This window comes from Pseudenhygromyxa sp. WMMC2535, assembly GCF_011083025.2.
This window is the reverse complement of record NZ_JABJWV010000001.1, coordinates 57,672-173,014: the sequence shown is the minus strand read 5'-3', so window position 1 is coordinate 173,014 and position 115,343 is coordinate 57,672. Positions and strand designations below refer to the sequence as shown.

85 protein-coding genes (2 of these 85 cut by a window edge) are annotated in these 115,343 nt (G+C 69.6%); 41 read left to right on the top strand and 44 right to left on the bottom strand.

Translation table 11 applies throughout. From position 1 onward, the window contains the following. From G6O69_RS00635 to G6O69_RS00615, 5 genes are all read left to right on the top strand, one after another. Positions 1-311 carry the 3' portion of an AAA-like domain-containing protein gene (locus G6O69_RS00635; RefSeq protein WP_172301524.1) on the top strand. 3,391 nt of this gene lie to the left of the window's left edge, so the window shows 311 of its 3,702 coding nt (coding positions 3,392-3,702); the start codon falls outside the window, past its left edge; it ends in the stop codon at positions 309-311. Positions 312-743: 432 nt separating this feature from the next. Then, positions 744-4,355 (top strand): BadF/BadG/BcrA/BcrD ATPase family protein, encoded by a 3,612-nt coding sequence (locus tag G6O69_RS00630; RefSeq protein WP_172301522.1) that lies wholly within the window; start codon positions 744-746, stop codon positions 4,353-4,355. 90 nt (positions 4,356-4,445) lie between these two features. Then, positions 4,446-6,275, top strand: a complete 1,830-nt coding sequence (locus G6O69_RS00625) for a 2-hydroxyglutaryl-CoA dehydratase (protein WP_176396541.1) — start codon at positions 4,446-4,448, stop codon at positions 6,273-6,275. A gap of 124 nt (positions 6,276-6,399) precedes the next feature. Next, positions 6,400-8,073: an IgGFc-binding protein gene (locus tag G6O69_RS00620; protein WP_172301520.1), complete on the top strand. Its 1,674-nt coding sequence runs from the start codon at positions 6,400-6,402 to the stop codon at positions 8,071-8,073. Between the two features lie 66 nt (positions 8,074-8,139). Beyond that, on the top strand, positions 8,140-11,148 hold the full coding sequence (locus G6O69_RS00615) for a M16 family metallopeptidase (RefSeq protein ID WP_172301518.1): 3,009 nt from the start codon (positions 8,140-8,142) through the stop codon (positions 11,146-11,148). Between the two features lie 106 nt (positions 11,149-11,254). Here G6O69_RS00615 and G6O69_RS00610 read toward each other — a convergent pair whose 3' ends face one another. The 7 genes from G6O69_RS00610 to G6O69_RS00580 all read right to left on the bottom strand — a co-directional run bounded on the left by G6O69_RS00610 (position 11,255) and on the right by G6O69_RS00580 (position 20,923). After that, positions 11,255-12,688, bottom strand: a complete 1,434-nt coding sequence (locus G6O69_RS00610; RefSeq protein WP_217909735.1) for a DUF1552 domain-containing protein — start codon at positions 12,686-12,688, stop codon at positions 11,255-11,257. Continuing rightward, positions 12,688-14,427, bottom strand: coding sequence for a DUF1592 domain-containing protein (locus G6O69_RS00605; protein WP_346016985.1), 1,740 nt, complete (start codon positions 14,425-14,427; stop codon positions 12,688-12,690). Before G6O69_RS00605 ends, G6O69_RS00610 begins: the two co-directional genes overlap by 1 nt. Positions 14,428-14,722: 295 nt before the next feature. Beyond that, entirely contained in the window at positions 14,723-17,410 is a 2,688-nt protein-coding gene (gene polA / locus G6O69_RS00600) for a DNA polymerase I (RefSeq protein ID WP_172301516.1), read from the bottom strand. A 66-nt stretch (positions 17,411-17,476) separates the two neighbouring features. Further along, positions 17,477-18,124 (bottom strand): histidine phosphatase family protein, encoded by a 648-nt coding sequence (locus G6O69_RS00595; RefSeq protein WP_172301514.1) that lies wholly within the window; start codon positions 18,122-18,124, stop codon positions 17,477-17,479. A gap of 75 nt (positions 18,125-18,199) precedes the next feature. Next, positions 18,200-19,372, bottom strand: a complete 1,173-nt coding sequence (gene moeB / locus G6O69_RS00590) for a molybdopterin-synthase adenylyltransferase MoeB (protein ID WP_172301512.1) — start codon at positions 19,370-19,372, stop codon at positions 18,200-18,202. 123 nt (positions 19,373-19,495) lie between these two features. Beyond that, positions 19,496-19,924, bottom strand: a complete 429-nt coding sequence (locus tag G6O69_RS00585) for a hypothetical protein (RefSeq protein WP_172301510.1) — start codon at positions 19,922-19,924, stop codon at positions 19,496-19,498. A gap of 48 nt (positions 19,925-19,972) precedes the next feature. Further along, positions 19,973-20,923 (bottom strand): hypothetical protein, encoded by a 951-nt coding sequence (locus tag G6O69_RS00580; RefSeq protein WP_172301508.1) that lies wholly within the window; start codon positions 20,921-20,923, stop codon positions 19,973-19,975. Positions 20,924-21,128: 205 nt separating this feature from the next. On the opposite strand from G6O69_RS00580, the gene pcnB reads away from it, so the two are divergent. From pcnB to G6O69_RS00550, 6 genes are all read left to right on the top strand, one after another. Next, positions 21,129-22,586, top strand: coding sequence for a polynucleotide adenylyltransferase PcnB (gene pcnB, locus G6O69_RS00575; protein WP_172301506.1), 1,458 nt, complete (start codon positions 21,129-21,131; stop codon positions 22,584-22,586). A 95-nt stretch (positions 22,587-22,681) separates the two neighbouring features. Further along, positions 22,682-23,554, top strand: a complete 873-nt coding sequence (locus G6O69_RS00570) for a class I SAM-dependent methyltransferase (RefSeq protein ID WP_172301504.1) — start codon at positions 22,682-22,684, stop codon at positions 23,552-23,554. A gap of 133 nt (positions 23,555-23,687) precedes the next feature. Next, positions 23,688-24,443 (top strand): hypothetical protein, encoded by a 756-nt coding sequence (locus tag G6O69_RS00565; protein ID WP_172301502.1) that lies wholly within the window; start codon positions 23,688-23,690, stop codon positions 24,441-24,443. Between the two features lie 166 nt (positions 24,444-24,609). Continuing rightward, positions 24,610-26,757 carry a VWA domain-containing protein gene (locus tag G6O69_RS00560; protein ID WP_176396540.1) on the top strand — a complete coding sequence of 716 codons (2,148 nt, stop codon included), beginning with the start codon at positions 24,610-24,612 and terminating at the stop codon, positions 26,755-26,757. Positions 26,758-26,778: 21 nt separating this feature from the next. Then, positions 26,779-27,420, top strand: coding sequence for a glutathione S-transferase family protein (locus G6O69_RS00555; RefSeq protein WP_172301498.1), 642 nt, complete (start codon positions 26,779-26,781; stop codon positions 27,418-27,420). Between the two features lie 176 nt (positions 27,421-27,596). After that, positions 27,597-30,914 (top strand): hypothetical protein, encoded by a 3,318-nt coding sequence (locus G6O69_RS00550; protein ID WP_172301496.1) that lies wholly within the window; start codon positions 27,597-27,599, stop codon positions 30,912-30,914. Positions 30,915-30,986: 72 nt separating this feature from the next. Here G6O69_RS00550 and G6O69_RS00545 read toward each other — a convergent pair whose 3' ends face one another. The 3 genes from G6O69_RS00545 to G6O69_RS41410 form a co-directional block, all read right to left on the bottom strand. After that, positions 30,987-32,384: a choice-of-anchor L domain-containing protein gene (locus G6O69_RS00545; RefSeq protein WP_172301494.1), complete on the bottom strand. Its 1,398-nt coding sequence runs from the start codon at positions 32,382-32,384 to the stop codon at positions 30,987-30,989. Between the two features lie 199 nt (positions 32,385-32,583). Beyond that, the gene (locus G6O69_RS00540; protein ID WP_176396539.1) at positions 32,584-34,023 is read right to left on the bottom strand and encodes a choice-of-anchor L domain-containing protein; all 1,440 of its coding nucleotides are present in this window, start codon (positions 34,021-34,023) and stop codon (positions 32,584-32,586) included. Positions 34,024-34,240: 217 nt separating this feature from the next. Next, positions 34,241-35,701, bottom strand: coding sequence for a choice-of-anchor L domain-containing protein (locus G6O69_RS41410; RefSeq protein ID WP_275943060.1), 1,461 nt, complete (start codon positions 35,699-35,701; stop codon positions 34,241-34,243). 267 nt (positions 35,702-35,968) lie between these two features. Here G6O69_RS41410 and G6O69_RS00530 point away from each other — a divergent pair, with 267 nt between their 5' ends. The 4 genes from G6O69_RS00530 to G6O69_RS00515 all read left to right on the top strand — a co-directional run bounded on the left by G6O69_RS00530 (position 35,969) and on the right by G6O69_RS00515 (position 42,741). Further along, positions 35,969-36,874 carry a branched-chain amino acid transaminase gene (locus G6O69_RS00530; protein ID WP_172301492.1) on the top strand — a complete coding sequence of 302 codons (906 nt, stop codon included), beginning with the start codon at positions 35,969-35,971 and terminating at the stop codon, positions 36,872-36,874. A gap of 126 nt (positions 36,875-37,000) precedes the next feature. Next, complete coding sequence (locus G6O69_RS00525) at positions 37,001-39,793, top strand: MMPL family transporter (protein ID WP_172301490.1); 2,793 nt, start codon at positions 37,001-37,003, stop codon at positions 39,791-39,793. Between the two features lie 197 nt (positions 39,794-39,990). Next, positions 39,991-40,746 carry an outer membrane lipoprotein-sorting protein gene (locus G6O69_RS00520; RefSeq protein ID WP_172301488.1) on the top strand — a complete coding sequence of 252 codons (756 nt, stop codon included), beginning with the start codon at positions 39,991-39,993 and terminating at the stop codon, positions 40,744-40,746. A gap of 12 nt (positions 40,747-40,758) precedes the next feature. Next, on the top strand, positions 40,759-42,741 hold the full coding sequence (locus G6O69_RS00515; protein WP_172301486.1) for a hypothetical protein: 1,983 nt from the start codon (positions 40,759-40,761) through the stop codon (positions 42,739-42,741). Between the two features lie 96 nt (positions 42,742-42,837). Here G6O69_RS00515 and G6O69_RS00510 read toward each other — a convergent pair whose 3' ends face one another. After that, on the bottom strand, positions 42,838-44,124 hold the full coding sequence (locus G6O69_RS00510) for a hypothetical protein (protein ID WP_176396538.1): 1,287 nt from the start codon (positions 44,122-44,124) through the stop codon (positions 42,838-42,840). Between G6O69_RS00510 and G6O69_RS00505 the strand changes: the two genes are divergently transcribed. The 7 genes from G6O69_RS00505 to G6O69_RS00475 all read left to right on the top strand — a co-directional run bounded on the left by G6O69_RS00505 (position 44,054) and on the right by G6O69_RS00475 (position 49,273). Next, positions 44,054-44,608: a hypothetical protein gene (locus G6O69_RS00505; RefSeq protein WP_176396537.1), complete on the top strand. Its 555-nt coding sequence runs from the start codon at positions 44,054-44,056 to the stop codon at positions 44,606-44,608. The two genes, G6O69_RS00510 and G6O69_RS00505, sit on opposite strands and share 71 nt — an antisense overlap. A gap of 14 nt (positions 44,609-44,622) precedes the next feature. Further along, the gene (locus G6O69_RS00500) at positions 44,623-45,240 is read left to right on the top strand and encodes a gamma carbonic anhydrase family protein (protein WP_172301482.1); all 618 of its coding nucleotides are present in this window, start codon (positions 44,623-44,625) and stop codon (positions 45,238-45,240) included. A 33-nt stretch (positions 45,241-45,273) separates the two neighbouring features. Beyond that, positions 45,274-45,819 carry a hypothetical protein gene (locus G6O69_RS00495; protein WP_172301480.1) on the top strand — a complete coding sequence of 182 codons (546 nt, stop codon included), beginning with the start codon at positions 45,274-45,276 and terminating at the stop codon, positions 45,817-45,819. Next, positions 45,816-46,310 carry a hypothetical protein gene (locus G6O69_RS00490; RefSeq protein ID WP_172301478.1) on the top strand — a complete coding sequence of 165 codons (495 nt, stop codon included), beginning with the start codon at positions 45,816-45,818 and terminating at the stop codon, positions 46,308-46,310. The genes G6O69_RS00495 and G6O69_RS00490 overlap by 4 nt, the downstream gene beginning before the upstream one ends. 84 nt (positions 46,311-46,394) lie before the next feature. Then, entirely contained in the window at positions 46,395-47,852 is a 1,458-nt protein-coding gene (locus G6O69_RS00485; RefSeq protein WP_172301476.1) for a hypothetical protein, read from the top strand. A gap of 132 nt (positions 47,853-47,984) precedes the next feature. Then, positions 47,985-48,548, top strand: coding sequence for a 2Fe-2S iron-sulfur cluster binding domain-containing protein (locus G6O69_RS00480; RefSeq protein WP_217909734.1), 564 nt, complete (start codon positions 47,985-47,987; stop codon positions 48,546-48,548). Beyond that, a complete protein-coding gene (locus G6O69_RS00475) occupies positions 48,548-49,273 on the top strand; it encodes a MerR family transcriptional regulator (protein ID WP_172301474.1) in 726 nt (241 codons plus the stop codon). The genes G6O69_RS00480 and G6O69_RS00475 overlap by 1 nt, the downstream gene beginning before the upstream one ends. Positions 49,274-49,299: 26 nt before the next feature. Here G6O69_RS00475 and G6O69_RS00470 read toward each other — a convergent pair whose 3' ends face one another. Further along, on the bottom strand, positions 49,300-50,487 hold the full coding sequence (locus G6O69_RS00470) for a cytochrome P450 (RefSeq protein WP_172301472.1): 1,188 nt from the start codon (positions 50,485-50,487) through the stop codon (positions 49,300-49,302). Between the two features lie 68 nt (positions 50,488-50,555). Between G6O69_RS00470 and G6O69_RS00465 the strand changes: the two genes are divergently transcribed. Continuing rightward, positions 50,556-51,089 (top strand): TetR/AcrR family transcriptional regulator, encoded by a 534-nt coding sequence (locus G6O69_RS00465; RefSeq protein WP_172301470.1) that lies wholly within the window; start codon positions 50,556-50,558, stop codon positions 51,087-51,089. A 3-nt stretch (positions 51,090-51,092) separates the two neighbouring features. On the opposite strand, the gene G6O69_RS00460 is transcribed toward G6O69_RS00465, so the two are convergent. Beyond that, complete coding sequence (locus G6O69_RS00460) at positions 51,093-52,766, bottom strand: tryptophan 7-halogenase (RefSeq protein ID WP_172301468.1); 1,674 nt, start codon at positions 52,764-52,766, stop codon at positions 51,093-51,095. Positions 52,767-52,868: 102 nt separating this feature from the next. Between G6O69_RS00460 and G6O69_RS00455 the strand changes: the two genes are divergently transcribed. Continuing rightward, positions 52,869-54,077: a ferritin-like domain-containing protein gene (locus tag G6O69_RS00455; protein ID WP_255215659.1), complete on the top strand. Its 1,209-nt coding sequence runs from the start codon at positions 52,869-52,871 to the stop codon at positions 54,075-54,077. Positions 54,078-54,099: 22 nt separating this feature from the next. Here the strand turns inward: G6O69_RS00455 and G6O69_RS00450 are convergent, their stop codons facing one another. Together G6O69_RS00450 and G6O69_RS00445 are read right to left on the bottom strand one after the other, a co-directional pair. Beyond that, positions 54,100-54,828, bottom strand: a complete 729-nt coding sequence (locus tag G6O69_RS00450; protein WP_172301466.1) for a DUF459 domain-containing protein — start codon at positions 54,826-54,828, stop codon at positions 54,100-54,102. A gap of 74 nt (positions 54,829-54,902) precedes the next feature. Further along, positions 54,903-55,946 (bottom strand): hypothetical protein, encoded by a 1,044-nt coding sequence (locus tag G6O69_RS00445; protein WP_172301464.1) that lies wholly within the window; start codon positions 55,944-55,946, stop codon positions 54,903-54,905. 101 nt (positions 55,947-56,047) lie between these two features. Here G6O69_RS00445 and G6O69_RS00440 point away from each other — a divergent pair, with 101 nt between their 5' ends. After that, complete coding sequence (locus tag G6O69_RS00440; protein ID WP_172301462.1) at positions 56,048-57,418, top strand: cytochrome P450; 1,371 nt, start codon at positions 56,048-56,050, stop codon at positions 57,416-57,418. Positions 57,419-57,449: 31 nt separating this feature from the next. On the opposite strand, the gene G6O69_RS00435 is transcribed toward G6O69_RS00440, so the two are convergent. From G6O69_RS00435 to G6O69_RS00415, 5 genes are all read right to left on the bottom strand, one after another. Beyond that, the gene (locus tag G6O69_RS00435) at positions 57,450-57,914 is read right to left on the bottom strand and encodes a hypothetical protein (RefSeq protein ID WP_176396536.1); all 465 of its coding nucleotides are present in this window, start codon (positions 57,912-57,914) and stop codon (positions 57,450-57,452) included. 309 nt (positions 57,915-58,223) lie between these two features. Continuing rightward, positions 58,224-58,898 carry a hypothetical protein gene (locus G6O69_RS00430; RefSeq protein ID WP_217909733.1) on the bottom strand — a complete coding sequence of 225 codons (675 nt, stop codon included), beginning with the start codon at positions 58,896-58,898 and terminating at the stop codon, positions 58,224-58,226. Positions 58,899-58,972: 74 nt separating this feature from the next. Then, entirely contained in the window at positions 58,973-59,749 is a 777-nt protein-coding gene (locus G6O69_RS00425; protein WP_172301458.1) for a hypothetical protein, read from the bottom strand. A 12-nt stretch (positions 59,750-59,761) separates the two neighbouring features. Next, the gene (locus G6O69_RS00420; protein ID WP_217909732.1) at positions 59,762-62,905 is read right to left on the bottom strand and encodes a TonB-dependent receptor; all 3,144 of its coding nucleotides are present in this window, start codon (positions 62,903-62,905) and stop codon (positions 59,762-59,764) included. A gap of 160 nt (positions 62,906-63,065) precedes the next feature. Further along, positions 63,066-65,303, bottom strand: coding sequence for a neutral/alkaline non-lysosomal ceramidase N-terminal domain-containing protein (locus tag G6O69_RS00415; protein ID WP_172301454.1), 2,238 nt, complete (start codon positions 65,301-65,303; stop codon positions 63,066-63,068). A 50-nt stretch (positions 65,304-65,353) separates the two neighbouring features. On the opposite strand from G6O69_RS00415, the gene G6O69_RS00410 reads away from it, so the two are divergent. Further along, positions 65,354-66,655, top strand: a complete 1,302-nt coding sequence (locus G6O69_RS00410; protein WP_346016984.1) for an aspartate kinase — start codon at positions 65,354-65,356, stop codon at positions 66,653-66,655. Here the strand turns inward: G6O69_RS00410 and G6O69_RS00405 are convergent. Beyond that, the gene (locus G6O69_RS00405) at positions 66,642-67,328 is read right to left on the bottom strand and encodes a hypothetical protein (protein WP_172301450.1); all 687 of its coding nucleotides are present in this window, start codon (positions 67,326-67,328) and stop codon (positions 66,642-66,644) included. The two genes, G6O69_RS00410 and G6O69_RS00405, sit on opposite strands and share 14 nt — an antisense overlap. Before the next feature lie 42 nt (positions 67,329-67,370). Here G6O69_RS00405 and G6O69_RS00400 point away from each other — a divergent pair, with 42 nt between their 5' ends. Then, the gene (locus G6O69_RS00400) at positions 67,371-70,010 is read left to right on the top strand and encodes a helicase-related protein (protein WP_172301448.1); all 2,640 of its coding nucleotides are present in this window, start codon (positions 67,371-67,373) and stop codon (positions 70,008-70,010) included. A gap of 291 nt (positions 70,011-70,301) precedes the next feature. After that, positions 70,302-70,463, top strand: a complete 162-nt coding sequence (locus tag G6O69_RS00395) for a hypothetical protein (protein ID WP_172301446.1) — start codon at positions 70,302-70,304, stop codon at positions 70,461-70,463. A 34-nt stretch (positions 70,464-70,497) separates the two neighbouring features. Here G6O69_RS00395 and G6O69_RS00390 read toward each other — a convergent pair whose 3' ends face one another. Together G6O69_RS00390 and G6O69_RS00385 are read right to left on the bottom strand one after the other, a co-directional pair. Then, complete coding sequence (locus tag G6O69_RS00390) at positions 70,498-73,950, bottom strand: hypothetical protein (protein WP_172301444.1); 3,453 nt, start codon at positions 73,948-73,950, stop codon at positions 70,498-70,500. Between the two features lie 3 nt (positions 73,951-73,953). Continuing rightward, the gene (locus tag G6O69_RS00385; RefSeq protein ID WP_172301442.1) at positions 73,954-75,363 is read right to left on the bottom strand and encodes an MBOAT family protein; all 1,410 of its coding nucleotides are present in this window, start codon (positions 75,361-75,363) and stop codon (positions 73,954-73,956) included. A 354-nt stretch (positions 75,364-75,717) separates the two neighbouring features. On the opposite strand from G6O69_RS00385, the gene G6O69_RS00380 reads away from it, so the two are divergent. Then, positions 75,718-77,529, top strand: coding sequence for an acyl-CoA dehydrogenase (locus G6O69_RS00380; protein ID WP_172301440.1), 1,812 nt, complete (start codon positions 75,718-75,720; stop codon positions 77,527-77,529). A 53-nt stretch (positions 77,530-77,582) separates the two neighbouring features. Here the strand turns inward: G6O69_RS00380 and G6O69_RS00375 are convergent, their stop codons facing one another. Both G6O69_RS00375 and G6O69_RS00370 read right to left on the bottom strand, forming a co-directional pair. Then, entirely contained in the window at positions 77,583-78,554 is a 972-nt protein-coding gene (locus tag G6O69_RS00375; RefSeq protein WP_172301438.1) for a hypothetical protein, read from the bottom strand. Positions 78,555-78,725: 171 nt separating this feature from the next. Then, a complete protein-coding gene (locus tag G6O69_RS00370) occupies positions 78,726-79,160 on the bottom strand; it encodes a GFA family protein (protein WP_172301436.1) in 435 nt (144 codons plus the stop codon). 144 nt (positions 79,161-79,304) lie between these two features. Here G6O69_RS00370 and G6O69_RS00365 point away from each other — a divergent pair, with 144 nt between their 5' ends. Further along, complete coding sequence (locus G6O69_RS00365; RefSeq protein WP_172301434.1) at positions 79,305-79,778, top strand: hypothetical protein; 474 nt, start codon at positions 79,305-79,307, stop codon at positions 79,776-79,778. Positions 79,779-79,914: 136 nt separating this feature from the next. Here G6O69_RS00365 and G6O69_RS00360 read toward each other — a convergent pair whose 3' ends face one another. Further along, positions 79,915-81,087, bottom strand: a complete 1,173-nt coding sequence (locus G6O69_RS00360) for a hypothetical protein (RefSeq protein WP_172301432.1) — start codon at positions 81,085-81,087, stop codon at positions 79,915-79,917. 322 nt (positions 81,088-81,409) lie between these two features. Further along, entirely contained in the window at positions 81,410-82,204 is a 795-nt protein-coding gene (locus G6O69_RS00355; RefSeq protein ID WP_176396534.1) for a hypothetical protein, read from the bottom strand. Between the two features lie 190 nt (positions 82,205-82,394). Between G6O69_RS00355 and G6O69_RS00350 the strand changes: the two genes are divergently transcribed. Together G6O69_RS00350 and G6O69_RS00345 are read left to right on the top strand one after the other, a co-directional pair. Next, a complete protein-coding gene (locus tag G6O69_RS00350) occupies positions 82,395-82,556 on the top strand; it encodes a hypothetical protein (RefSeq protein ID WP_172301428.1) in 162 nt (53 codons plus the stop codon). Then, the gene (locus tag G6O69_RS00345) at positions 82,553-85,081 is read left to right on the top strand and encodes a hypothetical protein (RefSeq protein ID WP_172301426.1); all 2,529 of its coding nucleotides are present in this window, start codon (positions 82,553-82,555) and stop codon (positions 85,079-85,081) included. Before G6O69_RS00350 ends, G6O69_RS00345 begins: the two co-directional genes overlap by 4 nt. Positions 85,082-85,191: 110 nt before the next feature. Here the strand turns inward: G6O69_RS00345 and G6O69_RS00340 are convergent, their stop codons facing one another. Both G6O69_RS00340 and G6O69_RS00335 read right to left on the bottom strand, forming a co-directional pair. Next, on the bottom strand, positions 85,192-86,439 hold the full coding sequence (locus G6O69_RS00340) for an aminotransferase class I/II-fold pyridoxal phosphate-dependent enzyme (RefSeq protein ID WP_172301424.1): 1,248 nt from the start codon (positions 86,437-86,439) through the stop codon (positions 85,192-85,194). Between the two features lie 249 nt (positions 86,440-86,688). Continuing rightward, positions 86,689-86,850, bottom strand: coding sequence for a hypothetical protein (locus G6O69_RS00335; RefSeq protein ID WP_176396533.1), 162 nt, complete (start codon positions 86,848-86,850; stop codon positions 86,689-86,691). On the opposite strand from G6O69_RS00335, the gene G6O69_RS00330 reads away from it, so the two are divergent. Continuing rightward, positions 86,849-88,225 (top strand): tetratricopeptide repeat protein, encoded by a 1,377-nt coding sequence (locus tag G6O69_RS00330; protein ID WP_172301422.1) that lies wholly within the window; start codon positions 86,849-86,851, stop codon positions 88,223-88,225. The two genes, G6O69_RS00335 and G6O69_RS00330, sit on opposite strands and share 2 nt — an antisense overlap. 17 nt (positions 88,226-88,242) lie before the next feature. On the opposite strand, the gene G6O69_RS00325 is transcribed toward G6O69_RS00330, so the two are convergent. Together G6O69_RS00325 and G6O69_RS00320 are read right to left on the bottom strand one after the other, a co-directional pair. Then, on the bottom strand, positions 88,243-88,662 hold the full coding sequence (locus G6O69_RS00325; RefSeq protein ID WP_172301420.1) for a hypothetical protein: 420 nt from the start codon (positions 88,660-88,662) through the stop codon (positions 88,243-88,245). An 86-nt stretch (positions 88,663-88,748) separates the two neighbouring features. After that, on the bottom strand, positions 88,749-90,542 hold the full coding sequence (locus G6O69_RS00320; protein WP_172301418.1) for a hypothetical protein: 1,794 nt from the start codon (positions 90,540-90,542) through the stop codon (positions 88,749-88,751). Between the two features lie 377 nt (positions 90,543-90,919). On the opposite strand from G6O69_RS00320, the gene G6O69_RS00315 reads away from it, so the two are divergent. From G6O69_RS00315 to G6O69_RS00300, 4 genes are all read left to right on the top strand, one after another. Beyond that, positions 90,920-92,758, top strand: coding sequence for a hypothetical protein (locus G6O69_RS00315; RefSeq protein ID WP_217909731.1), 1,839 nt, complete (start codon positions 90,920-90,922; stop codon positions 92,756-92,758). Between the two features lie 89 nt (positions 92,759-92,847). Continuing rightward, on the top strand, positions 92,848-93,639 hold the full coding sequence (locus G6O69_RS00310) for an SDR family oxidoreductase (protein ID WP_172301414.1): 792 nt from the start codon (positions 92,848-92,850) through the stop codon (positions 93,637-93,639). Positions 93,640-93,672: 33 nt separating this feature from the next. Further along, on the top strand, positions 93,673-94,218 hold the full coding sequence (locus G6O69_RS00305; RefSeq protein WP_172301412.1) for a hypothetical protein: 546 nt from the start codon (positions 93,673-93,675) through the stop codon (positions 94,216-94,218). Positions 94,219-94,241: 23 nt separating this feature from the next. Next, positions 94,242-94,592 (top strand): hypothetical protein, encoded by a 351-nt coding sequence (locus G6O69_RS00300; protein WP_172301410.1) that lies wholly within the window; start codon positions 94,242-94,244, stop codon positions 94,590-94,592. Between the two features lie 85 nt (positions 94,593-94,677). On the opposite strand, the gene G6O69_RS00295 is transcribed toward G6O69_RS00300, so the two are convergent. The 4 genes from G6O69_RS00295 to G6O69_RS00280 form a co-directional block, all read right to left on the bottom strand. Further along, complete coding sequence (locus G6O69_RS00295) at positions 94,678-95,766, bottom strand: VWA domain-containing protein (protein WP_172301408.1); 1,089 nt, start codon at positions 95,764-95,766, stop codon at positions 94,678-94,680. Positions 95,767-95,850: 84 nt separating this feature from the next. Beyond that, positions 95,851-97,056 carry a GRAS family protein gene (locus tag G6O69_RS00290; protein ID WP_172301406.1) on the bottom strand — a complete coding sequence of 402 codons (1,206 nt, stop codon included), beginning with the start codon at positions 97,054-97,056 and terminating at the stop codon, positions 95,851-95,853. Between the two features lie 98 nt (positions 97,057-97,154). Next, entirely contained in the window at positions 97,155-98,540 is a 1,386-nt protein-coding gene (locus tag G6O69_RS00285; protein WP_172301404.1) for a hypothetical protein, read from the bottom strand. A gap of 25 nt (positions 98,541-98,565) precedes the next feature. Further along, positions 98,566-99,708 (bottom strand): hypothetical protein, encoded by a 1,143-nt coding sequence (locus tag G6O69_RS00280; RefSeq protein WP_172301402.1) that lies wholly within the window; start codon positions 99,706-99,708, stop codon positions 98,566-98,568. A gap of 136 nt (positions 99,709-99,844) precedes the next feature. On the opposite strand from G6O69_RS00280, the gene G6O69_RS00275 reads away from it, so the two are divergent. The 4 genes from G6O69_RS00275 to G6O69_RS00260 all read left to right on the top strand — a co-directional run bounded on the left by G6O69_RS00275 (position 99,845) and on the right by G6O69_RS00260 (position 102,688). Then, positions 99,845-100,627 carry a glycosyltransferase family A protein gene (locus tag G6O69_RS00275; RefSeq protein WP_172301400.1) on the top strand — a complete coding sequence of 261 codons (783 nt, stop codon included), beginning with the start codon at positions 99,845-99,847 and terminating at the stop codon, positions 100,625-100,627. A gap of 184 nt (positions 100,628-100,811) precedes the next feature. Next, positions 100,812-101,456, top strand: coding sequence for a sigma-70 family RNA polymerase sigma factor (locus tag G6O69_RS00270; RefSeq protein WP_172301398.1), 645 nt, complete (start codon positions 100,812-100,814; stop codon positions 101,454-101,456). 71 nt (positions 101,457-101,527) lie between these two features. Beyond that, positions 101,528-102,277 carry a crotonase/enoyl-CoA hydratase family protein gene (locus G6O69_RS00265; protein ID WP_172301396.1) on the top strand — a complete coding sequence of 250 codons (750 nt, stop codon included), beginning with the start codon at positions 101,528-101,530 and terminating at the stop codon, positions 102,275-102,277. Between the two features lie 57 nt (positions 102,278-102,334). Beyond that, entirely contained in the window at positions 102,335-102,688 is a 354-nt protein-coding gene (locus G6O69_RS00260) for a hypothetical protein (RefSeq protein ID WP_172301394.1), read from the top strand. A gap of 230 nt (positions 102,689-102,918) precedes the next feature. Here G6O69_RS00260 and raiA read toward each other — a convergent pair whose 3' ends face one another. From raiA to G6O69_RS00215, 9 genes are all read right to left on the bottom strand, one after another. Beyond that, complete coding sequence (gene raiA, locus G6O69_RS00255; protein WP_172301392.1) at positions 102,919-103,527, bottom strand: ribosome-associated translation inhibitor RaiA; 609 nt, start codon at positions 103,525-103,527, stop codon at positions 102,919-102,921. A 185-nt stretch (positions 103,528-103,712) separates the two neighbouring features. Continuing rightward, positions 103,713-105,248 (bottom strand): RNA polymerase factor sigma-54, encoded by a 1,536-nt coding sequence (gene rpoN, locus G6O69_RS00250; protein WP_172301390.1) that lies wholly within the window; start codon positions 105,246-105,248, stop codon positions 103,713-103,715. Positions 105,249-105,477: 229 nt separating this feature from the next. After that, positions 105,478-107,145, bottom strand: a complete 1,668-nt coding sequence (locus G6O69_RS00245; RefSeq protein ID WP_172301388.1) for a CTP synthase — start codon at positions 107,143-107,145, stop codon at positions 105,478-105,480. Between the two features lie 333 nt (positions 107,146-107,478). After that, positions 107,479-108,543, bottom strand: coding sequence for an SDR family NAD(P)-dependent oxidoreductase (locus G6O69_RS00240; RefSeq protein ID WP_172301386.1), 1,065 nt, complete (start codon positions 108,541-108,543; stop codon positions 107,479-107,481). 49 nt (positions 108,544-108,592) lie between these two features. After that, the gene (locus G6O69_RS00235; protein ID WP_172301384.1) at positions 108,593-110,122 is read right to left on the bottom strand and encodes an acetyl-CoA carboxylase biotin carboxylase subunit; all 1,530 of its coding nucleotides are present in this window, start codon (positions 110,120-110,122) and stop codon (positions 108,593-108,595) included. 126 nt (positions 110,123-110,248) lie between these two features. Then, positions 110,249-111,049 carry a hypothetical protein gene (locus G6O69_RS00230; protein ID WP_172301382.1) on the bottom strand — a complete coding sequence of 267 codons (801 nt, stop codon included), beginning with the start codon at positions 111,047-111,049 and terminating at the stop codon, positions 110,249-110,251. A gap of 524 nt (positions 111,050-111,573) precedes the next feature. Continuing rightward, a complete protein-coding gene (locus tag G6O69_RS00225) occupies positions 111,574-112,011 on the bottom strand; it encodes a hypothetical protein (RefSeq protein WP_172301380.1) in 438 nt (145 codons plus the stop codon). Between the two features lie 136 nt (positions 112,012-112,147). Then, the gene (locus tag G6O69_RS00220) at positions 112,148-113,095 is read right to left on the bottom strand and encodes a hypothetical protein (RefSeq protein WP_172301378.1); all 948 of its coding nucleotides are present in this window, start codon (positions 113,093-113,095) and stop codon (positions 112,148-112,150) included. Between the two features lie 91 nt (positions 113,096-113,186). Beyond that, positions 113,187-115,343, bottom strand: partial view of a protein kinase gene (locus G6O69_RS00215; protein ID WP_172301376.1) — the 3' portion only. It continues 1,332 nt past the right edge of the window; the window shows 2,157 of its 3,489 coding nt (coding positions 1,333-3,489); its start codon lies off the right edge, out of view; it ends in the stop codon at positions 113,187-113,189.

Genomic DNA, 115,343 nt, shown 5'->3' with positions numbered 1-115,343 from the left:
TCTTCGCGTTGACGGTCGTCACCACCGAGCGCGGCGAGGCCCTGCTCGCGGTGGCGCGGCCCAAGGCGGTGGAGCTGTGGCGTCTGGATCCGGAGTTTGGCGGCGAGGTGATCGGGCGCTTCCGTGTCCACGCGGCGCGGGCCGTGGTGCCGGCTGCCTCCAGCGAGGGACAAAGCGGCGAGCTCCTCGCCGTCGACGAGCTGGGAACGATCTCGCGGTGGCCGACGGAGCCGGCCCGCTGGCTCGCCATGGCTTGCGGTGCCTTGCCTTCGGGGACGCTGCTGCCAGCCGCCTGCCCCATCGACGGCTGAGGTCGAGAGACCACGAATTCGTCTCCTCGGGCTGGATCCAGGGCGGCTCTGGCCGGCGTCTGCATTTTTTTCGCGATCGATGTAGCTAGATTTGGTTCCCTTTGAGATCACCGCGTTTTTTCTCGCCGAATAATGAAGCGTCATTCGTGAATGTCTTGGTTGGGCCGCGCATCTGATGCGTGGTGGCGACACCGAACTGGCACATCGCCACACCCCTGTGGCTCCGTGAATGTGGCTCACAGCACACGTTAGTGCCCAAATTCACGATTTCCGAAAAAGATGCGCGTCGGCAAGAAATGCGTCGCGTGGAGCGGGGCCCGCCTGCTATATCCCTGTCACGAGCTTCAACGATGTCGTCACCACCCCACCCACCCTGGTGACGATGTCTCCTGACGGACGGCCCTCGCGTCCGCCATAGGTGCCATTTTTGTCATGAGCAGCCACGACTCGAACCTCGTCATCGGCATGGATATTGGCTCGACCACCGTCAAAGCGGTGGTCGTCGATCGCCATAGCCAAGAGATCCTCTGGAGCGACTACCAGCGCCACCACACCAAGCAGCCCGAGAAGGTCCTCGAGCTGCTCGAGGCGATCATCGCAGCGCACCCCGACGTGCTCGAGGGCTGCCAGATGTTCCTGACTGGTTCGGGCGCAGGGCCGATCGCCGACCCCACGGGCGGGCGCTTCGTGCAGGAGGTCAACGCCGTGACCTTGGCCGTCGAGCACCTCCACCCCGACGTGCGCGCGGTCATCGAGCTCGGCGGTCAGGACGCCAAGATCATCGTCTTCAAGGAAGACCAGGACGGCAACCTGACGGCCAACGCGTCGATGAACGACAAGTGCGCCTCGGGCACGGGCGCGACCATCGACAAGTGCATGATCAAGGTCGGCGCGGAGCCGGGCTTCGCGACCAACCTGCACTTCAGCGATCAGGCCCTGCACCACGTCGCCGCCAAGTGTGGCGTGTTCGCGGAGACCGACATCGTCAACCTGGTCAAGTCGGGCATCCCCAAGGACGAGATCCTCAACTCGCTGGCCGACGCGATCGTCCTCCAGAACCTTTCGGTGCTGACCCGCGGCAACACCCTCAAGCCGCGGGTGCTCTTGCTGGGCGGGCCCAACACCTACCTGCCCTTCCTGCAAGAGTGCTGGAAGCAGCGCATCCCCGAGACCTGGCGCGACCGCGGCTACGAGCCGCCGGCCGACATGGACCCGGACGAGATGATCTTCGTGCCCGACAACGCCGAGCTCTACGCGGCCTTCGGCGCGGCGATCTACGGCATGTCCCTGGGCATCGAGGACTGCGAGTTCCGGGGCCTCGAGGCCCTGCGCGACTTCATCCAAAACGGGCGCCGGGCCAAGCTCGGCGAGCAGGCCGGCCCGCCCCTGGCCAAGGACGAGGTCGAGGTCGACAGCTTCCGCGAGACCTACGAGGTCCCCAAGTTCGTCGCCCCCAAGCTCGAGCCCGGTGAGGTCGTGCGCGCGGTGATCGGCCTCGACGGTGGCTCGACCTCGTCGAAGGCCGTGCTCGTGCGCGAGAACGGCGAGATCGTCGCCAAGGCCTACCAGCTGTCCAAGGGCAACCCGATCGTCGACGCCAAGGAGCTGCTGCGATCGCTGCGTGACCAGGTCGAGGGCCAGGGCGCGACCATCGAGTGCCTGGGCTTCGGGGCCACGGGCTACGCCGCCGACGTGCTCGAGGAGGTCGCCCTCGCCGACGTCAACATCGTCGAGACCGTGGCCCACATGATGAGCGCGGTGCACTACTTCGGCGACGTCGACGTGATCTGCGACATCGGCGGGCAGGACATCAAGGTCCTGTTCATGCGCAACGGCGACATCCAGGGCTTCAAGCTCAGCAACTCGTGCAGCGCCGGCAACGGCATGCTGCTCCAGGCGATGGCCGACCAGTTCGACATCCCGATCACCGACTACGCCGACACCGCCTTCGAGGCCTCGCTCGCGCCCAAGTTCTCCTATGGCTGCGCGGTCTTCCTCGACACCGACCGCGTCAACTTCCAAAAAGAGGGCTTCCAAAAGCAGGAGCTGCTCGCCGGCCTGGCCCAGGTCCTGCCCAAGAACGTGTGGCAGTACGTGGTCCAGATCCCGCGCCTGTCCTCGCTCGGCCGCAAGTTCGTGCTCCAGGGGGGCACCCAGTACAACCTCGCGGCGGTCAAGGCTCAGGTCGACTACATCAAGGAGCGGGTCCCCGACGCCGAGGTCTACGTCCACCCGCACACCGGCGAGGCCGGGGCGATCGGCGCGGCCATGGAGACCCTGCGTCGCTACGAGCGCACGGGCACGAGCCGCTTCATCGGCATCGAGGCCACGCTGAACCTCGACTTCAGCACGCGCAACGACGAGAGCACCACCTGCCACTTCTGCCCCAACGAGTGCAGCCGGACCTTCATCGACACCAAGCGCCCGGACGGCAGCACCTCGCGCTACATCTCGGGCTTCAGCTGCGAGAAGGGCACCGTCGAGAGCAAGGAGGCCATGCTCGAGGTCGTGCGCGAGAAGAAGAAGATCGCGTCGCAGTACCCGAACATGCTGACCTACGAGGCCAAGAAGGCCTTCATGCACTTCTACGACACGGCGCCGCTGCCCGCCGCGGGCACGCCGATCCGTGACTACGAGGTCGACAAGGGCGTGCTCAAGATCTCGCGCCGCGAGGTCACCCGCGGCTTCGAGCGCTCCGACGCCCACGAGCGCCTCCGCCGGGTCCGCGTCGGCATGCCGCGCGTGCTCAACATCTACTCGACGGCGCCCTTCTTCCGGGCCTACTTCGAGACCCTCGGGGTGCCCAAGCAGAACATCGTGTTCAGCGACGTCACCGACGAGACGATGTGGACCGAGGGCGGGCGCTACGGCTCGGTCGACCCCTGCTTCCCGGCCAAGGTCTGCCAGGCGCACATCCACAACCTGCTCTTCCACAAGCACCAGCCCGAGAAGGGCCGGGGCCTCGACTACATCTACTTCCCGGTCAAGACCTTCATCCCCAACTTCGTGTCGGACACGCTCAACAACGGGGTCTGCCCCGTGGTCGCCGGCACCCCCAACGTCATGCGCGCGGCCTTCACCAAGGAGACCGACTTCTTCGCCACGCGGGGCATCGAGTACATCGACGACCCGCTGAACATGGACGCGCGCAACTTCCTCAAGAAGAACCTCTTCGACACCTGGGGCCCGCGCCTGGGCATCACCGAGGACGAGAGCGACTTCGCCGTCGACCAGGGCTTCATCGCCCTCGACGTGTTCCACGAGGACCTCGAGGAGAAGGGCCGGGCGATCCTCGACACCGTGGAGGCCGAGAACGACATCGCGATCTTGGTGCTCTGCCGCCCCTACCACGGCGACCCCGGCATCGGGCACAGCATCCCCGAGGAGTTCCAGGCCCTCGGCTACCCGATCCTCTCGCTGCGCTCGATCCCCAAGGACCGCGAGTACCTCGACCGCTACTACAAAAAGGAGCTCGAGGCCGGGCTGATTCAGACGCCGCTCCAGGTCAGCCAGGTCTGGCCCGAGAACTACCTGGCGAACAGCGCCCAGCGCGTGTGGGGGGCCAACTTCGCCGCCCACCACCCCAACGTCGCGGTCCTCGACCTGTCGAGCTTCAAGTGTGGCTCGGACGCGCCGACCTACGGGCTGATCGACTCGGTCATCCAGACCGCCAAGGTCCCCGCGGCCGCGCTCCACGACCTCGACGCCAACAAGCCCGGCGGCTCGATCAAGATCCGCGTCAAGACCTACACGCACTCGCTGAGCCTGCACAAGGAGCGGCTCGAGGACGCGGCCAAGCGCCGCGCCGAGCTCGAGCAGTCGATCGAGCGCAAGCGCCTCGAGCTGCTCGAGCTCAAGGCCGAGCAGCTGCGCAAGCTCCAGCGCCGGGATCCGGCCATCGAGCGCGCGCTCGAGAGCGTGCGCCAGCGCGTGCGGGACTATGTGCCGACCCCGGTCGTCGGCGCCGGCCAGGCCCTGCTCGGCCAGGCCCGCAACCTGGTCCAGATTCGTCGCAAGCCCAAGCGTGAGCAGGCGACCACCTAATTCACTTCTCGTTCGTCTCCACCCCTTCGAACACCACAATTTACTTCCCGAGCAGCCACCCAACTCGGATCATCTACACGAGGACCTTCCATGAACGACGTCATCCGGCACAAGCTCCCGATCTATGGCCAGTCCCAGGTCTCCGAAAACCTCAGCGAGATCGACGCGGAGCTCGCGGCCTTCGAAGCCGAGGAGCGCAAGCGCCTCGGCCTCGAGGACGAGGGCACCGACAAGTACTGGACCGACGAGATGGTCAACGCGGGCTTCACCAGGTCCGAGAAGGCCAAGATCACCCTGCTGATCGGCGGCCTGACCGTCGCCCAGGACTTCCTGATCGAGGCGGCCGTGCGCCGCGTGGGCTACAACATCGTCGCCCTCGATCGCCCGGACAACGAGTCTCTGCGCCTGGGCAAGGAATTTGGCAACCGCGCCCAGTGCAACCCCACCTACTACACGGTGGGCAACCTGGTGAAGTACCTGACGGCCCTGCGCGACGACAAGGGCATGTCGACCGAGGACATCATCAAGAAGTTCGTGTTCTTCACCGCCGGCTCCTGCGGCCCCTGTCGCTTCGGCATGTACGCCACGGAGTACCGCAAGGCCCTGCGTGACGCGGGCTTCGACGGCTTCCGGGTCATGCTCTTCCAGGAGAAGGGCGGCATCGACCAGGCCACCGGTGAGGAGAGCGGCCTCGACCTCAGCCCGAAGTTCTTCATCTCGATCGTCAAGGGCGTGCTGATCGGCGACATCATCAACGGCCTCGGCTACCGCATCCGCCCCTACGAGGTCGAGGAGGGCGCGACCGACAAGGCCGTCGAGGAGTGCAAGCAGATGTGCTACGAGGCCTTCGCTGGCGGCCGGCCGCTGCTGCCCGCGCTCAACCGGGTCCGCAAGCGCATGGCCCAGGTCGCCGTCGACCACACGCGGATCAAGCCCCTCGTCGGGATCACCGGCGAGTTCTGGGCGATGACCACCGAGGGCGCCGGCAACTACTTCATGCAGCGCTTCCTCGAGCAGGAGGGCGCCGAGGTCAAGATCCAGTTCGTGTCCGAGTGGCTGCTCTACAACGTGTGGGAGGAGGTCGAGGACCTCGACCAGCGCATGCTCCTGCGCCAGCACGACGAGGAGAGCGGGCTCGAGGAGAAGGGCGCCTACGGTGCCTTCAAGAAGAAGAGCCTGCTGTGGGCGGCCGAGCAGGCCGTGCGCGCGGTCTGGAACACCTACTCCACGACCATGGGCTACTACAACTACCGCCTGCACAGCGTCGCCCACGGCAAGGAGGTCGCCAAGGGCTTCTACAGCACGGAGCTGCGCGGCGGTGAGGGCCACATGGAGGTCGCCAACACGATCGAGAACTTCGTCAAGCGCAAGACGAACATGACCTTGAGCGTCAAGCCCTTCGGCTGCATGCCGAGCTCGGCGATCAGCGATGGCGTGCAGTCGGCGGTCGCCGAGCGCTACCCCGGGACGATCTTCTGTGCTGTCGAGACCAGCGGCGACGGGGCCGTGAACTTCTACTCGCGCGTGCAGATGTTCCTGTTCAAGGCGCAAAAGAACGCCGAGCGCGAGGTCGAGAGCGCCCTGGAGGAGACCGGCCTGAGCATGGACGAGGTCCGCGACTACATCGCCGCGAACCCCGACCTGGCCAGCGCGCTCTACGTGCCCACGCAGCGCCAGAAGGTCGCCTGCAAGGCCGCGCGCATGGTCCACGACGTCTACGACCACATGCAGACCACCAAGTGGGAGCGGACCCAGACCCGCGCCCGCGAGCTGGCGGGCAAGGCCAAGATGCTCGCCGGGGTGGTCGTCGAGCAGGCCCCGGAGCTCGGTCGCGGAGTGCCGGTCGTGGCCCGCGAGCTCGGTGAGTTCGCCTGGACCAAGGTCAGCGAGCGCGTGCCCTTCGCCCGCGCGCGGGCCTGAGCCGCCAGCGAGTCCACGTGGCTCTGACCAGCGCCGGTGTCGCCGAGGCGACGCCGGCGTTTTTGCGTCTGCTGGGTCCCATGTCGATTGACGCGCTCGACCCTCGCTGGGCAAGATTCATCATATGCCACGTTGCAAATTCGTAGTCTTGCTGACCTTGGGAGCGCTGCCTTCGCTGGCCGCCTGTGGCGATGACGGCGCGGACACGGGGGCGGACGAGGTCGCGCCCGGGAGCGAGAGCTCGGAGGAGGAGGCGACCAGCGCAGACGAGGTGGGGACCACGGACACGACCACGGACACGAGCTCGTCGACGACGAGTGAGGAGGAGTCGAGCGCCGGCGAGTCCAGCGAGAGCGAGGAGGAGGAAGGGGGCATCAAGTTCGACATCGCCAACGATTCGGACCTGGGCGAGAGCGGGCTGCCGCCCTCTTTCCCCGAGACCTGCGCCGAGGCCGAGGCGACCTCGACCAGCGTGGGCTGCGAGTTTTACCCCCTGGCCTTGCCCGGGACCCAGCAGACCACGGGCTTCATGGTCAGCAACGTCTCGGACAGCGTCGCCAACGTCACGCTCGCGGACAAGTCTGGCGTGCTCCAGCAGGCCGCCGTCGAGCCCGGGGCCACGCACATGTTCACGGACACGGGGCTGCACAAGATGAACAACTCGACCGAGCTGGGCGAGGACGGCTACGTGATCGAGTCCGACCAGGTCCTGCAGGTCTTTCAGTACATGCCGCCAGACGGCACGTCCACGGCCGACGCCAGCATCGTGCTGCCTGGCCCGGCCCTCGGTGAGCGCCACCGCGTCGTCACCTACAACGTCCACAACAACAACACCTGGCAGTACGCTGTGGTCGTTGCGACCGAGGACGACACCGAGGTCAGCTTCACCCTCGCGCAGCCCTTCTCCCAGACCCTCGCGGGGGGCCCCTTCGAGGCCCTCGACTACGACATGGGCATGGACACCCTCGCGGCGACCCTCGATCGCCTCGACACCATGCTGATCGTCGGTCACTGGGAGAACGGCGAAGAACTCAATGAATTCAGCGCGTCGGTGATCGAGAGCGACAAGCCGGTGGCGGTGTATAGCGGCAAGCAGCTCGCCAACATCCCCGAGGGCCAGTGCTGCGCTGATCTGATCGCAACCTCGGTGCCGCCGACGAGCATCTACGGGACCGAGTACGCCGGGGTCCGCTTCTTGCCCGTCGGCCAGCCGGGCAAGTACGACATCTGGCGAGTGATCGGAGACCAGGATGGCACGGTCATCGAGCTGACCGGCGACCACGAGGACACGCTGATGCTCGACGCGGGCGAGTTCGTCGACATCGCTACCGGCGACGTGTTTTGGGCCAAGGGCAACAAGGCCTTCGGCCTGACGCACTTCATGACCGCGGGCAGCTTACTGCCCCAGCCCTTCGTGCCCTACGACTGCGCGGATCAGCTCCAGAGCCCCGGAGACCCCGCGGTGGGCTGGGTCTACCCCGAGGGCAACTGGCTCAACCGCTACCTGTTCAGCCCGGGCACGGGCAGCCAGCAGTGGTGCCACGATCACGTGACCATCGTCGCCGCGCTCGACCAGTGGGACCTGATCACCATGGACGGTGAAGCGCTGCCCGAGCCCACGCCGATCGGCGGCGACAGCAACCACGGCTATGTCTACGTCCCGGTGCCCAACGCCTCCCACGAGATCGAGGCGCCGGCCAACGTGGGCGTCGAGGTCTTGGTCTACGGCTACGTCTCTCACGGCAGCTACTTCTATCCAGGTGGGGTGGGGCTGCAGCAGCTCAACCCACAGGGCTGAGCGGTCGCCCGGCGAGTCCGCGCGGGCCGGCGGCGTGATGGCCGTCGGCCGTGCTATCACTCGCGCATGCGTCGATCTTTCTTCGAGTCTTCGTGGGCGTTGCTGGGCCGCGTGGGCCTGCTCTCGAGTGTCGCGCTCGCGCTGGCTTGCAAGCCCGCGCCCTCGAGCACGGCGGCGCGACCCGAGGACGCCGCCGCCGCGGCCCCAGCCAAGGACCTCGCGCAGATCCTCGCCGAGTCGGCGCTTCCGGCCGTGAACGACGCGCCGCTGGCTGGCGACGACATGGCGGTGACCGTGCATCGGCTGCAAAACGGGATGACGGTCTACATCAGCAGCGATCGTCAGCAGCCGCGGATCTCGGCGTGGATCGGCGTGCGCACCGGCAGCCGCAATGATCCGCCGGCGTCCACGGGCCTGGCTCACTACCTCGAGCACATGCTCTTCAAGGGCAGCGACGAGCTCGGGACCTTGGACTATGCGGCGGAGAAGCCCCACCTCGATCGCGTGGCGGCGCTCTACGCCGAGCTGCGCGGGGCAGACGCGGCCCGGCGGGCGCAGCTCTTCGCCGAGATCGACGCGCAGACCCAGGCGGCCGCGGCCTACGCCGTGCCCAACGAGCTCGACCGCCTCTACGCGAACCTGGGCATCGAGGGGGTCAACGCGTTCACGAGCGAGGACGCGACCGCCTACATCGCCGACGTGCCCAGCAATCGCTTCACGGCCTGGGCCGAGGTCGAGGCCGAGCGCCTCTCGGACCCGGTCTTTCGCCTGTTCTATCCCGAGCTCGAGGCGGTCTACGAGGAGAAGAACCTCAGCCTCGACGACCCGGACGACCGCGTCTGGGAGGCGCTGACGCTGGCGCTCTTCCCCGAGCACCCCTACGGCACGCAGCCGACCTTGGGCCTCGGCGAGCACCTCGAGAGCCCGGCCTATGCCGACATGGTCGACTACTTCGAGGGCTGGTACGCGCCCAACAACATGGCGGTGATCCTCGCCGGAGACATCGACGCCGAGACGGCGCTGCCGGTGCTCGAGGACACCCTCGGGCAGATCCCCGCCCGCGAGATTGCGACCCCGAGCGCGGCCGCGCTGCCGCCGGTGCGCGGCCGGGTGCTGCGCGAGGTCGTCGCCGAGGGCGAGCAGGAGGTGAGCTTGGCCTGGCGGACCGTCGGGGTCGGGCACGCGGACGTGGCCGCGCTGACCATCATGGATCGGCTGATGGACAGCTCGAGCAGCGGCATGCTCGCGCTCGAGCTCGAGCTGCCGCAGAAGGTCCAGCGCGCGGGCTCGTGGCCGAGCTTCTTCAACGAGGCCGGCTTCTTCGCCGTCCACGCCAGCTTGCGCCAGGATCAGACCCACGCCGAGGTCGAGGCGCTGCTGCGGGGGGTCGTGGCCAAGCTGCGCGCCGGCGAGTTCGAGGCCGAGGCCGTCGACGCGGCCGTGCTCCACGAGGTCATGGCCGACGCGCGCGGGCTCGAGCGAAACGCGGCCAGGGCGTCGCGCATGCTCGACGCCTATATCGGCCGCCAGCCCTGGGCCGACGCCCTCGCCGAGGATCAGGCGATACGCGCGGTGACCCGCGAGGACGTGATCCGCGTGGCCAACACCTACCTGGGTGAGGACTTCGTGGCCGTCCACCGCAAGCTCGGCGAGCCGAGCCTCCCAGGCCTCGAGAAGCCCGAGATCACGCCCATCGAGCTCGACATCTCGCGCGAGAGCGCCTTCGCGGCGCGGATCGAGGCCTCGCCGGTGACGCCCATCGAGCCCGAGCTGCTGCGCGAGGGCGAGGACTATGTCCACCTCGAGCTGCCCGCGGGCCCGCTGATCGTCGCTCACAACCCGCGCAACGAGCTGTTCACCCTGCGCTATCGCTTTGACCGTGGCCACCGCAAGGCGCCGCTGCTGTGCGTGGCCTTCGAGCTGCTCGAGCGCGCTGGCGCAGGCGAGCGCTCGGCCGAGGCGCTCCAGCGCGAGCTCTTTGCGCTGGGGACCAGCGTGAACTTCGAGTGCGGGGCCGAGACCAGCGCGCTCGAGCTCGCTGGCCTGGATCGCAACCTCGAGCGCAGCGTCGCCCTCGTCGAGGGCTGGCTGCGGGACCCCAGCTTCGACGCGGGCACCCTCGACAAGCTGCGCGAGACGATCCTCGGCCGGCGCGAAGACGAGCTCGACGACCCCGAGGCGCTCGCGGTCTACCTCGGCGACTACGCGCTCTTCGGCGCGGACAGCCCCTGGCTCAGCGCGCCCAGCAACGCGGCGGTCCGCCGGGCGAGCGCCAAGCAGCTGCGCGGGCTCGCTGCCGGGTTGCTCGACTACGGGCACCGCACGCTCTACTTTGGCCCGCGCGCCGCCGATGAGGTCGCCGCGGTCGTGGGCATGGGCAAGGCGCGGCGCGAGGCGGGCCCGCGCGCGCCGCTGCGCTACCGCGAGCTCGAGCCGGGGAAGACGCGGATCTATTTTCTGAACAAGGACGTGGCCAAGTCGGCGCTGACGCTGGCCCTGCCTCAGGGCCCTCAGCCGCGGGCGCAGATCCCCCTGGCCCGCTACTACGAGTACTACCTCGACGGCGACATGAGCTCGCTGCTCTTCCAGGAGCTCCGCGAGGCGCGAGGGCTGGCCTATCACAGCTCGGGCTATGTCGATCGCGGGGTCCTGCCCGCGGACGACTGGGCGCTGATCGGCGACATGGGCACTCAGGGGGACAAGACCGTGGACGCCCTGGGGGTGTGGGCCGAGCTGCTGCGAGTCCGGCCGATCGACGCGGCGCGCCTGGCCAACACCCGCAGCGCGCTCGAGGCCGAGTACCGGGCGGCGCGGGTGGATCCGCGGTGGATCGTCGCGCTCGTCGACGACTGGGATCGGCGCGGCGAGGCTGGAGATCCGCGGGCCTGGGAGTGGGCGGAGATCCAGGCGGCGGGCGTGGAGGACGTCCAGGCGCTCGCGAGCGCCTACGCCAAGGCGGGGATGATCGTCGCCGTGGTCGGGGAGCGCGAGGCGGTCGATCTCGCGGCGTTGGCCACGGTCGGCGAGGTCGTCGAGGTCGAGGCGAGCGAGCTGGTCGGCTACGGGGCCTTTTGAGCTGAAAAGACAGCTGAAAAAGACAGCGCCCACCCCTTTGTCGGGGGTGGGCGCCGCTCAGCCGGCTCAGCCGGAACAGTTGGATCAGGCAGCCAGCTCGCGGCGCTCAGGCGAGCAGCTCGGGCAGGGGCGTCCGCGCGAGCGCGGGGTCGCCAAAGTCGCTGATCGGCTCGTCGTTGGCGTCGCGCAGGCCGGCGGCGCTGCCCAGGGTGTTGAGCAGCCGGGCGTGGTTGACCTCGTAGTTGCCCGCGTTGGCCTGGATGTACTGGCCCTGCTTGAAGAAGCCGCCAGCGCTGCCGGCGATGATCGCCGGGATGTTGCGCGCCGAGTGAGCGGGGCCGTTGCCCATGTCGTTGTACCAGAGGCAAAAACCGCTATCGAGCATGCTCTCGGCGTTGGGCAGCTCGTAGGCCGAGAGCAGATCGAGCAGGTACTTGAAGGTCCGCGCGAACTGGGTGTCGACCATGGCGTGCAGGCGATCCGAGTCGGGGATGATCGTGCCGCTGCTGTCGTGGGAGGCCCGCCGGTGGGAGACGTAGTGGTAGTTTTCCATCAGCGAGTTGTCGTCGAGGTTGGTGTAGCGCGTGGAGCCGTCGTTGCCGGAGCCGACCTGGATGGCCACGGAGCGGGTGTAGCCGCAGGCCACGGCGAGCGCGGCGATGTGCATGTGCGCCTTGGCGGCGGCGAGGACCTCGTCGCCGACGGTGCTGTCGTAGCTGGCGGACAGGCCGTCGAGCAGCGCGAGCTGATCCTCGGCGAAGTTGCAGGTCAGGTTGTTCTCGAGGTCGCGGATGCTGTCGAAGTGCAGCTGGAGGCGCTGCTGATCGCTGCCGCTGAGCTTGGGCGAGCTCATCAGGCTCTGGAGCTGGTCGCGGACGAGGTCGTTGACGCTCTGCTGGCGGGCGATCAGCTCCTCGAGCTGGTTGGCGTCGAGGCCCATGATCGTCTGGTAGGCGAGCAGGGGATCGTGGAGCGCGGCGCGGCGGTTGGCCGAGCCGCGGTAGGAGATGCAGGGGCCGCCGAGCCAGCCGCCGAGCTTGCCGGCGTAGAGGAAGAGCGAGTCGCGGCCGTCGGGGTTGAGCTCGCGGCCGATGCGGTGGTCGATGGACTCGCCGTTGGCCTCGGAGCTGCCGCCGAGGCCCTCGGTCTCGGGGCCCTGGGCGGTCAGGCCCTGGAGCGCGCCGCGGGCGTGGCCGTCGCCGTAGTTGTAGCCCTCCATGCTGACGTTGCCGACGACGAGCATGTTGCCCAGGTAGTCGCCGAGCTCGGCGAGGGCGCGGCCCTCGACGGTGGCGGCGGTCAGGGCTCCGGCCGCGGTCGGCCAAAAGCGCTCGGGCTCGCTGCCGAGGTCGGTGGTCTGGGCCGCGGCCACGCCGTTGCCCTGGCGGAAGAAGATCGCAAAGGGATCGACGCCGTCGGCGGCCTTGGCCTCGCGGGGGGCGAGGCCCTCGAGGAAGGGCAGCCCGACGGCCACGCCGCCGAGGCCGGCAAGGAAGGCGCGGCGAGTGGTCTTCACGGGGTCATGCTTGCGCTTGGTCATCACAGCTCCTCCGCGGCGCGGTTGAGGAAGGCGGGCGAGGTGGTCATGTTGACGAGCAGCTCGGCGATCGACTGCTGCTCATCGAGGGAGGCGGCGCCGAGGCGCTCGATCATCTGGTCGTCGCCGCTGGCCTCGTTGCGGCCGGAGGCGTACTCGAACCAGTGCTTGGCGTAGCACTGGTGCACGGCCTCGCTGCTGGCCATGGCCTGCATGAGGTCGATGGCCCCGTCGACGGCGGCCGGCTCGGTGCCGAGGAAGACCGTGGACGAGGCGTCGACGGGCTTGCCGTTGTCGACGGTCCGCCAGGTGCCGAGGGCGTCGTAGCCCTCGAAGGCGAAGCCGAAGGGGTTGATGAGCGTGGAGTGGCAGGTCACGCAGACCGTGCCCTCGGCCTCGGTGTGGGCCTCGACGCGCTCGCGGTTGGTCTGGTCGGGCTCGATCGCGGGCAGCGGGGGGACGCCGTCGGGGGGCGCGGCGATGGTCAGGCAGGACATGCGCTTGGCCAGGAACACGCCGCGGTGGATCGGGTCGGGGTCGACGGAGGTCGAGTTCGCGGCCAGGAAGCCGGTCTGGGTGAACACGCCCTGGCGCTGGCTGGGGTCGAGGTCGACGTGGGTGAACTCGTCGCCCATCACGCCCTCGACGCCGTAGAGCGCGGCGAGGTCGTCGTTGACGAAGGTCTCGCTCGAGGTCAGCAGCTCGACGAGCCCGCCGCCGCCGCCGAACACCACGTCTCGGACGAAGCGCTCGTGCTCCTCGGCCACGAGCTCGGGGAGGTCCTCCGGCGCGTCGGGGAAGAAGTTGGCCGAGGGCGCGATGGTCTCGAACTTGTGGCCCTCGAAGAGCTGGTAGTGGAAGCGGACGACCATCTCGCCGGCGCGGGGATCCTCGAGCATGCGCTCGGCCTCGGCGGCGACCTGGCCGGTGGTCGTCAGCGATCCGGCCGCGGCGGCCTCGAGCAGCGCCGCGTCGGGCATGCTGTTCCACAGGAAGTAGGACAGGCGCGAGGCGATCTCGTAGTCGTCGAGGGGGATGAGGCCGTCGACGACGGTCGCGCTACGCTCGATGCGATAGAGGAAGAAGGGCGACTGGAGCACCGTCTCGACCACGTGGCGCACGCCCGCGGCGAAGTCGTCGTCCATGTCGGGGTAGAGCGGCGGGGCGGCCTCGAAGAGCGCGGTCAGGGTCGTGACCTCCTGGGCCTCGAGCGGGCGGCGGTAGGCCCTGGCGCCGAAGCTGCGCACGAAGGCGTCGGCGCGCTCGGAGAGCTCGCTGCCGTCGTCTTCGGGGGTGAAGGTGGCGAGCAGCTCGGGGTCGGCGGTCACCAGGTCGGCGACCTCGCCGGCGGCGATGCGGTAGCCGTTCCACAGCGCCTCGTCGATCTCGAGGGCGCTCACGTCGTTGTCGAAGATGAAGCCCGCGACCTGGGGGTCGGCGCGGAACAGGCTGCTGTGGCCGGTGGGGGCGTCGAGCTCGAAGAGATCTTGGACCGTGTTCTCCCACTGCTCGTGGGTGAGGCGGTAGAAGCGGGGCGAAGGAGAGGGGAGCTCGGCCTGCTCACCGTCCTCGCCGCCGTCGCCTTCTCCCGCGCTGCCCTCGTCGGCGCCCTCGCCCGCGTCCTCACCAAAGTCGTCGCCGTCGGCGATGCCATCGCCGTCCGGATCGATACCGGAGTAGCAGGCGGGCGCTGCACACAGCAACGCGAGCCCGGCCAGGGTTCGCAACATCCGTCGTTCCACGCGGCAAGGATAGGGAGCAGGGGCGAGCGGGACAACGAATAAAGCCCGTCGCCAACAAAGCACGAATGGCCTGCGAGCCAAGCTACGAAGTCATCAGCAGATCGGTACCGAAGTCATTGAGAGGAGGGCTCAGGCGTCCTTTCGATCAGCGGCGCGCGACGTGAAAACAGGCGGCTGCGTAGCGATCGTGCGTAGTCGGGTAGTCGCGCTCACGCGATTGTCTCGCGCGAGACGGCCAAACACGCGATGGGGGGCGCGGTCGGAGGCCCGGGGCGGTTTCGTGAGCCGCGGCGGATCAGTGGGCCTCGGCCCAGGTGTCGCCCACGCCGACGTCGACGACCAGCGGGACACGCAGCGCTTCGGGCAGGCCCTCGATGCTCTGCATGCGCGCGCGAGCGATGGCCACGACCTGCTCGACCTCGGCGAGGGGGGCCTCGAACACGAGCTCGTCGTGGATCTGCAGCAGCATCTTGGTCTCGAGCTTGGCCGCGTGGAGGTCGCGATCGATGGCGAGCATCGCGAGCTTGCAGATGTCGGCGGCGGAGCCCTGGATCGGCGTGTTCGCGGCGATCCGCTCGCCGGCCTGGCGGTCCTGCCAGTTGTTGCTCGAGAGCTCGGGGATCACTCGCCGGCGCCCGAGGATGGTCTCGACGAAGCCGCCGACGTGGGCCTGAGCCATGGTCTGATCGAGCCACTCGCGGACCCCGGCGTAGTAGGCGAAGTAGCCGTCGATATAGGCCTGGGCCTGCTTGCGGGGGACGCCGAGGATCTGCCCGAGGGCGGTCGCGCCCTGGCCGTAGATGGTCGAGAAGTTGACCAGCTTGCCGACGCCGCGCTGCTTGGCGCTGACCTCGTCGGCGGGGACCTCGAAGAGCTGGCCTGCGGTGCGCGCGTGGACGTCGAGGTGCTGGGCGAAGGCGTCGACGAGGTGCGCGTCGCCGGTGAAGTGGGCGAGCAGGCGCAGCTCGATCTGACTCCAGTCGGCAGAGATCAGCTTGCAGCCGGACTTGGCGATGAAGGCCTTGCGGATCCGCTTGCCCTCGGGGGTCTTGACGGGGGTGCGCTGGAGGTCGGGGTCGGTGGTGATCAGCCGTCCGCTGACCCCGGTGGTCTGCTGGAAGGTGGTGTGGATCCGCCCCGTGGCCGGGTTGACGGCGTCTTGGAGCACGGCCGTGTAGGTGTTGATCAGCTTGGCGAGCTTGCGGTGCTCGAGGACGTGCTCGGCGATCTCGTGGCCCTTGGCGGCGAGGCGCTCGAGCACCTCGGCGTTTGTCGAGTAGCCGGTCTTGGTCCGCTTGATCACCGGCAGCCCGAGCTCGTCGAAGAGCAGCTCGCCGAGCTGCTTGGGCGAGGCGATGTTGAACTCGCGGCCGGCGAGGGCGTAGATCTCGGCCTCGATCTCGCTCAGCCGGGTGGCGAACTCCTCGCCCATGGCCGCGAGGTCGTCGACGTCGACGGCGACGCCGTCGAGTTCCATCTGGCCGAGGACCCAGGACAGGGGCAGGTCGAGGGTCTCGAGCAGCGCGCGCTGGCCCTCCTCGTCGAGGCGCGTGCGCACGGGGACGAAGGCGTCGGCCACGGCCTCGACCTGCTGGCAGCACCACTCGCGCAGGGCCTCGGGGTCGAGCTGCGAGAAGCGCCTGGCCTTCTTGCCCGAGCCGAGCACGCGCTTGGCCGGGGGGATGGTGCGCTGGAGGTACTCCTTGGCGATCTGCTCGAGGCGGTGGGGGATGATCTTGTTGGGATCGATCAGGAAGGACTCGAGCATGACGTCGCCGACGACCCCGGCGAGGGTGATGCCGTGGCGGCGCAGGGCGATCCACAGCGCCTTGCAGTCGTGGCCGAGCTTGGCGCGGGCGGGGTCCTCGAGCCAGGGGCGGAGCTTGGCGAGGCCGGCCTCGCCCAGGCCGCCGACGCAGTCCAGGGGGATCAGCCGCGCCCACCCGGGGCCCGTGGACAGGGCGAGGGCCGCGAGCGCGCCGCGGACGGGGGCGTCGTCGTCGATGAAGGGCATCAGGGCGACGGCGCCCTCCTGCGCCCCGGGGAGCTCGGCGAGCAGGGCGTCGACGGCCGCGAGGCTGGTCAGGGCCACGAAGTCGGCGTTGGCGTCGGCGGCCTGGTCTTTGGCGGCCTCCTCCTCCGAGAGCAGCGAGTAGAATTCGAGGCGCTTGTAGAGCGCGTTGAGGGCCGCGGGGTCGGGGCTGGTGAGCTTCAGGTCGTCGAGGCCGAGCTCGATCGGCGCGGCGGTGTCGATGGTCACGAGCTCGCGGGACAGCAGGACCTGCTCGCGGTTGTCCGCGAAGCGCTCCTTTTGCTTGCCCTTGAGCTCGTCGACGTGGTCGAGGATCCCGGCCAGGGTGCCGTACTTGTCGAGCAGGGCCTTGGCGGTCTTCGGCCCGACGCCGGGGATCCCCGGGACGTTGTCGACCTTGTCGCCGATCATCGCCAGGAGATCGATGAACTGCTCCGGGGGCACGCCCCACTTCTTGCGCACGAGCTCGGGGTCGAAGGTCACGTCGCGCAGGGTGTCGATCATCCGCACGCGGTCGCTGATCAGCTGGGCGAAGTCCTTGTCGCCGGAGATGATGTGGACGTCCATGCCGGCCTCGACGGCCATGCGCGTGAGCGTGCCGATGACGTCGTCGGCCTCGTAGCCGGGCACGCGCAGGTGCGGGAAGCGGTGGGCCTCGACGAGCTCGTCGACCCACGCGAGCTGCTCGCGCAGCTCGGGGTCCATGCGCGGGCGCTGGGCCTTGTACTCGGGGTACTTGTCCTCGCGGAAGGTCTTGCCCGGCGCGTCGAAGACCACGGCCCCGCGCTCCGGGCTGCGGCCCGAGAGGATCTTGCGGAACATCGTGGCGAAGCCGTAGATGGCGTTGGTGTGCAGGCCGCTGGCGGTCGTGAAATTTGCCGGGATCGCGTAGTAGGCCCGGTAGATCAGCGAGCTGGCGTCGACGAGGATCAGGCGCTCGGGGGTGGCCACGGGCGCAGCTTAGCAGGGCGCCCGTGGGCGGGGCTCACAGGTCGCAGCGTTCACGGGTCCCGGTCTTCACAGATCGCGGCCCTCGAGGCTCCAGCCGTGGCCGTCCCAGACCAGCAGGTTCGCGGTGGCGTTGCGCAGCTGGTAGTCGGGCCAGCGCTTCAGCGGCTGCCCGAGCACCCGGCAGGTGAAGGCCGCGTGCGCCATCTGGTGACCGACGACGGCGATCACCGCGCCCGCGCGGCGCTCGGAGCTGGGCAGCGCGGGGAGCCCGAGCTGCCCGCTGATGGCCGCGTGCGTGCGCTCGGCCAGCTCGGTCATGGTCTCGCCCCCGGGCACGCGGACCTCGGCGGGGTCGCGGCGCCAGGCGGCGAAGAACTCGGCGTGCTCGGCGAGCGCGGTCGGGATCACGCGGCCCTCGAGCGCGCCCTGGTCGAGCTCGCGCAGATCGTGGATGACCGTCGGCGTGGCGCCGAGGGCCGCGGCGGTCTCGAGGGCGCGGCGCTGGGGCGAGCAGAGCACCCGGTCGGGCTCGCCGCGCAGGCGCTCGCCGAGGGCGGCGACCTGCTCGCGGCCCTGCGCGTCCAGAGGCGGGTCCGAGCCCGCGCCGTTGAAGCGTCGCTCGGCGTTGAAGGTCGAGCGCCCGTGGCGGATCAGCAGCAGCGCGAGCGCGCCTCGCTCGGCGACGCCGCGCCAGGGTCGGTGCGGGGCGGTCACGCGGCGATGGTAGCAGCGCGGAATTGAAAAAAGGGCCCGGATCATTCCGGGCCCCACGTCGCTGGCCGGCCCCGGTCAGCGCACGTTGCAGAACTCTTCGTAGTCGATCAGCTCGATGTCGTCGGGGTGCTTGGAGCACACCCGGCACTCGGGATCGCGGCGCAGCTTCATGGTCCGCCACTTGCTGCCGAGGGCGTCGAGGACCATCAGTCGTCCGGCGAGGCTCTCGCCCACGCCGAGGATCAGCTTGAGCGCCTCGTTGGCCTGGAGGGTGCCGATCATCCCGGGCAGGACCCCGAGCACGCCGGCCTCCTGGCAGGAGGGGGCCATGCCGGGCGGGGGCGGATCCGGGTAGAGGCAGCGGTAGCAGGGGCCCTTCTCCGGGTCGCCGGGGAAGGTGGTGACCTGGCCCTCGAAGCGGAAGATCGAGGCGTGGACCACCGGCTTGCGCAGCTTCAAGCTGGCGTCGTTGAGCAGGTAGCGCGTGGGGAAGTTGTCGGCCCCGTCGACGATCACGTCGTAGTTGGCGATGATGTCGAGCACGTTCTCGCTGTCGAGGCGGTCCTCGATCGGCACGACCTTCACGTCGGGGTTGAGGGCCTGGAGGGTCCGCCGGGCGCTCTCGACCTTGGGCATGCCCAGGCGCTCGACGTTGTGCAGGACCTGACGCTGGAGGTTGGACTCGTCGACGATGTCGTCGTCGACGATGCCGATGGTGCCCACGCCCGCGGCCGCGAGGTAGAGGGCGCTGGGCGAGCCGAGGCCGCCGGCGCCGAGGCACAGGACCTTGGCGTCGAGGAGCTTGGCCTGGCCGGCCTCGCCGACCTCGGGGAGCATGATGTGCCGGCTGTAGCGCTTGATCTGCTCGGGGCTGAGCACGCGCGGACGCTCGAAGTCGTAGCCGGCGTTCTTCCACGCACGGAAGCCGCCGGCCATGGACGAGACCTTGGTGTAGCCGAGCTCGACGAGCGAGCGCGCAGCCAGAGCCGAGCGCACACCGCCGGCGCAGTAGATGATCACCTCGCGCTCGCGGTCGCCGACCAGGTCTTCGATCTTGAGCTCGAGGAAGCCACGCGGGATCCACTCGGCTCGCGGGATGAAGCCCTGCTCGTACTCGTCGCGCTCGCGCACGTCGACGAGCACGGGGGCGTCGCCGGGGTTGTCGAGGACCCGCGCTTTGGTCTCCTCGACCGAGACCTCGCGGATGTCGGACTTGACCCGGGAGAGGACCTGGTTGAACGTCGCCATAGAATTACTCCGTTGCGTCTGGTGTTTTCTGAGGCGGCTTCAATTCGCCTCTAGACGGCTTGGAGACTTTGACCGAGGGTCTGTCGGGCGTCAACCAGGCTTGAAAACCCGGCACTGCACGATTTATTTTTTGTCGTGGAGCAAGACCTTGGCTCCGGCGTCGAAGTTGACCCGAATCTTGTTCTCCGCGAGGGCGTAGACGACCCCCTTGCCGAACTTGCTGTGGTCGATCTGCTCGCCGACCTCGAAGCGCTCGCGCATGGAGTAAGGGCGCAGCGGCTTGTTGGGGTCGATGACCACCCCGGGGGTGGAGGTCGAGGCGCGTGCTCGGCTGGAGCGCTTGGCGCCGCCCGATGGCGCGGCGACCTTGCGCTTGACTGGTTTGAGGTTGGCTTCGGGGGCGTCACCGGTGGGCTTGAGCCGGTGCTGCTTGCCGCACTGCTTGCACTGCACCTTGGTGATCTTGTCGCCGACCTTGGCGACGATCACGTGCCATACATCGCCGCAGGAGCTGCACATCCCCTCTATGTCCGTGCCGACTTCGAAGGCCATGGTCGCCGGGAGTGTAGTCGCCGGATCGCGTGGACCAAAGCCGAGTCATCAACCAGCTTCGAGACCCGCGAAGAGGTCGCGACCCATCACCGACTCATAGTTGGCGGCGGCAGGGCTGGAGTCGCGGGTTGCGCCCGTGAGCGCGCAGTAGGCTCGGCAGTGCTCGCTGCCCGGGCAGGAGGGGATCTCGAGGCCTGCGTCGCGTGCGAGGGCCTCGAGCCCATGCTCGAGCACGCGCGCGCGGCGTGGCTTGAGCTTGAAGCTCCGCGGCTCGCTCGCGCCGGGCTCTGCGTGGGGCAGCTCGGCCCCGCCGAGGAAGATCATGGGGTCGACGCCGAAGGCTCGGGCGAGCTCGAGCAGGCCGGCCACCGAGAGGTCGCGGGCGACCTCGACGAGGTTGCGGATCTGCTCGGGGTGGAGGCGGCCGACCTCGACGACGGCCCGGCGGATGTCGGCGCCCTGGACGTTGCGAAGCAGCGGCTCGAAGCCGTTGGCCTGATCGTGGATGCCGGGCAGCAAGGGGGCGAGGCGGGCGACCACGGGGATCGAGCAGGTCTCGAGGTGCTGGGCCTGGAGCAGCAGGGCCGCGACCGGGTCGGCCTCGCGGCCGAGGAGCGCGCGCTGGATCGCGGGTTTTTGATGGGCGAGTTCGAGCTCGACGACGGCTCCTGCGCCCGTCCCGCCCCGCGCGCCCCCGGACTCGGGGAGGGCGCGGACCAGGGCCGCGACCAGGGTCTTGGGCATCACGACCCGGGTGCGGACGATGACTCGGCGACCGCGCGTGGCCAGCCAGTCCACTGCCTGAGTGATCCACTCGGCGTCCTCTCGCCGGCGCATCAGCAGGGTCACGACGGGGACGCGGATGCCGCGCGACTCGCGCCCGACGAGGATCTGGGTCAGGGCTAGATCGAGCTGATCTTGGTCGCAGAGGCCCCAGATCGCCAGATGCTCACCTTCGCAGGTGCGCCCGAGGGTCTTGTGATGGTGCGCAGAACTCATGACCAGTCCTGATGAGTTGTATAGTACTCACCTGCGCGCTTCGCCAGGGCCTCGGGCCCACCTGATCTGGCTCAGAGAAGGTGTGCTGCCGCGACGCGGGGTGTTCTTGGTCCAAAGAACAGTCGTCCGTGGGGGCGCTCTCGGACGTGCGTGCGTCGCCCGTTTTCGGGTTCTGCTGTGTCCGTGCTAGAGGGACGGCCGAAACGTGACCGACAAGGGCAAGCAGAGGCGGAGTCCATCTGTCGAGCGACGCGATCGTAGTGATCGGGACGCTCGCAACGATGGCGGAGGGCGCGGCGCCCTCGACATTCGATACATCGACAACGACGCGCTGAAGGTCGTCCGCAAGCTGCTCGCCGCCGGCTATGAGGCGTACCTCGTCGGCGGCTGCGTGCGAGACCTCTATCTCAATCGCAAGCCGAAGGACTTCGACGTCGCAACCAGCGCTCGGCCGGAGCAGATCCGCAGGGTGTTCCGCAACAGCCGGATCATCGGGCGGCGCTTCAAGCTCGCGCACGTGTTCTTCGGGTCGAAGATCATCGAGACGAGCACCTTCAGGGCCAACCCCAACGAGGACGACGAGCCGAGCTCCGACGACGACCTGTTGATCACCCACGACAACGAGTGGGGATCCGTCGAGGAGGACGCGCGGCGCCGAGACTTCACGATCAACGCGCTGTTCTACGACCTCGATCGCGGGGCGATCGTCGACTTCGTCGACGGCGTCGCGGATCTCGAGCGCGGGGTGATCCGGACCATCGGCGAGCCCGAGGTCCGCTACCGCGAGGACCCGGTGCGGATGATCCGAGCGATCAAGTTTGCCGCGCGCCTCGACTTCACCATCGAGCACGAGTCGTGGACGGCGCTGCTCGAGTGCGCCTCGGACATCGCGCGATGCAGCCGCGCGCGCCTGGTCGAGGAGATCTACAAGCTGCTGCGTGGCGGCAGCGCCCGGCGGGCCTTCGAGCTGATGATCGAGGCCAAGCTCTTCCAGCACATCTGGCCCGACTACGTGAAGCTCTACGAGCCGCACGGCGGCCTGCGTCGGCCCGGGGCCGGGGCGCCCAGCGAGGGCCCCGTGGCGCTGTTGTGGCGCTACCTCCAGGCCCTCGACGACTACGTGATCGAGACCGGCCAGACGCCGAGCAACCCGGTGATCCAGGCGGTCTTGTTCGCGCCGCTGCTCGACGCGCAGCTGCGCGAGGCCAGCCGGGCCGACCTCGACGCCGAGATCGAGGAGCTGATGACCCCGCCCTGCGCGGCCCTCGGCGTCGCCCGCCGCGACCGCGAGCTGTCGCGGCAGATCTTCATGGCCCACCGGCGCATGGTTCAGCCCAGCCGCCGGCGCGGGCGCAAGAGCTCGCTGGTCCAGCGCCAGTACTTCCACGACGCGCTGCTCTTCTTGGGCTTCACCGTCGAGGTCCGCGGCCACGACGGCGGCAACGCCCTCGAGCACTGGGAGGCCCTCGCGGCTCTCCAGGCGCAGAGCGCCAAGGCTGGCGGCTCGCAAGGCGGCTCGGGTTCTGGCTCGAGCTCTGGCTCTGGCTCTGGGGGCTCCGGCTCCGGGGCCAAGCGCAAGCGCAGCAACCGGCGGCGTGGCCGTCGGCGCGGCGGCAAGGACTCCGGCCGGCGCGAGTCGGGCCGGCCCCGCGCGAGGGACTGAGCGCCTCGTTCATCAAGCCCATGGGCCAGCGGATCCAACAACTCGGCGCCTGTCCTGGACCCCGCGTGGGTCGAGGGCAGCCGCGATAGCTGACCATGGCCGCGCGTCGCTCCCGTGCCCGCGAGCGTGAGCTCGCAGACCTCCTGTCTCGAGGCACGGACGAGCACTACGAGGACCCGGTCCTCTACGACTTCGAGTACGTCAGCCAGCACGACGACGTCGACTGGTACTGCGATCTCGTCGACGCGCGGCTGCGGCCGGGGCGTGGGCGGATCCTCGAGCTCGGGGCCGGGAGCGGGCGCGTGGCGATCCCGATCGCCCGCGGCGGCCACCGGTTGATCGCCCTCGATCGCAAGCAGGCGATGCTCGATCACCTCCAGCGCAAGCTCGAGGCCCTCGCGGCCTCGGACGAGCCGGTCTCGGGGACCATCGAGCCGCTGCTCGCCGACATGACGCAGATCCCCCTCGACGACGCCAGCGTCGACATGGTGATCGCGCCCTTCAATTGCCTGATGCACCTCTACACCTGGCAGGACCTCTTGGCCTGCTTCAGGGAGGTCGCGCGGGTCCTCGGCCCCGGGGGGACCTTCGCCCTCGACGTGCTGCTCCCGGATCTCGAGTGGCTGCTCGCCGACCCCAACGAGCGCCACGCGATCACGCGCTTCGAACATCCGCGGACGGGTCGCAAGATGATCTACTCGACCAACCACGAGTACGACGACGAGACCCAGATCTGCCACATCCGGATTTATTACGACAACGCCATCGGCGGACGCCTGCGCCCGCGGGACAAGCCCGAGGAGGTCGTTCACCTGGCGCACCGGCAGATCTTCCCCGAGGAGCTGCGCATGCTGATCAGCTTGGCTGGGCTCGTGCTCGAGAGGCACTGCGGAGACTTCCTGGACATGGGGCTCAACCGGGACATCGAGACCCAGGCCGTGGTCGCGCGCAAGCCCGAGCGCGAGTGAGCGCCGGGTCGGACTCAGGCGGGCGTCGGCCGGTTTCGGCCTGAACAGGTCAGTTCAGGCCTGAACAGGTCAGTTCAGGCCGGATCAGGCCAGATCAGGCCCACGCTGGGACGCGATGGGTCATGATTGAGCCATGCACGTGATCGCGGTCCATCGGGTGGAGGGGGAGCTCGGCGAGCGCGCCCAGGCGCTCGCGCAGGCCCTGGGGGTGACGGCCTACGAGGCTCGCCAGCGCCTGGTTGCGACGCCCTCGATCGTCGTCCACACGAGCGACGCCGAGGTTGCGGCGGCGCGCGAGCAGGCGCTGGCGCAGGCGGGCTTTCGGGTGCTGAGGCTCGAGCCCGAGACCTCGCCCTTCGTGCGCCTGCAGACGGTGGTGTCGAGCTTCGAGTGGCGCGAGGGAGCGATCGTCGCGCGCCCGCGCCAGGGGGATCCGACGACCCTGCCCATCGACGCGATCCGGCTGATCCTGCGTGGCAACGAGATCCGCAGCCGCGTCCACGAGAAGGAGGTCAAGACCAAGTCCTTCAGCGTGGGCATGGCGGTGGCGACCGGCGGCATGGTCATGCGCAAGACCAGCAAGAAGACCGTGCGCAGCCGCGAGGACGAGCTCGCGGGCTTCGTCCACGTCTACGCGACCAAGGGGCGGCCGCTGATCTTCTCGGAGCCGCTCGTCGACTTCACGGCCTTCGGGGAGCGGATGCAGCCCTCGCGGGCGCTCAACTTGCAGCTGCTCTTCACGGAGCTGGTCCGCGCGGCGCCCCAGGCACGCGTCGACGAGCGGCTGACGCGGCGCTCGAGCCTGGCCCAGATGCTGGGGCCGGGCCTCGACCCCGACGCGCAGCTGCCTCTGGCGAGCGCGCTGCTGGCCATGAGCGCGTGGAGCTGAGCTGGGCGTGTTCCGAGCGCAGGAAAAGTTCCCTCGCTCGAAAAAAATCTCGCGCAGGGGACTCCGACTGTACGGTCCGAGCCGCGGGGCGCGGCCGAGGGCGCCGCTCGCTGCGGAGATCGAGCGCGACGTGGATTCGAGCGAGATGCTGGCCTAAGCTGGAGAGGTGTCTGCGCGTGGCCGTCTCCCTTTGTTCGCCCTTTGCGCTCTGACTGGCCTGGCGACCTTCGCCGCCCCGGCCGCAGCCGACACCCTCGATGGCGACCCTCAGCTGGGCTACGTGCCCGTCGAGGAGCTCAGCTACGAGGCGATCATCCGCCCGGGCAAGGACTACGAGGCCGAGCTGGCGCTGCGCGTGGCCCTGCGCAACGCCAGCACCGTCGAGCAGGACGCGGTCGAGACCCTGGTCCTGCCGCGGGGCAGCGAGCTCGTCGCGCTGGCGATCAACGCGGGCGGCGACTGGCGCGAGGCCGAGGATAGCTCGCTCGTCGGTGGCGACGTCGAGGTCGGCGGGGTGGAGCAGGGTCGGCGCGACCCCGGCTCGATCTGGGTGCGCCCGCTCGAGTCCGATGACCCGGGGGATCTGCCCGCCGTCGAGCTCGTCGCCTTTGGCCTGGCGCCTCGAGCCACGGTTCAAGTCGAGCTGCGCCTGCGGGTCTACCCGACGCTGCGAGGAGATCGCTGGCAGCTCGAGCTCCCGCGCCGCAACGCCGAGGTCCCAAACCTCGTGGATCAGCGCCGGGTGTTGGTCCAGGGCCTGGGCGAGGGCGAGAGCTTCTGGGTCGACGACACCTCGAGCGCGGGCACGCCCTACATGGTCACGCGCTCCGAGGACGCCGTCGCGGTGTCCTGGCCGGCGCGCGCCGCCAAGCTCGCCCAGCTCGACGGCAGCTTCGAGACCAGCCCGGACAAGGATGGTCGCGGCGGCCGGGTGCGCCTGGTTCTGCGCCTCGGGCCGAGCAAGGCGATCAGCCCCGACCACGTGGTCCTCGTCGTCGATGGCTCGCTCTCGGGGGCCTCGAGCCTGGCCAAGGACAGCGGGCGGGTGTTCGCGCAGCTCCTGGATCAGCTGCCGGAGAGCACGACCTTCGACGCCCTCGCCTTCGACCGAGAGGCGCGCGCGCTGCTCGAGCCCAGCCGGGTCGAGGGAGGCGCGGCGCCGCGGGTCGACGATGCCCAGGCTCGCTCGGCGCTCGGCGCTGCGCTCACGGCGCTGCGCCCCGGTCAGGGCACGGACCTGCGCGCGGCCATGCGCCTGGTTGGCGAGCACCTGTCCGAGCGCAAGGCCAAGCGGCCGCTGGTGCTCGTGGTCACCGACGGCATGCTCCCGCCCAGCGTCGACGCAGACGTGGTCGACGCGGGGCTGCGCGACGCTCTGGGGGGTGCCGCGCGGCCGGAGCTGCTGTTCGTCATCGATGATCCCCTGCTCAACGCGCGCGGCCTGCCGGCGGAGCACCCGGTGGCTCAGCTCGCGGCTGGCCTGGGGGCGCGGATCTCCCTCGAGACCGTGGCCAACCTCGGCCCGGCGCAGACCGGGGAGCTGCTCGCGGCCCCGCGGGTGCTCGGGGAGCTCGACCTCGGCCTGCCCAAGCAGGTCGTGCTCGACGACGCCTTGCCCACGGGGCTGGTCGCGGGGGACTTCGTGGTCCTCGAGGGGCGCTACGAGGGCAAGGCGCCGACCCGGGTCAAGGTCCGCGGCCGGCTCGGGCGCAGCAAGATCAGCGCGAGCTTCAGGGCGCTGCGCCGCGCTGGTGAGCCGCACGCCCTGGTCGCCACCTCGCGCGAGGGCGACGCGGAGCGGGCACGGGAGGAGGGCCTGGTCCTGCCCGACTGGTACACGCCGAGCATGCGTCGCCTGGCCACACAAAACCTCGCGCAGGCCGGCCGCGTCGGCTGGCAGGCCGTGGGCCAGCTCGACGGCGACATCATCCTTCGTCAGCTGCGCTCTCGCGTGCTGCCGCGGGCGCGGGCTTGTTACAACAAGGCGCTGACCCGCAACCAGGTCCTCGCAGGTCAGGTCGAGCTGGCCATGGAGGTCGGCAAGGGCGAGGTCATGATGGCCGGCGTGGCCGAGGCCGAGCTCAACTACGGCGACGATGCCCTCGTGACCTGCCTCGAGGAGGCGGCCTGGGCCCTCGACGTGCCCGCCGGGCACCTCGACACGCAGGTCTATCAGGTCCGCTATCCCCTCGACTTCGAGCCGCCCGAGGGCGGGCGCCCGCCGAGCACGGGGGAGCGCTCGGACCCGATGCTCGAGCGCCTGCTCGACAGCGCCGAGGTCCTCGCCGACTACCAAAACCACCTCGACGAGTAGCGGGCTGCTACTGTTCGGCCCATGTCCGAGCGTCCGACCCTCGAGCTTCACTACGCCCCTCGTACGCGCGCCTTCACGGCGCTGTGGCTACTCGAAGAGCTCGGCGAGCCCTACACGCTGCGCAGCTTCGACCTCGCCAGCGAGCGCCACAAGCAGGCCGACTTCATGGCGCTCAACCCCATGGGCAAGGTCCCGGTGGTGATCCATGAGGGGGTGCCGGTCTCGGAGCTCGGCGCGATCGCCATCTACCTCGGGGATCGCTTCCCCGCGGCGAAGCTCGCCCCCGCCGTCGACGATCCCCAGCGCGCCGCGTACTTGCGCTGGACGTTCTTCGCCAGCGCGATCATGGAGCCGGCCCTCGGCGAGAAGTTCTTCAAGTGGGAGGTCCCCGCGCGCTCCGTGGCCTGGGGCTCCTTCGCGCAGATGCTCGAGGTGCTCGAGGCAGGGGTCTCGCCCGGGCCGTGGCTGCTCGGCGAGCGCTTCTCGGCCGCCGATGCCGTGGTTGGCTCGGGGGCGCGCTTTGGCAGCATGTTCGGGGTGCTGCCGCAGCAAGGGCCGATCGCCGACTACCTCGCGCGGCTCCAGGCGCGCCCGGCCTTCGAGCGCGCGGCGGCCATCGAAGCCGAGCAAAGCGAGCGCTTCCCGATGCCGAAGCAGGGCTGAGGCTGTAGCAGGCCAGGCGTGGGCGCCCCGCTGCCTGGGGTGTCGCTCGTGAACGCGGGCGCCCGTGCTCTGGCTGTCCACACGCGCAGCCGCGGCCGTTCGTTGTTCGGTGGCCACCTCCGCGGGGGGCCGGCGCCGCGCTGTGGCCGGACTTCGTCGTCGAGTATCTTCGCCGCGTGCCCCTGGCTGCGCTCGCCACTCTCGTCGCCTTCGCGGTCGCCTTGCTGGCCCGCCTGTGGCGTTCGCGTGGGGAGCTGGGCCTCGAAGAGCTGGCCTTGACCCTGGCGCTCCACGCTGGCCTGGTCGGGCTCGTGGGCACGGCCCTGGCTTGGGCGGGGTTGTTCTCGGCGCCCGCGCTCGCGGGGATCTTTGGCTGCGCGAGCGTGGTGATCTGGCCGTGGCGCCGGGCGGGCAGGGCAGGGGGCGCGCGCCGGCGAGACGCCTCGCGCTGGCACACCCTCGCGCTCTTGGCCCTCGTCGCGGCGGGCGTGGGCCTGCGCTCTCCGACGATCCCCGCGCCCCTGGCCGGGCGCGACCAGGGCAGCTACGCCCTGCGAGCCGAGCTCACGGCGCGCACGGGGGCCCTGGGGTGGACGGACGAGGTCCTCGCCGACGCGGGCCGCGACCGCGCCGAGGACCCCGACGCGCCCGGGCCCCACGATCTCCTCGGGCTCTATCCACGCAGCGGCGGCGAGTGGCGCAGCGGCCACTACGAGGCGGCCTACCGCCCGGGCGCCTACCTGGCCGACCGCGATCGCGGCGAGGTGGTCACCCAGTTCTTTCACATGCACCCCGTGCTCCTGGCCGTGGGCCGGGCGACGCTGGGTCCCGTGGGCAGCGGCGCCGCCCTGGCCTGGCTGGGGGCGCTCTACCTGCTGCTCTTTGCGTGCTGCGCCCGGCGGCTGTGGCCACGGGGGCCGTGGGCGGCGCTCGCCCTGGCGTTGGTGGTCAGCTCGCCGCTGGCGATCTGGACGGCACGCACGCCGCTGAGCGAGACGAGCATGGCGGTCTTCGAGTGGGCGGCCGTGCTCGCGGCCCTGCGCCTGCGCGAGCGCGGGGGAGGGGCGGACGCCTGGTGGGCGGCGGCGATGCTCGGCTTCGCCGCCTTCGTCCGCGGCAACGCGCTGCTGGTGCTCCCCGTGGTGCTCGCCGTGCTGTGGCTGCGGCCGCGCAAGCGCGGCGAGACGAAGGCCGCCTGGTTGGTGCTCCTCGCCCTCGTGGCGAGCGTCTGCCTGCACGCGCTCACGGCCTACCCCTACCTCCACGACGAGCTGCTGCGCAGGGCGCCGGAGCTGCAGCTCGGGCCGCTGTCGCTGATCCTCGTCTTTGGCCTGGGCGCGCTGGCTTGGTGGGGGATCGATCGCGAGCTCGGTGCGCTCGCGCCTGGGCTGCGCGCGCGCGTGCTGGCCGTCGCCCCGCGGCTGCTGGCCGTCGCCACGCTCGCGGCCTTCGTGCTGTGGTGGCACCTTCGCGCGCGCCCCGAGGTGGCGCTGCTGCGCCCGCCCTTCGCCCGTCTCGACGCCGCCGTGGTGCTGCTCGGCTGGCCGTGGCTGATCACCGCCGGGTTTGGGGTGATCGTGGTCGCGCGGCGCTGGCGGCCGCGGCCGGTGGAGGTCTGGCTGCTCGCGCTGGCCGCCGTGGTCCCCGTCACCGCGCTGCTCTACGCGCCGCGGGAGCTGCCCAAGCTGGCCTTCTTCTACTACGGGCGCTACCTCGTGCCCGAGCTGCTGCCCTGCGCCGCGCTGGCCTGCGTGGCGCTGCTGGGCTGCCTCCGGGAGCGCCTGGCGGGCGAGCGAGGGGGCCGCGAGGGCGACGAGGGCCGGCGCCCCGATGAGGACGGGGACGGGGAGCAGACCAGCTCGGGCTCGGGCTCGGGCGTAGCCCGCAGCGCGCCGGGGCGCCTGCGTGGGCTGCTGGCCTGGGGGCTGTCCGTGGGCCTCGGCCTGGGCGTGCTGTGGTCGAGCGCGGGCCCGCTGATCCGCGCGCCGCAGCTGCGCCTGCGCGAGTATGAGCCGGCGGATCGCGCCGTGGCCTGGCTCGCGGATCAGCTCGAGCCCGGCGCCGTGTTGATCGCCGGCGGCGAGGGCTGGCACCACGACCACACGCACAACCAAGTCGGCGGGGCGCTGGCCATGGCCCACGGCGTCACGGTGGTGCCCTATCGCAGCCGCGAGGACGCCTGGATCACCGCCTGGGAGCTGCTCGTGGCTCGCCCCGCGCGGACCGGCGAGGCGCCGCCGCCGGTCTACCTGCTGGTCAACGAGGCCGCGCATCAGCACGCGCGGCGTGCCGGCGTGGACGGTCTCGCCGAGGGGGCCCGCCTCGCGCTCCTCGATGATCAGCTGTGGGCGCCCTTCGTCATCGAGGACGCGCGCCTGCTCGAGCTCTTCGTCCACGCGCTGACGCCCGTCGCGGATCAGCTGCCCACGCGGGTGGCTCGCCACGAGCTGCGCATGGCGCTGCTGAGGCTGGAGGTCGACCCGGCGAAGCTCGGCGAGATCGAGCGGCTTCGCTTCATCGATGGTGAGGCCGGTGGCGAGGTCGATGGGGCTGGGGGCGCGCGCGTGACGGTCCAGGGCGGTCTGCACGACGACGGCGGTACTTGCCTGTCGCCGACCCGAGCGCTGCGCGTGACCCTTCCAGCGTCAGCGTCGGCGCGGCACCTCGTGGTGGTCGCGGGGGGCCTCGGCCCCGACTCGCAGCTCGCGGCGCAGGTCCCTCGCTGGCGGGTCGAGGTCGACGGCCAGCGCCTGGCCTTCGAGGCGCCCAAGGGGCTGCGCGCCCGGCCGCGGGCCAGCTTGGGCCCCGCGCCGCTGCCGGCGATCGAGATGCCGAAGCCGCTGCCGCTGCCGCTCGAGCTCGCCGATGTCGAGCCGCAGCCGACGCGGGTGATCGAGCTGTGGTCGCCCGAACTCGGCGCCGACGCGCGGGCCGAGGGGGACTGCCCCTACGGCCGTCTGCTCGAGCTGCGCCTGCTCGGCCGGGAAGGCGGCGGCATCGACGAGCTCCCTCCCGAGCACCTCGAGGCGCGGACGATCTCACCCGCGGACGACCTCGGGCATCCGCTGAAGCCGGCGGTCTGGGTGCGTGGACGGGCGCTGTCGCGTTACCGCCCCGGGACCCGCCCAAAGCCCGAGGTGCGCGGGCGCTCCCTGGCCCTGGCTGCGGGCGAGGCGCTCGAGTTCGCGGCCGTGGACCTCCCCCTCGACGAGCGCGGGGAGCCGCTGTCGCTGGACGTGGTCGTCACGCTCTCGCGGACCACGACCGAGGCGGGCGCGCGCTTGCAGGTGTTCGCCGGAGACACGCCGATCGGCGCGCTGGAGGTCCCCGCGCAGCGAGCCTCGACGTGGTTCGCCGAGCCGCTGCGCTGGTCCCCCGGCGGCGATCGTGCGGCGCTGCGCGTGGTCCTGGACGCCGAGCAGGGGCGCGTCGAGCTCAGGGACATCGCCTTGTTCACGCGCACTCGTGGCCACCTCAGCTCGGTCGAGGGCTGAGAATCTGTCGACACGAAAAAGCGGGCGTGGCCCGAGGGCCCGCCCGCTCTTTGCTGTCCTGTCGTTGGAGGACTACTGGGGCTGGATGCCGCAGGAGTTGACCTCGCTGGGCACGCAGCCGGCGCACTCCCAGCGGAAGTTGTCGAGCAAGGTGCCGGTGGCCAGGATGCTGTCGCCCATGTCGGCGATGAAGAAGGTGATCTGGAACTGCTCACCGGGCGTGGCCGAGCCGCGGGCGGTGAACCAGCCGGTGCCGGCGTGGCCTTCGAAGCCGGTGCCGTTGAGCTGAGAATCGGTGTCCTTGTACTGGAAGGAGCCCGCGTTCTCGAGCGAGGTGATGGTCAGCGGGGCTTCGTTGACGAAGGTCAGGTTGCCCGTGAAGGTCTCCGAGGTCGACCAGGCGATGAACAGGTCGTTGAAGACCGTGTTGACGTAGTTGGGGTACTCGGAGCTGAAGTAGGCGAAGTCGAAGACGTAGCCCTCGGTCCCACCGGGGACGGAGAGGTCGAACTGCATCCACAGCTTGTCGTTGGGGTCGTCCCAGCCCTGGTTGTTCCACTGATCCCAGAGGCTGTCGGAGCAGTCGTTGACGCCGTCGCAGTTCTCGAAGGGGGTCCCGCCGGCGCCGTTGTTGGAGCCTTCCTGGGCGCTCAAGGGGCTGGGCAGCGAGTCGCCGTCGTCGTTGCCGTTGTTGCCGTTGCTGGACTGGGAGCCGCTGGTCTCGGTGATGACGCCCTGGGCGTCGGGCGCCGAGATGGTGCCGGTGGACAGGACGAGGATGGCGGAGGAGGTGTTGTTGGGGACCTCGACGTCGTCCTCGGTGCCGGAGACCCCGTCCTCGCCAGGGCTGACGTAGGGGTCGAGGTTGGCGGCCCACAGGGCGCCGTTGTAGCGGTTGTCGCCGGGCTCCTGGCTGGCGGAGCCGAACTGGGTGGCGATGCGCCAGGCGCTGGCGCTGTTGGAGTTCATGGAGGCGTTGGCACCGACGACGGTGGAGCTGGGGTCGTCGCCACAGTTGATGCCGAGGGCCTGGAAGGGATCGGTGGTGAGGCTGCCGGGCTCGCCGTCGCAGTCGACGTAGGCGGCGGGGGCCTCACAGCCGTTGTTGTTGCCGGTGGTGGAGGTGGAGGAGGAGCTCTCCTCCGAGGTGTCCTCGGCGGTGGTGTCGGCAGTGTCGTCGGCGGTGGTATCGGCGGTGGTGTCGTCGGCGGTGGTGTCGTCGGCGGTCTCGTCGGCGGTGTCGTCGGCGGTCTCGTCGGCAGTGGTGTCGGCGGTCTCGTCGGCGGTGGTGTCGGCGGTCTCGTCGGCGGTGGTGTCAGCGGTCTCGTCGCCGGTGGTGTCGGCGGTGGTGCCGGCCTCTTCGCCGGAGCCCTCGGCGGTGGTCTCCGCGGTCTCGTCCGCGGTGCCATCCGTCACGCCGACATCATCGTCGGTGGTGTCACCGGTGTCGTCGGCACAGCCAATGGCCATGGCGGCGGTGAGTGTGAGGAGAGTCAGTGGAAATTTGAAAGTAGGCGTGTGCTTCATATGCCCCCCTGTGTCGCTGAGATCCTGCCTGATCTTTGCTGGAATTGGGGAGGGAATGCTCTGGGAGACCGTTCTTCGCCGGACACGCATACAAAAAAACGCCGGTATAATACCGGCGTTTTTCTAGAGGAAACTTACTTTCCTACTGCGGCTGGATACCGCAGGAGTTGACCTCGCTGGGCACGCAGCCGGCGCACTCCCAACGGAAGTTGTCGAGCAAGGTGCCGGTGGCCAGAGCGCTGTCGCCCATGTCGGCGATGAAGAAGGTGATCTGGAACTGCTCACCGGGCGTGGCCGAGCCGCGGGCGGTGAACCAGCCGGTGCCGGCGTGGCCTTCGAAGCCGGTGCCGCTGAGCTCGGCGTCGCTGCCCTTGTACTGGAAGGAGCCCGCGTTCTCGAGCGAGGTGATGGTCAGCGGGGCTTCGTTGACGAAGGTCAGGTTGCCCGTGAAGGTCTCCGAGGTCGACCAGGCGATGAACAGGTCGTTGAAGCTCGTGTTGACGTAGGTGGGGTACTCGGAGCTGAAGTAGGCGAAGTCGAAGACGTAGCCCTCGGTCCCACCGGGGACGGAGAGGTCGAACTGCATCCACAGCTTGTCGTTGGGGTCGTCCCAGCCCTGGCCGTTCCACTGGTCCCAGAGGCTGTCGGAGCAGTCGTTGACGCCGTCGCAGTTCTCGAAGGGGGTCCCGCCGGCGCCGTTGTTGGAGCCCTCTTGGGCGCTCAAGGGGCTGGGCAGCGAGTCGCCGTCGTCGTTGCCGTTGTTGGCGTTGCTGGACTGGGAGCCGCTGGTCTCGGTGATGACGCCCTGGGCGTCGGGCGCCGAGATGGTGCCGGTGGACAGGACGAGGATGGCGGAGGAGGTGTTGTTGGGGACCTCGACGTCGTCCTCGGTGCCGGAGACCCCGTCCTCGCCAGGGCTGACGTAGGGGTCGAGGTTGGCGGCCCACAGGGCGCCGTTGTAGCGGTTGTCGCCGGGCTCCTGGCTGGCGGAGCCGAACTGGGTGGCGATGCGCCAGGCGCTGGCGCTGTTGGAGTTCATGGAGGCGTTGGCACCGACGACGGTGGAGCTGGGGTCGTCGCCACAGTTGATGCCGAGGGCCTGGAAGGGATCGGTGGTGAGGCTGCCGGGCTCGCCGTCGCAGTCGACGTAGGCGGCGGGGGCCTCACAGCCGTTGTTGTTGCCGGTGGTGGAGGTGGAGGAGGAGCTCTCCTCCGAGGTGTCCTCGGCGGTGTCGGTATCGGCGGTGTCCTCGGCGGTGTCGGTGTCGGCGGTGTCCTCGGCGGTGTCGGTGTCGGCGGTGTCGGTGCCTGCGGTCGTGTCCGTGGTCGTGCCGGCGGTGTCGTCGGTGTCGGCGGTGTCCTCGTCCGCGGTCTCGTCCGTGGTGGTGCCCGCGGTGGTGCTGGCCTCTTCGCCAGAGCCTTCGGCGGTGGTCTCCGCGTCTTCTTCAGCGGTCTCGGTCAAGCCGATCTCGTCGTCGTTGGTGCCGGTGTCGGCGGCGTCGTCGGAGCATCCAAAGCCAACGCCCAAGGCGACGGTGGTGAGCAAGGTCAGCGGCAGGTTGAGTGTAGATTTGGTGTTCATGAGTCCCCCTCGAATAGAAGAACGCATCGTGCACGAGATCGCGCTGGCGGTCATCTATTCGAGGGGGCACTCCACGACGTGGAGTGCGCTCGGAGAGACAGCCTGCGCTGGATATCGTCGAATCGAGGCTACTGAAGACGATCTCGGCGCTGCCTTCGGGTGACATGAAAAAGCCCACCCGCCGAAGCGGGGGGGCTCTCGGGGAAGGCGCCGAGCGCTACTGCGGCTGGATGCCGCAGGAGTTGACCTCGCTGGGCACGCAGCCGGCGCACTCCCAGCGGAAGTTGTCGAGCAAGGTGCCGGTGGCCAGGATGCTGTCGCCCATGTCGGCGATGAAGAAGGTGATCTGGAACTGCTCACCGGGCGTGGCCGAGCCGCGGGCGGTGAACCAGCCGGTGCCGGCGTGGCCTTCGAAGCCGGTGCCGTTGAGCTGAGAATCGGTGTCCTTGTACTGGAAGGAGCCCGCGTTCTCGAGCGAGGTGATGGTCAGCGGGGCTTCGTTGACGAAGGTCAGGTTGCCCGTGAAGGTCTCCGAGGTCGACCAGGCGATGAACAGGTCGTTGAAGCTCGTACCGACCCAGTCGGGGTACTCGGAGCTGAAGTAGGCGAAGTCGAAGACGTAGCCCTCGGTCCCGCCGGGGACGGAGAGGTCGAACTGCATCCACAGCTTGTCGTTGGGGTTGTCCCAGCCCTGGTTGTTCCACTGATCCCAGAGGCTGTCGGAGCAGTCGTTGACGCCGTCGCAGTCCACGAAGGGGGTCCCGCCGGCGCCGTTGTTGGAGCCCTCTTGGGCGCTCAGGGGGCCGGGCAGCGAGTCGCCGTCGTCGTTGCCGTTGTCGCCGTTGCTGGACTGGGAGCCGCTGGTCTCGGTGATGACGCCCTGGGCGTCGGGCGCCGAGATGGTGCCGGTGGACAGGACGAGGATGGCGGAGGAGGTGTTGTTGGGGACCTCGACGTCGTCCTCGGTGCCGGAGACCCCGTCCTCGCCAGGGCTGACGTAGGGGTCGAGGTTGGCGGCCCACAGGGCGCCGTTGTAGCGGTTGTCGCCGGGCTCCTGGCTGGCGGAGCCGAACTGGGTGGCGATGCGCCAGGCGCTGGCGCTGTTGGAGTTCATGGAGGCGTTGGCACCGACGACGGTGGAGCTGGGGTCGTCGCCACAGTTGATGCCGAGGGCCTGGAAGGGATCGGTGGTGAGGCTGCCGGGCTCGCCGTCGCAGTCGACGTAGGCGGCGGGGGCCTCACAGCCGTTGTTGTTGCCGGTGGTGGAGGTGGTGCTCTCCTCCGAGGTGTCCTCGGCGGTGTCGGTATCGGCGGTGTCCTCGGCGGTGTCGTCGGCGGTGGTGTCGGCGGTCTCGTCGGCAGTGGTGTCGGCGGTGTCGTCGGCAGTGGTGTCAGCGGTCTCGTCGGCGGTGGTGTCGGCGGTGTCGTCGGCGGTGGTGTCGGCGGTCTCGTCGGCGGTGGTGTCAGCAGTCTCGTCGCCGGTGGTGTCGGCGGTGGTGCTGGCCTCTTCGCCGGAGCCCTCGGCGGTGGTCTCCGCGGTCTCGTCCGCGGTGCCATCCGTCACGCCGATATCATCGTCGGTGGTGTCGCCGGTGTCGTCGGCACAACCGATGGCCATGGCGCTCATGCTCAGGCCAAAGATCAAAGACTTGGAAATTCGAAGCTTGGTAGTGTCCATCGAGTCGTTCCTTCTTAAGCCGGCTGTGAGCATGAACGCACACCCGAGCCGTGGCTCCTACTGTAGGTGTGCGGGGATGGCGTGGACAAGAGGTCTCGCGTGCGCATTTGATCGTTTCTCGCTGTTGCCGCAGTGTCGGCCGTGCAATGTCCTGCACATCCACGCTTGCGATTTTGGGCCGTGCGTGATGCGCCGTGCGTCTTCATGCGTTGGTGGCCGCCAACTGGTTCCCACCCGAGCCGCGGATCCCTTATTCTCGCGCTCCCCATGTGGATCTATCTCAACGGTGAGTTCGTACGCGAAGAGGACGCCAAGCTCAGTGTCCGTACACGCGCTTTGAACTACGGCCTGGGCTGCTTCGGGGGTGTTCGAGGGTATCTCGCCGACGACGGCGAGCAGGTGCTCGTGTTCCGCCTCGACGCCCACGTCCGCCGTCTGGAGCGCTCGGCCAAGATCCTCTACTTGCCCATCCCTGGCGGGTGGGAGGTCGCCCACTCGGCGATCTTGGAGATCATCCGTCGCAACGAGGTTCACCACGACGTCTACGTCCGGCCGATGGTCGTCAGCGGCGCCGCCGAGCTGGCCCCGGTCCTCCGGGAAGAGGACGCGCAGCTGATCGTGTGGACCATGCCTCTGGCCCGCTACATCGACAAAGACAGCATCGACGTGTGCGTGTCGTCGTGGCGCCGGACCCCGGACAACGCCATCCCGGCGCGGACCAAGCCCACCGGCGGCTACCTCAACAGCGCCCTGGCGCGGCGCGAGGCCAAGGACAACGGCTTCGACGAGGCCATCTTCTTGACCGAGGCCGGGATGGTCTCGGAGGGCAGCGCCGAGCATGTGTTCTTGGTCCACGACGGCAAGCTGTTCTCGCCACCGAGCACCGAGGACAACCTCGACGGCATCACCCGGCGCAGCATCATCACGATGGCCACCGAGGACCTCGGTCTGTCCTTCGTCGAGCGGCCGATCGGTCGGACCGAGCTCTACGTCGCTGATGAGATGTTCCTGTGTGGCACCGGGGCTCAGGTGACCCCGGTGCGCTCGGTCGATCGCCGCCTCGTCGGCGACGGCGGGATTGGTCCGATCACGCGGCGGATCCACCAGTACTTCCAGGACGTGGTCCACGGTCGGGTCGAGAAGCGCCGCGAGTGGCTGACGCCCATCTGGTAGCGAGCCGCTGAGATCTCCTCGAAGAGGCCGCGGTGGGTTCCACTGTGGCCTCTCTAGTGTGGTATGGCCCACACCCCGCGGCGTGGACGTTGACAGTCGAGGCCGTGCGCGGAGGAGATCGCCTTGGTGAGTGACGCGAACGGCTCCAAGCCCACACCCCTGCATCCCATCGTCACGGCCCGCTGGGTGATCCTCGCGGTCTTCGTGGGGATCTGTGCGTGGCTGATCCCCGGCCTGGGCAGCATCCAAAACGACGACGACGTGCTCGCGTTCCTGCCTCCGGAGCACCCGGAGGTCATCAACTTCAACGAGGTCGCCGATCGCTTCGGGATGATGGAGCTCGCGCTCGTCGGCCTCGAGCCGGCGGACGGCTCGGGCAGCATGCTCTTGCCGCAGCGGGTCGCCGAGGTCCGCGAGCTGGTCACGGAGATCAAGGAGATCCCGGGGGTCAAGACCGCGATCTCCTTCGTGGATCTGCCCAACCCGGTGGTCACCGAGGAGGGGATGATCGTCGACGCGCTGGTCCCCGAGACCATGACCGATGGCGACGCGATCCGCGAGCGGGTGCTGGGCAGCCGCGACGCCATCGGCAACCTGATCTCCGAAGACGGCGAGGCCGCGGCCTTGCTGGTGTTCTTGCTCCCGCGCGAGGGCGAGGGGGCCGAGGCCTTCGCCGCCCGGCGCGAGACCCTCGAGCGCACCCGCGAGGTCGTCGAGGCGCGCTGGGAGGGCAACTCCTACTTCGCTGGGGCGCCCTACACCGAGATGGCCTCGTCGACCGCGAGCCGCAAGGACATCGAGCGGCTCTCGCCGGTGGTCATCGGCGTGCTCGCGCTCGCCTCGATGCTCTTGCTCGGCTCGGTCAGCGCGGCGGTCATCAACCTGCTGGTCACGGGCCTGGGCGTGGCGCTGATCATGGGCGCCCACGGGCGCTTTGGCGAGGCGCTGACCATCGTCAGCTCCTCGACCCCGGTGATGATGGTCGCCCTCGGCGGGGCCTTTGGCGTGCACATCCTCGCCGGCTATCAGCGCCAGCAGGGCTCGAGCCAGGAGCGGGCTTCGGCGACCTTGCGCGAGCTGTGGAAGCCCGTGCTGATGTCGGGTCTGACCACCGCGGTGGCCTTCTTCGCCCTGGTCGTCATGCCCCAGGTGCCGATGCAGCGCTTTGGCCTGGTCGCGGGGATCAGCATGTTGCTGCTGCTGGTCCTCGCCCTGCTCGTGCTCCCGGCGCTGCTCGCCGTGCTCCCCAACGGCCTGCTCGAGCACCGCCCCGAGCGCGCGCTGCCCTTGCCCGGTCACCCGCCGTGGTGGCTGCTGGCTGGGGTCGCCGTGCTCAGCCTCTTCCTCGCCCGCGGCATGCGGGCCGACCCGGACACCAACAACGTGTTCGACGAGGACAGCGAGGTCCGCGTGGCGAACCGCTTCTTCGAGGACAACTTCGGCGGCTCGACCTACCTCCAGGTCACCGTCGAGGCGGAGCTCGGCGAGGCCGAGGTCCTGCGGATGATCCGCAACATCAGCGAGGAGGCTCGGCGGATCGATGGCGTGGTCGACGTGCGCTCGGTCTACGAGCCCGTCGAGGTCCTCAACGAGGCCCTCGGTGGGCGCGCGGGCGTGCCCGAGACCTCGCCCCGGGCCACGCGGGTGTTGACCTACCTCATCGGCCACCCGGCCATGGCTCAGCTGATGACCGACGAGGCCGACGGCGGGCTGATCCACATCAAGCTCGCGCCGATGAGCGGCGACGAGCAGGTCGCGGTCACCGAGCAGATCCGCGAGATCATCGCGCGCCACGCCCCCGCGGACGACGTGATGCGCGTGGCCAAGACCGAGAGCCCCGAGGTCGCCGCGCTGCGCGAGCGCGAGACCATCGCGCGTCTGTCCAAGTTGACCGGTGAGGCCATCGATCCCGAGGCCCTGGCCAGCGGGGGCGGCAAGCCCTCCAAGGCGCTGCTCGCCAAGGTCGTCGAGCTGCGCGACGGCCTCGACGACGAGGACGAGGGCATCTTCGCAGTCGACATCCCCGATGAGCAGATGACCGCGATGACCCCCGAGAAGCTGCTGGTGCTGCGCGGCGACGAGCTCGAGGCCTACATGCGCGAGCAGCTGCCGACGGCGGTCGCCGAGGACCCCGAGGGCATCGCGCCCGCCGCCGAGCACCTCGGGGCGTGGATCGACGAGGAGAAGGACAAGTACAAGGTCGAGGGCTGGTGCGAGGCGCTGGGCTTCGAGACCGAGCCCGAGGGAGCGTCGCGCTGCGACACGCTGCGCCCGGCCCTCGCCGAGCTCCAAGACGAAGAGTGGGCCGTGTCCGCCGACGCCCTGCCGGCGGGCGCCGAGGTCCGCGAGGTCGCGGCTCGCGTCCGGCTGACTGGCCAGCCGGTGATCGGCCAGGCCTTCGCCGAGAGCGTGACGCGATCGCTGTGGGTGTCGACCCTCGTGTCGATCCTCGCCCTGAGCGTGGTCTTGGTGTTTGCTCGCTCGCTCTTCGCCCTGATCCCTGCGCTGTGGACCCTGGCCGTGTCTGCGGGGATCCTCGCGGCCCTCGGCCACCCGATCAGCGTGGGCACCAGCATGATCACCTGCATCGCGCTGGGCGCCGGGGTCGACTTTGCGATCCACCTGGGCTTTCGCGCGCGGCAGTACGAGCACGGCGGCGGCGAGCGAGCCGTGCGTGAGCTCGGCGCCGTGGTGGTGATCAGCGCCGTGCAGCTGGCTCTGGCCTTCACCGTGCTGCTGTGGTCACAGATGCCGCCGCTCCAGGAATTCGGCGTCGGCTTGGCGATTGGGCTGATCGGTGCGGCCCTGGGTGCGGTCTGGCTGACGCCGCTGCTGATCCGTGACCGGACACCCAAGGCTGGCTCGGCCGAGGGATCCGCGAAGCCAGTTGCTGACGCGAAGGACCCTGCACAGCCCTGATCCCGCGCAGCCTCACACTAGAGTGATCCCGATCACCCGAATGAACCGGAATTCAGTTTTAGCTGCTCTCCGAGGCTGAATTTCAGCCGTAAAAATAGAGAATAGCCACCGTCCGAAGGCGTCCAAGGCCCCGCGCGACCGCCAGGCCTCCTACCCTGAAGTCGGTCACCCACTCAAAGACCCACGGAGCCACCTCCATGAAACTCTCGACGCTTTTGTCCGCCTTCCTCGTCTGCACCCCCTTCGCCCTCGCCCTGGTGGCCACGCCCACCGTCGTCGAAGCGGCCGACGCCTCGAAGGTGCTCGAGAAGCTGGACAAGGACGCCGAGGTGTTCGCCGACGTCTCCTACGTGGCGAGCATGGACGTCTACAAGGGCGGCACCAAGAAGAAGACCCTTCAGTTCAACATGGTGATGAAGGGCCTCGACAGGCAGTACATCGAGTTCACCGCTCCCGGTGACGTCGCGGGCATGAAGATCCTGATGTCCTTCGACAACATGTGGATGTACAGCCCCGAGTTCAAGAAGGTCCGCAAGGTCGCGGCCCACACGGAGAGCCAGGGCTTCCTCGGCAGCGAGTTCAGGACCGAGGACATGACCATGGCGCGCCTCGCTAGCCGCTTCGACGCCCAGCTCGTCGGCCAGTCGGGTAACGAGACGACCTTGACCTTGACCCCCAAGCCGGAGGCTCAGGTCAGCTACCCGCGCGTCGACATCATCATCGATCGCACCAAGGGCGGCGTCACCAAGATGATCTACTTCGATGGTTCGGGCGCCGCGATTCGCGAGCAGCACCGCGAAGGCTGGACCAAGATCAAAGGTGAGCGCATGCCCACCAAGATCACCATGAAAAACCTCAAGACCGGGGCCGAGACGGTGATCAACATGTCCGGCCTCAAGGTCGATCAGGGCGTCGACGACGGCCTGTTTTCGAAGCGCACCTTGCTGCGCTGATCTCGAATCCCCGTGCTCCCGACCAACTCTCTTTTCTCGCTCCTTCTCCTCGTTGGTCAGCCTCCGGCACAGCCGGAGGATCCAGACGCGTCCAGCCCCTCGGGCTCGGGCGCGTCTGGTCGTTCGGACGCTGCGCCGGAAGACGACGCCGCGCCGGAGGACGACGCCGCGCCGGAGGATGACGCCGCGCTCGAGGATGCCGATGAAGACGCCGACGACGCGATGATGGACGCCTTTTTTGGCGCGCCAGAGGACGACGAGGACACGGCCGAAGATGCGATGGCGGCGGAGGGGGAGGGCGCCCCTGCTGGGCCCGAGGACGAGGACGACGAGGACGAGGACGAGGGGGAGATCGAGACCGTGGTCGGCGGGACCGAGGTCGCCCCGGCCGAGGACCTCGATCTCAGCGACATCTTTGGTACCGAGGAGACCCTCGACGAGCTACCCACGGCCGCCGAGCTCGAGGCCAAGGGCCCGCCGACGGGCTCGGGGCTCTTCGACGGCAAGCTCGACCTGCGCGTGCGGGTGGTCAGCAGCGTCTACGTCGACATCGACAACTATTACCAGGGGCGGCGCTGGAACCCGGATCAGCCGAGCTTGGGAGACAGCGTGGAGCAGCCCTCGGCCTTCAAGGTCGGCGAGGCGGTCCCGCGCGGGACGATCAGCCGCAACGAGAACCGGCTCGAGTTCTTCTTCTCCTACAAGCCCAACGAGCACATCCAGATCGTCGGCGACATCGAGCCGGTCTTCCTCGGGGTCTCGCAGGCCAGCGCGCTCGGCGATCTCGCCAGCCGCCAGATGCTCACGCCCTTCCACATCGAGAGCGACGCGGCCTACGTGGCGATCTACGACGCCCTGCCGCACCTCGACATCAAGATCGGGCGGCAGATCGTGGTCTGGGGCACGGCCGACAAGTTCAACCCGACCAACAACATCAACCCCGACGACCTCGAGGACCGGCCGCTGTTCACCGAGCCGATCGCCAACCAGATGCTGGTGGTCGACTTCTCGCCGCTCGAGGACAAGCTGTGGTTTCAGGGCGTCTACGTGCCGCTCTTCTACCCGGCCCTGCTCCCGACCTCGGCCTCCGCGGCGCTCGCGGATCCGCAGACCCCGGTCTACTTCGCCAACCAGTCGGACCGCGACAAGCTCGGCTACCTCCAGAACTTCATCGCGACCAACGAGCAGTTCAACCCCCAGGTCAGCACCCACGTCGAGCAGCCCCCCGTGAACATCATGAACGGGCAGGCGGCGGTCAAGGTCGGCACGCGCATCGGCCCCGTGGACATGAGCGCGTCGTACTACTACGGCTTCTACGACATCCCGGTGCCCTACGAGACCCAGTCGCGCTCGCTGGCCGCGCTGACCGAGGACGACGTCGACGGCTACTGGTTCGCCTCCGACGTGACCTTGGTCTACCCGCGGATGCACGTCGCTGGCCTCGACTTCGCCGCGCAGATCCCCTTCTTGGACGACATGGGCCTGTGGGGCGAAGCGGCGCTGATCGTCCCGACGCAGGAGTACAACTTCCGCGTCGAGCTCCCGCTCTTCCTCGACATCACGCCCGACGACGGCGTGGTCAACCCGGTGGCCGAGTTCTCGGGCCCGGTCGTCAAGAAGCAGCCCTTCATCAAGGCCACCGCGGGCGCCGACTACACGATCGGCAAGCACGTCTACGTCCAGGCTCAGTACCTGCGCGGCATGGTCGACGACTTTGGGGCCGGGAACATCGGCAACTACATCATGGCCGGGACCGATCTGGTGTTCTTTGGCCGCCACCTGATCTTCCGCGTCTTCACGGTCACCGAGCTGCCCTCGAAGCGCGGCACGGACCCGAGCACCGTGCTCGCGCCGAACATCATCATGGTCCCGCCCTGGGGCTACGCGACCTTGGAGCTCGGTGGTTTCGCCTTTTTGGGCAACAACACCACCAAGTTTGGCCAGGCCGCGACGGGCTCGTCGATCGCCTACCTGAAGATCACTGGCTCGTTTTGAGCCTCGCTTCGAGCGGGGCGCGGGCGCCGGTTCGCCACGCAAAAAGACCCCAGTGGCTCGCGCCGCTGGGGTCTTTTGTTTGGACGGGCCCGCGCCTCAGAGCTCGCTGGGATCACCGCCGAGGTTGGCGTAGGTCTGGGCGACCTCGCTGGCGATGTCTGCGGGCAGCGACTCGGAGCCCTCGTAGAGCAGGTCGAGCGCGGTCTCGATGGTCCGCTTGCCCGCGGCGAGGAGGGCGGCCTCGAAGCGCTCGGCCGCGTCGTCCTTGGTCCCGCGCGTGGTGATCAGTCGGCACATGGCGGAGAACGCCCAGTTGGGGGCGTTTTTGTAGAGCTGGGGCAGGGCGCCGATGAAGGCGTCGAAGTAGGCGTCCTCGGGGAGGCGCTCGATGGCCGCGAGCAGGTGCGAGCGGAGGTTGAAGGGGTCGTCGTCGCGGGTGAAGCGCTCGAGGATCACGGGCGCGGCGGCGGGGTCCTCGAGGTCGCGCAGGGCTCGGCGCAGGGCCTTGGCGCGCTGGCGATCGGCCTCGGCGCGGGCGAGGATGTCGCCGATCTCGTCGAGGAGCTCGCGGCTGTCCTCATCGAGGGCCTCGATCTCCAGCGCGGCCTCGGGGACCTCGATCTCGGGGGTCTCCTCGACCTCGGGCTCGGCGGCAGCCTCGAGCTCGGGGGTCTCCTCGAGCTCGGTCTCGGTCTCGGCCTCGGCGAGGGCCTCGCTCTCCTTGCGCTTGGCCTCGCGGGCGGCGGCACGCTCGGCGGCCTTCTTGCGCCTGGCCTCGATGCGGGCCTCGACCTTGCGCTGGCGCTCGGCGAGGCGCTCGGCCTGGGCCCGGGCACGCTCGGCTCGCTTCTCCTCGGCGAGGCGCTGACGCTCGGCGCGGCGGGCCTCCTTGGCCTCTTGCTCCTCGGCGACCTTGGCCTTCTTGGCGGCCTCGCGGGTGCGCTGGGCCTCCTTTTGGGCCTCTTTCTTGGCCTTCTCGCGGGCCTTGGCCTTCTCGACGCGCTCCTTGGCCTTCTCGCGCTCTTTGGCTTTCTTGGCCTTCTCGCGCTCCTTGGCCTTCTTGGCCTTCTCGCGCTCCTTGGCCTTCTTGGCCTTCTCGCGCTCCTTGGCCTTCTTGGCCTTCTCGCGCTCCTTGGCCTTGGCGGCGGCCTTCTTGGCAGCGGCCTTCTTGGCGGCGGTCTTCTTGGCCGTCGCGGCCTTCTTCTTGGCGGAAGCTTTCTTGGCGGAAGCTTTCTTGGCGGAAGCTTTCTTGGCGGAAGCTTTCTTGGCGGAAGCTTTCTTGGCGGAAGCTTTCTTGGCGGAAGCTTTTTTCTTGGACGCAGCCTTCTTCTTGGCGGCCTTCTTCTTGGCTCCCTTCGCCGGCTGCTCGGGCGTGGCGTCCACGGTCGAGGCTGCGGCGGGGGATGCTTGCGTCGAGCTCTCTGCGCTCCGCTCGGCCGTGGGAGGCGTCGGCTCCTCTTTCTTGGTCGGCGCCTTCTTGGCAGCGGCCTTTTTCTTCGCGGGCGCCTTCTTGGCGGCGGCCTTTTTCGACGCGGCTTTCTTGGTGGCGGCCTTCTTCTTCGCGGGCGTCTTCTTCGCGGCGGCCTTCTTCTTGGAGGGCGTCTTCTTGGCGGCGGCCTTCTTCTTCGACGCGGCCTTCTTCTTGGAAGTGGCTTTTTTCTTGGAAGCAGCCTTCTTCTTGGGCGCCGAGGCCTTCTTGCTCGTGCTGCGCTCGCCGGCGCCCGGCGTCTTTCCGCTGGAGTCTTTCTTCGGTCGCTTGGTCGCAGCCACGCGATTCTTCTACGCGAACCCACGGGCCGCTGGCAAGTACTCAGAGCCCACCCGCGGGGTCCCTGGGGCCATCATCCGGGCCTTCGGCGGTGCCTGAGATATGCTCTTCGCATGTCCTCTCGGACCATCGTCGACTCGGTCCCACGGGTGTTCGGGCCGCCTCCCAACGCGGAGGCGCTCGAGGAAGAGCTCGAGCAGCTCCGAGATCGCTTCCCAGGGGCGATCTTCCAGCGTTATTTGGACAAGATCCCGGCGCTCGGAGCCTTCGTTCACGTCGCGCCCGGGGCCTCGGTGGTCGGAGACGTGACGCTGTGTGATGACGTCAGCGTGTGGTACGGCTGCGTTTTGCGCGGTGACGTCAACCGCATCGAGGTGCACGAGCGCAGCAACATTCAAGATGGCGCGGTGGTTCACCTCGGAGATCTCGATCCAACGGTGATCGGCGAGGAAGTGGTCGTCGGTCATCGGGCCGTCCTGCATGGCTGTCGCGTGGGCGGGGGCTGCCTGGTGGGGATTCAGGCGACGATCCTCGATGGGGCGGTGATCGGTGAAGGCAGCGTGATCGCTTCGGGGGCGCTGGTCACGGCAGGTACCCGCGTGCCCCCGCGCAGCTTGGTGATTGGCGTGCCCGGCAAGGTCGTCAAGACCCTCAGCGCGTCCGACGAAGACTTCCATCGCAAGCTGGCCGGCAAGTACATGCGCTTGGCCCACAACTACCGCGAGGGCTGACAGCGCGCGCGCGGCCCTGTTAGCCTGGCTGCGATGCGTGTCTGCCTCGCCGCCGGGTTCATGTCGCTCTCGCTGCTGGGGACGCTGGGGTGCAAGCCCTCGGCGCCCGCGAAGGAGCAGGTGGAGAAGGAGCCGGCCGAGGCGCCCGCGAAGGAGGCCGAGGCCGACGCTGATGACGACGCGGCCGACGAGGGGGCCAACTTCGCGCAGCCTCGCAACGAGCCGTCGCTGGCGCCAGAGGGCGCCGTGACCATCGAGGATCCCTGGCTCTACGTGCAGACCTGCGCCGAGCCAAACCCCTGTCCGGAGGCGCTCCAGCCGGCGGGGGACGCCCACTGTAGCGAGCTGGTGCTCGGCGGCCGCGACGGCTGGCGCCTGCCGAGCAAGGACGAGGTCTCGCGCTTCGCCGGCGTGAAGGGCCTCGAGGCGACCGAGGGCTACCACTGGACGCGCACGCCCTTCGCCGAGGACAACAAGCAGGTCTGGATCGTCGACTTCGCCGATCCAGCGGCGGCGCCGGCGACGACCATCCCCCGTGATCGCAAGCCCTTTCGCGTTCGCTGCGTGATGGAGCCATGAAGGCGCGGACGCTGTCGTGGAGCCTGCTCGCGGTCGCGCTGCTCGCTTGTCGGGCAGGGGGATCGGAGGGCGAGGAGAGCAGCGGGGGCGAAGCGACGAGCGCCTCCGAGGACGAGGCCGGCGAGCCGAGCGACGACTGCCAGAGCAGCGAGGACTGCGAGTCGGGGTTTTGCGTGGCCACGTGGGACGGCCAGGCAGATCCGCCGCGGGGCTCGGCGGCGTGTCTGTCGAGCTGCCTCGAGGCCCTGGACCTCCAGTACTTCTGTGTGGACGACGAGGCCTGCTGCGAGGGCCTGAGCTGCACGCTGGATGGGCTGTGTGAGCCCGACTGGGACGGGGACACGGGCTCGGAAACGGAGTCCGGGGGCGAGTCGGAGTCTGGGGACGAGACAGAGTCTGGGGACGAGACAGAGACCGACTCGGAGACGGAGACGGAGACCGAGTCGGGAGCCGAGACCGATACCGAGACAGACTCCGAGACGACTGATTGAGGGGGCGTCGTAGACCATGGGGAGAGGCGATTCCGCGCAGCGCCTTGGCGTAGCGAGTCACTCGGTAGCTTGCTAGCTTGGCGCATGCGCGAGACGACCCTTCGCCCCCTCATCACGCTCCTCATTGCTCCAGCTTTTGCCGTCGCCTGCAGCGACGATGGCTCGCAGGACGACGAGATCGGCAGCGTCGACGGTAGCGATACGAGCGAGACCAGCGACGCGAGCACGGGGGAGTCCGAGAGCAGCGAGTCGGGCTCGGAGTCGAGCTCTTCCAGCGACACGGGGTCGAGCAGCGAGAGCGGCTCGGAGACGGACAGCGAGACGGACTCGTCGAGCACGGACACGGGGGAGTCCGGCTGCCAGCCGAACCCGGAGCTGTGCGAAGGGGGGACGGTCTGTGACGTGATCACCGGGGACTGCGTGGCCGAGGGCAGCCCTTGCACGCTGTCGGGGGCGTCGACGAGCTGCGGTGACAGCGAGTGCGGCCCGGGCTCGGTCTGCAACGACCAGGGCAGCTGCATCGCCGTCGCGCCTTGCAGCGCGGTGACCTGCGAGGAGGGGCAGTGTTGGGGGACGGCCTGCGTATGCGATCGCCCGGCCGCCTGTGAGACGCCGACCCTCGAGGCCCTCGACGGGGCCTTCGCCGTGGACATCTTCGACCTCGAGTTCGCCGACGACTGCAACGCCTGGATGGTCACGCTGCGCAGCGGCACCGACTACGTGCGGCGCATGACCCCGGGCGGGACGCTGACCGAGTGGGACGGCGTCGCCAACCTCAACATGGGGGAGATCAAGGTGCTCAAGGCCCTCAACCCCCAGTACCCGCTGCCGCCGCTGGGCGGCGTGGAGCCGGCGAGCGGGGGCGAGCCGCAGACCGTCGGCGGCGACAACTTCGGCGAGGTCGCGATCACCTACACCTGCTGCCCCACCTGCGGCTGCCAGGCGGATCCGCCCCAGGGCGTGGCCCGGCTGATCGAGGGCGACCTCGAGCCGCTGCCGATCGTGCTCCCCGCCGTGGCCACGCAGGGCAACGACGGCCCCTTTGGTGGCAACGCCGCGGACGCGGGCCCCATGGGCCTGACCTGGGGCGACGACCTGCGCCTCTACGTGGGCAACGCCAACCAAAATGGGGACTTCGACACGGTCGACCTCATCAACGAAAACCAGGAGCTGCTCGGGACCTTCGGTTCGCGGGTCACGGCCGCGGCCCCGCTGACGGCGGTCCACCTGCTCGTCGCCCTCGACACCGGTGAGCTGCTGCGCTTCAACACCGCGACCCTCGAGAGCACCCCCGTCGTCGACCTCGAGGTCAGCGTCACCTCGCTGAGCCACGACAGCTTCACCGGGCTGGTCTACGCCTCGCTCTCGGACCTGTCGATCGTCGAGGTCCAGCCCTTCACCGGCGAGGTCAGCGACTTCGACGTGATGCCCAACCTCGGCCGGGTGACCGTCAGCCCCGACGGCGTGCTGTGGTGGGTGCCCGCCAAGCACATCGTCGGCAACCTCTCGATGGTCACCTGGGCGCTGCCGGCGAGCTTTTAGGCTCAGCGGGTAGCGAGGGCTCGGAGAAAACCGCTCATCTGCCTGGCAGATGGGCGTTTTTCTTGGCCATGGCGGCTCTAGAGTGTCGAGTTTGACTTTACACTTTGGCCATCGCGGGCGGACACTGGAGGGGTGTCGTCTCAGCCCTCGTCTCCCTCCTTGGTGCGCGAGCTCGTGTCGCACCGCCTCTCGCCGCGGGTCGAGCAGCTGCGCCGAGACCTGCGCATGGTCGTCTCTGGGTTGCGGGGGGAGCGGGCGCCGAGCTGGCAGCCGCGCGACGCCTCGCGCTACGCCAGGCAGGACGCCCGCGGTGGAGAGCTCGCGGCGCCGCCGAGGGAGGGAGGCGCGTCGAGGTCGACCGCTGACGACCACGGCCCGGGGCGCAGCCAGACCGCGCGCGCGTGGCCGCTCACGGTGGTCCTCGAGTACGCGGGGCGCAGCCGCGAGGTCGAGGTGATCGTCGCGCCGGGGGAGCGCCTGCTCGACGCTGGCCTCGACGCGGGGCTGCCCCTGTCCTTCTCCTGCACCATGGGAGGCTGCGGCGCCTGCATGGTCGAGCTCGAGGCCGGCGAGGTCGCCCTCGACGAGCCAAACTGTCTCGACCGAGAGGAGCGCGCCGCCGGCAAGATCCTCGCCTGCGTGGCTCAGCCGCTGAGCCCTTGCCGGATCCGCGCGCGGCTCCCGGAGCCGCGCTGATGGCTGGAGCGGCCGTCGACCGCGAGCGCTGGCCCTACCGCATGAAGGACCTGTGCGAGCGCACGGGCCTCGATCGCCAGACCGTTCACTTCTACATCGCCAAGGGCCTGGTCCCCGAGGGCCACAAGACCGGGCGCAACATGGCCTACTACGGCGCCGAGCACCTCGAGCGCCTGCGCCTCGTGCTCGAGCTGAAGAATGAGCGCTTCTTGCCCCTCGACACGATCCGCGCCGTGCTCGACGGCGAAGACGGCGAGTTCAGCCCGGAGCAGCGCGCGCTGCTCAGCGAGGTCAAGGTCCGCGTCGCCGACGTGCTCGAGGGGAGCGCGGCGAAGACCGTGGCGGTCAGCGGGCTGCTGCGTCGCCACGAGGTCGCGCTCGAGGAGCTGCGCGCGCTCGAGGACCTGGGCCTGCTCAGCCTGCTCGAGGTCCGCGGCGCGCTCCACCTGCCGGCCACGGACCTGTGGGTGGTCGAGCTGTGGGGGAGCTTCCGCGCGGCGGGCTTCACCAGCGAGATCGGCTTCGAGGTCGCGGACCTGCGCGTCTACGTCGAGCGCTTTGGCGAGCTCTTCTCCGGGCAGATCCGCATGCTGACCCCCAAGCTCGCCCGGCTCCCCGCGGACCAGGTCGCCGAGCTCTTTCGCCGCGGGCTGCCGCTGATCAACAGCTTTTTGGCCCGGCTACATCAGGCCAAGGCGCGGAACTTCTTCGCGGCCTTGGACTGATTCGATGGTTCGTCGAGCCTCGGGGCTCAGGCGCGGTCGCAGACGACGATCGCGTCGCGCAGCTCGTAGCTCTCGAGCGCCTCGGACCAGCCGACGTCGGGGGCGCGCTCGAGGCGGATCCCCGGGACGCGGAGCAGCGCGTCGAGGAACATCCGGGTCTCGTGGAGCGCGACCTGCTTGCCGGGGCAGTGGTGCGCGCCCACGCCAAAGTTCAGGTAGGCGGCGTTGGCCTTCTTCTGCGCGGCGCGGTCGGGGTCGAGGGAGAGCGGGCAGGGGCCCACGGCCGCCTCGTCGAGGTGGATCGAGCGCAGGTCGAGGGCGTAGGTGTGGCCCTCGGGGTGCTCGGTGTCCTTGGGGGTGCGGCGGTGGAGCAGCGTGGCGATCGGCTCGAGGCGGAGGATCTCGTTGAGGATCGCAAACTGGCGGTCCTCGTCACCGTCGAGGAAGTCCTCGCGCAGCGCGGGGTCGTCGAGCAGGTGCCACGCGGCGACGACGATGAACTCGCGGGTGGTCACCATGCCGGCGCCCGCGTAGGTCATGCACTCGGTGAGGATCACCCGCCAAGACGCGTCCTTTTCGAGCAGCTGAGAGATGATGTCGTCTTGGGGCTGGGAGCGGCGGGCGCGGACGGCCGGGACCACGTCGTTGATGTAGAAGCTGGCGATCGCCCGTACACGCCGCATCTGAGTGGCCACGCGGGCGATGGGGCCGAGCTTGTGGATGCCGGCGCCCGCGAGCAGGATGGCCAGGCGCCTGGCCATCTTGGGCACGTCGCTGTTGGTCAGCCCGACGATGTTGGCGGCGACGGCGACGGTGAGCTCGAAGCTGCTGATGTCGAGGTGCGCGCGGCCGTCTCGGCGCAGCTGCCCGAGCAGCCGCGCCGTCTCGCGCTCGATGATCGCGTGGTAGCGAGAGGTGATCGTCTTGGGCGTGAAGTAGCGGGCGATGGCCGTGCGCCGTGCGAGGTGCTCGGGGCCATCGAGGTAGAAGACCGGCGCGAGCTCGGGCCTGCTCTTGTCGATGAACTCGGCGCCCGCGCCCGCCTGGAGCAGGCCCTTGTCGAGCAGGACCTTGCGCGCGTGCTCGAAGTCCTGGACCTGTTCGTAGTCCGGGTTGACCGCGAAGCGCCGAGCGACGGCAGCGGCGGTCTTGCTGTCGGTGTTCTCGGTGGCGAAGGGACAACCTTGTTTTGAGTCTTCGACGACGCTCTGCATGACGATCTCCGCGAGATATGATACACAGTGTTTCACAAATGGCGAGTTCGTCCACGGATGCTCGACAGGTGCGGACTCGCGCCAGACTCTTGCGCGCGCTGCTCGCCCTCCTCGAGGAGGGGCCCTTCGAGGCGCTCAGCGTGCGGCGGATCTGCGCCGAGGCGGGCATCGGCTACGCGACATTCTTTCGCCATTACCCCGACAAGACCGCCTTGCTCGACGACCTGGCCGCCGACGAGATCAGCGAGCTGCTGCGCGAGTCGATGGCGGTGCTGTCGCGGGATGACCCCTACCAGGCCTGTGTCGCCTTGTGTCGCTACGTGGCCGAGCGCGAGGCGCTGTGGCGCACGCTGCTGACCGGCGGCGCCGCGCCGATCTTGCGCGAGACCTTCGTCGAGCAGGCGCGGGAGATCGCGGCGGTGCACGGCGAGCCGATCCCCAAAGGTGACTGCCCCCTGGACCTGCGGATCACCTTTGCGATCTCGGCGACGATCGAGGTGTTGGCGTGGTGGCTCGGCCAGGAGGATCCGCCCGCGATCGAGGACCTCGCCAGGTACCTCAGCCGCCTGGTGATCGAGCCGACGATGCGCCTGCCCCTGTGAGCGCTACTCGGCCGGCGTCGCGCTGGCGGGTTCGCCCTGGCCAGCCTCGCCCTGGGCAGCCTCGCCATGGGCAGCCTCGCCATGGGCGAGGGCGTGCAGCTGATCGGCGCGGCCGTCGAGGCGCGCGGCGAGGGCCTCGAAGAGCGCGTCGAGGGCGGGGGATTGGGGGTAGGGGCGCTCGAAGAGCTGCATGTACGACAGGGCCAGCGGTCCGCTGCGGCGGTAGCAGGGCTGGGCCTGGGCGGGATCCTCGGCGACGAGCATGGTCAGCTCGGGCTGGCCGTGGCCCTCGCCCGACCAGCGCAGCTGGAGGCCGCCGGCGCACGGCCTGGCGCCGAGCAGGGTCCAGCCCGCGAGGGCGTCGGCGTCGAGCTCGAGCAGGGCGGACAGGGGCGCCGCGAGGTCGGCCTGGCTCCAGTCGGCCTCGAAGGGGTCGCGCTCGCTGTCGAGGCTGGCGAGCTCGATGGCCGCGCCGTAGTGCTCGCTGATCCCCCGGTGAAAGAGGCCGCCGAGCAGGAAGTCGTCCTGGACCTCGTTGGCGGCGGCGGCGTCGCTGAGCACGGCGCCGCTGTACCAAAACTCGAAGGCCGCGCGCGCGCGTGCGAGTGTCTGCTCGGCCCGGGCCACGTAGGCCTCGCAGCGCTCGCGGGTCCAGCCGCCCCGGTTCAGGAGCTGCGCGACCTCGACCGCCTGGCTGACGGCCAGGCCCGCGCCCACGGAGTAGACCGGATCCGAGAACCCGTAGGCGTCGGCGAGCAAGATGAAGTCGCGGTCGGCGGGGACCTTGGCCCGGCGGGCGAAGCCGCCGCGCGTGTGCAGGCGATCGAAGGGCGAGGGTCCATCCTCGCCGCGGCGGGCGAGGACGAAGTGCGGGGCGGCGTGGGCCTCGGCGACGGCGCGATACTGCTCCGGCGAGACCGGGCCGTGGCGCGAGACCACGCCGAGGCTCAGGCGCTTGCCGCCATAGAGGGGGATCTGCCACGTCCACAGCCCGCCGCCCTCGTCGACGAGGGCCAGCCAGGTGGTCTTGGCGAGCTCGCGGGCGTCGAGGCTGGCGTCGGGCAGGGGCTGGCGGTGGCGCACGTCGTAGCGCAGGGCCTTCCAGCCGCGGGCCTCGATGGCCGCCGCGAGCGCCTCGGGGCGCTCCTCGACGACGTCGTAGTAGGCCCAGGTGGCCCAGCCCGGGAGCAGCTCCTCGACCTCGCCGCGCGAGCGGGCGACGACCATCGCGGGTCCCGAGCAGTCGAGGATCAACCCCGACACCTCGATGGGGCCGGCGCTGGTCTCGACGCGCTTTTGCTGCCAGTCGATCGCGGTCACGGCCGCGCGGCGGATCTCGATGCCCCAGGCCGTGGCCATCTCGGCCTCGAGCTCGGCGCGGGCGACGTGCATGGCTTCGCCGATCTCGGGCCCGCCGATCGGGAAGTAGGCGAGCTCGCCGTTGGCCACGAAGGTCGTGCCGTACTTGGGCGTGAACGACGGTAGGGCCTGGATGCGCGGCAGCAGGGCCGCGAGCGCGGGCGGGCGAAAGAGCTCGGGGATCAGCGACTCGCCGATCTTGTAGCCGCCCGGGGCGGGGTCGAGGACGAGCACCGACTCGCTCTCGAGGTGGTGGCGCAAGGTCAGTCCGGCGACGCCAGCGCCAATGATCAGGTGCTCGACCCGCTCGACTTGCACCTCGGCAGGGTAACAGCCCGCCGCTTGCTTACCAGCGTTTCACTGTCTAGTTCTACTTTACACTTTGATGGCACAGTGGCAGCCTGAAAAAGGAGGTTCTCCATGCTGGATACACAACGCTTGACCAACCTGTTGCCGGTCAAGATGCGCGCTCAGGTCGACAGCTACTTCGAGGCGCTGTCGGTGTTCATGGAGATCCGTGATCCCAAGGTGCTGCGCGCCCTCGGCCCCTCGGGGGTCCGCGGCATGCTCTTGCAGCGCGGCAAGCAGGGCGAGCCCACGCGCATCCCGGTGCGCTACGCGGCCCACTTCGACTGGACCTACCCGGCGGATCAGCCCGAGATGGCCGAGCTCTACCGGCGCGCCAAGCTCGGCCAGTGGGACGCCGACGAGCTGCCCTGGGAGACACAGGTCGACCCCTTCGATCCGAGCACGCCGCTGCTGCCCGAGCGCTTCTTGGACTCGCGCAGCCTCGGGGATCAGCTGGGCATCCGCTTCAGCGACGACGAGTTCGCCAAGATCAGCTTCAGCGTGGCCTGCTGGCTGCTCAGCCAGTTCCTCCACGGCGAGCAGGGGGCCTTGTTCGCCGCCGCCCAGGTCACCGAGGCCGTGCAGCTCTTCGACGGCAAGCTCTACGGCGCGACCCAGGTCATGGACGAGGGCCGGCACATCGAGGTGTTCAGCCGCTACCTCGACCAAAAGCTCGGCCGCCTCTATCAGATCAACGACAACCTGTTCGTGATCATCGACTCGCTGATGTCCGACGCGCGCTGGGACATGAAGTTCCTCGGCATGCAGATCATGGTCGAGGGCCTGGCCCTGGGCGCCTTCGGGGTGATCTACAAGGTCACCGGCGAGCCGCTGCTGCGCGCGCTGCTCGAGCGGGTGATCCAAGACGAGGCCCGCCACGTCCACTACGGCGTGCTCGCCCTGCGCGAGCACATCACCAAGCAGCTCTCGGCGCGCGAGCGACAAGAGCGCGAGGACTGGGCCTTCGAGGTCGCGCTGCTCATGCGCAACCGCTTCATGGTCTACGAGGTCTACGAGGAGTGGTTCGAGGGCCTGATGAGCCGCGAGCGCTGGCGGGCCTTCATCTCCGAGGCCCCGGGCATGCGGATGTTTCGCCAGGTCATGTTCTCGCGCCTGGTCCCCAACTTGCGGGCGATCGGGCTGATGAGCGAGCGGATCATGCCCTACTACGAGAAGGTCGGGCTGCTGCGCTACCTCGACGGGGCCTCGGCCGACCAGCTGAGCGCGGAGCGGATGCTCCTCGATCTCGATCTCGATCTCGGCGGGCCGCTGCTGAGCTGAGCCCAACTGGCCCAGCCCCAGCTCAGCTCAGCTTGTCGTCGATGTGCGGGACCAGGACCTGGGCGAGGAGCTTGGCCCCCGCGCCGCTGAAGTGCACGCCGTCGGCGGCGCGGATGGTCACCGACTCGCCGTCACGCTCGATCCGGCGGGCGTAGCCCTCGCTGAGCCGGCCGCGGGTCGGGAGGTAGTAGCCGCGCGGGTGCTCGGCCATGGCGTGGGCGACGAGCTCGTTGATCCGGGCCATGCGCTCGTCGAAGTCGTCGGACTTCATGGCCGGCATGCCCAGGAAGACCACGCGGCGCTTGGGCCCGGCGATCGGCGGCGCGACGATCTCGGCGAAGGCCTCGACGCGGCGGCGATACTCGGCGGACCAGCCGGGCTCGGGCCAGCGGATCCACCGCGGCTCGGCGTCCTTGCCCATCCACAGGCCCTGGGCGTCGTTGCCTCCGAACATCGCGATGGTCACCGTGGGCGAGAACTCGGCCACGAGCTCGCGGGCGCGCTCCATCCAGTCGAAGAAGTCGGGCCGGGCCAGCCCCGAGGAGGTCTTGGCGTCGCGCAGGGTCTCGTGACCCAGGGCCGCCATGCCGCGCTCGAGCTGCTTGCCGAGGGCGCCGTGGATCGCCGAGCCGCCGAGGATCAGCGCTCGATGTTCGCCCGCGTGGGCCCGCCGGGGGATGGCCAGGGACGCCAGGGCGCCTGCCAAGCCCAGCGTGACCGCTCGTCGAGAGAGGTCGCGCGATTCGGACATGGCGACACCAAAACGCGGATCGCCGCGGATTTCAAGGGCTGCGCGCCTGCGCGCCCACCTGCGGGCAGTTGTGCTCAGTAGACCGCGCCGTGGAGCGTCAGACGCAGGCGCACGAGGCCGAGGCGGCCGCTGCCACCCCATGGATCCAAGCGCACGGCCTGGGTGTTGTTGCCGGGGATCAGGCAGTCGCCGAGGTCGACGCCGACCTTGTGGACCTCCCACGAGTGCGAGATCTGGGTCTCGACGCCGCAGCCGTTGAAGGGGTTGTAGACGTCGACGGTCGCGCTCGAGCTGACCGAGACGCTGCGGCCCTCGTAGCAGACCGAGGCGTAGTCGTAGCTGACCATGCCCGCGAGCCCGATCATGATCTGCCACTGGCCGCTGATCTCGGCGACGATCCCGATGGGGTCGTTGTTCATCGAGTTGGCGCCGATCGACCACACTTCGGGCCAGCTCATGCCCTGGTAGGCCCACTCGTCTTCGCCCCAGCCGGGGGTGTCGGAGTAGCTGTAGGAGGGCGAGCTGACCGAGCCGAGCTGCCAGTACTCGATCTCGACCCAGGGGCCGTCCTCTGGAAAGCCGCAGTTGTCGAAGCTCTCGGGCTCGCCAGTGGTGGTGTCGTCGTCGGTGGAGCCGTCGTCAGTCGAGCCGTCGTCAGTGCTGCCGTCGTCAGTCGAGCCGTCGTCGGTGGAGCCGTCGTCAGTCGAGCCGTCGTCAGTGCTGCCGTCGTCAGTCGAGCCGTCGTCGGTGGAGCCGTCGTCAGTCGAGCCGTCGTCGGTGGAGCCGTCGTCAGTGCTGCCGTCGTCAGTGCTGCCGTCGTCAGTGCTGCCGTCGTCGGAGGCGTCGTCGCCAGTAGCAGTCTCTCCGCTCGTGTCACCTTCGGTCGTGGTCTCGCCGGTGGCGGTGTCGTCGGTGGAGCCCGAGCCGTCGTCGGCGGCGCTCTCCGAGCCATCGATCTCGTCTGCGCCCTCTTGGCTCCCCGAGTCATCGATCTCATCGGACCCGACCTCCGCGCCGGTGTCGCTGGCTCCCTCGTCGCCGCAGCCGACGAGGCCGACGAGGCCGAGGGCGAAGAGCAGACCGATGTAGGGACCAAAGAAGGGGCGCGCGCGCGTCATGATGGGCCCATACAATCATCGAGGTCACCCGGAGCCAACTCCTCGGTGGGGAAAAAGCGCCGCGGCCATCGGCGCTGGCGATGGCCTACCATGGAGAGGCCATGCAAGGGGCCTCGACCGCGCCAGCCGCCGCATCTGCAGCTCGAGCTCCGCTGCCGCCCGGCTCCGACGGCCTGCCGCTGATCGGCGAGACCATCGACTTCCTGCGCTCGCCCTCACGCTTCTCCAGCGAGCGCTTCGAGCGGTACGGCGGGGTGTTCTACGCCCGGGTGCTCGGCAAGCCCACGGTGTTCTTCAACAGCGCCGAGGCCAACCACTGGATCTTCGCCGGTGAGGGTCGCTACCTCGAAAACGAGTGGTCGTCGGCGGTCCGCAAGCTGCTCGGGGCCCGCTCGCTCTCGCTGATCTCCGGCGAGGCGCACCGGGCCCGGCGCAAGCTGCTGGCGCCACACTTCAAGCGCACGGCGATGGCCGGCGTGGTCGCGCCCATGGACATGGTCGTGCGCAGGCACCTGCGGCGCTGGCAGACGGACGCGGCGCTCGGGCCGATCGCCGTGGTCCCGCACATGCGCGCGCTGGCCTTCGAGGTCGCGGCCACCTACCTGCTGGGGGAGACCGCCGACCTCGGCGTCTCGCTGGAGGATCTCAGCCGCGACTTCGAGACCTGGACCAAGGGGATGTTCGTGCTCGCGCCGGTGGCCGTACCCCAGACCCGCTTTGGCCGGGCCATGGCCGCGCGCGGGCGGCTGATGACCGCCATCGATGATCTGGTCATGCGCCGCGACGCCGAGGACCGCCGCGGCGTCGACGTGCTCTCGACCTTGCTCGATGTCCGCGACGAGGCGGGCGAGCTGCTGCCCCGGGACGTGATCGTCGATGAGCTCCAGCTGCTGCTCTTCGCCGGTCACGACACCACGGTGACGGCGACCGCCAACGCCATCTATCACCTGGCGCAGCGCCCCGAGCTGCGGGCGCGGGCGCGGGCCGAGCAAGACGGCCTCACAGACCGCCGCATGAGCCTCGAGACCCTGCGGGCCATGCCTTTGCTCGAGGCGATCATCAAAGAGAGCATGCGGCTGATCCCCCCGATCGCCGGCGCCTTCCGGGTGATGCTCGAGGACGCGGAGTTCGGCGGCTACCGCATCCCCAAGGGCTGGCGCGTGGCCGTGGGCGTGGGGGGCGTGCACGGGCGCGCGGACTACTACGACAGCCCAGCGCGCTTCGACCCCGATCGCTGGCTCGACGGGCGCTGCGAGGACCTGCCGCCCTTCGCCTACATCCCCTTTGGCGGCGGCCCGCGCAGCTGCCTGGGCATGCACTTCGCGCAGCTCGAGATGCACATGGTCCTGGCGCAGCTGCTGCGCGACTTCGACTGGTCCCTGGTCCCGGGCCAGGATCTGCGCTTTCGAGAGGTGCCGCTGCCGCTGCCGCGCAGCGGGCTGATCATCGCGCTGGGCTACCTGCACGGCTGAATCTGGGGCGGGCTCACCCGCCTGCTCGAGATCAGTAGAGTAGGTAGCGCAGCCGGTACTCGTCGATGGTCCCGGCCTGGGTGACCCAGCGGATCATCGCGTTGGTCTCGTCGAGGTTGAAGGCGCGCACGTGGCCGGCGGTGATCAGCTGTCCGACCTGAGCCTGGTTGTCGCCGCGCCAGCCATCGGCGGTCATTACCGCGCGGCGCAGGGGTCGACGGGGCATGGCGTGTATGCGCTTGGCGAGGTCGAGCCACAGCCCGCGCGGCACGTCACTGAGTTCCGATGTGTCCAATACAGACACATGTGTGTGACCCGTCTGCGGGATGATTTCACCGAGCAGGTGTAGCCAGCTGTCGATCTGTGCCCGGGTCTGCGCGTCGTCGGCGAGGGTGCCGTGTAGACGCGTGAAGGTGCAGCCAACTGTCCATCGGATCGAAAACAGCCGATGAACGATCTGCTGGTCGGGCCAGAGGGTCTCGTGGGCTGCGCGCATGCGGCGGAGTCTAACCACCTTGTCCAAAAGAACGGAACCGGCCAGCCGGCTCGCCAGTGCAAATATGGCCAGCATGGCACGAGGAGACATCATTCGCGCGAGATGCGAAAAATTGCGTAGAAACGATGATTTACAAGTTGCGTGTGGTGCGCTGTTTCTTGCGTGTGGACAGCTCGTGACCGATCACAATTCGATCTCGAGACGCTGGGCCATCTTGCACCAGCATGTTCGAGGCGTTTTGGACCACAAAAAGCCCCCGACTGGCGCAGGCCAGCGGGGGCTCTCGAAGAGCGCGGCCCGAAGGCTCGCTCAGAATTTCCCAGACAGGACCAGGCCGCCGAGGGCCGGCGTCACGCGGACGTGGGCCTCCTCTTTGGACTTGGTCTTCTTCTTGGCGTTGGTGAACACGATGCCGCCGATGGCGACGACCGCGATGCCCGAGGCCAACAAGATGCCGCCGACCTTGGCCGAGCTGTCGTGCTTCTCGATGTCCTCGAGCACGGGGGTCTCGGCGCCCTGGGCTTTGTCGCCGAGGGCGGTGAAGGCGATGGTCAGGCTGAGGCCGGTGAGCGAGACGACGCCGCCCGCAGCCATGAGCCCGATGCCTGCCCGGCGCATGGTCTTGGCCTGAGCGATCTGCTCGGGCGTGGGACCGACGGGCTCGGGCTCGGGCTCCGGTTCGACTTCGGGCTCGGGCTCGGGCTCGGGCTCGGGTTCGACTTCGGGCTCGGGCTCGGGCTCGGGCTCGGGCTCGATCGGCTCGGGCTCCGGCGGTGGCTCGATCTCCACCGGCTCGATCTCGCCGTAGGTGGGCTCGGAGGCCGCGTCGGCCGGAGCGTCGGCGGCTGCTTCAGCGGGGGCTTCGGCAGCCGCGTCAGCGGGCGCATCCGCGGGCGCATCAGTGGTGGGTTGCTCGGCCGGGGCGCCTTGGGTCCCGGCCTGAGCGGCGACGGGCGCGAGGCTCAGGGCGATGGCGGCTGCCATCGCCGGGCAGATACCCCAGGCACGGACTCGCGCGCTGGTGCGCGCAGGATCATTGGCAAGCTGTCGCATGGGCTTCACTCGTAGGCCGGGAGTTCATCGTCGAGCACGCACATCCCGAGGTCGGTGTTGCAGCGCACGGAGAAGTCGGGGTTGATGCCGTTCTTGTCGTCGTTGCAGTCGTCGTTGGTCTCGCAACCCACGGCAGGGTAGACGCCGACGACGTGGTAGCTGGCGGTGCAGCCGTCGCGGCTGTACTCGAGGTCGGCCTCGAACTGCGTGCCCTGGGCGTCCGCCGAGACCACGAAGCGGGCGTTGCTCCACGAGTAGCGGACCTCGGTGGCCGGCTCGGCCGGGAGGCTCTCGTCCTCGTCCTCGGTCTCGGGATCGTCGAGCACCTCGGGCAGCTCGGGGAGCGAGACCGCGGCGTCCTCCTCGAACTCGTCGACCATGCAGAAGGTGTCGTCGTCGGGGAAGCCGGTGGTGAAGAAGCCGATGGCGTTGCCCTGGTAGAAGACCTCGTCGCTGTCCTCGGGGGCGATCCCCCCGCGGGCTTCGGCGTTGTCGATCAGCACGCCCAGGGACTCGGGGCGGATCGCCAGCTTGGCGTTTTGATAGTCGGGGGTGCCGTTTTGGCCGCCCTCCTGGAAGTAGGTCTGCATGCCCAGGACGTCGCCGGGGAGCTGACCACAGGCCGAGTCGGGGTCACCGGACTCGAGGGTGTACTCGGCGGCGAAGTAGCCGTGGGCGCTGGTGCAGTTGAGCAGGGGCTGGGCGCAGCTGGTGGTCAGCGCCACCGTGGCGCTCGTGGCCAGGAGGAAGGTCGCGCAGAGGATCGTGGGGCGAGTCAGCATGATTCACTCCGATCAGAAGTTCAGGCGAATGCCAAAGCGGAACTGCCGCGGCGATTGGTAGGCCGTGGGGTTGCCGAAGTTCGGGTTCTTGACGATTGCCTCGCCGTTGACGTCGGTGTGCGTCTCGAGGTCGCTGAGGCTGCCGCCTTCGATCGGGTTGACGTCGGAGTAGGTGTAGTTCTCGTCGATCGCGGTGACCGCCTGGAAGTTGGCGACGTTGTAGACGTCCATGGTCACTTCCATGCTCAGGTCGGGGTTGAAGTACTTGCGGTAGCCGATGTTGGTGTCGATGCGGAACACCCAGGGCAGGCGCTCGCCATCACCGCGGGAGATGAGGAAGGCCTCGCCGCTGCCGTAGAGCTCGTGGGAGCCGAGCACGTTGGTCGGGCCGCCGGAGGACGCCCGGAACGAGCCGCCGAGCATCAGGGCGTTGCCGTTGCGGAACGGGATCTCGCCGGCGGAGAACACCTTGAGCGCGTGGCGGTGGTCGCCAGGCAAGTAGCCGAAGCGGTTGTCGAGCAGCGAGATCAGGTCGAAGTCCGAGTTGATGTTCGGGTCGAGCTGACCGGTCTCGGGGCGGAACAGGCCAGCGATGTTGCCGCGCAGCCACGAGAGGGTGTAGCTGCCGGACACCAGCCAGTTCTTGGCGAAGCGCTTGTCGAAGTAGACGATGACCGCGTCGTAGATGCGCTGGCCCTTGGGGAAGTCCTTGGCGATGCCCGACCCGGGGTTACCGATGAAGTAGGTCGTGGCCTCGTCGCGGCTCATGTCCTCGATCACCTGGCTGAGCCAGCGGTGCGTGTAGGTCGCGCCGAGCTTGCCGCCAGGGATGATCTCGTACTCACCGCCGGCGACGATCTCGTCGCTCGACTGCGGCTTGAGGTTGGGGTCGACGGCGGTCTTGCCGGCGCCGTAGGAGTAGTAGTAGCGGTCGGGGTCCGCCGGGCCGCCGATCGCCAGGGTGCTGGCGCCGGACTGGCAGTCGTCCGCGAGGCTCTGGGGATCGGTGGGATCGCAGAGCGAGGAGGCGTAGAGCCCACCGACGCCCGGCTCACCGGAGCCGGCGCGGTCGGCCAGGTTCAGGGGCACGCTCTGATAGAAGCGCGCGTAGTTGGCGAAGATCTTGGCCTTGCCAGCCTGCGTGGGGTCCCAGATCAGGCCGACGCGCGGCGAGACCTGGTTGGGCAGGGCCATCGACAGCAGGCCGTCGCCGCCGAACAGGTGCTGGGCGTCGTAGCGCAGGCCGATGTTGAGGGTGACCTTGTCCATGATCGACCAGCTGTCCTGGATGAACCCGCCGATCGTCGTCGAGTAGACCCGCCACTGAAGGCTGGCGAGATCCGTGATCTGGTCGGGACCGGTCAGGTAGCCGTAGCGGCGCAGATCCTGGAAGTAGCTGCCGCTGGTCGCCTCGCGGTAGTACGCCCCGCCGGTGTAGCCGCGGGCGCTGTCGTACTGCATGTACTCGAAGTCGACGCCAAACTTGACCAGGTGGTGGCCGGCGCCGGTCAGCAGCCGGGCCGCGTTCGAGCGGACCTGGAGGCGGTTGAGCCGACGCTCGCGGATGAAGCCCGGGCCGCCGACGCTGAAGGTGGTCGCCGGACAGGTGATCGTCCGGTTGGAGGCGTCCATCGGATCCTCCCAGGGATCACAGGCGGCCGCGTCCGCGCCGGGGGGCAGGTCGATGAACTCGGTGACCGAGTGATACTCGGGGTTGTTCTGGCGGTAGAGCACCGCCGGGGTCCCGGCGAGGCCGGTCGAGCTGCCCAGGGCGCTGCCGTCGACGGGCAGCGCGGTGTTGAGCTGGTTGTGCCAGCCGATGGTCGTCGAGATGTCCCAGCGGTTGTCGTCGGCGAGGACGTTCCACTGGAGCTGGACGTCGGCCGAGTTGTCGCGGTAGCTGTTGGCCAGGTTGTCGTAGGTGCCGAGCACCGAGCTGACCTCGGGGTTGCCCGTGGACGCGTTGATGCCGTAGGTGCCGTTGCCGCCCGAGAAGGTTGGGGCATAGATCCCCAACAGCTCGATGGTGTGGTTCTCGGCGGGGGCGTAGGTCAGCTTGGCGAGGGCCTGGACCGTGGTGCCCTGGGCCACGCGGTGGACCTCGGTCCCGGGGATGCGCTCGGTGATGTTGTAGCCGGTCTCCTCGTCGGTGAGCGGGATGCCGGTGTCGGGGTCGACGACCAGGCGGTTCCACGAGGTCGCGACGTCGTAGCGCGTGTGCGAGATGCTGACGCCGCCGTAGAACCACAGCTTGTCGCGGATGATCCGGCCGCCGACGTCGAAGCCGGCGTCGCCGAGCCACAGCAGCTGGCGCTCGGCCTGGATCGTCTGGCCCGCGCGGACCGGGGCCTTGCGGTAGCCCTCGAGCTGGCCCGGGGTGAAGAAGGCCCACACGCCGCCGTGGAAGTCGTTGGAGCCCGACTTGGTGACGGCGTTGATGACACCACCGGTCGCGCGCCCGTGCTCGGGCATGTAGCCGCCGGACTCGACGCGGACCGTGTCGACGAACTCGACGCTCAGGCTCGTGCCCGCGAGGCCGAAGCCCGGGTCACCCACCGACAGGCCGTCGATGGTGTACTTGTTCTCGGGCGAGGTCGTGCCCGCGACCGAGGTGCCATAGAGGTCGGAGGCCGCTCCGGGGGTGGCCTCGGCGAGTGACTCGAATGAGCGGTTGGCTCCGCCCTTGCCCGTAGGTGTGACAATGGGCACACGTCGGGCCATTTCACTGTCGATGGACAGACCCGTCGAGCTCGAGGTCGTATCGACCGGAGGCGAGATGACCTCGATCTCGGTCGCCTCCTCGGTCGGACGCAGGTTGAAGTCGACGCGGGCCGTATTACCGGCGCGAAGCTCAATATTGGGCTGACGCTTGGCCCGGTTGCTGTAGTAGACCTTGAGCTCGTAGGTCCCCGGGGGGAGATCGGGGATGCGATACAGGCCCGTGCGGTCCGTGGTCATGGACCGCTCACCCTGGAGCTTGTCACTGGTGACGACCACGACGGCGCCCTCGATACCTTCACCGGTATCGGGGTTGCGGACGACACCCGTGAGCACGGCGTCATTGGGGCCGGCTTCGGCCTCCTGGATCATGACGAGCTGTGCGGCTGCTGTCGTGCCAATCGATAAGAAGGCCGCAAGCCAAACTTTCCTGCGCATTCTCTGTTCTTCCGCCTAAAGGGAGGTGTGAGCCAGACTCGTCCCGGCTCTATACCGACCTTGTAACTCCATCTTGAATGGACATGCAACCTCGATTTATCTGACTTCGCGGCGCCAGACCCATTGCGCGAGGGATGAGGACCGATCCGAGCCACCGCAATCATAGCGAAGGATCGCCACGATGTACGCCGAAGCCATCGCGTGGATCGATCCGTGGCTTGTAATGTGCAGCACAGGGATAGCCTCGGATGTCGGGTGTCGGTCGATCGTCTCGCGTCTCGAATTCGCCGGAGCAGCGTTCACGTCCATCGAAGCCGCGGGCGCGCAGGCGCAGGCGCTCGCCCTCGGGGGGCGCGTCGATCCACCAGATCTCCCAGATCCAGCGCGTATCGTCGAGCTTTACCGGGAAAATCAAAAACTCTTCACCGCGTTGATCGACCGGGCGATTCCCACGTAGGAGCGTCTGCCAAGCCCCGGCTTCATCGCGGCGCTGAACCTCGATCTCGGGCCATGGCTGCGCGTCCGACCAGTTGGGGACGGCAGTCTCGAATTGCAATCGGGGCAGGGCCTCGATCGGCGCCTCAATCTGTAGCTGTCGATGAAGGCGGTCGGGAAGATCGTCGAGGACCCGCCGGGCTCGTGGGCCGGATCGCAGGGCGAAGTGCTCGCGTCGCCCGGGGCGATCGCGGGCGGCGAGGCCGGGGGAGCCCTCGGGCAGCCCGGCCTCGCCCCGACCGACCTTCGCAGATAGGGTCCCGAGGCGCTCTGCGATCAACGTGCCGGCATATTGCCCCCACAGGGTCGAGCCGCCCTCGTAGTGCTGAAGGGCGTACTCCTGCGGGGTCACGAAGTAGCTGATGTATTCGCCGGCGAGGCCGATCAGCAGCGGCCGCGGGGCGCTCGGAGGATCGTCGCGGGCGATCCTCGCGCGAATCCTGGCACCCATGACCGTGGTGAATTCACCAGGGAGGCCGGCGATGGTCAGCGGACCGAGGCGATGAATGGAGAGCGGAACGGTCTGGGCGTAGGTCTCGCGGGGGAAGCCCAGCCAAAAGAGCATCGGTGGCACGGCGGGCTGCTTGGGGCCCTGACCAGCCCGCCGGTGGCGAGTCACGGTGTGGCCCTCGTGGATCCGCGGACGAAAACGCGTGGGCCCGTCCTCGGCTCCCGCGAGCATGGACTTGCCCGGGAGCGCCCGGGCGGCGGTGCGGGCTCGCGGGGGGCCCTCGACGGGCTGGTCGGCCATGGGCTGGCGGATGAAGCCGCTCTCGATCGCCCCGAGGAGCGCCTGCGCGCGACAGGGGTCCGGGGCGTTTTCGACCGGCGCCTCCGCCTCGAGCCGCGCGCTGTCGACGATGGCCGCGGCCAGGCGCTGGCCGAGCTCGAGCGTGGTCTGGCGGCCCTGCGTCTGCCAATTGGGGGAGACGTCGCCCTCGGGTCCGTTGAAGAGGGCGACCACGGGATCGGCGTGGGTCAGCCCCTGGGCCCGCCAGCGCGCGGCCAGGGCCGCCTCGGCGCGGGCGGTGGCCACGGCGAAGAAGTCCCCGCTGTAGACGTCGGTCGCGTTGAGCATGGCGGTGGGGTGGGCGGAAAAGAAGGCGGCGACCGCCAGGGGTCGGCCGGCCGCGTCCTCGATCCTCAAGGTGGTGAGGGTCGGGTCGACGGCCTGGCAGGGATCGACGCCCTCGACCTCGCGCGGGTACTCGGGGCAGGTCGGAAGATCCGCGTTGGCGGCGAGCAGGGCCGGGGCCTCGGGGTTCTCGAGGAAGGGCGGGAGGCTGCGGTTGCGCGCGATCAGGGGGACCCTCGCGCTGTCGAGGCGCAGCTGGGCCGGCTGGCTGGCGGCCGCCGCCGCGGCGATGGCCGCCGCGATCCGCCGGGCCAGGAAGTCGCGCAGCTCGGGATCGAAGCCGGCCTGCGGCCCGACGGCGCGGCTATAAAATTTATCGCTCGCGAAATTGGCCGGGCCGTGGTGGGTGTGCGTGGCCGAGATCAGCACCTGCGCGCGGCCGAGCTGGCGCAGATCGTGGTCGGCTCTGACATGCTCGACCACGTCGTCGGCGAGGCCCGCTGGGATCCCCCAGAGATCGGCGACGACCAGGACCAGGGGCTCGCCGTGGGGGTCCTCGATGTAGACCGCGCGGGCCCAGAGTCGGTTCCACAGGCCGTAGCCCGTGCCTCCCTCGAGGGAGTGGCCGCCGAGGGGGACGCCCGGCAGGGGGGTGATGTCGACCTTCGCCGCCCCGGCGCGCATGCTCGGCGCGGCTGCGTCTTTGGCCGAGGGCGGCGCGGCGTCGTCGAATACCGGGGCTTCGTGGCGCCTCGGTGCGGCGCAGGCCAAGCCCGATGTCCCGGCGAGCAGCGCGGCCGAGCAGACCAGCAGCTGGGGGATGCGCATCGAGCACAGGCTACCTTGACAGCCTCGGCCGCGGGGCCGAAAACCCAAGCGTGCTAGTCGTTCAAAAATACGGCGGCACCTCCGTCGGCACCCTCGAGCGCATCCGCGCCGTGGCCGAGCGCGCGCTCTCGCGGCAGCGCGAGGGGGACCGAGTGGTGGTGGTGGTCTCGGCCATGGCCGGGGAGACCAACCGGCTGATCGCCCTCGCCAACCAGCTGCACGCCATCGGGCGTCACCAGCAGCAGGCGACCGGCACCGACGGCAAGGGCTGGGTCGCGCCGGTCAAGCGCGACGACCCTGGCTTCGAGCGCGAGCTCAGCCAGCTGGTCAGCACTGGCGAGAAGGTCTCGGCGGCGCTGCTGGCCATGGCGATCCAGGACCTCGGCGGTGAGGCGGTCTCGCTGATCGGCCACCAGCTCGGGCTGGTGACCTCGGGCAGCTTCACCAACGCGCGGATCGTGTCGATCGACGCGGCCAACATCCACGCGATGCTCGACGCCGGCTCGATCGTCGTCTGCGCTGGCTTTCAGGGCCTCGACGAGGCCGGCAACGTCACCACCTTGGGCCGCGGCGGCTCGGACACCTCCGCGGTGGCCATGGCCGCGGCGATCTCCGCCGACGTCTGCGAGATCCTCACCGACGTCGACGGGGTGTTCACCGCGGATCCGCGCCTCGTGCCCTCGGCCCGCAAGCTCGAGCGCATCTCTCACGAAGAGATGCTCGAGCTCGCCAGCTTGGGCTCGAAGGTGCTGCAGATCCGCTCCGTCGAGTTCGCCAAGAAGTTCAACGTACCGGTGCACGTGCGCTCGAGCCTGCACCTCGAAGAAGGGACCTGGATCGTGCCCGAGACCCCCGACATGGAGGCGGTGCTGGTCGCCGGCGTCGCCCTCGACCGCGACGAGGCCAAAGTCACCCTCACCAATTGTCCCGACGTGCCGGGGACCATCGCCACGGTGTTCACCGCCCTCGGCGAGCGCGGCATCGTCGTCGACATGATCATCCAAAACGCCAGCCGCGAGGGCCACACCGACGTGACCTTCACGGTGCCCCAGGCCGAGCTCGAGCGCACCCGCGAGGCGCTCTCGGGGCTGGCCGTGGCCAGCCAGCCCGACGTCGAGATCCTCGCCGACCCCAAGATCGCCAAGATCTCGATCGTCGGGGTCGGCATGCGGACCCACGCCGGCGTCGCGGCCAAGGCGTTCTCGATCCTCGCCCGCGAGGGGGTCAACATCCAAATGGTCTCGACCTCCGAGATCAAGGTCTCGGTGGTCGTCGACGAGAAGTACGGCGAGCTGGCCGTACGGATGTTGCACGCGGGCTTTGGTCTCGAGGCGGGCGCTACCCGCAGTTGACGCCGTCGACCACGACGTTGTCGCTGATCCACGGCACCGCGCTGGGCGGCTCGGTGTTCATGTACATCTCGAGCTCGAAGCTCAGCGCGCAGGGGTAGGTGTCGAGGGCGTCGAAGCCCAGGAAGTCGATGCTGCCCGTGCCGCCGCCGGCCTCGAAGTCGGGGTCGCTCTTGTCCTCGGGGCAGTCGGTGGTCCCCTCCCAGGAGCGGACCAACTCGACGCGCCAGGGATCGTCGATCTCGACGTCGAAGTCGTCGAACATCTGCGGCGAGATCAGGACCATCTCGGAGCAGGTGGTGACGTTGAAGTTCTGGCGGGTGACGACCACGCGGTTCGAGGACCCGGGCGCGGCCTCGGCCGTGTAGGTCGAGAAGTCCTGGACGCCCGTGTCCTCCTCGCTGCTGGACTCGGTGGTGTCGGTGGACTCGGTGGACTCGGTGGTGTCGCTCGTGTCCGTGGACTCCTCGGTGGTGTCGGTGGACTCGGTCGTGGTGTCGGTGGACTCGGTCGTGGTGTCCGTCGTGTCCGTGGTCGAGGTCGTGTCGGTGGTGCTCTCTTCGCCGGCGTCGGTCTCGATGAACATCACGTCGTCGTCGCTGCCAGAGTCGCCGCAGGCGGCGAGGGGGAGCAGCGCGGCCAGGGGGAGCAGGTAAGTCAGGGGCCGGGTCGTCATGGTCGAGCATGCTACCGCAGGGGGCTGCTATGGTCTGCGGCCGTGGCCGAGCTCCCGATCTTCGCGCTTCGTGGCGACTACCTGGCGGCCCTGGCCGGTGCGCGACCCGTGGTGGTCACCGCGCCCACGGGCTCGGGCAAGTCCACGCAGCTGCCGCCTTGGACCGCCGAGGCCCTGGACGCCCCGGTGCTGGTCGTGGAGCCGCGGCGCGTGGCCTGCCGGGCCCTGGCGCTGCACCTGGCCCGGGCGCGGGGCGAGGGCGAGCCCGGCGGCTACGTGGGCTACCGGGTGCGCTTCGAGGATCGCAGCGGCCCGGGGACGCGGCTGCTCTTCGTGACCCCGGGCATGGCCCTCAACCTCTACGCCGCGGATCGCCTGGCCGGCTGGGCGGCGGTGATCATCGACGAATTTCACGAGCGCAGCTGGGAGGTCGAGCTGCTCGTCGCGCTCCTGCGGGGTCTGCGAGCGCGGCCAGAGCAGGGCCCCAAGCTGGTGCTGTGCTCGGCGACCCTCGCCGCCGAGGACCTGGCCGGGGCGCTGAACGCCGCGGTGATCCGGGCCGAAGGTCGCAGCTTCCCCGTGGCGATCGACTACCTCGGCGAGAGCGCTGAGGCCCCCGGCGAGCGCGACCTCGAGCGCCGGGTCGCCGCGGCCGTGAAGGAGGCGCTCGCGCGCGAGCCCGGGGACGTGCTGGTGTTCTTGCCAGGCAAAGGCGAGATCGACCGCTGCGCGGGGGAGCTCGAGGGCCGGGCTGCCGGGGGTGGGCTGGGGGCCGAGATCGAGTGCGTCGCGGTCCACGGCGGCGTGCCGCCGCAGGTGCTCGTCGACGCCTTCGCCGAGCGCCCCCCGGGGGCCCCGCGGCGGGTGTTCTTGGCGACCAACGTGGCCGAGAGCGCGCTGACCTTGCCGGGGGTGCGGGCGGTGGTCGACAGCGGCCTGGCGCGCATGCGTGTCCACCGTGGCGGGCGCTCGGTGCTCGCGCTGACCACCGTCGCCCGCGACAGCATGGATCAGCGCGCCGGCCGGGCGGGCCGCGTGGCGCCGGGTCGCTGCCTGCGGCTGTGGTCCCAGCGCTTCGTCCCGCGGGAGGTCACGGCCCCGGAGATCGAGCGCATCGAGCTCGATGACCTGGTCCTGCGCGCGGCGGGCTGCGGCCTCGACGGCCCGGCGCTGGACCGGGCGCCGTGGCTGGCGGCGCCGCCGAGCTTCGCCCTGGACGCGGCCCGCGAGCGCCTGCGCAGCGTCGGCGCCCTCGCGGCGCAGGGGCGGATCACCGCGCTGGGTGAGTCCCTGGCCGGGCTCCCGGTGTCCGCCGAGATGGCCCGGGTGCTGCTCGAGCCGCCGCCCGAGCTCGCCGCGAGCCTGGCCGAGCTCGTCGCGCTGCTCGAGCTCGGGCGCAGCCTGGCCCTGCCCCTCGGCGCCCTGCAAGGCAGCCGCCGCGGGGCGGTCGACGAGGCCCGGGCGGCGCTGCTGCGCGAGCTCCCGGGCGGCTGCCGAGACGAGGTCCACGCCTCGCTGTGGCTCCTGCGCCACGGCCGGGCGGCGACCCACGGCCTGCACCCGGCGCGGCTGCGCGAGGCTCGACGCCTGGCCGACTCGCTGGCGGAGCTGGTCGGCGCGCGCAGGGGAGCGGGGCCCTTGCCCGCGCGCGCGGCTTTGGTCGCGCACCTGCTCGCGCGCATCCCCGAGGCGCTCTTCGTGCGGCGTCCTCGGGCGGATCGCGATCGCGGTGGAGGTCGTGGGCCAGGCGGTCGCGCTCGCAAGTCGCCGCCGCCGACCCCCTGGGGCAACGGCCGCGTCGAGCTCGGGCTGCGCGAGTGGACGGCCTGGGGTCTCGAGCCCGAGGCCCGGGACCCCGAGCCGCGCGCTGGCCTGATCCTGGATCACGAGTGGATCGGCACCGGCAGCCGGGCCCGGGGCGCGGGCCGGATGCTGCTGCCCTGTAGCTTCGCCGAGGTCGCGGCGGCCGGCCTCGGCGAGCTCGAGGTCACCGAGCCCAGCGTGCGCTCCAAGCCCAGCCAGCCGCTCGAGGTCGTGGCCAGCGTCGAGCGGCGCTACGCCGGGGCGGTGCTCGAGCGCGAGGCTCGTGTGCTCGAGGGGGAGGCGCTGCGCCGGGCCGTGGTCGCGATGCTCATCGAGGGCCGCCGCCTGCCCGGCCTGGCCGGGGACTCCGGCAGCGCCGCCGTCGAGCTGCGCGAGCGCGTCGCCGACGAGCTCCACCTGTGGACGCTGATCAACGACGCGAGCGCGGCCGCGGGCCAGGCCTCCCCCTTGCCGCCTGCGCCGAAGCCCAGCGACCCGCGAGAGGACGGGAGCGGCCAGCTCGAGGCCTGGCTCGAGCCGCGCCTGGCCGGCTTGGGCCTCGAGCAGGGCGAGGACTGGTCCCTGCTCGAGGCCGACGACCTCAGCCCGCGCTGCGCCGTGATCGACGAGGCCAGCGCGGCCCTGGTCGGCGACCGCGAGCGCGACCCCGCGAGCTTGCTGGCCGACTTCCCGCGGCTGTGGAGCGAGCGCGGGGCGAGCTACGCCTGCGCCGTGGACTTCGAGCGTCGCCGAGTGACGCTGCGCCCCGACAACGGCAGCGCGCGCAAGCGAGGCGAGCCCAAGCGCGAGCTGCTGCCGCGCTTTCGCGGCTTCTCGGTGTTCTTCGTCCAGGCCAGCCGGCGCTTGCGGCTGCGTTAGTGTGCGCGCCAGAGGACTTGAAGGGTCTCAGGCGCCGGACCGCCGGTTGCTGACGAGGCGCGAGGAGGGAGTTTGTCGGGCACAAATGACTGACGAGCAACGAAGTCCTCTGGCGCGCACACTAGTGCGCGGCGCTGGTCTGATTCGGGTGCTCGCCTCGCGGCCTGGACTCTGTGTAGTCGTGATCACTGTGTGATCGTGATTACGCAATTTTGTTGGGTGGATCTGAGCTTCGAAGTGACCCTTTGGACACTCGAACCATGAGGCCCTCTGATGGCCGGGAGTTGAACCATGTCCATGTCCAGCCAGTACGCGATCCGGTCCGAGCTCTTTTACCCCCGCTACTGGGCGATGGTCTTCGATCTATTGGAGTCTCAGGCCGCTGCCTACGCCGCCGAGGAGGCGGCACGCGAGGCGCAGGAGCAGGAGGACTCCGCCGAGCTCGCCGCCTGAGCGAACACCTTCGTCCCGCCGAGGCGATCGCCGCTCACGGCGTCGCGTCGAAATCTGCGATCAAGCGCTCGAGGCGTGCGCGATCAATTTGCTCCGCGTGCACGATGGCCGCCCCCTCGAGGACCCCAGCCCCATACTCGTCATAGCGCCCAAAGCGACCGATCTGGACGGTCGCGCCGCGAGCACCGTCGCGCTGGCGGACGCTGTGCTCATAGATGCAAGCCAGCACCAGGGCGTCGAGCTCGCTGGCGTCCATGGCTTCGCCTGCGTGCGCGGGGAGCTGACCGAGGTCGATGAAGACCTGGAGCTGCTCGCCGACGAGGACCGACTGCATCGCCGCCGGGGGGAGCCGAGGCAAGGCCGCGCCCCAGTCGATCTCGGCGGCCTCGGCCAGTTCGAAGGCCGCGGCGAGCTGCTTTTTGCGGCGCTTGCCCGCGTCCGCGCGCGCGTCTGCTCGGGCCGCGGGCGCCCGTCCGCGCAGGAACTCGCGGATGATCGGCGAGAGCGCCGAGGCGGTGAGCTCGCCGAGGGCGTCGATGGCCCAGGGCGACATGTGGATCCCAGTCATCGGCGGTGAGGACAGAGGGGAGACCTCGAGGTGGGCGTCGAGCATGCGATCCGCGACGTCGATGACCGGGATCTCGCGCTGGCGCGCGAGGGCGAGGAAGCGCTGGACTCGCTGGGGGACCTCGCGCAGGCCGTCGCGGTTGCGGGCGAAGTAGGGCGAGGTGTCGAGGATGATCAGCTTTGAGTCCCAGGCCCCGGCCTTGCGGACCATGGCGTCGAGCTGCTCGACCATGAAGGCCTCGTCGGCGTCCTCGGCCAGGAAGTCCGAGGCGTTGGTCTCGAAGATGATGACGTCGGGGCGGCCACCGGCCTGGGTGAAGGCGTCGAGGGTCTCGAGTTGGCGCTGGATCCTGGCCCCGGGGATGACGCGCAAGAAGGTGTGCAGAGCCTTGCGATCGCGCAGCTCGAGTTCGAGGCCGAGGCGCTCGTCGAGGGCCCTGCCGAGCGAGTACTGGCCGACGCTGTCGGACATCGCGAGCATCGACGAGCCGATCATCAAGCAGGTGTAGGGGCCGTCGAGCTCGCGGTAGCGCTCGTTGGTGATCAGGTGATCGTGGGGGCGAAGGTCGCTCGTCGCCCGCTCCCCGGCCCGGGACGCGAGCACGTCGGACATGCCGAGCTTGTTGTAGCGGACGTGGCTGATCTTCGCGACGCCGAGCAGCCCGTCCTCGAGGCGGAGCAGCCGCGAGCGCTCGCGCTCGAGGTAGAAGAGCGTGGCGCTGGCCTGGTGCACGGCCATGGAGCCCTCGTGGTAGTAGGAGGCGAAGCCCTCGGTGCTGTCGTTCTTGTAGAAATAGCCGATGCCGGCGACGAGGGGCTTGAGCCAGGGGTAGATCTGCTCGCGCTCGAGGTCGAAGTAACGCAGCTGCGCGCGCTCGGTGAGCGGGTTGCCGTACTTGCCGCGCTTGCGCTGGGGGGCGAGGTCCTGGATCAGCAGGCCGCCGTAGCGCTCGACGTAGCGCAGGTCGGCGACCTGTGAGAGCAGCAGCTTTTCGTAGCTGTAGGGGAAGAAGTCGTCCTTGGCCTGGGGGAGCACGGCGCGCGGCGTGGTCGCGGCCGTCGGGCTGGGGTCGCCGCCGGTGCTGGCGTCGATCCCGTTGTCGAAGAGCAGCTCGAGGCCCTCGCCCTCCCGCTGGCCGCGCTCGAGCACGAGGGGGCGCGTGCGCTCGCCGAGCGCGGGCACACGCAGCAGCCGGCCGCTGCCGTCGGCGAGGTAGGCGTCGCCCTCGGGGTCGAGGTCGAAGGCGACGAGGCGATCGCCTTTGCGGCCCTTGGCGAGCACGAGCTCGACGCCCTCGCTGTCTTGGACGTCGGGATCGAGCTCGAGGATCCGGCTGCCCGAGGAGCGGTGCTGGAGCACGTAGAGCTGGCCAGCGTGGGCGCGCAAGCTCGCGCTGCGCCAGCGGCTGCGGTGGATCGTGCTGACTTCGCCGCTGGGGTCGAGGCGCCGCAGCCGGGTGCCGCGGCCGTCGATGAAGTAGAGCGTGTCGGCGATGAACACCGGGCTGCGCGGGCTGTCGAGGCGCGCGTCTCGGCCCGCGCCGTCGCGCTCGCCGGCCTCCTCGGGGGCGCCCGCGAGGGTCGAGACCACCCGCATGTCGCCGCCGAGCTCGCGCAGGACATGGTTGCCGGTGTCGGCGATGACCAGGCGCGCGCCGTCCTCGGAGATCGCCAGGCCGCTGGGCTGTGAGAGCTTGGCGGCCCAGGCTGGCCCGTCGGCGTAGCCCGCCTCGATGCGGGCGATCAAGCTGCGGTCGACGGCCTCCCGGGCGATCAGCTCGCGGCGGGCGGGGAGGCGCTCGAGGCCGAGGCCGAGCTGGGAGAGCAGGTTGATCGCTAGCAGCCGGTGGCCCTCGGGGCGCAGGTGCACGTGGTCCCAGAACATCGCCGAGGCGAAGAGGGGGTGATCCATGGGCAGCAGCTCGACCGCGCGGCCGTCGGGGGCGATCAGCTGGTCGAGGCTCGCCAGGTAGTCGCCCTGCGCGCGCGCGTCGAGCTGCGCGTCGAAGAAGCCGTCCTCGACGGGCGTGGCCATGAACACCACGCGGCGCCCGCTGGCCCGGCAGCGCGCGAGCAGCTCGGTCAAAGCGGCGACCTGAACCGACTCGGGGCGCAGGTCCGGGTCGCGGTAGTGCACCGAGAGGCGCGCGCGGGCCTCGAGCGCGCCCCTCAGCTCGCGTTCGCGCTGCGCCTCGCCCTGGCGATCGCGTTTGTGGTCGCCCTCGACGCGCAGGGGGATGTCGCTGGGCTCGGCGAGGGTCTCGCGGGCGTCCGCGAAGAGCTCGCGGTGGCGGTAGATCGGGGTATGGCGGGCGATCGCGGCGAAGCGCGAGGACAGCGAGGCCGCGAGCCGAGCGCCCATGGTTTCGCTGTCGCCACCGGCCGGGGCCGGGAGCGCCGCGTGGCCGAGCTCGGCGAACCACGGGCGGCTGTGCTCGCGCTGTGCGGCGTAGGCCGGGGAGAAGTGCCGCGGCGAGAGCTGGACGAGCAGCGAGACCGAGCCGTCGGCGTCGACGGCGTCGAGGGCCTCGACGATCGCCAGCATGTCCACGGGCAGCAGCCCGCTGTAGGCGGTCTGCTCGAACACCACGTCGGCGTCGCTGGCCAGCTCGCGGCGCATGTAGTCGATCAGTCGGCGCTCGCGCCAGTCGGGCAGCTCGGCCTGGCCGGTGTCGCCGACCAGCACCGAGTCGCCGATCATCAACCAGCTGCGTCGACCCTCGACCTCGCTGTGATCCTCGAGCGCGGCCAGCAGCGCGCGCACCGGGCCGGGGCCCTCGGGCGTGTCGCGGACCTGGCGAGGCAGCGCGCCGAGCAGGAGATCGACGAGCAGCAGCGCGGCGATCAGGCCGAGCACGAATTGCCCGGCGCGCGCGTCGGAGCGCTCGGGGTCGGTGGTGTGTTTGGGGCGCTTGGCCATGGCTCAGAACTGGAAGTAGATGAACTGCGTGACCTCGTCGCGGGCCAGCAAGATGGCGGCGCAGGCGAAGCCGGCGTAGACGCACAGCGAGAGCGTGGGCGAGCCCTGGAGGCGCTCGAGGGCCCGGGTCCGCCGGGCGGCCAGGCTGATGGCGAGGATCGCAAAGAAGCCGGCGATGCCGGCGATCGCCGGCCACGACACGGGCTCCTTGCCGATCAGCGCGCGGCCGATCTCGTTGAGCATGTAGGGCACGCTGCGCATGTCCTCGACGCGAAAGAGCAGCCAGCCGAGGACGACCGCGTGCAGGGTGAACAGCCAGCCCAGGCCACGGGCGAGCTGCGGGGCCCGCTCGCGCAGGGCGACGATCGCCGGGCGGGCGCGGCCTTGGTGGTGGATCAACAAGAGCAGGCCATGAAAGAGGCCCCAGAGCACGAAGTTCCAGGCCGCCCCGTGCCACAGCCCCGACAAGAACATGGTCGCCGCGAGGTTGAAGAGCACCCGGCTCTTGCTGGCCCGGCTGCCGCCGAGGGGCTTGTAGACGTAGTCGCGAAACCAGTTCGAGAGCGAGATGTGCCAGCGCCGCCAAAAGTCGGAGATGTTGGTGACCAGGTAGGGCTGGTCGAAGTTCCAGACCAGCTCGATGCCGAGCAGCCGGGCCGAGCCCTTGGCGATCTCGGAGTAGGCCGAGAAGTCGAAGTAGATCTGGAGGGTGAACAGATAGAGCGCGCACAGGGTCGCCCAGCCGCCGGCGGCCTCGGGCGCCGAGAACACCCGGTCGACGAGCAGCGCGCAGTAGTCGGCGAGCACGACCTTCTTGAACAGGCCAAAGATGATCAGCCGCGCCCCGGCGTCGAGGTCACGCAGGCGCAGGCGGTGCAGGGGGAGGGCCTCGAACTGCGGGAGCAGGTTGCTGGCGCGCTCGATCGGGCCGGCGATCAGCTGGGGGAAGAAGCAGACGTAGAGCAGGAACTGCAGCGGCGAGCGGGTCGCCGTGAGCTCTCGACGGTAGACGTCGATGCTGTAGCTCATGGTCTGGAAGGTGTAGAAGCTGATCCCCGGGGGGAGCAGGACCTCGGCCCAGCCGCCGTCTTCGATGAGCCCGAGGGCCACGAGGTTGTCGAGGAAGAAGCCTTTGTATTTGAAGTAGGCCAAAAACCCGAGGTTGATGGCGAGGCTCAGGGCGAGCAGGAGCCTGCGCCGAGGCTGGGACCGGCTGCGCTCGATCAGCAGGCCGACGCAAAAGTCGGTCGCCCCCGAGATCAGGATCAGCGCGGTCAAGGGCACGCTCCACGCCGCGTAGAAGCCCAAGCTGGCGGCGAGCAGCCAGGCCAGCCGGGCGCGCCCGGGGATCAGCGCGAAGCCGAGGACGACCGCGGTCAGGAAGAGGATGAATTCGAGGGAGTCGAAGTGCACGAGTGGGTGGACTGTGGTGCCCTGGCGGGAGTGATTCGATCAACGAAGGCTCGATTGAGTGGGTGGAGATTGCGGGGTACTGGATGGGGGTCGCGGGCCTGTCTGGGTCGGGCGGCGCCCGGCCGTGGCTACGGGTTTTGCGCGATCGTGGCGGGCGCTCGGCGGGGCGCTCGGCGAGGCCATGGGCGCGGGCGCGCGAGAGGAGCTTCGGGCGCCAAAGTGCGCTCGCCTCGCCTCGTCCCGAGAGGCCATGCGCGATTTTCGCATGCTACGCATGCTCAGGGTTTTAACGCTGTAGCCGCATGAATTTCGCCGCCCCTGGAAAAGTCGGCGCACGAGGAGTACACCCCGAGCGTGAGCAGCACGGCCTACACCTTCGACACGGATGACGTCTTCTTCACCTACTTCGACCAGCTGAAGATTCACGACGCGCTCGCGCCTTGTGAGCGCTACGCGGACCTCGACCGCGACGTGTACACGGCGACCGTCGAGGAGGCCTACAAGTTTGCCCGCGAGATCCTGTCCCCGCTCAACGCCGGCGGCGACCGTCAGGGCTGCAAGCTCGACGACGAGGGGAACGTGACCACGCCGCCGGGTTACAAAGATGCGTGGGCGGCGAGCTGCGAGGGCGGCTGGCTGTCGCCGCGGGCCGACGTCGAGCTCGGCGGCGGCGGGATGCCGGCGGTGATCGGCGCCTACCTCGAAGAGGTCGGCTCCGGCGCCTGCATGGCCTTCATGATGTACGAGGGCCTGACCACGGCGGCCGCCCGGGTGATCCACAAGTACGCCCCCGAGGGGCTCGCGGTGCCCGTGGCCGAGAAGATGTTCGCCGGCGAGTGGGGCGGGACCATGTGCCTGACCGAGCCCGGCGCCGGCTCGTCCGTGGGCGACAACCGGACCAAGGCCAAGCCCGCCGACGAGGAGGGCGTGTGGCTGCTCGAGGGTGAGAAGATCTTCATCACCGGCGGCGACTCGGACATGGTCGGCAACATCTGCCACCTGGTCCTCGCGCGCACGCCCGGCTCGCCCGAGGGCACCAAGGGCCTGAGCCTGTTCATGGTCCCCAAGTACTGGTTCGACACCGAGACCCTCGAGCTCGGCGAGCGCAACGGCGCCCACGTGCTCAAGCTCGAGCACAAGATGGGCATCAACGGCTCGGCCACCTGCGTGCTCGGGATCGGCGCGCGCGGCCCCTGCCGCGGCTGGATGGTCGGCGAGGAGCGCGACGGCATCCGCGTGATGTTCGAGATGATGATCGAGGCGCGGCTCGGCGTGGCCGTCCAGGGTCTGGCCGCCGGCTCGGCCTCCTTCCAGTACGCCCGCCACTACGTCCACGAGCGCGTCCAGGGCACCTCGCTCAAGAACATGCGCGACGCCAACGCCAAGAGCGTGCCGATCGTCCAGCACCCCGACGTGCGCCGCATGCTGATGACCCAAAAGGTCCTCATCGAGACCATGCGCGCCATGTGCTACCGCCTGGCCCTCAACTTCGACCTCTCGGAGACCCACCCCGACGAGGATGTCCGGGCTCGCGCCGATCGCCGCGCCGACCTGATCTTGCCGATCTGCAAGTCGATCTGCACCGACTTCGGCTTCGACGTCGCCGTGACCGGCGTGCAGATCTTCGGCGGCTACGGCTACACCCAGGAGTTCCCCGTCGAGCAGCTGGTCCGCGACGCCAAGATCCAGTCGATCTACGAGGGCACCAACGGCATCCAGGCCCTCGACCTCGTCGGCCGTAAGCTGCGCATGAAGGGCGGCCAGCTGTTCATGGAGTGGATGCAGGACATGAAGGCCGCCGTCGAGCAGGCCCAGTCCGAGGGCTTCGGCGAGCAGGCCACCGCCCTGGGCAAGGCCGTCGACGCCGTCGGCGCGGCCGCCATGCACATGGCCGGCCTCGGGCAAAAGGACATCGACGAGGCCATGCTCCACGCCACGCCCTTCCTCAACGCCATGGGTTACGTGGTCCTCGGCTACGAGGCCCTCGATCAGGCCATGGTCGCCAAGCGCAAGATCGCCGAGGTCGGCGAGCGCCCGCTGCTGCGCGGCAAGCTGCTCAACCTCGACTTCTTCGTGGCCAACTACCTGCCGCGCGTGGTCGGGCTGAGCAAGTCGATCCGCTCGGGCGACCGCAGCTGCCTCGACGAGGCGCTGTTCGCCGGCTGAGCTGCGACCAGACGCCGGCCTCGACGTCATCGACGATGGGGCCGGTTGCCGCTCTAGCAGTCCGTGGTGAAGAGCAGGCCTTCGTCCACGGGGTCGAGGGCCTTGGCGCGCTCGCACCAGCGCTCGAGCTGGGGGAGGGAGCGGCAGGCGGTGAGCCGTGCGTGGCCCTCGGGGGAAAGCTCGCGCCCGCGCAGCTCGAAGATCGTGCGCACGAGCTGGCGCAGGCCCTCGGCGCGGCCTTCGCTGAGGCCCTCGGCGCGGCCTTCGCTGAGGCCCTCGGCGTGGCCTTTGCTGAGGCCCTCGGCCTTTCCCATGCGCAGGCCGTCGTGAAAGGCCACGCTGCGCCGTTCGATGTCGCTGATCTCGTTTGTCTGCATCTTCGTTGCTCCCAAAAAGACCTCGCGGGCGTCCTCGTCGAGGGCCGCGAGTAGGTATGAGGCGTATCTTCCACGGCGCTCGTCCTCGAGACGAAGCGCCGCCTGAAACGCTACGGCAAAGGGCTCGAGGTTGCCATGCGCGGCGTGGATCAACGCCGAGAGCACGGCCCAGCCGGGGCGCTGCGGATCCTCGACCTCGGTGACGACCGGCATGTTTTTCTTGTCCAAAACCAGCAGTGCTTCATGGGGCGAGAACCGCTGCTCACCCAGGCGCCGAGCCCAGCGCGAGACCTCGCCAGACAGCGCAATCACCAGCAAGGCCGTCACGTAGCCGATCTGCTCGGCGACCAGGGCCCAGTAGACCCACAGCCGCGCGGCTTTTTTGCGATCGGGCTGGCGCTGCGCTTCGACGACGATGGCCACGCCACCGTGCAGATCCGTCGGGTGATCACCGGACAAAATGCCGTCCGGACGAAGCTCATGCGTGTCCCCAAAACAGGGCGTGAAGCGATCGATGACCGCGTGGCGCTCACGTAGATCCCGGAGCGCGGGGAGCTCGACCTCGAAGACCTCGCGCAAGATCCGAAAGCCGAGGCTGGGCTCGTCGATGAGGATGCGGGCGACGCCTTGGTGCAGTGTGCTCGGCATGGCTGGGTGCCATCGCAAGGCCCAGGCCAGCGGAAACCATTGTAATTTCAAAGGGGCGAGGCGGAGAGCCCGGCCTGTTCACAGGCCAGTGTCCCGTAGGTTGGCCAGACAGCCGGGGCGAGAGGCTGCGGGCGAAGAGCCCGCGCGACCTCTGGATCGGGGAAGTGGCGCTCAGCTCGGGGCGAACATCGCCATGACCTGGGCCTCGGTCAGGCACTCGCGCTCACCGCTGAAGGCATAGCCCTCCGGCTTGGCGTCGATGAACCACTCGCGGTTGAAGTCCAGCCCGCTCTGGTCGTCGAGCAGGCCCATGGGCAGGGCGTAGCCGGCCTCGGGCGCGTTCGTCTCGGTGATCCGATAAAAGAGGTTCGAGCCACACACGCCACAGTGACCGCGCTCGGCCCAGGCCGAGGACTCGAAAGTGACGATCTTGGTCTCGTCGGCCCAGCGCACCTTCAGCGTGGGCACGCAGAGAAGAGGGCCGCCAGACCAGCGTCGGCACATGCCGCAGTGGCAGGCGGAGAGCTCGAGCTTGATCTGCGCGGTGAACTCGACCGCGCCGCACATGCATCGGCCCGTTCGCTCCTGAGTTTCGGCGTCGCTCATGGCCGGATACTACAGCCTCGTGGGCTGGCAGGCACGGGGTGACCCACCACGGGTGCCAGGGCATGAACGCGAAGGGGGCGACGACCACACGCAGCGATCGTCGCCCCTTCACGGGCACCAAGTCCTCGGTGGTACAAGCAGCACATGAGCGAGGCTTCCCTCATCGTGCAGCGCCATGTTCTCGGTGCCAGCGCTGACGCTCTTCCTGCATCCGTCCTGAGTGGGCTCATCGCCCTTCTCGAGCGCGACTGGCTCGCCCCCGCGCTGATGGACGATGCCCTCGACAACTGGGAGGAGGCCGGGGGCGCTGAGCCTCCGTTCACCACGAGCGAGGGCCTGAACGAGGAGACGGTCTTTCACCCCTTCGTGGCGTATACGCTCGATCCCGAGGCGAGCGAGCTCGAGGTGCTAGCGATCGGCGCTGCCGGTGGGGAGCCTCGGTTCTTCGTGGTCTCCGCGTCGGGCGGGAACCCGACGGGGGCGGCGTTCTCGTCCGCTGGCGATCTGGTCGCGCTCCTCCTCGACGGCAGCTTCGAGTCACCGGTGGGGGCTGCACGCGCCTCGGCCGAGCTGCTCGAGATGCTCCAGCGTCTCTGGGGGGAGCGCTCGTTCGAGTAGAAGGCGGCGAGGCTCATGACCTCGCGGGTCGGGAGACATTGCACGACGGGTGAACGCGAAAGGGAGCGACGATCGCCATGTAGCGATCGTCGCCCCCCTCAGAGGCAAGCCAAGGCCGCGTCGGCGGCCGCGGGGATCAGGAGTCCCAGAAGGTCTCGACGTCGAGCACGATGATCACGCCGGCGTCGCGCAGCTGGATCACGTAGGTGTCGAGGAAGTGGTGGCAGTTCGGGCAGGCGACCTCGTCGGCGGCCGAGGCGACCTCGTAGGGCTCACCGGACAGGCCGAGGTCGGCGAGCACGTCGCTGAGCAGGGCCTGGGCGCCGGCGGCCACGGAGGGCAGCTGGTCGCTGGTCTCGCGGGTCAGGTAGCCGGCCCCGTAGCCGTAGTCGAGGGGCGAGCTCGGGATGATCACGTCGATCACGTCGCCGAGCAGGGTCGGGGCCACGCCCGCCTCGTACTCGTAGACGCGGACCCAGTAGCCGCACTCACCGTTGCAGGCGGATTCGAGCGCGTCGATCTGCGCGTCCCAGTCGGCGCGGTCGGTCGCGTCGACCTCGGCCTCGTCGAGCTCGATCTCGGCGGAGAACAGGTCCGCGCACTCGGGCTGGTCGAGGTCGGCGACGCCGGCGACACCGAGGGCGCAGATCGGGTCGCTGCTCAGCTCGCACATCAGGCTCTGGTAGCCGAGCAGCGGGTCGAGGTAGCCGACCGCGCCGGCGTCGGTGAAGTAGTCCGCCGAAGGGTAGGTCGCGTCGCTGGCGTCGAGGCAGCTGGACAGCAGGTCGGCCTTGAAGGGGGCCCAGCCGTACTGGCCCTGGAGCTGGCTCTGGATCGGGGTCGCGGCGTCCTCGAGGAAGTACAGGCACTCGGCGACGGCGTCCTCGAGCTCGGGCTCACAGGCCGCGGCGGGCAGGGCCGTGGGCACGTAGCCGTTGAGGCTGGCGTAGTCCTGGATCTTCCACAGGTTGGCCGGGCCGAGCCAGTAGAGGCCGTCGAGGACCGCGAGGCTGGGGATGAAGCGGTCGTCGGCGGTGCCGATCAGCTCGTCGGCGCCGGCGCGGTACTCGATGATGCTCGTGGCCGAGCGCGAGTCGAGATCGACGTCGACGTCGAGGGTGTCGTAGTCGAGCTCGTTGGCCACGCGCAGCATGCCGTAGGCCAGCTCGGAGCCCTCGGCGGGCAGCTCGGGGTACTCGCCGTCGCGCTCGAGCAGCGCCTCCTCGGACTCGTCCTCGACGGCGCAGCCGAGGGGCAAGGAGAGCAGGGACAGGGTGATTAGCGTGGACGTGTAGATACGGGTTCGCATGGACCTGGCTCGTTTCACTCGAGGGTCGGGTGCAGCTCCCGGGTCGGGAGTCGGTTTTTCACGACGACGCTGCTGGGCGGAGGTCGCCGCGGCGCGTGTCGTGCCGCTGAACTAGCGCGGTCGCGCGTGCGCTTCAAGACCGCCGCGTGTGAGCCCGAGGCCCAACCCATGGGAGACGCGGCGGGCCCCTTGTCGGGTCGGCCTCGAGTGCCGAGAGGTCCAACTCGGCCTCACTTGGCCGCCAGCGCGGCCGCGCTCGACCACAGGAGGGTGCAGGCGCCCCGTGTCCACGAGGGGGGCGCCTGCACGCCCGCGGGGGCTGTCACTCGATCGTCAGCGAGATGTCACCGACGAAGCCGGCGTCGAACTCGAGCTCGACGATCTCGGCCTCCCACTCCTCGGCGGTGATCGAGTCGAGGTCGAGGGTGCAGGCGTCGCTGCCACACTCACACTCGTCGAAGGAGCAGGCCTCGCTCACGCGGATCTGGGCGGTGAGCGGACCATCTTCGACCCACTCGCGGCCCGCCCAGCACGTGGCTCCCGCCTCGCAGCCGTCCGACTCGGCGGCGCAGGCCTCGTCGAGCTCGATCGGCGCCCAGACGTAGAGGCCCCAGGCCACCTCCCACTCGGCCCCTGGCTCGAGCCGGATGACCTGGGTCGGGCCGTCGGAGCAGCCCCACTCACAGCCGGCCTCGACGACCTCGGTGCACTTGGGGATATAGGCGTCGTCGTACCACAGGTACTGCACGTCGCCGTCGTAGACCGCGAAGGGCTCGAAGGTGCAGGTGGAGATGGTGAAGGGGATGTAGATCGCGCTGTCGCGCTCGTTGCGGATGGTGATCGTGCTCGAGGTCCCAGGGGCGGCCTCCTCGAACTCGAGTTCGCAGGTGCCCGCGGTGTCGGTCGAGTCCGTGTCCGTGTCCGTGTCCGTGTCGAGGGGGGTGGTGTCGGAGGCGTCGGAGTCGGAGGAGTCGGACTCCGTGCTGTCCGTGTCCGTCGAGTCCTCGCTCGTCGAGGTCTCATCGTCCTCGCTGCTCTGAGTGTCGTCGGAGCAGGCGAACGAGCTGATGCACAACAGGAGGGAGGCCACGGCGACGGGCAGCTGTCGACTCGTCATGGTCTTGATGAGCATGCCCGGGGAGTCACAGGGGGACGGTGTTTCGATCATCGCGGGCCCCAGGCGCGAGGCGGCTTTTTCAGGCCGCGAAAGCTTTGCGTTGGCGACCACACGAGTAACTGGACTCACGCATTCATCGCGCGTAGCCGCGGCCGAGATTGCGGATATCAACGATCGTAGGAGCGTAACTATGGCTTTGCTTGCACTCGTACGGCCCATCGACCTGGCGATCTTCGGCTCTCTGGGAGGGCTTTGGATCTTCGGCGCGACCTTCATCTTCGTGCTCTATCGCTGGATCTTCAGGTTCGAGAAGGAGCAGCGCGAGGCCGAGGCGCGAGGAGAGCTGCAATGAGCGCCGCGCTCTTGGCCCTGGCCAAAGACCCGCCCAACCTCGAGGCGGTAGCGATCTCGCCGACCATCGGCTGGTTGATGCTGGCCTGCGTGGTCTGCCTGGCGCTGGTCTTCGCGATGCACGCCGAGAAGTGGCGGCGGTGGTGGCTGAGCGCCGAGGACCCGCGGAGCATCGCGGTCTTCCGCATCGTCTTCGCCTTCTTGGTGATCTGCAACATCAACGGGATGTGGGAGTTCTTCGGCTTCCTGTTCACCGACGAGGGCATCTTCACCGCCGACGTGGCGCGCCAGGTCTTCGCCCGCGAGCAGTTCGCCGGCTACGGCGACGGCCTGCGCCCCGACGACCCCGAGGGCTTCTACGACCTCGCCGCGGTGTGGGAGTTCTTGAAGGGCCCCAAGTACTCGCTGCTCTTCTTTTGGGACTCGCCGACGGCGTTTTGGATCCACCTGATCGCCTTCGAGGTCAGCGCGCTGATGTTGATGATCGGGTTTCGCACGCGCCTGTTCGGCGTGCTGACCTGGTTTTTGATGAACAGCATCCTGGTCCGCAACTCGCTGCCCTGGGAGGGCACCGAGGTCGTGTTCCGGGTGATGCTGGCCTACCTGATCCTGGCCCGCAGCGGCCACGCTTACAGCGTCGACAACTGGCTGCGCTGCCGGAAGCTGCGCAAGCAGGGCCGGCTCAGCGAGCGCGACGGCCCGGGCAAGGGCGCCGGGCTGGCCCCCAGCGAGGACTATCCGCAGGGCCTCGAGCCGATCTACCGCAGCATCCCCAGCTGGCCGCGCAAGCTGCTGATGCTCCAGCTAGCCACGGTCTACGTGACCACCGGCACCCTCAAGACCGGCGCCGTGTGGATGGCCGGTGACTCGCTCTACTACGCCCTCAACCTCGATCACTTCTATCGTCTGCCGCCGCAGTACATGGCCTCGCTGCTGGGCACGCACGTGTTTCGGGGCATGACCTGGGCGGTCAAGATCGGCCAGACGATGTTCCCGATGATCATGTTCGGGGTCATCGCGCGCTGGGTCATGGACCGCAAGTTCGCGCCGCTGCCGGCGGCCAAGGCCTGGATCGCGCGCGCGGCCTTTGCCGGGATGATCCTCTGCTCGGCGGCGATCATCTGGGTGGCCTACCCGGTCCACATCACGCCCAAGATCAGCGCCGCGGCGTTCACGGGCATCTGGGTCGGGCTGTGGGTCGGCTTTTGGCTGCTGTGGCTCAAGCTCGGCCGCGCGCCGTGGCGGATCACCAAGATCTTCGGGCGCGAGCTCGACGAGGCGGTCGTCATCGATCGCGCGTGGATGTGCCGGTGGATCTTTGGCCGCCGGGTGCTGCTCGTGTGGCACCTGGCCTTCCACGCCCACATCTTCACGCTGATGAACGTGGGCCAGTTCCAGACCGCGATGGTCGCCTGCACGCTCGTGTTCTTGAAGGGCGAGGAGATCGCCGCGATCTTCCGCGACGTCGGCCACCGCATGGCCAAGGTCTCGCCGCGGGTGTTCGGCAAGCTCTTGCCCAAGGCCGTGGTCGAGCGCGCCGCGATCGTGCCGCCCGCGGATCCCAGCCTGCCCACGCAGCACCGCGACACGGCGACCTTGCCGGACTGGGCGGTGCTCCTGGGCATCGCCGGGGTGGTCGGCGGCGTGCTCGTGCGCGTCGAGCTCGAGCCCAGCTGGGACTATCGGCTGATCTGGCTGGCCACGGCGGCGGGGCTCCTGGGCGTGATCGCCTGGCGAGTCCGCGCGACCCGAGGTCAGCGCGTCGCCGTGCGCGATCCGAGCACCGGCGGGCGCCGGGATCCCTGGGCCTACGGCCCGACCGCGCGCCTGCTCGTTGGCCTGGTCTTGGCTTGGCACATGAGCGCCGTGGCGATCTGGCTGATGCCCGGCAAGGACAGCCTGTCGAGCTTCCGACCGGCTGCCCGCGAGGCCGTGGCCACCTGGCTACAGACCACGCAGACCACCCAGGGCTGGGGCATGTTCGCGCCCAACCCCCCGCGCAGCAACGTGTTCTTGAAGGTCGTCGTCACCGATGCCGAGGGCGAGGACTGGGACCTGCGCACCGACGTCTACGCCGAGGAGCAAAAGCCGATCCCGTGGATCTGGAACGACCGCCGGCGCAAGATGAACCGGCGCATGGCCGGCAAGGGCGAGTGGTATCGCAAGTGGTACGCCCGCTACGAGTGCCGCGAGTGGGCGCGGGAGCACGGCGGCGAGATGCCCGAGAAGGTCCACCTGATCAAGGTCTGGTACCGCATCCCCAAGCCCGAGACGGTCAAGAAGACCGGCTACTACATCGCCGAGGAGCGGCTCGAGCAGACCAAGCACCAAAAGGTGCTCTACGAGGCCAGCTGCGCCCGCGAGGTCATGGGCCAGCTGCCCAACTTCATCCGCGAGCGCGACGGCCTGCCGCTGCTCGACGACGGGGTCTACCGGCCCTGGCACAAGCACAAGCGCCGCAAGTGGGAGAAGGAGCACCCCAAGGAGGAGGAGGAGCCGGAGTCCGGCCCCGTCGCGGCGCGCTGAGTCGTTTTGCGCGCGAACAGGCCGCGTCGGTGATGCCGACGCGGCCTGTTTCACATTTGAATATCGGCGGTCTCCTGGACGCGCGCGGGCGTGGGTGCGCGGTTGGGCGCTCAGCCGGCGAGCACCCGGCCGACGCGGGCCACGGCCTCGCGCAGGGCCTCGACCGGCTCGCTCGCGTAGCACAGCCGAAAGAAGCCCGGCTCGGCCACACGGCAGGCCGCGCCCGGGGTCAGGTTGACCCGGGCCTCGTCGAGCAGACGCCGCCACAGCCGGTGCTCGGCCGCGAAGCTGGGCTCGTCGAGGAAGGGCCGGAGGTCGCAGAGCACGAAGAAGCCGCCGTCGGCGGGCAGGTGGTGCACGCCGATGCCCGCGAGCGCGGCGTGGACCTCGGCGTAGGCCTGGCCCAGGCGCGCGCGCATGGTCTCGATGTAGCCGTCGATGAAGTCCGCGTCGGCGACGAGCTCGCCGAGCAGGTATTGGGTGTCGCCCGAGCAGGCCGACCAGTAGGACAGGGCGTCGACGGCCGCGAGCACCTCGGGGTTCTCGCTGACGAGCACCCCGCAGCGCAGGCCGCTTGCGCCGAAGTCCTTGGAGAACGCCCAGATCACGTGGGCCCACGGCCCGAGGCGCTCGCGCAGCGAGGCCGCGCTGACGAAGGGGCGCTCGCCGAACACCGAGAGCGCGTAGACCTCGTCGAAGACCACGTGGACCCCGGCGCCCTCGGCCCAGGCGAGGACCTCGAGCAGCTGCGCGCGGGTGTAGACGCGGCCCATGGGGTTGTCGGGGGTGGTGAAGAGCAGCGCCTTGATCGGGACCGTGGCCTCGGCCATGGCCGCGTCGAGGCGCGCGGGCGTGAGCCGAAAGTCGTCCTCGCTGGCGCAGGGGACCGTGACGATCTCGAGGCCGTCGCGGGTCTCGAGGTCGGTCCAAAACCCGGCGTAGCTCGGGGTCGGGACCAACACGCCGTCGCCGGGATCGGCCAGGGCGTAGAACAGCACCTCGAGCACGGCCCCGGCCCCGGCGAGGGCGGCGAGCTGCTCGGCCTCGACGCGCCGACCGAGCACCCGCTCGCTCATGAACGCGGCCAGCTTGGTGCGAAACTCGAGCGCGCCGGTCATCGCGTCGTAGCCGAGCACCCGCGCGGGGATGTCGCGGTAGTTGGCCAGCTGCGGGCGCAGCACCTCCCACATGCCGCGGTTTTCGGCGATGCACAGCGCGATGTAGCCGTCGGGGCGGGCCTTGGCGTCCCAGGCCTCGGCGGCGTTTTGGAAGTGAGCGCGGATGTACTCGGCGATGGCCGGCTGGTCGATCAGCTGGCGGCCGCGCAGGGAGAGGGTGGAGGTCGAGGGACCCGTCATCGGGTGGCAGTCGACCACGGGCGGCGGGCGCCGTCAAAGCCTGGGGAGGAGCGCCGGAGGGCGGCATTTCACGCCCGTGCGCAGCCTCGCTCGCACGCTCGGTTTGAGGACTGACGCGCTGCGAGGGTGTTTGGTGGCCTGGTCATCGAGCAGGCGAGGCGTGTGGGAAAAGCTGATCACGGGCTCGAGCGCGAGCCCAGTGATTCTGGACCAAGTGTTATCAGTCCGCGATGCGCTGGGCTGCGCGAGTCATAGATACATATTCTGGGAATGTCTTCTAGCCAGCGAGACCTCGGGGCCTACGCGCCCGCCTTGGCCCTCGCGGATGCGGCGGTGGCCGAGGCCGAGGTGCTGGACGAGGAAGCCCTGGGCGCGCGCGCGGCTGAGCCAGGGGCGGATCCGTGGCGACATGGGGGACTTCGAGGGGGCCAAGCGCGCGCTCGAGCGGGCCTACGTCGCCAGCTTGGCCGAGGGCTCGCTCGAGGTGGCGAGCTCGGCCGCGACCCGGCTGCTCTCGGTCACGGGCCGGCGACTCGCCGAGCCGGTCGAGGCGCGACTGTGGGCGCTCAACGCCGACTCGCTGTCGCGGGCGCTGGGCACGGACGAGGCGCGGGCCGACTACCTGGCGGTTCGCGGTGTGCTCGCCATCGAGGCGGGAGACCTGGCGCGGGCGCGGACCGAGCTCGAGCAGGCCCTCTCGCTCCAGCGCGGGTCGAGGGGTCCCGGGTACCCGCAGTCCGTCGCCGCGCTCAACAACCTCGGCGGCCTGTCGCTCGCCGAAGGGGACTATGTGACGGCCCGGGCGCTGCTCGAGCAAGCGCTGGCGAGCTGGCTCGAGATCTACGGCGAGCACCACCCCAAGGTCGCAGAGGCGCTCGACAACCTCGGCTCGATCTGCATCGTGCTGGGCGAGGAGCGCGAGGCGCTGGGCTACTCGAAGCGGGCCCTGGAGATCTTCGAGGTCAGCCTGGGCCGCAGCCACCCCGAGCTGGCCGTGACCTTGACCAACCTCGGGATCGCGGGGATGGCCGTGGGGGAGCTCGAGGACGCGCGGGTCTACCTCGAGCGAGCGCTCGAGATTCAGGAGGCGAGCGCTGGTCAGGAGCAGCCCGCGACCGCCCGCGTGCTCGTCAACTTGGGCCTCGTAGCGATCGAGACCGGCGCCCTCGATCAGGCCGAAGACTACCTGTCGCGGGCCCTGGCGGTGTTCGAGGCGAGCTTGGGGCCGGGGCATCCCCACGTCGCAACGACCCTCGCCGGGCTCGCCTCGGTGGCGCACGCGCGCGGAGACTTCGAGCAGGCGCGGGCCTACGACGCGCGTGTCTTGGCGGTGCGCGAGGGCGTCTTTGGTCGGGAGCATGTCCTGGTCGGGAGGATCTGGGTCGCCCTGGGGCGGTCCTCCCTCGGCCTCGGCGAGTTCGCGCGTGCTTACCGAGAATTCATGCGCAGCCTGGAGATCCTCGAGGGCGCGGAGGAGTCTGGCCGCCGAGACCTCGCTAGCGCGCTCGCGGGTCTCGGCGAGGCCGAGCTCGAGCTCGGCTGGCCGGAGCAGGCCAGCCCGCGACTCGAGCGCGCGCTGGCTGTGACGGACGAGGACGACGCGGCGCTGCGCGGACAGATCTTCTTTGCCCTGGGGCGAGCGACCTGGGCGATGTCGACGGGCACGCGAGCCGGGCTCGCGCGTGCGCTGGCGCAGCGGGGCTTCGCGCTCTCGACCGCCGGGCGAGACGAGCGCGGGGCGAACTCGGCGGGGCGCTGGCTGGCGGCCCACCCAGACCCGGGCTGACTCGGGTCGACTCGGGCTCAGCCCTCGAGGCTGCGGATCGGCACCGGCCGGCTGCGCTCGGGGCCGCGGTCGACGTCGTGGACCCCCGAGGGCAGGGGGTCGGCGTCGCGGCGGGCGGCGAGCAGCAGCTGGTTCTCGAGCGCCCAGACGATCGCTCGCCCGGCCTCCTGGGCGAGCTGGTCGTCGCGCTCGCGCAGGCGGCGAGCGGTGAGCATCATGGTGTCGACGGTGCGCGCCGCGGGGTCGCGCTCGAGCTTGGTCAAGGTCGCGCCGATGGCCTCGATGGCGGCCGTGAGCGCGCTGGAGTTGGCGGCGGAGTCGAAGCGACGCGCGTCGCTGACGGTGGCCTGCGCGATGCGCTCGAAGTCTCGCGGCGCGGCGACGGCTGCCTCGGCGAAGTTGGCTAGCGCGCTCAGTCCAGTCTCGTCGAGCTCCATGGCGCCCAATATGTCAGCGTCGCGCTCGGAAGACCAGCGCGACGCGAGGGGATTCGAATGTTGACTCATTGCGACAACCCCATGGTTCAGCCTCCCAGCCCGCCGTCGGGGAGGGTGCGCGCGCGCGTGGAGATCGGGCCGCGCGCTGGAGCGCGCGGCGCCTGGAGTTGATGGACTGCGTTGAGCACGAGGCGGACGGCGGCGCCGCCGTCGGAGCGACCGTCGGCCGTGAACTCCTCGACGAACTCGGCGGCGACGTTGAGCATCACCGCGTCGGCGCTCGGGTCGAGCTCGATCTCGTGGGCGCCCTCGACCGGGTCTTTCCACAGCGCGACGGTTCGCCGCGCCGTCATCCCCGGGGGCACGGAGCGCGTCGCCATGCCCAGCGAGGTGACCGTGAGGATCGAGCTGCCGGGGTCGTCGGCGAGGGCGCTGGCGTAGCGCCCGGGCCAGCGCGCGCTGAGCTGGGGGCCGTCCATCAGCAGGGCGACGACGAGGTTTGGACCGACGGCGCGGATCAGATCCGCGACGGGGTCGGGGCGCGCGAGGTCTTCACAGATCAGCGGGGCCATGCACAGCCACGGGTTCGCGCACACGAAGTGGAGCTCGCGCGGACGGACCTGCATGGGCTCCCACCACAGGCGCTTGGGATCGAGGGACTCCTGCAGCTTGTACTGCTCGATCTGGGCGGCGTCGATCCGCCAGCGGTGGTGCTTGTCTTGGTAGTAGCGGGCGAGGTGCGAGGGGTGGCGCACGCCGAGGTAGGCGTAGTTGCGACGCATCCCGCGGACGCCCGCGAGCAAGAAGCCCACGCGGTCGCCGAGCCGGCGCTCGACGGACTCGAGCTCGCGCTCGGACAGCGCGCTCTCGGGCATGATCACCGCGCTGACGTTGCCGTGCTCGCGCTCGGCGACGTCGAGCAGGGGCACGAGGTGGGCGCGAGGATCGAAGCGCTGGCGGGGCTCGTAGGCGAAGAAGCCGAAGGTCTGGGGATCGATGGCCGCGTCGCCGACGTGGAGCTCGCGGAAGTCGTCCTCGTCGACCTCGTAGGGCCAGGGCAAGATCAGTAAGTTGAGCTCGTGGGCGCGGGCGCCGGGCTGAAGCATGGTGCTGGTCCGCCACTTGACGCGGACCTCGGAGCGATCGATGGCCAGGTTGTGGGAGAGCGAGCGGATCGTCAGCCCGGTCTGAGGCGTACGCAGCTTGGGCAGGACGCGGACGCGGTCGGGGGGCAGGGTGGCCACGCTGCCGCGGTAGAGCAGGGCCTGGCGGGCGCGCATGCCCACGCCAGGGAGCTCGCAGGAGCCGGGCACGCCAAAGCCCGCGCTCGCGAGGTCGGCGAGGGCGTGGAGCTCGAGCAGGGCGCGACACAGCGGCCAGCTCGCTGGCTCGGCGAGCTCGATGACCGTGCGATCGAAGCTCGCGGCGAGCAATTCGCATAGCGCCTCGATGTCCGAACCTGGACCCGTGGGTAGGCTGGGCTCGCGCCCGGGCGCTCGCGCCTCGGTTGGCTGGCCCGCAGGTGGGGGCCCGCCGGTGACTTGGTGCTCCGCCCAGTCTCGCCAGCGCCGTGCCCCGCGTTCGAGGTGCAGGGCCCAGTGCCGACGGCGGAGCGCGGTCAGGGTCTCGAAGCTGCCGCTGCCGCTGCCGCGGCGGGGCAGCGGGACGTCGTCGTAGTCGCTCGGCAGCTCATCGGGCAGGGGCGGCCACTGGTGCTCCGTGGCGGTGCTGTGCGGCGAGATCGCCAGGCGATAGGCGCCGCTGTCGGCGAGCAACACCGAGGTCAGCGCAAAGATGTCCGGCGGCCAGGCCGGCTGAGTGCAAAAAGGCTGCGGACCGGCGAGCTCGCGCCAGACCTCTCCAATCGTCTTTTCGGACACGGGCACCTCCGAGCTTCGGTGTGCGGTGGATTGGCGGCGGCCCGGGGCATGAGGCCGACGACGCTCGCACAACCAATCTCACGAATCAGACTAGCCCGAGGTTTTTGCCATTGCAGCAATATTGGTGTTCTGCCTTCGTGAAATCTCACGACTTTATTGCGAGCCCAACCGCAGGGCGCGGAAGTCAATGCGCTGTATTGAATCGGCATACAAGCTCGGGGGCGAGGTGCTCGGGCGCCGGGCCACCCTGTGTCCTGGCGAGGGGCGGGGGGCCGGGCTGCTAGCGAGAGGGGGGGCGTGGGCGCGTCGCTCGGGGGTTTTGGGGCGGGAGGTCGCCGCTGGCGCTCAAAGCGAGTAGCATGCGCGCGGAGTCAAGCATGCGTCCTCTCCTGTCTTCGAACCCCTCGAATGCCTCGCTGTCGATGACCGCGGCGGCCGCTCTGATCCTCGCGCTACCCTTGGCTTGCAAGAGCGAGCAGCCCGCGGGGGAGGCCGATCAGCCCGCCGAAGAGCAGGCGGTCGAGGCCGGCGCTGCGGCCGATGAGGGCGCGGAGGCGGGGGCCGTCGAGCAGGTCGGGGGCGACGAGCAGGCGGCGCCCTTGGAGGAGCCCGACGATCCGCGGGCCGCCGCGGTGACGATCGCCCGCGCGGATGCAGCCCTCGCCGGGGTCACGGCCAAGGGCACGCGCTCCTTGGGCTTCTCCCTCGAGAAGGTCATCCACCTGTTCGCGCTCGCGGCCACGGCCAAGGTGCCCGACTGGGGCGCGCCCGGTGAGGGCGAGGCCAAGCTGGTGCGCGACGACGATCTCGACAGCGCGTGGACCTGCGCCTTCGAGGCGGGGGCCGAGGCGCCCTGTGTGCTCGGCCTGGCCCTGCCCGAGACGGCCAAGGTCGAGGCGCTGCGTCTCTACGTCGCCGCGGGCCCGCGCTATCGTGACTACAAGGGGCACCCGCGCGTGGCCAAGGTCCGCGTGCACACGGACGCGGGCTACGTCGAGGCCAGCTTGCAAGACGGCGCCAACCACAACTACGTGCGCTTCTCGCCGCCGGTCGAGACCCAGAGCCTGGCGATCGAGGTGCTCGACGTCCACGCCGGCAACAAGGACGCCGTGGTCCACATCGCCGAGGTCGAGGTCTATGGCGCCGATGGGGCGCCGCGCGTGCCGATGCAGCTCGACCCGGCGCGGGCGTGGGTGAGCTGGGAGACGGACACCTGGGGCGAGGGCCCCGAGCACACGATCCGCCAGCTCTTCGTCAACTACTCGCCGGCCAAGGCCGAGGACCCCGAGGCCGGCCTGGCCCGCAAGCGCCTGACCCGAGCGACGGCCGTGTTTGGTCGGGCGGGCGACGACTTCCTGCTCTTCGAGCGCATGTTCAAGACCGACTGCGAGGCCCACGAGGGCAGCTATCTGCTCTTCGATCGTCGCAACCGCATGTTCTACCCGCTCGTCGATCTCGGCGGCGCGGGCGGGCAGGTCTACCGCCACGGCGAAGGGCGAGGCTTCGCCGTCGGCTGGGTCTCCGCGGGCCGGTTCACGGTCAAGGGCGTGGTCGAGGAGGGCGGCACGCTCAAGTGGAAGCGCCCGCCCAAGACCCCGCCCGAGGACCCGGCGGCGCTGCTGCGCGAGTGGGGCTTCGAGCCCACGCCCATGTCGCGCGGCGAGTCGATCGCCAGCCCGCCCGAGGGCTGCCACCGCGCGGGCGGAGGCGAGATCGATCCGCTGACGGCGGTCGCCAAGCTCCCCGATCACGCGTCGAGCGATCCCTCGAAGTGGCTGATCTGCGACGTGGGCAGCGCCAAGCTCTACACTCAGGGCGGCTGTGGCACGGGCAGCCACGCCTACCTGGTCGCGGGCGGCAAGCTGGTCGGTGAGCAGAGGAGCAAGCAGGCGGACGATCGCGGCTTCAACCTCCGCCGGGTCGGGGAGGGCATGTTCGTCGAGCTCAGCCGCGAGCAGGGCGCGAGCGCGTCGCTGTCGTGGGTCACGGCCGAGGCGCTCGTCGAGCTCGAGTCCGCGGGCGGCCTGGCCGTGCGTCCGCCGGCGGCCTGCGCCAGCTGCGGGGACGCGTGGCGTGATCCGGAGGCCAGCGAGGTCGAGGGCGAGGACGCGCCAGGGGAGGTCGACGAGGCGGCCGGACTCGAAGATGAGGAGCCCGAGGACGAGGACGAGCCCGAGGAGGTCGAGGCGCCCGAAGAGGACCCCGAGGCTGGCTGAGCAGGGATCTGCGAGCTCGCCTTGGCGCCGCGCAGTCCCCCCGCGGGGCGAAACTTGCTAGCGTTGCCCCTCGAGGAGGACCAGCGATCATGAGTGAATTCAGCGACAAGCACGTTTGCGTCTTTGGGGGCACCAGCGGCATCAACCTCGGCATCGCCCGCGGCTTTGCCCGCGCGGGGGCCAAGCTCTCGGTGTTCAGCCGCTCGCAGGACAAGGTCGACGCGGCCGTCGCCGAGCTCGGCGCGCTGGGTCCCGCGGCCCACGGGGCGAGCGCGGACGTCCGGGATCCCGAGGCCGTCCAGGCGGCCCTCGCTGGCGCCGTCGCGGCCCACGGCCCCATCGACGTGCTGGTCAGCGGCGCGGCGGGCAACTTCCCGGCGCCGGCCCTGGGCATGTCGGCCAACGCCTTCGGCTCGGTGATCGGCATCGATCTCAACGGCACCTTCCACGTGCTGCGCTTCGCCTTCGAGCACCTGCGCAAGCCCGGGGCCGCGGTCATCAACATCTCGGCCCCGCAGGCCTGGGTGCCGATGGCCTTCCAGGCCCACGTGTGCGCGGCCAAGGCCGGGGTCGACATGCTCACGCGGACCTTGGCCATGGAGTGGGGGCCGGCGGGGGTGCGGGTGAACTCCCTGGTGCCCGGGCCGATCGCCGAGACCGAGGGCATGCGCCGCCTGCTCGCGGATCCCTCCAAGGCGGATCAGCTCGCCAAGACCGTGCCGCTCCAGCGCCTGGGCACGGTCGACGACTGCGCCGACGTGGCGCTCTTCTTGGCCTCGGAGGCCGCGCGCTACGTGAGCGGGGCGGTGCTGCCCGTGGACGGCGGCTGGTCCCTGGGCGGGGCGCAGATCGCCATGTCGAAGGTGATGGCCGGCGGATAGCGCCAGCGCCCTGGCGCGTGCTATGGCTCGGTGGTGCCCGCCCTGCTCCTCGCGTTCCCGCTCGTGGCGCTGATGAGCGAGCCCGCGCCCGCGCCCGCGAGCGTGCCCCTGGCGCCCGAGCCTGCGCTCGAGCCCTTCGAGATCGTCCCCGCCGAGCCCGCGCCCGAGCCCGAGCACGATCACGAGGCGGAGCACGGGCACGAAGCCGCGGTCGAGCACGCGGTCGAGCACGCCGTCGAGCAGGAGGCGCTCGCGTCCACGCCCGCGCCGAGCGTGGACCGCCTCGGCTGCACGACCAAGCCGTGCCGGAGCATGACCATCGCCGGGATCAGCGTGGGGGCGCTGGCGATCTCGGCCGTGGGCGTGGGCGTGGCCCTGCTCTCGCTACCCGACGAGCTGGTCGCGGCCCGCCCCGCCTTCGTCACGAGCACGCGCCCGGCGGGGATGGTGACCACCACGATCGGCGCAGCCGTCACGGTGACCGCCGTGTTGATGATCGTCGCGGCGCACCAGCGCAGCGGACGGGGGGCTGCCCAGGCCCGCCGGATCGAGCTCTCGCCAGCAGGGCTGCGCTTTTGAGCCGAACGCCTCTCCCCGAGCCCATGCCACGCACGCTTCAGCTCCGCCCCGCCGCTGCGCCCCGCGCCTGGGCCCTCGCAGCGCTGGGCGTCGCGCTGGGCGGGGCGCTCGGGCTGACGCCGGCCTGCGAGATCCCCAACGAGGACCACTGCCTGCACAAGGCCCTCGACACCAACGCGTGGTGTGCCGAGGCCTACCCCGAGCGCCCCTACTGCTCGCCCTGCACGGCCGAGTCCTCGGGTTGCGTGGCCGAGGAGCCCACGGCCGAGTCCTGTCCGAGCTACGCCGCCTCGGCGCGGGACGATGACGATGATGATGACGATGACGATGAAGGCGACGAGGGCGATGACAGCGACGAGACGGGCACGGGCTGAGCCCTCTCTCCTCGCGCCGCCACCAAAAACAAAAGAGCTCCCAGGCTGGGCCGGGGAGCTCCGATGAAGGGGGGCGCTGGCGCGCTCAGCTGGCGCTGGCGCTGGCCTCGGCCTTGACCTTGGTCTTGACCTTCTTGGGCTTCTTGTCCTCGCCGCCCGAGAGCGCGTCGCCCTGGGTGATGTCGAACTTGGGCTTCTTGTTGGGGTCGCAGCCCTTGGTGAAGCCCTCGGCGTCGAACTCGGTCTCGAGCTCGCCGGTCTGCGCGTTCTTCTTGCCCTCGGGGGTGTGGTTGGCCTTGATCGCAACCGTGTGCTCGCCGGCGCGGGCGGGCGAGCAGTAGCTGAGCAGGTAGTAGCTGCGGGTCAGCTGATCGATGCGCTTGCCGATGGTCTCGAAGGCGGCCTGGATCTCGGCGCTGTCCTTGGCCAGGGCGGTGCCCGACTTACCGATGTTCTCGAGGTCGGACTCGCTGAGCTCGTCGCCCAGGCCGATCGCGAACACGTCGTAGGAGCTGTCGCGCACGGACCCGAGCATCTCCTCCTCGGAGACCCGCGAGGCGCGGTCGGTGCCGTCGGTGAAGACCACCAAGGTGCCGATGCGCAGGGGGTTCTCGGCCTTGGCCAGGCCCTCGTCGAGGACCTCGAGGCCCTGGATCACGGCGCCGTTGAGGTTGGTGCTCTTGTCCTTGGGCGTGAAGTTGGACAGGGAGTTGGCGCGGGCCTCGGCGGCGCCGCTCGAGGTCGTGAAGTCGGTGATCTTGTGGATGTCCTCTTCGCCGTCGAAGGCGTAGATCGCGACCTTGTTGTTCTTCTCGACCTCGGAGGTGAAGAGCAGCGCGGCCTCGCTGACCTTGGCGGCGTCCTCGGAGTCGACGACCGAGCCGCTCATGTCGATCAGCAGCAAGGTGTAGTGCGAAGCCGTGACCTCGGGGTTGAGGATGGTCTGCTGGCTCTCGAGGGTGGAGACGAGCTCGCCGTCCTCGTAGATCTCGAACTGCTCGGCCGTCATGCCGCCGACCGGCTCGCCCTTGCCGTTCTCGACCTTGAAGTAGACCGCGACGTTGCTGGGCTTCTCGTAGGCAGTCTCGATGCGGGTGAGCTGCAGGCCGCAGGCGGTGAGCGGGAGAGCGAGGGCCACGCTGGCCAGGAGGGAGAGGGGGCGGAGCGCCGACATCGGGTGAAGAATAGCGGACGCCACGGTTCTGAGAAGGGGGACTGGGTTGGAAGGGTTCCCAGCCGCTCGCTGGATCTGTCTGGCTCAGCCCTGGGCGCCGCGGATCACCGAGAGCAGCGGCACCCCGCGAAAGAGCAGGCGAAAGCCCGAGCCCGACTCGTCGAGGGTGAAGCCTGGCGGCGCGCCGGCGCTGGGGACGAGCTGGTGAGGCGTATCGACCCGCCAGCCAGCCTGGCGCAGGTGGGCCGCCCAGGTCGGGCTGCGCTCGTGTCGTTCGGTGCGGGCGACGCCCTCGTGGCCGACGACGTTGCGGACCTCGGGGGCGAAGAACTCGGTCCAGACCAGGACCGCGTCGGCCTGGGGGAGCATGGCCGCGAGGCTCGAGGCGACCGTGCGGTAGTGGCGATAGGCGAAGAGCAGCCGCGCAGGCAGGCGGTCTTCGACGTGGTCGGAGTCGGGCTCGGTCAGCACGACCTTCTCGGCGCCCAGCTCCTGCAGCAGCGCGAGCACGTCGCCGCGCTCGCGGCCGCCAGCCGCGGCCGGGGGCACGTGGTGGAGGGCGAAGGCGGCGTTGGCGAGGATGTGCCCGCGCAGCTCGGGGAAGTCGGAGGCGGCGAGGGCCTCGGCGCGCCTGCCCACGGGGATGAACTCGACCTCGAGGCCGACCTCGGCGGCGGCGTCGAGGACCTGGGCGCCGGCGAGCTGGAGGGCACCTTGGCCGCTGCCGGGGTCGGAGTCGGGCTCGACGCCGACGACCCGCAGGCGACGGATGCGGGTGCGGGCGAGGGGGTTGCGGAGCAGCGCGCGGACCTGGCCGCCGCGGCCGATGCCGACGTCGATCAAGGTGACGTCGGAGTCGGGCTCGAGGTCGTGGATCAGCGCGCGGTTGGCCGCGGCGTAGGCGAAGGGGATCAGCGGGGTGCGCATGCGCAGGAGCTCGAAGGCCCGCAGCTGCGCCCCCGGAGGCCGCGCGCCGAGGTAGAGGTTGCCGCCGCTGCTGCTGACCTGGCGGCTGCGCCCGAGCAGGGCCTCGGCGAAGGTCCGCACGACCATGGCGCCGTGGCCGTCGTCCTCGTCGGGCATGGTTCGCACCAGCCCCTCGGTCAGCCGGGTGGCGGCCTCGAAGTCTTCGTCCACGAGGTGGCAGGTGGCCTCCCACAGGGCCGAGAGGCGCTCGGCCTCGGCGGGGTCGAGGGCCGTGAAGAAGCCCGAGACCGGGAGGTCTCCGGGCTCGTCGTGGAGCTCGCGGTGGAGGTACTCGAGCAGCGCGGCAAATTTCCCAGTCGACACGGATCTGCTTTACGCGCGGGAGCCGGAGGCATCAATCCCCCGACCACCCATTCATGCCAGGGGCTGGGTGGCGGTGGTCACCCGTGGTCAGGGCGTGGTCAGGCCGCGCTCAGCCGGGCGCGCTGGCAAAGCTCGTCCCAGCGCGCACTCACCTGGCTCGGCCGCCGGGGCAGACCCAGGAGCGTGCCGTGCTCGGTCACGAAGTCGGCCACGGGGGACTCGTAGCTGTCCACCGGGTAGGTGGAGACGTAGCGCTGAAACATGCCCTGGATGCTGAGCATGGTCACCAGCTCGATGATCTCGGGCGGGCTGAATTGACTGGTCACGCGCTCGAGGAGCTCGTGGCCGAGGGTGGCGGGCTGGGAGCTGGCGACTTTGGCCAGGGCGAAGGCCGTGGCCTCGCGGCCGCCCGTGGGGCGGGGCATGAGCGCGCCGCGGAGCTGCTCGATGCTGGCACCAGCACGCATGGCCCAGTGTGCGAAGTGCGCTGCGAGCAGGTCGTTCTTGCTGTTGCGGGCGGCCGCGAAGCAGGCCGCGTGCTTGAGCCAGACCGGGAGCTCGCCGGCGCTGGACTGCACGCGCTCGACCAGCATGTGGGCGAAGACCCGCTTGGCCGGCGTCCGTTCGACGCGCTCGACGTAGTAGGGCACGAAGCCCATGGCCTCGCGGACCTGCTCGTGGACCTTGGCGGGGCGCTTGGCGATGGTCTCGAGGGCGCCGCGGTCGTAGGCGATGATCCCCGCCATGGTCCGGGCGAGCTCGAGCGGCCCGAGGGTCTGGCCGTCGTCGGTGAGCTTGTCGGCCTCGACCACCGACTGGTCGAAGCGCGGGTCGAAGTTCTGCCCCGGGGTCCAGTCGCTGGCCGCCAGGTGGCGCTGGGCCCGGTCGAGCACGCCCCACTCGAGGACCATGCCCAGGGTGTCCATGGCGCAGTTCAAAAAGCCCATGAGCGTGACCGCGAGGGCGATGGCCTCCTCGTGGTCCTCGCTGAAGTGCCGGGCGAGGCCGAGGCGGTGGCTCTCCTCGAGCTCGTTGGGCAGCTTGGCGGCGGCCGTGGCGTAGTCGATGGCCGCGAGGTCGGCGGGGCTGAAGAGCTTGCAGGCCTCGGGGCTCATGGCCTGGGCGTTGCGGGCCAGGTTGCCGCCGGAGCCCCGAAAGACCGTGCCCACGCTGGCCGAGTGGGCGGCGCAGTAGGAGCAGCCGTGGCTGCGGCTGGCCACGTAGAGCACCAAGCTGCGCAGGGCAGGGGGGATACCCCGGCCCATGTCGCAGCGCGGGATGTCGAGCATGGCCGGGACGAGGACGCTGTAGGTCGTGAGCGCTGGCGGCCAGATCTCGAAGTAGCTCATGGCGTGGGGGACCACGCCGAGGATCTGCCGGACCATCATCATGACGGGTCGGTAGCGCCGGATCAGCTCATCGCGGGGGACGGCGTGAGGGCGGAGGGCGTATTCGAGCGTCGGCTTGAGAGCTTGCGCGTTCACCGACTGCCAAAGTAGCACGCGGGGCTCAAAGCGAGATGATCCGCGCGGCGACGGCTCCCCACAGGGCTTCGAAATCCTCGCGGGAGAAGCCCGAGCCCGAGGCGATCCAGTCGAAGTGTGGGGGGTTGTGCTCGGGCTCGTGGAGGTGGCCGATGACGTCGAGGTGGTCGGCGGTGGCGGCGTGGAGCAGCTCGCCGTGGAGCTGCGAGCGCGTGGGCACCATGCCGTCGGTGTCTTCGGCGCGGGCGACCTCGCCCCAGGTGGCGCGCATGAGCTTGGACTGGGCCTGGTCCGGGGCCCGACCGAGGCTCTTGGGCATGGGCGCGGAGCGCAGGCGCAGCCAGCGAAAGAGCGCGTGGGTCGCCTGGTCGTAGGGGGACAGACCCAGGGCCAGGTGCGAGCGCAGCACCGGGGCGGGGGCCCGGGCGATCACGCAGCCGTAGAAGGTCTCCGGGCGGTCGCTGACCGCGGCGTTGAAGAGGTCGCAGGCCGCGGGCATCAGCTGGGGGATCAGGTGGGCCTCGGTGCGCAGCTCGGACATGAAGTCGGCGACCGAGAGCGCGCCGCCGCCGAGGCGGTCCTCGTTGCGCTGGAGCTCGGCGATGGCCTCTTGCTCGAGGGTCTCGAGGACCACGTGGATCGGCGTCCCGGGCATCAGGCGCTCGCCGACCAGCGCGCGGGCGAAGCGAAAGGCCAGGCGCGCGGGCAGCCGACCCTGGCGCAGGGCGATGACCGTGAGCAGCGAGAAGGTGCGCAGCAGCGGCTCGCCGATCAGCCCCACGAAGTGATCCGAGAGCGGCGAGCCGCGGTGGGGGGTGCAGATCGTGATCACGCTGCGCACGTGCCTGGCGATGGACTCGACGTCGAGGGGGCCGAGGTTGACGCCGGGGCTGGTCATCAGGCGCGCGTCGAGGCCACCGGAGCTGTGGCCGATGACGTGCAGCGGCTCACCCGGCGGGATCTCGGTGCGGATGACCTCGGCGAGATCGCCGGCGCGCTGGCGCAAGGAGGCGACTGGGCCCGTGCGCACGCGGTGGATCTCCACGTCGAGGCCGCGCGATTCGAAGGCGCGCTGGAGGAGCTCACGGACGTGCGCGAAGTAGACCAGGCGGCCGAAATTCACGAAGCCGAAGAAGCCGGGCACGAGCACGACGTGTTGCTTGGACACGCGATCACTCTACCGTCTGTCTGGCGATGGACACCCCTCGCGCGATCGTCGGCCGCGCGCAGGCTGGTCAGTCCACGGGCCGCGGGGCGGGAGCGGGCGGCTTGCGCCGATTTTGGCTTCGCGCTAACTGACCGTCGTGCCGCGGCTCACCGCCATCATTCCGGTCCGCAACCGCTCGGGGACGCGCCTGCGCAACTGTTTGGCTTCGCTGCGCTGGCAGCTGGCCGGGACCGAAAACTCGAGCGAAAACTCGACCGAGGTTCTGGGGGACGAGCTCGAGATCGTGCTCTCGGACTTCGGCAGCGACCCGGAGCACGCGGCCTCGATCGTCGCGCTGGCCGAGCATTTCGACGCCAAGGTCGCGCGCAACGAGGAGTTCGGCGACTGGAACCGCTCTCGCGCCCTCAACCTCGGCATCCAGCACGCCAGCGCGGACTACCTGCTGTGCACCGACGCCGACATGATCTTCGCGCCCAACTTCGTGTCCTCGATCCTCGAGGTCCACGCGCGGCGACCTCGGCAGGCCCTCGTGGTCTGTGCGTGCTCGGACCTGCCTCAGCGCGTACCGGAGCGAGACTACGCGCTCTCGGACTTCGAGTGGCTGCGCGCCCAGGCGGATCGGCGCAAGAGCATCGGTACTGGGGCCTGCCAGTCGGCCACCCGCGAGTTCTTCTTCCACGCGCGCGGCTACGACGAGGCCTTCGTGCACTGGGGCAGCGAGGATACGGACATGCGCGACCGCGCCCTGGCCTACGGCCTCGAGCTCGAGTGGATCAGCGATCGCACCGAGATGTTTCACCAGTGGCACCCGACCAGCCGCTACTCGCGGCTGATTCAAAACCGCAAGAACGCCATCCGTTACTTTTTCACGCGGCACCAGGTGGTGAAGAACCTCGATCGCTGGGGAAACCTGGGCTGAAAGGGACGCCCAGCGGTGAAAGGGGGGCTCACGGATCCACCCCCCCTGGTCTGCGAAGCGAGTGCGCAGGGAGCGTAGACCGGGGTGAGACCCCATTCGACGACTGTGGGCGGGCCCTTTCCTCAGGCGGTGACAATGAGCGGGGCGCTCACTACCATTGCGGGGCCGCTGCGCCTCGCTCTCCATGTCCGAGACTCCCCAAGCCTTGCCCGACGACGCTGACCTGCTCGAGGCCTGGCGTGGTGGAGACTCGGCGGCGGGCGAAGCTCTGTTTGCTCGGCACTACGATCAGCTCGAGCGCTTCTTCCTCAACAAGGTCGGGCCCGAGCACGTGGGTGACTTGTTGCAAGACACCTTCACCGCCTGCGTCGAAGCGCGGGATCGGGTCGAGAAGGGCGCACGCTTTCGCAGCTATCTGCTGAGCACGGCCTACAACGTGTTTTGTGGTCACCTGCGTCGCAAGTATCGGCGCGGGGCCGACCTCGACTTGGATCTCGTCTCGGTCTACGACCTGGATCCCGGGCCGAGCTCGGTGATCGCCGAGCGCCAGGAGCAGCGTCTGCTCCTCGAGGGCCTGCGGGCCATCTCCGTCAATTATCAGGTGGTGCTCGAGCTGCACTACTGGGAGCAGCTGAGCACCAAGGAGATCGCCGCGGTGCTCGGTGTCCCTGCGGGTACGGTGCGCAGTCGGTTGCAGCGGGCCCGCGAGGCGCTCGAGGCGGCCATCGGCGCCCTGTCGCGCTCGCCCGCGATGCTCGAGAGCACCCTGACGCGCCTCGATGACTGGGCACAGCACTGCGCCCACGCCATGGGCGGACGCCGCGGCTGAGTCACAGGCTGCGTTACAGGGGCCGAGTTACAGGGGCCGAGTGAGAAGGGCTCCGGGCTATAGTCGGGCCGATGCGCGTGCGATACGAGTCCGAGGCTCCGCTGGCGATCCTGACCATCGACCGGCCCGAACGTCGCAACGCCGTGGACGTGGCCACGGCCGAAGCCCTGGCCGCCGCGGTGCGCCGCTTCGAGGCCGACGAGTCCGCCGACGTGGCTGTGCTGACCGGGGCTGGCGCTTGCTTTTGTGCGGGCGCGGACCTCCAGGAGATCGCCCAGGGTCGCCTCAACCACACCGCGGCCGAGGGCGACGGGCCCATGGGTCCCACGCGGATGTCGACGCAAAAGCCAGTGATCGCCGCGGTCGAGGGCTTCGCCGTGGCTGGCGGCCTCGAGCTCGCGCTGTGGTGTGATCTTCGGGTCGCTGCCCGCGACGCGGTCTTTGGCGTGTTTTGTCGGCGCTGGGGCGTGCCGCTGATCGACGGCGGCACGGTCCGCCTGCCCCGGCTCATCGGCCACGCCCGCGCTCTGGACATGATCCTCACGGGCCGCGAGGTCGGGGCAGAGGAGGCCCAGCGCATCGGCCTGGCCAACCGCCTGTGCGAGCCTGGGCAGGCGCTCGAGACCGCCAAGGCCCTCGCCAGGGAGATCGCCGCGTTCCCGCAGGCTTGCCTGCGGGCAGATCGTCGGTCGAGCTACATGCAGTGGGGAGATCCCATCGAGGTCGCCATGGCTCGGGAACTCGAGGGCGGGCAAGAAGTGCTCGACGGCCCGACTTTCGCGGCTGGTGTCGAGCGCTTCTTGGCTCGAAAGCGGGGTTGAGCGGGTTTTTTGTGGACTCGGGGTCTGTGCGCTCGATAGGGTGAGCGCCGTATCGCCATGGCAACCAAAGTCGACTCCGCCATCTCGTTGAGCAACGCCCAAGACCTCGTGGGCTACCTCGGCGAACGTCTACCAAACTACGAGATCAGCGCGCGCGGCCCCAAGGTCGTCGTCGTCGGGGAGGGTCTGGCCACGGGCGTCGGCGTGGTGATCCGCAACGCGAACCAGGTGAAGCTCAACTGGCAGTTCCCGAGCATGCTGGTGCAGATCCTGCTCACGCTGTTCATCGTCTTCACCGGGTTGCTGCCGGGCCTGCTCGTGCTCTTGTTCGTGTGGCTCGCCGTGAAGGGGGGCGTGAAGCGGATCGAGGGCGAGGTCATCGCGGCGCTCCAGCAGCCTGCTCCCGTCTGAGCCTGCTCCCGTCTGAGCCAGGGTTCGACCCGAGCGCGGCGCGATCATGCGCAGCGTGCGAGCTGTCGCCCCTGGAGTCGTGCTCACCGAAGTATCGATTCGCGTCGGTCGACGTGCCGACCTCCAGGCGCGAGCGTCGAGATTAAAAAGAGAGCGCCCCGCGAAGACGGGGCGCTGTCGTGCGCGGTGGCTTGCACCTGCGCGAGGGCTTGCGCGGCGAGCCGCTGGACTCAGGCGTCCTCGACGTGGCCGCGGGTCTCGATCAACCCATAGCCGCCGTCCTCCATGCGGTAGACGACGTTGATGTCACCGGTGTCCGTGTTGGTGAACACCAAGAACTGCTTGTGCATCAAGTTGAGCTGCATGACGGCGTCCTTGACCGAGAGTCGCTCGGCGCGGAACTCCTTCTCGCGGGCGACGACGGGGGCCTCGGCCTCGGCGGCCTCGGCGGCCCGGCGCTGCTCGGCCTCGACCATGGTCTCGGGCTCCTCGAAGGAGTCGGGGGCGTAGACGGTCTGGCGAACACGCGCGGTCTTGCCCTTGTGGGGCTTGTGGTTGGTGATTCGTGCCTTGTAGCGCCGGACCTGCCGCTCCATCTTGGCGAGCGCCATGTCGATGGAGCTGTACATGTTTTCGGTGGTCTCGGAGGCGTGGAGTTGCAGACCATTGCGCAATGTGACGTCGAATTGCGCGATATGGGTGATTTTCTCGACAGAGAAGGTGCAGTTGACCTTGAGCGGATCCGAGAAGTAGCGCTTGATCTTCGTGAGGCGCTCCTCGGCGTAATTACGCAGGGCGTCGGAAGAGTCCATGTGACGGAACACGAACTGAGTCTGCATGCTTGTGGTTCTCCTTGTGGTCGTGCTGAATCGCCCCGGCCAGAGGTCGGGAGCGAAGGGAGTCGTGCCTGAGTCGGGCGCCGGCCCGGCCTCGCCCGGGCGCCACGCAGGGCGTCTTCCGGGGGCGGGGTGGGTGATCGGGGCGCGTCAAAGGCGGAGGCAGTGCTTGCTGGTGAAGGCGGTTGCTAGAACAGCTTGCGTCGCTTGGAGCTCGATAACAAGTTGAGCTGCTCGCGATACTTGGCGACGGTGCGCCTGGCAATTTTGATGCCGTCCTCGCGCAGGAGCTCGACGAGCTTCTGATCGCTGTAGGGGCGGCGCGAGTCCTCGGCCTCGATCAGCCGGCGGATCTTCTCTTTGACGGCCTCGGAGGCGAGCTCGCCCCCGCCACGCTGGGAGATGCCGGCGTTGAAGAAGTACTTGAGCTCGTAGATGCCCTGGGGCGTGTGCACGTACTTGTTGGTGGTCACCCGGCTGACCGTGGACTCGTGCATCTCGATGTCCTCGGCGACGTCCTTGAGGATCAGCGGGCGCAAGTACTGCGGACCCTTCTCGAAGAACTCGCGCTGGAATTTGAGGATCGAGCGGGTGACCTTGAGGATCGTGCGCTGGCGCTGCTGGATCGAGCGGATCAGCCACTGGGCCGAGCGCAGGCGCTCGGTGATGTAATCTTTGGCTTGGCCGCCGTCGTCGCGGTGACCCTTGGCCTTGGCGCCCTTGGCCTTGGCGCCCTTGGGGTCGCCCTGCATGGCCGCGCGGTAGTAGTTGGAGATCTTGAGCTTGGGCAGGCCGTCGTCGTTGAGGCTGACGATGTACTCGTCGCCGAGCTTGTGCACGTAGACGTCGGGGGTGACGTACTGCGGCGACTCGGACACGAACTGCCGGGCCGGGCGGGGCTCGAGGCCCATGATCACCTTGGTCGCCTCGTAGACCTCCTCGAGGGCCTCGCCGGTGTCGCGGGCGACGGCCTGATAGGCGCGCTTCTCGAGGTTGTGCAGGTGCTTGGCGATGATCGTCAGGACCAGGGGATCGTCGATCGGGTGCTCGGGGTGCCGGGCCTGGATCCACAGGGCCTCGGCGAGGTTGCGCGAGGCGATGGCCAGGGGGTCGAGCTGCTGGACGCGGCGCAGGACCTCTTCGACGCGCAGGGTCGAGACCTCGAGTCGACGCGCGATCTGCGGGACGGTGACGCTGCGCAGGTAGCCCGAGGGCGAGAGGCTGCGGACGATGTACTCGGCGACGTCCTCTTCGACCTGGGAGAAATTCGAGAGCCGGACCTGCCACATCAGGTGCTCGACGAGGGTCTCCTCGGCGGCCATGGTCTGCTCGAGGCCGGGGAGGTCGTCGTCGGGGCGGACGCCGGTGCCGGGCATGGAGCCCGAGAGCGACTGGTGCTGGAGGTAGGCCTCCCAGTCGAAGTTGTCGTCGTTGGGCGAGTCGGCCTTGACCTCTTGCTGAGGCGTCTCGGGCGAGGGCGCGGGCTCGCCCGACTCGCCCTGAAGCTCGACGCCGTCTTGCATCTCGACGGAGGACACGGGCTCCTCGCTGCCGGTGCCCATCTCCTGGGCCTCTTCGAGCAGCGGGTTTTCGAGCAATTCGCTGCGGACGAGGTCCTGGAGCTCGATACGCGAGAGCTGCAAGAGCTTGATGGCCTGCTGCAGCTGAGGAGTCATCACGAGCTGCTGACTCATTCGCAGCTCTTGGCGCATGTGCAGGACCATAGGGGTGCCTTTTAGATTATCAGATCGCTAAAGGCGGACCCAGGGCAATTCGCGGGCTCTACCCTGCAAAAATGGCCCGAGAAAGGGCTTGCATGCCCCAGAGAAGTTGCTAGCCACCCTCGGCCATGCACAGTCGTGCACGGTCCGAGGGCGAGCTCGGGACGCTGTTGGGGACCGCTCTGTCGCGGGTGCTCGCGCGAGCGTAAAACACGCTCGCGCGAGCCCACGCTCAGGCGGGCGCGTCGCCCTTGCGACCGCGGTGGTCGAGGGCGGCGGCGATGAACGACGTGAACAGCGGGTGTGCCGCCGTCGGTCGGCTCTTGAACTCGGGGTGGAACTGACAGCCGATGAAGTGCGGGTGCACGCGGGCCGGCAGCTCGACCATCTCGACGAGGCCGCCGTCGGGGGAGGTCCCACACAGCACGAGCCCGGCCTCGCGCAGCTGATCGCGGTAGGCGTTGTTGAATTCGAAGCGATGGCGGTGGCGCTCGGAGATCCGCTCGGCGCCGTAGATCCGCCGGGCCAAGGTCCCGCCGGCGAGATCGCAGTCGTAGGCGCCCAGGCGCATGGTCCCGCCCTTGTGGGTCACGTCGGACTGCGAGTCCATCAGCCCGATCACCGGGTCCGCGGCCTGGGGATCGAACTCGGCGCTCTGGGCCCCGGGGAGCCCGGCGACGTGGCGAGCGAACTCGACCACGGCCAGCTGCATGCCCAGGCAGATCCCGAAGAAGGGCACCTTGTGCTCGCGGGCCCAGCGGATCGCCTCGACCTTGCCGGCGCTGCCGCGCTCGCCGAAGCCGCCGGGGACGAGGATCGCGTCGAGGTGCTCGAGCATCGCCGGGCCGCGAGCCGAGATCTGCTCGGCGTCGACGAACTCGATCTCGACGCCGGTGTTGTTGGCCACGCCGCCGTGGGTCAGGGCCTCGGACAGGCTCTTGTAGGACTCGTGGAGGTCGACGTACTTGCCGACCACGCCGATCTTCACGCTGTGCGCCGGGTTCTCGATCACCCCGACGATCCGCCGCCACTCGTCGAGCTGGGGCTCGCGGCTCCAGATGTTGAGCAGCTCGCAGACCACGTCGTCGAGGCGCGACTCGTGGAGCATCAGCGGGACGCGATAGATGGTCGCCGCGTCGGGCAGGGGGATCACGTTGGCCAGGGGCACGTTGGTGAACAGCGCGATCTTCTCGCGGATGTCGGCCTCGATCGGGTGATCGGCCCGGCACACGAGCACGTCGGGCTGGATACCGATCTCGCGCAGCTTCATGACCGAGTGCTGCGTGGGCTTGGTCTTGATCTCGCCGGCCGTGGGCAGGTAGGGCAGCAAGGTCAGGTGGACGAAGATCGCGTTCTCGGCCCCGACCTCGAAGCGGAGCTGACGGATGCCCTCGAGGAAGGGCAGCGACTCGATGTCGCCGACGGTCCCGCCGATCTCGCAGATCAGCAGGTCGACGCCCTCGGCCGCCTCGAGGATGGCCTCTTTGATCTCGTTGGTGACGTGGGGGATGACCTGGACGGTCTGCCCGAGGTAGTCGCCCTTGCGCTCCTTCTCGAGCACAGACTGGTAGATCTGGCCCGAGGTGTAGTTGCTGTGTCGCGACATGCGATGCGACACGAAGCGCTCGTAGTGCCCGAGATCGAGGTCCGTCTCGGCGCCGTCGTCGGTCACGAAGACCTCGCCGTGCTGAGTCGGGCTCATCGTCCCCGGATCTACGTTGAGGTAGGGGTCGAGCTTCTGCATCCCGACGTTGAGCCCGCGGTTCTCGAGCAGCGCGCCCATGGAGGCGGCGCACAGGCCCTTGCCGAGGGACGACACAACGCCGCCGGTCACGAAGATGAATTTGGTCCGCTTGGTGGAACTACGCCGCCGCACGGGCGCTCCTAGTGGCACGTTCATGGCTGCTGGTCAAGGCGCGACGCGCGAGGCGGCTAGGCGGGCGCGTGTCGGCGAGTGGGCACGAGCCGTGCTCGAGCAGGGCGGGGTCGGGGTGTATGCGATGACGATTCGAAGTCGAGGTCGCGGGGATCGGCGACGCGCGGCGAGGTGTTCTCTCACAGCGCAAGAGCGCGATTTGATCGCTCGTATCGGCGCGAGTCGCTGAGGTCCTCGCAGCCGCGAAAATTGCCGCGTTGGCAGACGCGAGAGCGCGGCCAGGCAGGCCCTCGTCTCGCGTTCCGTCGCGGTCCAGAGGCTCGAACGCGCGCAGGTCCGTCCAGCGAACCAGAGAGCTCAGCTCGCGCGGCGCTGGGGCAGCTCCCCGCGCGAGCGCAGGTCCGCGCAGGTCAGCTCGACGCCGCGCTGGATCGAGACCTTGGGCGCGTAGCCGAGCTCGCGCCGGGCCTTGTCGATGCTGAAGTAGTGGTGCGTGCACATGTAGCGGATCGCAAAGCGGGTCAGGCCGTCCTCGGCGGTCAGCTCGCCGCGCAGGGCGTCGACCTGCTCCTTGATCGCCGCGATCGCGTAGACCAGCTTGCCGGGGACCGCGAACAGGATCGGCGGGTAGTCGAGCTCGGCGAGGACCATGCGCACGAGGTCCCAAAAGGGGATCGGCTCGCCGTTGGTGATGAAGTAAGCCTGGCCGGCGGCGACGCTCTCCACGCCTTTGTCGCGCAGGGCGTCGAGGGCGAGGCAGACCCCGTCGACGAGGTTGTCGATATAGGTGTAGTCGGACAGCCAGTTGCCGAGGCCGACGCGGACGCGCAGCCGCCCGGCGTCGGCCTGGGCGAGCAGCGCGGGGAGGAAGCGGGTGTCGCCGGGGCCAAAGACCACGTGCGGACGCAGGGCGCAGGTCGCCTGGCCGTCGACGCCGTTTTGCGCGAGCACGAGCTTCTCGGCGGCGATCTTGCTGTCGGCGTAGGGCGCCTGGGAGCTGCCGGCGTAGGGCAGGCGCTCGTCGCCGCTTTCGATGTTGCGGCCCTCGTAGACCACGCTGCCCGAGGAGATGTAGACGAAGCTGCCGACGCCGCGGCTGCGGGTGGCCTCGAGCATGTGGCGGGTGCCCTCGAGGTTGACCGACCAGACCATCTCGGCGTGGTTTTGCTTGGTGTGGACCAGCGAGGCGTTGTGGATGACGGCGTCGACGCCCCCGGCCTCGGCGAAGGTCGCGTCGGCGGCGGCCTCGACGGTCGCGCGATCGCTGATGTCGACCTCGCGGTAGCGCGCGGCGGCGAGGGTGGGGTCCGTGGGCGCGCGGCCGACGTCCCAGATCGTGACTTTGTCGCCGCGCGCGATCAGGGCGCGGGCGATCGCCGCGCCGATGAAGCCTTTGCCACCGGTGATCAATACGTGAGCCATGGTCGCCCTCGTTCTTCGCTGTGCCTGGTGTCTGTCGCCTACTTCGCGCTCAGCCGCGCCAGCGGACGCTGCGTTGCCAGGCGCTGAAGCCGGCGGGCTCGGCAGTCGCGCCCGCGCTCGTGGACTGGCGCCGAGCGTTCGCGGCAGCGACCGCGGCCGCGGCCGCGACCACCTGCGAGCGGGCCTCGTCGAGCTCGTGGGCCTCGACCAGGGCCTGGTGCTTGTCGATGTAGTGGGTGTCGAAGTGGCCAGCGACGAAGTCGGGCTCGTCGAGCACGCGCAGGTGGAAGGGGATGTTGCAGTCGATGCCGAGGACGACCGTGTCCTGGAGCGCCCGGCGCATGCGCCCGAGGGCGATGGCGCGGGTCGGGCCCCAGGCGATCAGCTTGGCGATCATCGGGTCGTAGTGGCTCGAGACCTCGCTGCCCTCGCGCACGGCGGCGTCGATGCGCAGGCCAGGCCCCTCGGGCCAGCGCAGGCGCAGCAGCGGGCCGGGGCTGGGCAAGAAGCGCAGCGGATCTTCGGCGTAGATCCGGCACTCGATCGCGTGGCCGCGCAGGGGGATGTCGGCCTGGGTGTAGCCGAGCGGCTGACCGGCGGACACGCGGATCATGTCCCAGACGAGGTCGCGGCCCGTGGTCATCTCGGTGACCGGGTGCTCGACCTGCAGGCGGGTGTTCATCTCGAGGAAGTAAAAGCGCGGCTCGCCGTCGGCTTGCTCCTCGAACAGGAACTCGACCGTGGCGGCGCCGACATAGTCGACGGCGTGCGCGACCTTGCAGGCGGCCTCGCCCATGGCCGCGCGGATCTCCGGGGTCATCTGCGGCCCGGGGGAGGGGGCCTCCTCGATCACCTTTTGGTGGCGGCGCTGCACGGAGCAGTCGCGCTCGTTGAGGAAGACCACGTTGCCCTGGCTGTCGGCCATGAGCTGGATCTCGACGTGGCGGGCCTGCATGACCGCGCGCTCGACGAAGATCCGATCGTCGCCGAAGGCCGCCGCGGCCTCGCGCTGGGCGGCCTCGAAGCCGCGGCGCAGCGCTTCGTCGTCGTGGACGATGCGCATGCCCTTGCCGCCGCCGCCAGCCGAGGCCTTGACCATCAGCGGGTAGCCGATCTCCTTGGCCGCGGCGAGGGCGTCATTGACGTCGGCGAGGTCCTCGCGCCCGGGGACCAGGGGGACGCCGGCGGCCTGCATGGCCTTGCGGGCGCGGACCTTGTCGCCCATGACGTTCATGGCCCGGGTGCCGGGGCCGATGAAGGTCAGGCCGGCGGCCTCGCAGGCCTCGACGAAGCTGGCGCGCTCGCTGAGGAAGCCGTAGCCGGGGTGGATGGCCTCGGCCCCGGTCTGCTTGGCGGCCGCGATGATCCGGTCGGCGCGCAGGTAGCTCTGGGCCGAGGGCGTGGGGCCGATGTGCACGGCCTCGTCGGCTCCGGCGACGTGGGGGGAGTTGCGGTCGCCGTCGCTGTAGACGGCGACCGTGGCGATCCCGTGCTCACGGCAGGTTCGGAACACGCGCAGGGCGATCTCACCGCGGTTGGCCACGAGGATCTTGGAGAAGGGCGCTCGAGTCTGGCTCACGGTCCGGGCAGCTTCGCCCGCGCAGCCACGACGCGCAACGCCTCGGGGGGATCGTCCCCGAAGCAGGGAGCAGGGCGCCCACGGGGACGATCATGCGCTCGTGGGGACGGAGCGGATCGAGGAGTTTCAGGCGATCGCCGCGGCGAAGAGCAAGTGCAGGCGACGAAGCTCGCTGTCGAGGTCGCAGGGAAACCACAGCAGCGGGCGGCCGACGAGGGGCACGCGCGCGGGGCCGGGCTCGGCCGGCCAGCCGAATTCGGCCCGGGCGAAGGCGGCGATCACCGGGTCGCTGCCCAGGCTGGGGATCTCCGTGGCGTGGCGCTGGCGCTCCTCGGGGGGCTCGCCCGCGAAGGCGAGCACGGCGAGGCGACCGTCGTCGCCAGGGCTGGTCGAGCGGTGCGGGACCGCGGCGAGCAGCCGCGCCTCGTCCTCGCTCGGCCGAGACATGCGTGCGTAGCCGGAGGTGACCAGGGCCAGGCGGACGAGCTCCGTGGCGCTGCGTCGGGCGAGGAGCTGGGCGCAGCGGAAGAAGAAGCGGTCCGGCGGCTCGCGCCAGGCGATGTACTCGGCCACCAAGGTGGCGACGCAGCGCCGGCCGGTCTCGTCGACGCAGGTGGCGAAGAGCTGGAGGCCGCGATCGATGCCGTCGCGGGCCCACGGCTCGGATACGGCAGGGGCGAGCTCGCTGGCCAGGGCGGCGCCGGCCTCGAGATCGATCTCGGCCCAGGCGCGACCCCAGGTGCGCCGCGGGGCCCGGCGGTCGCGGCCGCGGGCGCGGGCGACCATGGCGAAGAAGCGGCGGGCGTCGAGGCTCTGGGCCTCGCGGCGGGCTGTGCTGGCGACCCGCTCGCAGATCTCCGAGACCTCGAGGGCGCCGGCGTCGGGCTCGGGGCTGGGCTCTGCGCTGGGATCGGGGGCGATCCTCATGCCGGCCTCCCTAGGAGCCCGTGGAGGAACCCAACACGACACCTGGCTTGGTCTTTTCGCCGAGGGCTTTGTCGCCAAAACTTGCAGTACGCCCGGTACAGCGGCGTTTTGGCTTCGCGCCCTCGACGGAAATCCTGGCGCCAGGAGCCGCGCTGGGTTCCTCCATGGGCTCCTAGGCGCCCGTGGAGGAACCCAACACGACACCTGGCTTGGTCTTTTCGCCGAGGGCTTTGTCGCCAAAACTGGCAGTACACCCGGTACAACGGCGTTTTGACTTCGCGCCCTCGACGGAAATCCTGGCGCCAGGAGCCGCGCTGGGTTCCTCCACGGGCACCGAGGTCCCGACGAGCGCCCGGGCCGGACTGCTCGTTGGCGTCGGGGCCGAGGGCCGGGCTGGAGTTCGCGCCGGGCCGCGCCTGCTTGGGCCATCGGTCCATGGTTGATTCGAGTCGGGGTGCGAAGAGTGGAGACTGAGGGGCGACCGGGGAAGCGGCGGGTCGGCGGGGATCGGCTCGAGGCGGAGCTCAGGCCGCGTCGCTGTCGGCGACCGCGAGGCTGGTCTGACTCTGAGCCTTGGCGGACCCAGCGTTGGATGCGGCCTTGGCTTTGCGCGGTCGGCCGCGGCGGCGCTTGGGGGCGAGGGCTCGGCCGTCGAATTTGATCTCGGCCAGGGCCGACTGGAGATCGGCGTCGCTCGAGGCGAACACGCTGGCATAGGCGTGCGCTTTTTGGGCCTGCTCGATGAGGCTGGCCTGGCCGGCCTCCAGCGCCTCACGCGCGCGAGCGACGGCCTCGAGGGCCGACTGGAGCACCTCGCGCCGAGACTCGACCTCGGCGGCGGAAGCGGCGAGGCTCTCGCGGTCGACATCGGGGAAGCTGACTTCGGCCAGCGGCCCGCTGAAGAGCTCCAAAACGGCGCGGACGGGCGCGGGGATCGGCGAGGGATCTTGCGTGCTGCTCATACGACTACCTGTCTCTTAGTTCAGTCTTTTGCCAGGCCATAGAGCAGGTGTCAAGCGAGCCCGAAGCGATTTTGGGGCCTGCCCGAGGTGGGTGATCGAATCACCACCCTCACCGAGTTGGCGGCGCGCTCGCGGGTCACTCGAGCCGCGAGCGCAGCAAGTCGTCGACGCTGTCGACCTCGAGCGCCCGGGCTGCGCAGGCCTCGAGTTCGTCGAGCTGGGCCGCCTGAAGCCGAGCCCACTGCGCCGCGTTGGGCACGAGTCCGCGCCGCCCCAGGAGCGCGCCGAGCAGCCGCAGCATGCCCTCTTTTTGGCCTTGGCTGAGGCCCTGGCTCAACCCCTGGCTGAGGCCTTCCTCTCGGCCCTCCCGCCTCCCAGCGAGGAAGGTGCCGCACTTTCGTTCTAGCTGACTGACTTGCATGCGCTCCTCCATGGGCATCTCGCCCAAGATGATTTTTCGGTGCTCGTCGCCGAGCCCCGCCAACACGGTCGCAGTATAGCGTTGTCGCAATTGATTGGGTTGTCGGCGAGCGACCTCGATGGCCGTCCTCGCGGCCGCGAGGTTGCCGTGGTGCCCGTGCACCGTCCCCGACAAGATCGCATCTGTAGGCCTCTCGAGGCCGTCCAGGACGGAATCCACGCGAGGGATGGTGTGGCGATCGAAGAGATAGGGGCGAACCGTGAGGGCTGTCCCAATGCTCCAATTGGCCAGCTTTCGGGACACTCTCTCTTTGAGGCTGACCACGCCCAAGTGCACGGGGAGATCATGTCGATCCACGACCAAGCCCAAATATGACGCGATTCTTCGCTGCTTTTGCGGGTCGTCGTCGAGCTGGACCTCGATGACGATCACCACGCCGCCCTCGTCATGTGCCGGATCTTCATGGACGAGCAGCAGATCCATGCTGCGCGGCAGCATCCGCAAGACCCGCTCCGCGTCCCGGTGAAAGGCGGCGTGCCGATCGACGAGGCAGCCGGGGGCGGTGGTCAGGACGCGACCATCGATACCTCTGGCGAGGCGAACCGCGAGCGCAGGATCCTGGAGAAAGAGCGAGACGAGGCCCTCGTGCAGCGTACTGAGCATTGCGAAGGTGTCTTCGGCCCGCGTCGCCGGGGCGTGCATGGTTTTCTCGAAATTCGTGTTGCCCGAGCCGGGCGCGCGCCTTCACAGACTCTCAGCCCGCGGGCTCGAGCGGGGGAGATTCGACGCCCCGGCGCTGGCAGGCAGCGAACTGCGCCTCGGCCATGTCCTCGCGCTCGCCGACGAGGCGCATGCGCTGATCGACGGGGACGCAGTAGCTGGTCGCGGCGTCGAGGCGCTCGCGCAGCGCGGGCACGTCGAGGTGGGGGTCGAGCTGGTTGAGGCGCAGGAGCGAGTCGCCGCCGCCGGTCACCAAGCTCGCGCCGTCGTGGCCGACGGCGAGGTTGAGGCTGCGCTCGCCGACGGGCAAGACCACGGGATCATCGTGGGCGCCGTCGCGCGGCCACAGGCGTAGGTTCCCGTCGAAGGAGAGCGCGGCGATCACCCGATCTTCGAATACGAACTCGGCCTGGCGGATCTCTCGGAGCGAGCCCGTGAAGGTCGCCGGGACCTCGGGGAGCTCGAGATCCCACAGGTAGACCTTGGTGTCGTTGCAGCTGGCGAGCAAGAATCGACCGCTGCGATCGATGTCGAAGCCGACGACGGAGCCGCCGTGATCCAGCTCGAGGGGATCGGGATCGTGGCGACCGTGGGCGTCGATGGTCCACACGCGCACCACCTGGTCCATGCCGCTCGAGAACAAGCGGTCGCCCGTGGGCGAAGGCATGAGCTTCCAGGCGCGCGAGGCGTGGCCCTGGAAGCTCGTGAGCTCGGCGGGGCGGGCGGGCATCGGCCACAGCTGGATCTTGCCGTTTTGGCCGGCCGACGCGAGCCAGCGGCCCTGGGGATCGAAGGTGACGTCCGTGACTCCGTGGAGCAGCGGCGACTCGTGGAGGTGGTAGCCGAGGATCGTGGGCTCGAGCTCGCCCTTGGCGAGGTCGGCGAAATTCCACAGCATGACCTCGCCGCTGTGGGAGCCCGCCGCCAGCCAGGCGCCGTCGGGGGAGAAGACGAGGGTGCGGGTGAAGGGGGAGGGGACGGGGAGCGAGTAGATGGGCGGGCCGAAGTCGTCGAGGTCCCAGATCTGGACCAGGCGATCGTCACCGCCGCTGGCCAGCATGCCGTCGGGGTGGGTCGCGAGGGCGTAGACCAGCGCCAGGTGGGCGTGCTGGCGCTGGGGCGGGCCCGGGGCTTGGTGCTCGCCGGGCCGCGAGAGGCGACGGACCACGATGTCGCCGTGGCGGTCGCCGGAGATCAACAAGGAGCGCTGGTCTTCGATGTGCAAGACGGTGGAGGGGGCCTCGAGGCCGTGGAGCTCGGACGAGACCTGGCGCCAGCGGGCGTCCCAGATGCGCACGCTGCCGTCGGTGGAGGCGGTGGTCAGCAGTTCGCCGTCGAGGCTGAAGCGCACGCGAAAGACGTCGGCGTCGTGGCCGATGAGGACCTGGGGCTGGCCGCCGTCGACGGGCCACAGCCTGCCGGCGCCGTCGCGGGCGCCCGTGGCCAGCAGGCGGCTGTCGGGGGAGAAGGCGATGGACCATACGTCGCCAATGTGGCCGTCGAAGCGCTGGGGCTCGCCGACGCGGCTGCGGACCTCACCTGGTCCTGCGGCTTCGAAGGGCCACAGCGCGGCCACGTCCGAGCGCGAGCCCGCGGCGAGGTAGCGGCCGTCGGGGGAGAAGCGCACGCGGTGGACCGGGGCGCCGAAGTCCATGAGGTCGCGGCCGCGGTCGTCGTTGGTGTGGAGATCGAACAGGCGCACGTGCCCGTCGACGCTGGCGGTGGCCAAGGTCGCGCCGTCGGGGGAGAGGTCGAGGAACTGGACCGGGCCGCCGTGGCCAGCGAAGACGCGGGTGGCGGCCTCGGGCTCGGCCAGGGACCAGAGCGTGGCGCGGCCGGTGCCGTCGCCGAGGGCGAGGCGCTCTCCCCCGGCGAAGAAGCGGGGGACCCATACGATGCCCTCGCTGGCGAGGATGACCTGCGGGGGCGGAGGCGGGGTGTCGAGGGCGTCCGGGAGCGTCCAGACCCGCGCACGGCGATCGCGTCCCACGGACGCGAGGCGGCGCCCGTCGGCGGAGAAAGCCGCCATCCACGAGGTCCCGTTGTGGCTCCCGATCAGCTGCGCGCTGATCGTGGCGCTGCGATCGAGGGCGTCGGGGTCGGGCACGGGCCACAGGCGGACGGCGCCCGATTGATCCGTGGTCGCGAGGCGGCGTCCGTCGGGGCTGAAGGTCGCGGTCAGGACGCTGTT

Coding starts and splice junctions, on each gene's coding strand:
- G6O69_RS00630 (WP_172301522.1), top strand. CDS start 744: ATGAGCAGCCACGACTCGAACCTCGTCATCGGCATGGATATTGGCTCG.
- G6O69_RS00625 (WP_176396541.1), top strand. CDS start 4,446: ATGAACGACGTCATCCGGCACAAGCTCCCGATCTATGGCCAGTCCCAG.
- G6O69_RS00620 (WP_172301520.1), top strand. CDS start 6,400: ATGCCACGTTGCAAATTCGTAGTCTTGCTGACCTTGGGAGCGCTGCCT.
- G6O69_RS00615 (WP_172301518.1), top strand. CDS start 8,140: ATGCGTCGATCTTTCTTCGAGTCTTCGTGGGCGTTGCTGGGCCGCGTG.
- G6O69_RS00610 (WP_217909735.1), bottom strand. CDS start 12,688: ATGACCAAGCGCAAGCATGACCCCGTGAAGACCACTCGCCGCGCCTTC.
- moeB (WP_172301512.1), bottom strand. CDS start 19,372: ATGGCGACGTTCAACCAGGTCCTCTCCCGGGTCAAGTCCGACATCCGC.
- G6O69_RS00585 (WP_172301510.1), bottom strand. CDS start 19,924: ATGGCCTTCGAAGTCGGCACGGACATAGAGGGGATGTGCAGCTCCTGC.
- G6O69_RS00580 (WP_172301508.1), bottom strand. CDS start 20,923: ATGAGTTCTGCGCACCATCACAAGACCCTCGGGCGCACCTGCGAAGGT.
- G6O69_RS00570 (WP_172301504.1), top strand. CDS start 22,682: ATGGCCGCGCGTCGCTCCCGTGCCCGCGAGCGTGAGCTCGCAGACCTC.
- G6O69_RS00565 (WP_172301502.1), top strand. CDS start 23,688: ATGCACGTGATCGCGGTCCATCGGGTGGAGGGGGAGCTCGGCGAGCGC.
- G6O69_RS00555 (WP_172301498.1), top strand. CDS start 26,779: ATGTCCGAGCGTCCGACCCTCGAGCTTCACTACGCCCCTCGTACGCGC.
- G6O69_RS00545 (WP_172301494.1), bottom strand. CDS start 32,384: ATGGCCATTGGCTGTGCCGACGACACCGGTGACACCACCGACGATGAT.
- G6O69_RS00540 (WP_176396539.1), bottom strand. CDS start 34,023: ATGAACACCAAATCTACACTCAACCTGCCGCTGACCTTGCTCACCACC.
- G6O69_RS41410 (WP_275943060.1), bottom strand. CDS start 35,701: ATGGACACTACCAAGCTTCGAATTTCCAAGTCTTTGATCTTTGGCCTG.
- G6O69_RS00530 (WP_172301492.1), top strand. CDS start 35,969: ATGTGGATCTATCTCAACGGTGAGTTCGTACGCGAAGAGGACGCCAAG.
- G6O69_RS00520 (WP_172301488.1), top strand. CDS start 39,991: ATGAAACTCTCGACGCTTTTGTCCGCCTTCCTCGTCTGCACCCCCTTC.
- G6O69_RS00500 (WP_172301482.1), top strand. CDS start 44,623: ATGTCCTCTCGGACCATCGTCGACTCGGTCCCACGGGTGTTCGGGCCG.
- G6O69_RS00495 (WP_172301480.1), top strand. CDS start 45,274: ATGCGTGTCTGCCTCGCCGCCGGGTTCATGTCGCTCTCGCTGCTGGGG.
- G6O69_RS00490 (WP_172301478.1), top strand. CDS start 45,816: ATGAAGGCGCGGACGCTGTCGTGGAGCCTGCTCGCGGTCGCGCTGCTC.
- G6O69_RS00485 (WP_172301476.1), top strand. CDS start 46,395: ATGCGCGAGACGACCCTTCGCCCCCTCATCACGCTCCTCATTGCTCCA.
- G6O69_RS00475 (WP_172301474.1), top strand. CDS start 48,548: ATGGCTGGAGCGGCCGTCGACCGCGAGCGCTGGCCCTACCGCATGAAG.
- G6O69_RS00470 (WP_172301472.1), bottom strand. CDS start 50,487: ATGCAGAGCGTCGTCGAAGACTCAAAACAAGGTTGTCCCTTCGCCACC.
- G6O69_RS00455 (WP_255215659.1), top strand. CDS start 52,869: ATGCTGGATACACAACGCTTGACCAACCTGTTGCCGGTCAAGATGCGC.
- G6O69_RS00450 (WP_172301466.1), bottom strand. CDS start 54,828: ATGTCCGAATCGCGCGACCTCTCTCGACGAGCGGTCACGCTGGGCTTG.
- G6O69_RS00445 (WP_172301464.1), bottom strand. CDS start 55,946: ATGACGCGCGCGCGCCCCTTCTTTGGTCCCTACATCGGTCTGCTCTTC.
- G6O69_RS00440 (WP_172301462.1), top strand. CDS start 56,048: ATGCAAGGGGCCTCGACCGCGCCAGCCGCCGCATCTGCAGCTCGAGCT.
- G6O69_RS00435 (WP_176396536.1), bottom strand. CDS start 57,914: ATGCGCGCAGCCCACGAGACCCTCTGGCCCGACCAGCAGATCGTTCAT.
- G6O69_RS00430 (WP_217909733.1), bottom strand. CDS start 58,898: ATGGCAGCCGCCATCGCCCTGAGCCTCGCGCCCGTCGCCGCTCAGGCC.
- G6O69_RS00425 (WP_172301458.1), bottom strand. CDS start 59,749: ATGCTGACTCGCCCCACGATCCTCTGCGCGACCTTCCTCCTGGCCACG.
- G6O69_RS00420 (WP_217909732.1), bottom strand. CDS start 62,905: ATGCGCAGGAAAGTTTGGCTTGCGGCCTTCTTATCGATTGGCACGACA.
- G6O69_RS00415 (WP_172301454.1), bottom strand. CDS start 65,303: ATGCGCATCCCCCAGCTGCTGGTCTGCTCGGCCGCGCTGCTCGCCGGG.
- G6O69_RS00405 (WP_172301450.1), bottom strand. CDS start 67,328: ATGACGACCCGGCCCCTGACTTACCTGCTCCCCCTGGCCGCGCTGCTC.
- G6O69_RS00395 (WP_172301446.1), top strand. CDS start 70,302: ATGTCCATGTCCAGCCAGTACGCGATCCGGTCCGAGCTCTTTTACCCC.
- G6O69_RS00390 (WP_172301444.1), bottom strand. CDS start 73,950: ATGGCCAAGCGCCCCAAACACACCACCGACCCCGAGCGCTCCGACGCG.
- G6O69_RS00375 (WP_172301438.1), bottom strand. CDS start 78,554: ATGCCGAGCACACTGCACCAAGGCGTCGCCCGCATCCTCATCGACGAG.
- G6O69_RS00370 (WP_172301436.1), bottom strand. CDS start 79,160: ATGAGCGACGCCGAAACTCAGGAGCGAACGGGCCGATGCATGTGCGGC.
- G6O69_RS00365 (WP_172301434.1), top strand. CDS start 79,305: ATGAGCGAGGCTTCCCTCATCGTGCAGCGCCATGTTCTCGGTGCCAGC.
- G6O69_RS00360 (WP_172301432.1), bottom strand. CDS start 81,087: ATGCGAACCCGTATCTACACGTCCACGCTAATCACCCTGTCCCTGCTC.
- G6O69_RS00355 (WP_176396534.1), bottom strand. CDS start 82,204: ATGACGAGTCGACAGCTGCCCGTCGCCGTGGCCTCCCTCCTGTTGTGC.
- G6O69_RS00350 (WP_172301428.1), top strand. CDS start 82,395: ATGGCTTTGCTTGCACTCGTACGGCCCATCGACCTGGCGATCTTCGGC.
- G6O69_RS00345 (WP_172301426.1), top strand. CDS start 82,553: ATGAGCGCCGCGCTCTTGGCCCTGGCCAAAGACCCGCCCAACCTCGAG.
- G6O69_RS00340 (WP_172301424.1), bottom strand. CDS start 86,439: ATGACGGGTCCCTCGACCTCCACCCTCTCCCTGCGCGGCCGCCAGCTG.
- G6O69_RS00330 (WP_172301422.1), top strand. CDS start 86,849: ATGGGGGACTTCGAGGGGGCCAAGCGCGCGCTCGAGCGGGCCTACGTC.
- G6O69_RS00335 (WP_176396533.1), bottom strand. CDS start 86,850: ATGTCGCCACGGATCCGCCCCTGGCTCAGCCGCGCGCGCGCCCAGGGC.
- G6O69_RS00325 (WP_172301420.1), bottom strand. CDS start 88,662: ATGGAGCTCGACGAGACTGGACTGAGCGCGCTAGCCAACTTCGCCGAG.
- G6O69_RS00315 (WP_217909731.1), top strand. CDS start 90,920: ATGCGTCCTCTCCTGTCTTCGAACCCCTCGAATGCCTCGCTGTCGATG.
- G6O69_RS00310 (WP_172301414.1), top strand. CDS start 92,848: ATGAGTGAATTCAGCGACAAGCACGTTTGCGTCTTTGGGGGCACCAGC.
- G6O69_RS00300 (WP_172301410.1), top strand. CDS start 94,242: ATGCCACGCACGCTTCAGCTCCGCCCCGCCGCTGCGCCCCGCGCCTGG.
- G6O69_RS00295 (WP_172301408.1), bottom strand. CDS start 95,766: ATGTCGGCGCTCCGCCCCCTCTCCCTCCTGGCCAGCGTGGCCCTCGCT.
- G6O69_RS00270 (WP_172301398.1), top strand. CDS start 100,812: ATGTCCGAGACTCCCCAAGCCTTGCCCGACGACGCTGACCTGCTCGAG.
- G6O69_RS00265 (WP_172301396.1), top strand. CDS start 101,528: ATGCGCGTGCGATACGAGTCCGAGGCTCCGCTGGCGATCCTGACCATC.
- G6O69_RS00260 (WP_172301394.1), top strand. CDS start 102,335: ATGGCAACCAAAGTCGACTCCGCCATCTCGTTGAGCAACGCCCAAGAC.
- raiA (WP_172301392.1), bottom strand. CDS start 103,527: ATGCAGACTCAGTTCGTGTTCCGTCACATGGACTCTTCCGACGCCCTG.
- rpoN (WP_172301390.1), bottom strand. CDS start 105,248: ATGGTCCTGCACATGCGCCAAGAGCTGCGAATGAGTCAGCAGCTCGTG.
- G6O69_RS00245 (WP_172301388.1), bottom strand. CDS start 107,145: ATGAACGTGCCACTAGGAGCGCCCGTGCGGCGGCGTAGTTCCACCAAG.
- G6O69_RS00240 (WP_172301386.1), bottom strand. CDS start 108,543: ATGGCTCACGTATTGATCACCGGTGGCAAAGGCTTCATCGGCGCGGCG.
- G6O69_RS00230 (WP_172301382.1), bottom strand. CDS start 111,049: ATGAGGATCGCCCCCGATCCCAGCGCAGAGCCCAGCCCCGAGCCCGAC.
- G6O69_RS00225 (WP_172301380.1), bottom strand. CDS start 112,011: ATGAGCAGCACGCAAGATCCCTCGCCGATCCCCGCGCCCGTCCGCGCC.
- G6O69_RS00220 (WP_172301378.1), bottom strand. CDS start 113,095: ATGCTCAGTACGCTGCACGAGGGCCTCGTCTCGCTCTTTCTCCAGGAT.